General features: G+C 33.4%; 78 protein-coding genes (2 of these 78 running past the window's edge). 26 read left to right on the top strand and 52 right to left on the bottom strand.

All coding sequences use genetic code 11. From position 1 onward, the window contains the following. Positions 1-1106, top strand: the 3' portion of a protein-coding gene (pafA, locus tag H4V97_RS05185; RefSeq protein ID WP_196850845.1) for an alkaline phosphatase PafA. It extends 511 nt beyond the left edge of the window; only the last 1106 of its 1617 coding nucleotides appear in the window; its start codon lies off the left edge, out of view; the stop codon is at positions 1104-1106. A gap of 59 nt (positions 1107-1165) precedes the next feature. Here pafA and lysA read toward each other — a convergent pair whose 3' ends face one another. From lysA to gltB, 3 genes are all read right to left on the bottom strand, one after another. Continuing rightward, the gene (lysA, locus tag H4V97_RS05180) at positions 1166-2386 is read right to left on the bottom strand and encodes a diaminopimelate decarboxylase (protein WP_196850846.1); all 1221 of its coding nucleotides are present in this window, start codon (positions 2384-2386) and stop codon (positions 1166-1168) included. A 169-nt stretch (positions 2387-2555) separates the two neighbouring features. Then, positions 2556-4010, bottom strand: a complete 1455-nt coding sequence (locus tag H4V97_RS05175; protein WP_196850847.1) for a glutamate synthase subunit beta — start codon at positions 4008-4010, stop codon at positions 2556-2558. Positions 4011-4012: 2 nt separating this feature from the next. Continuing rightward, entirely contained in the window at positions 4013-8530 is a 4518-nt protein-coding gene (gltB, locus tag H4V97_RS05170; protein WP_196850848.1) for a glutamate synthase large subunit, read from the bottom strand. Between the two features lie 408 nt (positions 8531-8938). Between gltB and sucC the strand changes: the two genes are divergently transcribed. Further along, positions 8939-10135 carry an ADP-forming succinate--CoA ligase subunit beta gene (sucC, locus tag H4V97_RS05165; protein WP_196850849.1) on the top strand — a complete coding sequence of 399 codons (1197 nt, stop codon included), beginning with the start codon at positions 8939-8941 and terminating at the stop codon, positions 10133-10135. Between the two features lie 81 nt (positions 10136-10216). On the opposite strand, the gene H4V97_RS05160 is transcribed toward sucC, so the two are convergent. From H4V97_RS05160 to H4V97_RS05145, 4 genes are read right to left on the bottom strand one after another with little or no spacing between them, the layout of a single operon-like run. Beyond that, the gene (locus H4V97_RS05160) at positions 10217-10876 is read right to left on the bottom strand and encodes an NAD(P)H-binding protein (RefSeq protein ID WP_196850850.1); all 660 of its coding nucleotides are present in this window, start codon (positions 10874-10876) and stop codon (positions 10217-10219) included. A gap of 4 nt (positions 10877-10880) precedes the next feature. After that, positions 10881-11351, bottom strand: coding sequence for a DUF1456 family protein (locus H4V97_RS05155; protein ID WP_196850851.1), 471 nt, complete (start codon positions 11349-11351; stop codon positions 10881-10883). 54 nt (positions 11352-11405) lie between these two features. Then, positions 11406-12437, bottom strand: coding sequence for a dipeptide epimerase (locus H4V97_RS05150; protein ID WP_209549125.1), 1032 nt, complete (start codon positions 12435-12437; stop codon positions 11406-11408). 43 nt (positions 12438-12480) lie between these two features. Continuing rightward, entirely contained in the window at positions 12481-13284 is an 804-nt protein-coding gene (locus H4V97_RS05145; protein WP_209549124.1) for an alpha/beta hydrolase, read from the bottom strand. 430 nt (positions 13285-13714) lie between these two features. On the opposite strand from H4V97_RS05145, the gene H4V97_RS05140 reads away from it, so the two are divergent. Together H4V97_RS05140 and H4V97_RS05135 are read left to right on the top strand one after the other, a co-directional pair. Beyond that, a complete protein-coding gene (locus H4V97_RS05140) occupies positions 13715-14050 on the top strand; it encodes a hypothetical protein (protein WP_209549123.1) in 336 nt (111 codons plus the stop codon). A 172-nt stretch (positions 14051-14222) separates the two neighbouring features. Next, positions 14223-14624 carry an excinuclease ABC subunit B gene (locus H4V97_RS05135; protein WP_209549122.1) on the top strand — a complete coding sequence of 134 codons (402 nt, stop codon included), beginning with the start codon at positions 14223-14225 and terminating at the stop codon, positions 14622-14624. On the opposite strand, the gene uvrB is transcribed toward H4V97_RS05135, so the two are convergent. From uvrB to rlmF, 3 genes are all read right to left on the bottom strand, one after another. Further along, positions 14621-16612, bottom strand: coding sequence for an excinuclease ABC subunit UvrB (gene uvrB, locus H4V97_RS05130; protein WP_209549121.1), 1992 nt, complete (start codon positions 16610-16612; stop codon positions 14621-14623). The genes H4V97_RS05135 and uvrB overlap by 4 nt on opposite strands. 126 nt (positions 16613-16738) lie before the next feature. Next, positions 16739-19813, bottom strand: coding sequence for a TonB-dependent receptor (locus H4V97_RS05125; protein ID WP_209549120.1), 3075 nt, complete (start codon positions 19811-19813; stop codon positions 16739-16741). Between the two features lie 216 nt (positions 19814-20029). Beyond that, positions 20030-21004 carry a 23S rRNA (adenine(1618)-N(6))-methyltransferase RlmF gene (gene rlmF, locus H4V97_RS05120; RefSeq protein ID WP_196850858.1) on the bottom strand — a complete coding sequence of 325 codons (975 nt, stop codon included), beginning with the start codon at positions 21002-21004 and terminating at the stop codon, positions 20030-20032. A gap of 135 nt (positions 21005-21139) precedes the next feature. Here rlmF and H4V97_RS05115 point away from each other — a divergent pair, with 135 nt between their 5' ends. Beyond that, positions 21140-22024 (top strand): alpha/beta fold hydrolase, encoded by an 885-nt coding sequence (locus H4V97_RS05115; protein ID WP_209549119.1) that lies wholly within the window; start codon positions 21140-21142, stop codon positions 22022-22024. A 3-nt stretch (positions 22025-22027) separates the two neighbouring features. On the opposite strand, the gene H4V97_RS05110 is transcribed toward H4V97_RS05115, so the two are convergent. Further along, positions 22028-22690 (bottom strand): thiamine diphosphokinase, encoded by a 663-nt coding sequence (locus H4V97_RS05110; protein WP_209549118.1) that lies wholly within the window; start codon positions 22688-22690, stop codon positions 22028-22030. Between the two features lie 87 nt (positions 22691-22777). Between H4V97_RS05110 and H4V97_RS05105 the strand changes: the two genes are divergently transcribed. Next, complete coding sequence (locus tag H4V97_RS05105) at positions 22778-22951, top strand: hypothetical protein (protein WP_209549117.1); 174 nt, start codon at positions 22778-22780, stop codon at positions 22949-22951. Positions 22952-22971: 20 nt separating this feature from the next. Here H4V97_RS05105 and H4V97_RS05100 read toward each other — a convergent pair whose 3' ends face one another. The 5 genes from H4V97_RS05100 to trmD form a co-directional block, all read right to left on the bottom strand. Further along, positions 22972-23793, bottom strand: coding sequence for a DUF4249 domain-containing protein (locus H4V97_RS05100; RefSeq protein ID WP_209549116.1), 822 nt, complete (start codon positions 23791-23793; stop codon positions 22972-22974). A 39-nt stretch (positions 23794-23832) separates the two neighbouring features. Then, positions 23833-26214 (bottom strand): TonB-dependent receptor, encoded by a 2382-nt coding sequence (locus tag H4V97_RS05095; RefSeq protein ID WP_209549115.1) that lies wholly within the window; start codon positions 26212-26214, stop codon positions 23833-23835. A 131-nt stretch (positions 26215-26345) separates the two neighbouring features. Next, positions 26346-27572, bottom strand: a complete 1227-nt coding sequence (locus H4V97_RS05090) for an isocitrate dehydrogenase (NADP(+)) (protein ID WP_196850864.1) — start codon at positions 27570-27572, stop codon at positions 26346-26348. Between the two features lie 284 nt (positions 27573-27856). After that, the gene (rplS, locus tag H4V97_RS05085; protein ID WP_073354306.1) at positions 27857-28207 is read right to left on the bottom strand and encodes a 50S ribosomal protein L19; all 351 of its coding nucleotides are present in this window, start codon (positions 28205-28207) and stop codon (positions 27857-27859) included. Positions 28208-28382: 175 nt separating this feature from the next. Continuing rightward, complete coding sequence (gene trmD, locus H4V97_RS05080; RefSeq protein WP_209549114.1) at positions 28383-29060, bottom strand: tRNA (guanosine(37)-N1)-methyltransferase TrmD; 678 nt, start codon at positions 29058-29060, stop codon at positions 28383-28385. A gap of 197 nt (positions 29061-29257) precedes the next feature. On the opposite strand from trmD, the gene H4V97_RS05075 reads away from it, so the two are divergent. From H4V97_RS05075 to H4V97_RS05060, 4 genes are all read left to right on the top strand, one after another. After that, a complete protein-coding gene (locus H4V97_RS05075) occupies positions 29258-31330 on the top strand; it encodes a M3 family metallopeptidase (RefSeq protein WP_245345259.1) in 2073 nt (690 codons plus the stop codon). Positions 31331-31871: 541 nt separating this feature from the next. After that, positions 31872-32201, top strand: a complete 330-nt coding sequence (locus H4V97_RS05070; RefSeq protein ID WP_196850867.1) for a hypothetical protein — start codon at positions 31872-31874, stop codon at positions 32199-32201. Between the two features lie 77 nt (positions 32202-32278). Beyond that, positions 32279-32740 (top strand): IS200/IS605 family transposase, encoded by a 462-nt coding sequence (gene tnpA, locus H4V97_RS05065; protein WP_196850868.1) that lies wholly within the window; start codon positions 32279-32281, stop codon positions 32738-32740. Positions 32741-33051: 311 nt separating this feature from the next. Next, entirely contained in the window at positions 33052-33984 is a 933-nt protein-coding gene (locus H4V97_RS05060) for a peptidylprolyl isomerase (protein ID WP_196850869.1), read from the top strand. A gap of 221 nt (positions 33985-34205) precedes the next feature. Here the strand turns inward: H4V97_RS05060 and H4V97_RS05055 are convergent, their stop codons facing one another. After that, positions 34206-34760 carry a thioredoxin family protein gene (locus H4V97_RS05055; RefSeq protein ID WP_209549112.1) on the bottom strand — a complete coding sequence of 185 codons (555 nt, stop codon included), beginning with the start codon at positions 34758-34760 and terminating at the stop codon, positions 34206-34208. A gap of 171 nt (positions 34761-34931) precedes the next feature. Beyond that, positions 34932-35825, bottom strand: coding sequence for an alpha/beta fold hydrolase (locus H4V97_RS05050; protein ID WP_209549111.1), 894 nt, complete (start codon positions 35823-35825; stop codon positions 34932-34934). 147 nt (positions 35826-35972) lie between these two features. Here H4V97_RS05050 and H4V97_RS05045 point away from each other — a divergent pair, with 147 nt between their 5' ends. Continuing rightward, positions 35973-36308 (top strand): tRNA-binding protein, encoded by a 336-nt coding sequence (locus tag H4V97_RS05045; protein ID WP_209549110.1) that lies wholly within the window; start codon positions 35973-35975, stop codon positions 36306-36308. Between the two features lie 323 nt (positions 36309-36631). After that, complete coding sequence (locus H4V97_RS05040) at positions 36632-36958, top strand: four-helix bundle copper-binding protein (protein ID WP_196850942.1); 327 nt, start codon at positions 36632-36634, stop codon at positions 36956-36958. Positions 36959-37135: 177 nt separating this feature from the next. Here the strand turns inward: H4V97_RS05040 and H4V97_RS05035 are convergent, their stop codons facing one another. The 5 genes from H4V97_RS05035 to H4V97_RS05015 form a co-directional block, all read right to left on the bottom strand. Next, positions 37136-37687 (bottom strand): RBBP9/YdeN family alpha/beta hydrolase, encoded by a 552-nt coding sequence (locus tag H4V97_RS05035; protein ID WP_196850873.1) that lies wholly within the window; start codon positions 37685-37687, stop codon positions 37136-37138. Between the two features lie 100 nt (positions 37688-37787). Further along, positions 37788-40307, bottom strand: a complete 2520-nt coding sequence (gene mgtA, locus H4V97_RS05030; protein WP_196850874.1) for a magnesium-translocating P-type ATPase — start codon at positions 40305-40307, stop codon at positions 37788-37790. A 660-nt stretch (positions 40308-40967) separates the two neighbouring features. Continuing rightward, a complete protein-coding gene (locus H4V97_RS05025) occupies positions 40968-41777 on the bottom strand; it encodes a hypothetical protein (protein WP_231385475.1) in 810 nt (269 codons plus the stop codon). A 204-nt stretch (positions 41778-41981) separates the two neighbouring features. Then, positions 41982-42362 (bottom strand): PUR family DNA/RNA-binding protein, encoded by a 381-nt coding sequence (locus H4V97_RS05020; RefSeq protein ID WP_196850943.1) that lies wholly within the window; start codon positions 42360-42362, stop codon positions 41982-41984. Between the two features lie 71 nt (positions 42363-42433). Further along, positions 42434-44194: an ABC transporter ATP-binding protein gene (locus H4V97_RS05015; protein WP_196850876.1), complete on the bottom strand. Its 1761-nt coding sequence runs from the start codon at positions 44192-44194 to the stop codon at positions 42434-42436. Between the two features lie 202 nt (positions 44195-44396). On the opposite strand from H4V97_RS05015, the gene H4V97_RS05010 reads away from it, so the two are divergent. The 3 genes from H4V97_RS05010 (at position 44397) to yajC (ending at position 46911) form a co-directional block, all read left to right on the top strand. Further along, positions 44397-45497, top strand: coding sequence for a Glu/Leu/Phe/Val dehydrogenase (locus H4V97_RS05010; protein ID WP_317192118.1), 1101 nt, complete (start codon positions 44397-44399; stop codon positions 45495-45497). A 185-nt stretch (positions 45498-45682) separates the two neighbouring features. Further along, complete coding sequence (gene nusB / locus H4V97_RS05005) at positions 45683-46594, top strand: transcription antitermination factor NusB (RefSeq protein ID WP_196850877.1); 912 nt, start codon at positions 45683-45685, stop codon at positions 46592-46594. Between the two features lie 32 nt (positions 46595-46626). Further along, positions 46627-46911, top strand: a complete 285-nt coding sequence (yajC, locus tag H4V97_RS05000) for a preprotein translocase subunit YajC (RefSeq protein ID WP_196850878.1) — start codon at positions 46627-46629, stop codon at positions 46909-46911. Between the two features lie 73 nt (positions 46912-46984). On the opposite strand, the gene H4V97_RS04995 is transcribed toward yajC, so the two are convergent. From H4V97_RS04995 to H4V97_RS04985, 3 genes are all read right to left on the bottom strand, one after another. Then, entirely contained in the window at positions 46985-47491 is a 507-nt protein-coding gene (locus tag H4V97_RS04995; protein ID WP_196850879.1) for a hypothetical protein, read from the bottom strand. 395 nt (positions 47492-47886) lie between these two features. Next, complete coding sequence (gene pepT / locus H4V97_RS04990) at positions 47887-49143, bottom strand: peptidase T (RefSeq protein WP_196850880.1); 1257 nt, start codon at positions 49141-49143, stop codon at positions 47887-47889. A gap of 179 nt (positions 49144-49322) precedes the next feature. Beyond that, the gene (locus tag H4V97_RS04985; protein ID WP_196850881.1) at positions 49323-49874 is read right to left on the bottom strand and encodes a hypothetical protein; all 552 of its coding nucleotides are present in this window, start codon (positions 49872-49874) and stop codon (positions 49323-49325) included. A gap of 391 nt (positions 49875-50265) precedes the next feature. Here H4V97_RS04985 and H4V97_RS04980 point away from each other — a divergent pair, with 391 nt between their 5' ends. Next, on the top strand, positions 50266-50562 hold the full coding sequence (locus H4V97_RS04980; protein WP_196850882.1) for a hypothetical protein: 297 nt from the start codon (positions 50266-50268) through the stop codon (positions 50560-50562). 168 nt (positions 50563-50730) lie between these two features. Further along, a complete protein-coding gene (locus H4V97_RS04975; RefSeq protein WP_209549109.1) occupies positions 50731-51282 on the top strand; it encodes a DUF6799 domain-containing protein in 552 nt (183 codons plus the stop codon). A gap of 186 nt (positions 51283-51468) precedes the next feature. Here the strand turns inward: H4V97_RS04975 and H4V97_RS04970 are convergent, their stop codons facing one another. Next, a complete protein-coding gene (locus tag H4V97_RS04970) occupies positions 51469-51975 on the bottom strand; it encodes a YybH family protein (protein WP_196850884.1) in 507 nt (168 codons plus the stop codon). Positions 51976-52167: 192 nt separating this feature from the next. On the opposite strand from H4V97_RS04970, the gene H4V97_RS04965 reads away from it, so the two are divergent. From H4V97_RS04965 to H4V97_RS04950, 4 genes are all read left to right on the top strand, one after another. After that, positions 52168-53190 (top strand): quinone-dependent dihydroorotate dehydrogenase, encoded by a 1023-nt coding sequence (locus H4V97_RS04965; protein ID WP_196850885.1) that lies wholly within the window; start codon positions 52168-52170, stop codon positions 53188-53190. 171 nt (positions 53191-53361) lie between these two features. Continuing rightward, positions 53362-54225 carry a hydroxymethylglutaryl-CoA lyase gene (locus tag H4V97_RS04960; protein WP_196850886.1) on the top strand — a complete coding sequence of 288 codons (864 nt, stop codon included), beginning with the start codon at positions 53362-53364 and terminating at the stop codon, positions 54223-54225. 110 nt (positions 54226-54335) lie between these two features. Then, on the top strand, positions 54336-54887 hold the full coding sequence (locus H4V97_RS04955) for a hypothetical protein (RefSeq protein WP_196850887.1): 552 nt from the start codon (positions 54336-54338) through the stop codon (positions 54885-54887). Continuing rightward, positions 54884-56281 (top strand): DUF5723 family protein, encoded by a 1398-nt coding sequence (locus tag H4V97_RS04950; protein WP_209549108.1) that lies wholly within the window; start codon positions 54884-54886, stop codon positions 56279-56281. Before H4V97_RS04955 ends, H4V97_RS04950 begins: the two co-directional genes overlap by 4 nt. Before the next feature lie 43 nt (positions 56282-56324). Here H4V97_RS04950 and H4V97_RS04945 read toward each other — a convergent pair whose 3' ends face one another. Continuing rightward, entirely contained in the window at positions 56325-58871 is a 2547-nt protein-coding gene (locus H4V97_RS04945) for a cation-translocating P-type ATPase (RefSeq protein ID WP_209549107.1), read from the bottom strand. Between the two features lie 163 nt (positions 58872-59034). Between H4V97_RS04945 and guaB the strand changes: the two genes are divergently transcribed. Beyond that, positions 59035-60507, top strand: coding sequence for an IMP dehydrogenase (gene guaB, locus H4V97_RS04940; protein ID WP_209549106.1), 1473 nt, complete (start codon positions 59035-59037; stop codon positions 60505-60507). A 145-nt stretch (positions 60508-60652) separates the two neighbouring features. Here guaB and H4V97_RS04935 read toward each other — a convergent pair whose 3' ends face one another. The 5 genes from H4V97_RS04935 to H4V97_RS04915 all read right to left on the bottom strand — a co-directional run bounded on the left by H4V97_RS04935 (position 60653) and on the right by H4V97_RS04915 (position 66804). Then, positions 60653-62893: a cation:proton antiporter gene (locus H4V97_RS04935; protein ID WP_209549105.1), complete on the bottom strand. Its 2241-nt coding sequence runs from the start codon at positions 62891-62893 to the stop codon at positions 60653-60655. 218 nt (positions 62894-63111) lie between these two features. Further along, positions 63112-63912 (bottom strand): polysaccharide deacetylase family protein, encoded by an 801-nt coding sequence (locus tag H4V97_RS04930; protein ID WP_245345193.1) that lies wholly within the window; start codon positions 63910-63912, stop codon positions 63112-63114. 85 nt (positions 63913-63997) lie between these two features. After that, positions 63998-64606 carry a hypothetical protein gene (locus H4V97_RS04925; protein WP_209549104.1) on the bottom strand — a complete coding sequence of 203 codons (609 nt, stop codon included), beginning with the start codon at positions 64604-64606 and terminating at the stop codon, positions 63998-64000. Positions 64607-64617: 11 nt separating this feature from the next. Further along, positions 64618-65964 carry an adenylosuccinate lyase gene (purB, locus tag H4V97_RS04920; protein WP_196850893.1) on the bottom strand — a complete coding sequence of 449 codons (1347 nt, stop codon included), beginning with the start codon at positions 65962-65964 and terminating at the stop codon, positions 64618-64620. A 144-nt stretch (positions 65965-66108) separates the two neighbouring features. Further along, a complete protein-coding gene (locus tag H4V97_RS04915; RefSeq protein ID WP_196850894.1) occupies positions 66109-66804 on the bottom strand; it encodes an SIR2 family NAD-dependent protein deacylase in 696 nt (231 codons plus the stop codon). A gap of 178 nt (positions 66805-66982) precedes the next feature. Between H4V97_RS04915 and H4V97_RS04910 the strand changes: the two genes are divergently transcribed. After that, positions 66983-67651, top strand: coding sequence for a TrmH family RNA methyltransferase (locus H4V97_RS04910; RefSeq protein WP_196850895.1), 669 nt, complete (start codon positions 66983-66985; stop codon positions 67649-67651). Positions 67652-67954: 303 nt separating this feature from the next. On the opposite strand, the gene H4V97_RS04905 is transcribed toward H4V97_RS04910, so the two are convergent. After that, on the bottom strand, positions 67955-68482 hold the full coding sequence (locus tag H4V97_RS04905) for a MepB family protein (protein WP_196850896.1): 528 nt from the start codon (positions 68480-68482) through the stop codon (positions 67955-67957). A gap of 615 nt (positions 68483-69097) precedes the next feature. On the opposite strand from H4V97_RS04905, the gene H4V97_RS04900 reads away from it, so the two are divergent. Continuing rightward, entirely contained in the window at positions 69098-69283 is a 186-nt protein-coding gene (locus tag H4V97_RS04900; protein ID WP_196850897.1) for a hypothetical protein, read from the top strand. A gap of 84 nt (positions 69284-69367) precedes the next feature. Then, positions 69368-70189, top strand: a complete 822-nt coding sequence (locus tag H4V97_RS04895; protein ID WP_196850898.1) for an SDR family oxidoreductase — start codon at positions 69368-69370, stop codon at positions 70187-70189. 379 nt (positions 70190-70568) lie between these two features. On the opposite strand, the gene H4V97_RS04890 is transcribed toward H4V97_RS04895, so the two are convergent. The 11 genes from H4V97_RS04890 to H4V97_RS04840 all read right to left on the bottom strand — a co-directional run bounded on the left by H4V97_RS04890 (position 70569) and on the right by H4V97_RS04840 (position 87010). Then, entirely contained in the window at positions 70569-71174 is a 606-nt protein-coding gene (locus H4V97_RS04890) for a hypothetical protein (protein ID WP_196850899.1), read from the bottom strand. Positions 71175-71357: 183 nt separating this feature from the next. Further along, positions 71358-71810, bottom strand: coding sequence for a hypothetical protein (locus H4V97_RS04885; RefSeq protein ID WP_196850900.1), 453 nt, complete (start codon positions 71808-71810; stop codon positions 71358-71360). A 576-nt stretch (positions 71811-72386) separates the two neighbouring features. Beyond that, complete coding sequence (locus tag H4V97_RS04880; RefSeq protein WP_209549103.1) at positions 72387-73193, bottom strand: hypothetical protein; 807 nt, start codon at positions 73191-73193, stop codon at positions 72387-72389. Between the two features lie 595 nt (positions 73194-73788). Next, on the bottom strand, positions 73789-74361 hold the full coding sequence (locus H4V97_RS04875; protein ID WP_196850902.1) for a helix-turn-helix domain-containing protein: 573 nt from the start codon (positions 74359-74361) through the stop codon (positions 73789-73791). Between the two features lie 251 nt (positions 74362-74612). Beyond that, complete coding sequence (locus H4V97_RS04870; protein WP_196850903.1) at positions 74613-77207, bottom strand: AAA family ATPase; 2595 nt, start codon at positions 77205-77207, stop codon at positions 74613-74615. A gap of 445 nt (positions 77208-77652) precedes the next feature. Beyond that, the gene (gene secA / locus H4V97_RS04865; RefSeq protein WP_196850904.1) at positions 77653-81006 is read right to left on the bottom strand and encodes a preprotein translocase subunit SecA; all 3354 of its coding nucleotides are present in this window, start codon (positions 81004-81006) and stop codon (positions 77653-77655) included. Positions 81007-81091: 85 nt separating this feature from the next. Next, on the bottom strand, positions 81092-81313 hold the full coding sequence (locus tag H4V97_RS04860; RefSeq protein WP_007138072.1) for a DUF2795 domain-containing protein: 222 nt from the start codon (positions 81311-81313) through the stop codon (positions 81092-81094). A gap of 163 nt (positions 81314-81476) precedes the next feature. Next, complete coding sequence (locus tag H4V97_RS04855) at positions 81477-82046, bottom strand: cob(I)yrinic acid a,c-diamide adenosyltransferase (RefSeq protein WP_196850905.1); 570 nt, start codon at positions 82044-82046, stop codon at positions 81477-81479. Positions 82047-82152: 106 nt separating this feature from the next. Beyond that, a complete protein-coding gene (locus H4V97_RS04850) occupies positions 82153-83010 on the bottom strand; it encodes a RimK family alpha-L-glutamate ligase (protein ID WP_209549102.1) in 858 nt (285 codons plus the stop codon). 322 nt (positions 83011-83332) lie between these two features. After that, on the bottom strand, positions 83333-86260 hold the full coding sequence (locus H4V97_RS04845; protein ID WP_209549101.1) for a M16 family metallopeptidase: 2928 nt from the start codon (positions 86258-86260) through the stop codon (positions 83333-83335). 63 nt (positions 86261-86323) lie between these two features. Next, complete coding sequence (locus H4V97_RS04840; protein ID WP_196850908.1) at positions 86324-87010, bottom strand: ABC transporter ATP-binding protein; 687 nt, start codon at positions 87008-87010, stop codon at positions 86324-86326. Positions 87011-87357: 347 nt separating this feature from the next. Between H4V97_RS04840 and H4V97_RS04835 the strand changes: the two genes are divergently transcribed. Next, a complete protein-coding gene (locus H4V97_RS04835; protein WP_209549100.1) occupies positions 87358-88038 on the top strand; it encodes a hypothetical protein in 681 nt (226 codons plus the stop codon). A 58-nt stretch (positions 88039-88096) separates the two neighbouring features. Here the strand turns inward: H4V97_RS04835 and H4V97_RS04830 are convergent, their stop codons facing one another. The 7 genes from H4V97_RS04830 to H4V97_RS04800 all read right to left on the bottom strand — a co-directional run. Then, positions 88097-88909 (bottom strand): O-methyltransferase, encoded by an 813-nt coding sequence (locus H4V97_RS04830; protein WP_209549099.1) that lies wholly within the window; start codon positions 88907-88909, stop codon positions 88097-88099. A 181-nt stretch (positions 88910-89090) separates the two neighbouring features. Then, complete coding sequence (locus H4V97_RS04825) at positions 89091-89366, bottom strand: type II toxin-antitoxin system YafQ family toxin (protein ID WP_209549098.1); 276 nt, start codon at positions 89364-89366, stop codon at positions 89091-89093. Further along, complete coding sequence (locus H4V97_RS04820; RefSeq protein ID WP_196850911.1) at positions 89363-89587, bottom strand: hypothetical protein; 225 nt, start codon at positions 89585-89587, stop codon at positions 89363-89365. Before H4V97_RS04820 ends, H4V97_RS04825 begins: the two co-directional genes overlap by 4 nt. 120 nt (positions 89588-89707) lie before the next feature. After that, complete coding sequence (locus tag H4V97_RS04815) at positions 89708-90169, bottom strand: SRPBCC domain-containing protein (protein ID WP_209549097.1); 462 nt, start codon at positions 90167-90169, stop codon at positions 89708-89710. A 200-nt stretch (positions 90170-90369) separates the two neighbouring features. Next, positions 90370-90672, bottom strand: coding sequence for a hypothetical protein (locus tag H4V97_RS04810; RefSeq protein ID WP_209549096.1), 303 nt, complete (start codon positions 90670-90672; stop codon positions 90370-90372). A 121-nt stretch (positions 90673-90793) separates the two neighbouring features. Further along, a complete protein-coding gene (locus tag H4V97_RS04805) occupies positions 90794-91492 on the bottom strand; it encodes a hypothetical protein (protein WP_209549095.1) in 699 nt (232 codons plus the stop codon). Between the two features lie 267 nt (positions 91493-91759). Then, a protein-coding gene (locus tag H4V97_RS04800; RefSeq protein WP_209550273.1) for an ABC-F family ATP-binding cassette domain-containing protein crosses the window boundary here: on the bottom strand, positions 91760-92774 show its 3' portion. It continues 848 nt past the right edge of the window; 1015 of the gene's 1863 nt are visible here — the last part of the coding sequence; the start codon falls outside the window, past its right edge — the gene reads right to left on this strand; its stop codon occupies positions 91760-91762.

Genomic DNA, 92774 nt, shown 5'->3' with positions numbered 1-92774 from the left:
TTTGGTATAGTAAAACAGGATCTTTTATCTCAAGTACCTTTTATGGTTCAATATTACCTGATTGGGTAACAGAATTCAACCTAGAAAAACGATATATGAATTACATTAATAAAGGTTGGGATTTATTAAAGCCTAAAGCTACTTATAATGAAAGTCTTCCTGATGATAATCCATATGAAGGGAAATTAGATAAAGCTAACGCACCCGTTTTTCCATATGATTTGAGTAAGATATATAAAGAAAAAGGCGCAGATATTTTACGTACTACACCTTTTGGGAATGATATTTTAGCAGATTTAGCGATGAAAGCAATAGAAAAAGAAGAGCTAGGGAAAGATGATTTTACGGATTTTCTAACCGTTAGTTTTTCTTCCACTGATTATGTAGGGCATACTTTTGGACCGCGTTCTATGGAGTTACAGGATACTTACTTGCGTTTAGATCAAACTTTGGCTATCTTTTTAAACTATTTAGACAAAACCGTTGGAAAGGATAAATATTTACTTTTTTTAACTGCCGATCATGCTGGAGCTGAAAATCCAAATTATTTAAAAGATAATAAATACAATGTAAAAAATATTCCGTCAAAAGATGTTATTGAATCGTTGAAAAAATATTCAATATATACGTTTGGTGTCGATTTAGTACTGGATTATTCTAACTTTAATCTTTTTTTTAATAAAGAAATTATAAAACAAAGAGGCTTAGAATTGGCAAAAGTGAAACAAAGTTTTAAAGACTTTTTGATGACCCAGGAGCAAGTTAAAAGAGTATATACCGAGGAAGAAATTTTGGCTTCTTCTGGAAATGATTACTTTTTGAGTTTTATTTCAAAAGGATATGATCCAAAACAAAATGGTGATATAGTTATACTTGATAAAGCGGGATATATGGAATATCAAGCTACAGGAACTACACATGGTTCACCTAACAGTTATGATACTCATGTACCATTGCTTTTTTACGGATGGCAAGTTCCAAAAGGAGAATTGCATGCTAAAAAATACATTACTCAAATTGCGCCTACACTTTCGCAAATGTTGAAAATTCCATTTCCTAACGGAACAGAGTCGGAAGTTTTGGAAACGGTATTAAAAAATAAATAAATAGTATTTTCCTAATTATGAAAAATCCCATTTGCTTTGTCAAATGGGATTTTTTATTTTTATACTGTGGTTACGGAAAGTGGTAGCGGAATCTGATTTTTTAACAAATCTTCAAAGGTTTCATGTGCTCTGATTAAATGCCCTTCTCCGTTCATCCACAATACTTCTGCGGGTTTGTATCTTGAATTGTAATTCGAAGCCATGGAGAAACAATAGGCTCCAGCATTTCTAAAACATAAAATATCTCCTTCTTTTATTTCTGAAATCCTTCTGTTATTTGCGAAAGTATCTGTTTCGCAAATGTAGCCTACAACTGAGTAGAAACGTTCCTTTCCTTTTGGATGAGAAATGTTTTCAATATGATGTTGTGAACCGTAAAACATTGGTCTTATTAAATGATTAAAACCACTGTCAATACCTGCGAAAACTGTTGATGTAGTTTGTTTCACAACATTTACTTTTGCTAAAAAGAATCCAGCTTCACTTACTAAAAATTTACCTGGCTCAAATATTAGTGTTAATTCTTTACCGTATTCAACACAAAAAGCGTTGAATCTTTTAGACAATTTTTTTCCTAATTCTTCAATATCAGTTTCAATATCATCTTTTTTGTATGGTACTTTAAATCCGCTTCCAAAATCTAAAAACTCAAGATTTTTGAAATTTTTAGCAGCATCAAATAAGATTTCAGCGGCATATAAAAAGACTTCAATATCAAGAATATCTGAACCCGTATGCATATGTATTCCTACGATATTCATTTTCGTGTTTTCGACAATACGAACTAAATGTGGTAATTGATGAACTGAAATACCAAATTTACTATCGATATGACCTACCGAAATATTTGCATTTCCTCCAGCCATCACATGAGGATTTATTCGGATGCAAACTGGAACGTTTGGATATTTTGTTCCAAATTGTTCTAATATTGACAAATTATCGATATTTATTTGAACTCCCATGGCGTTAACTTCTTCGATTTCTTCTAAAGAAACTCCGTTTGGGGTATAAAATATTTTTTCGGGCTCGTAACCTGCATGAAGTCCTAACATTACTTCTTGGATAGATACGGTATCCAGTCCAGATCCCATTTCTTTAAGCAATTGAAGTATAGCAACATTTGACAGTGCTTTCATCGCATAATTAATGCGCAACTTATTTACCTTAGAAAAAGCTTTTGATAATCTGTTGTACTGAGATTGTATTTTTTCGGCATCATAAACATATAATGGGCTTCCGAATTGTTCCGCTAATTGTACTAAGTCTTTTGATTGCATTGTTATTATTTTTTTGCAAATTTATTATCTTTACTAATACAAACAAATAAAAACGAAGATTATAACAAATTGTAACAAAATGTTTGGAAACAAACATTTATTGTGTTTTTTTGTTTTTTTAATCTTTTGTTGTAAAAGCTGAATTTTAATTATTTTAAATGGAATACTACTATAAATTGGGTAAATCCCCGGTTCCTTTTGTTGGTAAATTGGTGAAACCCATCAAATAATTGTCAACTTCTCTTGCTGCCTCACGACCTTCAGAAATAGCCCAAACAATTAAAGATTGACCTCTTCTCATATCTCCAGCTGTAAAAATATGCGGTACATTTGTTTGATAATTTGTTGCTTTGTAATTACTTCTAAAGTCAACTTCTAATCCCAATTGATCGCTTAATGTCTTTTCAGGACCCGTAAATCCTAGTGCCAGTAACGCTAAATCGCAAGGCCAAATTTTCTCTGAACCTTCCTTTTCAATCAATTCTGGTCTTTGACCAGGTGTCATTTTCCAAGCTACTTCAACAGTTTTTAATCCTGTTAATTGGCCGCTTTCATTAGATATGAATTCTTTGGTATTGATTAACCAATTTCTATTGCAACCTTCTTCGTGTGAAGATGATGTTTTTAATTGTAGCGGCCAAAATGGCCAAGGAGTAGTTTCACTTCTTCCAACTGGTGGTTTTGGTAAAATCTCAAAATTTGTGACCGATATTGCTCCATGTCTATTTGATGTTCCTACACAGTCAGAACCGGTATCTCCACCACCAATAACGATAACATTCTTGCCAGTTGCCTTTATTTGATCTGGAATTGCTTCACCGTACAATACTTTAGTTTGTTGTGTCAAAAAAGTCATCGCTTGAACAACACCTTTGCTTTCAATCCCTTTTGTTGGTAAACTTCTTCTTTCAGTTGCTCCTCCACATAATACGATTGAGTCAAAAGCATTCAATTGGTCTATACTGTAATTCACACCAACGTTTACATTGGTTTTAAAAGTAATTCCTTCTGCTTCCAGTACTTTAACACGTCTGTCGATAATTCCTTTTTCTAATTTGAAATTTGGAATTCCGTAACGTAATAATCCACCAATTGCATTATCTCGTTCAAAAACGGTTACAGTATGTCCAGCGCGATTTAATTGCTGTGCAGCTGCTAAACCAGCAGGGCCAGAGCCTATCACAGCTACCGATTTACCAGTTCTTATTTTTGGAGGTTGTGGTTTTATCCATCCTTCGGCAAAACCTCTTTCGATAATATTTTTTTCGATATTTTCGATTGCTACCGGTTCGCTGATGATTCCTAAAACACATGATTTCTCACATGGTGCAGGGCATAAACGACCTGTAAATTCAGGGAAGTTATTTGTTGATTGCAAAATCTCTAATGCACTTTGCCATTCTTCCTGATGTACCATGTCATTAAAATCTGGAATTAAATTTCCTAACGGACAGGCACTGTGGCAAAAAGGGATGCCACAATCCATACATCTGGAACCTTGTTCTTTAATTTTATCTTTTTCTAAAGGAATTGTAAATTCACTATAATTCGATACCCGTTCTTTAGCTACTATATTACTTTCGTCAGTTCTTTTATATTCTATAAATCCACCTATCTTGCCCATGACTATTCTGCTATTAGTTCTTCAATTTTTTTTTCTTGCGCTAATCGTTGCAATGCTTTTTTGTAGTCAATAGGCATTACCTTGATAAAGTTTTTTTGTTGATTTTCCCAATCTTCCAAAATTCTTTTTGCCAAAGGACTGTTGGTATACAAGGAATGATTTCGAATTAAACGTCTTAGTTTTGCAACATCTTCATCTTCTAATGTTTCGAATGCGACCATTTCCATATTACATAATGTTGCGTCGAATTTTTTATTTGGATCAAAAACATAAGCGATACCTCCACTCATACCTGCAGCGAAATTTCTTCCGGTTTTTCCTAAAACGACTACAGTTCCTCCTGTCATATATTCACATCCATGATCTCCAATTCCTTCAACAACTGCTGTTGCCCCAGAATTTCTAACGCAAAAACGTTCGCCCGCCATACCGTTGATATAAGCTTCACCCGTAATCGCACCATAAAGTGCAACGTTGCCTATGATAATGTTTTCTTCCGGTTTGAAAGTAGCGGTAGGGGGAACTTTTATAATCAGTTTTCCTCCAGAAAGCCCTTTTCCTAAATAGTCATTACAATTTCCATGAATTTTAAATGATAATCCATTAGTTGCAAAAGCACCAAAACTTTGTCCGGCAGAGCCTTCAAAATCAACTAAAATCGTATCTTCAGGTAATCCTTGGGCGCCATAAATTTTTGAAATTTCATTACTTAAAATAGCGCCAACAGATCGATCTGTGTTTTTGATATCAAAAGTAACTCTTGTTTTTTCTTTTCTATAAATAGAAGGAATAGCTGCTTTTATAATATCAAAATCAAGTACATGTTCTAAGGCATGGTCTTGAGTTGTAGTATTATGATTTGGAACCGTTTTTGCTTTTTCCGGTTTGTATAAAATTGTAGATAAATCTAATCCACTTGCCTTATAATGTTTGATGGCTTTGTTGACATTCAATTTCTGAGATTGCCCAACCATTTCTTTTAGCGTTCTAAACCCTAGTTGCGCCATGATTTCTCTTAACTCTTCGGCAATAAAATACATGAAGTTGATAATGTGTTCCGGTGTTCCTTTGAAATTTTTTCTCAATTCAGGATCCTGTGTTGCAATTCCAACGGGACAAGTATTCAAGTGACAAGCTCTCATCATAATACATCCTGAAGCTACCAGCGGAGCGGTTGCGAAACCAAATTCTTCGGCACCAAGTAAGGCGGCGATGGCTACATCACGACCTGTTTTCAATTGTCCGTCACATTCTAAAACGACACGGCTTCTTAAATCATTTAAGATTAAGGTTTGTTGGGCTTCCGCCAATCCAAGTTCCCAAGGAATTCCAGTATGTTGTAAGGATGTTAATGGCGCTGCACCTGTTCCTCCGTCATATCCTGAAATCAAGATCACATCGGCTTTCGCTTTAGCAACACCTGCAGCGATTGTTCCAACACCAACTTCAGAAACTAATTTAACGTTAATACGTGCTTCACGATTGGCATTTTTTAAATCAAAAATCAATTGAGATAAATCTTCAATAGAATAAATATCGTGATGAGGCGGTGGTGAAATCAATCCAACATATGGAGTTGAATTTCTAACTTCTGCAATCCATGGCACTACTTTTTCACCGGGTAATTGACCACCTTCTCCAGGTTTTGCACCTTGAGCCATTTTTATTTGAATCTCCTTGGCATTAGTCAAATAATTGATAGAAACACCAAATCTTCCCGAAGCCACTTGCTTAATCGCACTATTTCTAGAATCGCCATTAAGATCTTTTTGAAAACGTTTAGAATCTTCTCCACCTTCGCCAGAATTGCTTTTTCCGCCAATTCTATTCATAGCGATTGCTAAGTTTTCATGGGCTTCCTGACTGATTGATCCATAAGACATTGCGCCAGTTTTGAATTTTTTCACAATTTCTGTCCAAGGTTCTACTTCGTCAATAGATATTGGATCCAAATTATTAAATTCGAATAAACCTCTTATAGTCATTAGGTTTTTGCTTTGGTCATTAACCATATTAGCATATTCTTTATAACTTTCTGGACTGTTTAATCGAACAGCTTGTTGTAATTTAGAAATTGTTGTTGGGTTGAACATGTGTTTTTCACCGGTTCTTCTCCATCTGTATATTCCTCCAATTTCTAAAGGCAATAAATTAGCTACTTCTGAATTTGGGAAAGCCTTCTGGTATCTTTTTTTGATTTCTTTTTCTACTTCATTCAATCCAATTCCTTCAATTCTTGAAGGAGTGTAAGGAAAATATTTAGAAGTAAAAGTTTTATTTAATCCTAAAATTTCAAAAATCTGTGCGGCTCTGTAGGAATGTAAAGTAGAGATGCCAATTTTGTTCATGATTTTAAGAATTCCTTTTGCAATTGCTTTATTGTAATTTTTAATTGCATAATCTGCTTTTATACCTGTAATAAAACCTTGATTTACTTGGTTATGAATAATCTCATTCACCATGTACGGGTTAATTGCGCTTGCGCCATATCCAAATAATAAAGCGAAATGGTGTGGCTCACGAGGTTCTGCAGATTCGATTATGATTCCAAATTTCGAACGAACTTTTAGAATGTTTAGCGAATGATGAATATAAGAACAAGCCAACAACATTGGTATTGGTGCCAATTTTTCACTAACTCCTCTGTCAGAAATAATCACAATGTTGCAGCCCTCTGAAACTGCTTTGAAAGTAGCTTTCACCGCTCTTTCCAATGCGCGTTCTAAGCCGTTTACTCCTTTTTCTATATCGTATAAAGTTGAAATAGTAACCGATTTGAAATCAGGATGATTGATGTTTCTTATTTTATCTAAATCCTCATTTGAAATAACCGGATTTTGGATTTTTAATTTTTTACAATGTTTTGGAACAATATCAAAAATGTTGTAATCACCACCAATAGCTAGACTAATATCAGTAATTATTTCTTCGCGAATACCGTCCAATGGCGGATTAGTAACTTGTGCAAATAACTGTTTGAAGTAGTTGTATAATAGTTGCGGTTGATCTGATAAAACGGCTAATGGAGTGTCATTTCCCATGGAACTTAAAGGCTCAGCACCTTGCGTCCCCATTGGGTTGATTATAGTTTTTAAATCTTCAATGGTATAACCAAATAAACGCTGTCTTGTTTCAAAATCGATATTTTCTATTGGAATCGCATTGTTAGTATAAGGAATTTGAGCTAATTGCAATAAATTTTCATCGAGCCATTTTTTATAGGGACGTTTAGTTGCAATAGCATTTTTTATCTCATCATCTTCAATAATTCTTCCTTCGTTCATGTCTACTAGAAACATTTTACCAGGTTCTAATCGACCATGTTTAATCACATCTTCTGGCTTGATATCGAGAACGCCAATTTCTGAAGACATAATAACAAAGCCAGTTTTAGTAAGTGTATATCGTGATGGACGTAAACCGTTTCTGTCTAACAAAGCACCAATAACATTTCCATCCGTAAACGGAATAGAAGCTGGACCATCCCAAGGCTCCATGATACAAGCATTGTATTCGTAAAATGCTTTTTTATCTTCGGACATTGTTTGGTGTTTTTCCCAAGCTTCAGGTACAACCATCATCATTGCTTCCGGTAAAGAACGTCCTGTCATTAATAACAATTCGATTACCATATCCATTGAAGCCGAATCGGATTTGCCTTCTAATATAATAGGAAATAATTTTTTTATATCATCACCAAAAACGTCACTTTTCATTAATTCTTCACGAGCTCGCATTCTACTTATGTTACCGCGAAGTGTATTTATTTCACCGTTATGACACATGTATCTAAACGGTTGTGCTAATTCCCAGGAAGGAAAAGTATTAGTCGAGAAGCGTTGGTGTACTAAAGCTAGCCTAGTTACCAAATCGTCATCGGTTAAATCAGTATAATATCTACTGATATCTTCCGGCATCAGCAAACCTTTGTATATTATTGTTGTTGTTGAAAAACTAGAAAAATAGAACATGTGGCTTTCGGAAATTCTTGAATTTCTAATAGCGTGCTCAGCAATTTTTCTTGCTGCAAACAATTTTGCATTGAATTGTTGTTCGGTAAGATCTAATCCATTTTTGCCAACGAATACTTGTTTTACCGTTGGTTCTTTCTCGGCTGCTATTTGTCCTAAATTAGTAGCGTCTACAGGAACATCTCTCCATCCTAGAATTTCTAGATTTTGGTCTTTTATCGAAGTTTCAAAAGTAGTTTTGCAAAAAACAACTTGGTTTTGGCTTTTAGGCATAAAAACCATTCCTACTGCATATTGTCTAGTTTCGGGTAATTCAAAATCACAAACTTTCTTAAAAAAATCGTGAGGGATGTCAAATAAAATTCCTGCTCCATCTCCAGTTCTACCATCAGCACTCACAGCTCCACGATGCTCTAATTTTATTAAAATATCTAATGCTTTATGTATAATGTCATTGGACTTGATTCCATTTAAATTGCAAATAAATCCTGCGCCACAGTTGTCGTGTTCAAATTCGGGCAAATAAAGGCCTTGTTCTTTAACTTTCATGCTTAATATTTTTTCTACAAAATTAAAGGTTTGCTAGGATATAATAGGTGTAAATGCCAAAACGGGTCGATTTTTACAGTAATAGTAAAAAAGGGTTGAATAAATCGCAAAAACGATGTTTAAATACTTGTGAAATGATTAATCGCTAATAAGTAAACAAATAAAAAGAGTCGAAGCTCCCAGTTTTGAAAGAAATGTTCTACCTCGGATTTCTTTTTAAATTTTATAACAAATTAGTAAAGAATTTTTAAATTTTATTTTTTTCTAATCTAAAGTGAGGCTGGTACAGAATAAACTGATTTATGTTGCATATTATATTGAAAAATAAATAACAGTTCTGTTTAATTTTGCTATTTTTGTGGCACTTTTATTCTGGAATAAATTCAGAATCCAGACAAATTCTATATTATGAACATACACGAATATCAAGGAAAAGAGATTTTAGCTAGTTACGGAGTTCGCATTCAACGCGGAATCGTTGCTAATAGCCCAGTAGAAGCGGTTGCTGCTGCTAAACAATTAACTACCGAAACGGGTACAAGTTGGTATGTTGTAAAAGCCCAAGTTCATGCAGGTGGACGTGGAAAAGGTGGTGGAGTTAAATTGGCAAAAAACTTACAACAAGTAGAAGAAATTGCAGAACAAATCATCGGAATGCAATTAGTTACACCTCAAACTTCTGCCGAAGGTAAAAAAGTACACAAAGTTTTAATCGCTGAAGATGTTTATTATCCTGGTGAAAGTGAAACTTCTGAGTTTTATGTTTCTGTTTTATTGAATAGAGCTACAGGTCGTAACATGATTATGTATTCTACTGAAGGTGGAATGGATATTGAAGAAGTTGCGGAACATACGCCACATTTAATTTTTACTGAAGAAATTGATCCCTCTGTTGGATTGCAAGGTTTTCAAGCAAGAAGAATTGCTTTTAATTTAGGTCTTTCAGGAAATGCGTTCAAAGAAATGGTAAAATTTATCGATTCTTTATACAATGCATATATTGGATCTGATGCATCGATGTTTGAAATCAACCCGGTTTTGAAAACATCTGACAATAAAATTATGGCTGTAGATGCTAAAGTAAATATCGATGATAATGCTTTATACAGACAAAAAAAATATGCTGATATGCGTGACATTCGTGAGGAGAACCCAATCGAAGTTGAAGCTAAAGAAGTAGGATTAAATTACGTTGATCTTGACGGTACAGTTGGATGTATGGTTAACGGAGCTGGTTTAGCGATGGCAACAATGGATTTAATTAAATATGCTGGTTTTGAGCCTGCTAACTTCCTTGACGTAGGTGGAACTGCTGATGCAAAACGTGTTGAAACTGCTTTCCGTATTATATTGAAAGATCCAAACGTAAAAGCAATTTTAATTAATATTTTTGGTGGAATCGTTCGTTGTGACCGTGTGGCGCAAGGAGTTGTTGATGCTTATAAAAATATGGGTGATGCAATTAAAGTACCGATCATTGTTCGTTTACAAGGTACAAATGCAGCTATCGCAAAAGAATTAATTGATAATTCAGGAATGCCAATTTTATCTGCTGTTGAATTTCAAGAAGCGGCTGATCAAGTAAAAGCAGCTCTTTCTAAATAAGCAAATAAAGAGACACTACAGTTGCTCTTTATTTATAACAAAAAATCCTGTTTGCCGTGGCGAACAGGATTTTTTTTTGTTTTAAGAATTTGCTGTATTTTGAATCAAATCCGATTCATAAATGTTGAATCCTTTATTGTTTTTTTGTGCAATTTTCACTAATGCTTTTGCAACATCGTTACTTTCTATAGGTTTGTATTTTTTTAAATTTCCTAAAAGTAAAACGGAGAACGTTTTCATGAAAAACGCCCCTATTTTTTCACCTAATCTAAATTCATTTCGGTTTCCCAGAAGTAAAGAAGGTCTTAGTGCAGAAGCACTTTCAAAATTACAATTTTTAAGGAAAGTTTCAATTTCACCTTTGGTTTTCAGGTAAAAATTTCCAGAAGTTTCATCGGCGCCAAGAGAGGATATAATAAGAAATTGTTTGACTTTATTTTCCGCTGCAAATGTTGCAAATTGTCGCGGATATCCGAAATCTACTTTTCTGAAGGCCTCTTTGCTTCCTGCTTTATTAATGGTTGTTCCAATGGTGCAAAAGAAATCATCACCAACAACTAATTCTTTATAGCTTTCAGGTTTGTCGAAATCAATAATATGTTGCGTTAATTTTGGATGTTTTATACCTGTATCTCTTTTTACGAAAGTAACTACTTTTTCATAGTCGCTGCTTTCCAAAAGAAGATTCAATAATCTTGCACCTATTAAACCTGTACTTCCTATGATTAAAGCCGTTTTCAAAATATTAAGATTTTTTCTTATTTCCGTTACTATACTTTACCTTTTCTACAACTTGTACTTTCGGTGCCGCTTTTTTGTCTTTAGAATTAAAGGCAGGTTTTTTCTTAAAATCAGCAGATTTACTTGGTTTTTGATCACCTCTAGCTCTTTCTTCGTCTTTTGGTGTTGCTTTAAATTCAGGTCTGTCTTTCGATCCTTCTTTAGCAGGTATTTGAGCTTTGTGTTTGGCTAAAACATCGTTTGGATTTTTTGGATTTTCTTTCGTTCCACGCAAGTGAATCACAAGAGCGTTTAGGAAGTTACGCAACACTTGGTCGCCACATTCCATATAATTCTCATGGTCTTCCGCACGGAAAAAAGCACCTAATTCCGATTTAGTAATTCTAAAATCTACCAATTCTAATATTTCAACTATTTGGTCATCACGGAGCATTAGAGCTACGCGTAATTTTTTAAGGATATCGTTATTTGTCATCTTTTTAATTTTTTACAAAGGTACGTTTTTAAAGCAATTAGACTCGTATATTTTTTATGCATGAAACGAGATGGAATCCTTTAACTGAACTCCAGTACCGTTGGTTTGAGAATAAATGATTTTACCGTCAATAATTGCTACGCCAGTTGCAATATCTTCGGCCAAAAGCAGAGCGCCATCCATATCAACATAATCTAATTCCGGTAATAAATGCGCAATTGCAGAAATGCCTACGGTAGATTCAGTCATGCAGCCTACCATAGTTTTTAAACCTAAATTCTTCGCCTGTTGAATCATCCTTCTCCCTGGGGTAATTCCACCACATTTCATTAATTTTATATTTACCCCATGGAAATAAGTATGACATTTGACTACATCTTCTTCGAGTATGCAGCTTTCATCCGCAATTATTGGTAATACTGAATTTTTAAAAATTGTTGCATGACCTTCCCAATTATCTGCTTTTAAGGGTTGTTCTATAAATTCTACTCCTAATTTTTTTAACTCAATGGCATTATTGAGAGTCTCGTTTACTTCCCAACCACAGTTAGCATCAACTCGAAAAACCGAATTAGAATGTTTGCGTAATTCTTTTACTATGGCAATATCATCGGGAGTTCCCAATTTTATTTTATAAATGGGCCAAGGCATTTCTTCCATTTTTAAAACCATTTTTTCTATGGTATCTATTCCAATTGTAAAATCGGTCAAAGGAATTTTATCGATGGGATAATTCCATAATTCGTAGAGTTTTTTTCCTTTTTTGCGGGCATATAAGTCATTGTATGCGATGTCTAATGCGCATAAAGCGAACAAATTTTCTTTGAGGAAAGGATACATTTTATCCCAATATTCTTCTGGAGTTTCATTGGTGACAACTTCGATTTGTTTTTTGATTTTCAGTAAATCTTGAATCATCATTGGAACTCCAATGTTATAATAGGGATTTGAAGTTGCTTCTCCATATCCGGAAAACCCTTCGCTTTTTAATTCAACGATTAATGTGGGTTGTACATCAATCGATTTTCTCGAAATGGTAAATGTATGTTTTAATTTAAGTTCAAATTCTCTTAAAATCAGCTGCATAAAGTAAGGTTGTTATTCAAAAGGGATTTTCTTATAAAAAATATTAATAGCCAAGCCATACAATTGCTTTTGCAAAACCATCACGCCATAATTTTTCATTATGTTGTCCTCCTTTTACAATTTTCTTTTCATTTAAATTCAAGCAGTAACATCTTTTTGTATTCAATAAATGCTCCATTTTATTAAGATCATTGACCATATCCTCACTTTCGTTGTCACCGCAGAGAAAATAGATTTTCGTTTTTATTTTTTTTGTCTTTTCCGTTAAGTTATAAATTTCTTTTGAAAACCAAAAGGAAGGGGAGAAAACACCGGCTTTACCAAATATTTGCGGATATTTTAAGATCGCATAATAGGAAACTAAGCCTCCAAGGGAACTTCCCATAATGATAGTATGCTTTTTGTCTGTTTTAGTTCTATAGGTTTTGTCTACTTGAGGTTTTAGTGTATTGACCATAAATTCCAAATAAGCGTCAGCATTTCCGCCTCCGTATTTTTCGTTTTTATAGGGAGTTAATTCCTCCATACGTTTATCGTTTCCATGCTCAATCCCAATGACGATAACTTGTGCATTGATACTGTCCAGCTTTTCATCAACATTCCATTCGCCGGAGTAAGATGTTTTGACGTCAAAAAGATTTTGGGCATCATGCATATAAATAACCGAATATTTTTTATGAGAAGTTGAATAATTTTTTGGTAAATACACCCAAATTTTTTTGTTAGAATGTAATTGAGGGGCATATATCGTAAAACTTGAAACTTGTTTTGAGGCGGTACTTTTTTGAGCTATTGTATTTGTAAGTGCAAAAAGCAATGCAACAAGAAGGGGAAGTCGTTTAATCATTAAGTTATAATTTGTATTTTAATTTAGCAGGAATATTTCAGCTAAAATTAGTAATTATTTTTATAATTTGATTTTGAATAAAAATTTAATTGAGGATGTTTTATTAAAATAATGATCTTGTTCAAAAAACCAAATTGATTCAGTTGTTGCCCTCTACTTTAATTGCTACTATATTTTGATTAATTGCTCCGATTTACACTAGAATTACTTTCCAAATTACTATCGTTTCAGTGCTTGAATTTCGTTGATTTGTTAAATTTTCATTTTACGCTATTTTTTTTATTTTTTTTAAACAATTGATAATAGGGGTAATGCGTTTTTTTTATTTCGATTTTTCTTATATTTCGTTAATTCGTGCCAATATTAAAATTATTTACTGGCACAGTTATTGGATTTCGCTAGTGCAGTTATTAATTAATATTTTGAAAAGATGAAAAAAATAAAGTTACTCGCATTATTAGGTATAGCCTTTTTTGCCACCAGTGCTATAAATGCACAGGTATCGTTTGGTTTAAATGTTGGACTTCCAGCAGTAGTGGTTTCAGGTCATTATGAGCGGGGATATGCTCCTCAAAGAGTTTACAGAGAATATCAAGATAATGATAGAGTGTACTGTAATACTGGAGAATATAATAATCGAAGAGATTATGATAGAAGAAGATACGAAGCGCAAAGAAGATATGAAGCGCAAAGAAGGTACGAAGCGCAAAGAAGATATGAACAAAGAGATAATGGACATTGCGATAACGATGGGTACGATGATTAATACCTATTTAATGTAAATAGCAAAGAGAGAGAGAATCAAAATTGATTCTCTCTCTTTTTTTGTGTTTCCTGCAATTGTTCTCTAATATCTGTAAATCAATAAAAGATATTTAATCATTATGCTAATTATTGTATTTTAATTTAAAAGCGATATTTTAGCAAAAAATAATTGGATGGATACTAACGAAGAAAAAGTAAGTTTGCTTTTAGAAATGATTGCATTTTCTACTGTTGATGGAAAATTGCATAAGAGAGAATATGACTTTTTATATTTAGTAGCAGATGAATTGAATATTGAAAAGGAAGATTTTAATGATTTATTTCACCAAGAACTTCCAAAAATAGTAATCAAAACGGAGTTTCAACGGATTCAACAATTCTATCGTTTGGCTTTATTGATGCATGTGGATCAGATTTTGCATAAAAAAGAAGAAATTGCTATTCAGCAAATAGCAGTCGATATGGGATTAAACCCATCTTCCACAAAACGTATACTTGAAATGATGAAAAAAGCTCCCAATGCTATTATTCCTCCAGAAGTTTTATTGAATGTTTTTCAAGAACAACAAAATTAAGTCAATTGACCTTGTAATTTTTTTATCTCATCACGCAATTTTGCCGCTTGCATAAAGTCTAGATCTTTTGCGGCTTTCTCCATTGATTTGCGTTTTTCCCTGATTTTTTTTTCAATCTCAGGTTTCGACATGTATAAATTTTCAGGCTCAGCGGCAGTATTCAAGGTGTAGCCCAATTCATAATCGGCTAAAGGGTTTTTGGTGAAAGCACTTTCGATTTTTTTGTTTAAAGCCATCGGAACCAAATTATTTGCTGTATTATAATTGATCTGTTTGGTTCTTCGGTAATTGGTTTCATCGATTGTTTTTTGCATGCTGTTCGTGATTTTATCAGCATACATAATCGCTTTCCCATTTAGATTTCTTGCAGCTCTACCAATGGTTTGAGTTAAAGAACGATGACTTCTCAAAAAACCTTCTTTATCCGCATCTAAAATTGCCACCAAAGAAACTTCAGGTAAATCCAGGCCTTCACGAAGTAAATTCACACCAATTAACACATCAAAAATTCCTTTTCGTAAATCTTGCATAATTTCAATTCGTTCCAATGTATCGACTTCAGAGTGAATGTATCGGCAACGAATATTAACTTTTGTTAAATATTTAGCCAATTCTTCGGCCATTCTTTTCGTTAATGTCGTCACCAAAACACGTTCGTCAATTTCTGCTCGAACCTGAATTTCTTCAATTAAATCATCGATTTGGTTTAAACTTGGTCGGATTTCAATGATTGGATCCAATAATCCTGTTGGACGAATCACTTGCTCTACAACAACGCCATCTGTTTTTTCTAATTCATAATCGGCTGGTGTTGCCGAAACATAAATCACTTGGTTTTGCATCGCTTCAAATTCCTCAAATTTCAACGGGCGATTGTCCATTGCCGCGGGAAGTCGGAAACCATATTCTACTAAATTTTCTTTTCGGCTTCGATCTCCGCCGTACATGGCGCTAACTTGAGAAAGTGTTACGTGACTTTCGTCCACTACCATTAAATAATCTTTAGGGAAATAATCCAGCAAGCAAAAAGGTCTTGTTCCTGGTAAACGACCATCGAGGTAACGGGAATAATTTTCAATTCCGGAACAATATCCGAGTTCTCGAATCATTTCCAAATCAAAATTGGTACGTTCTTCCAATCTTTTTGCTTCCAAATGTTTGCCAATTTCCTTGAAATAATCGACTTGTTTTACTAAATCCTGTTGAATTTCCCAAATCGCGCCTTGCAGTACATCTGGAGAAGTCACAAACATATTAGCAGGGTAAATCGTCAGTTTGTCAAATTTTTCAAGGACTTTAGAATCCTTTGTATCGAAACTTTCAATTTCTTCGATTTCATCTCCAAAGAAATGGATTCTGTACGCTTCATCAGCATAACTAGGATAGACATCTACGGTATCTCCTTTTATTCTAAAACTTCCGGGATTAAAATCGGCTTCCGTTCTCGAATATAAACTTTGTACCAATTGATGTAATAATTTAGTTCGGGAAATGATTTGCCCTTTCTCAACAGGAATTAAGTTTTTCTGAAATTCTATAGGATTTCCAATACCATACAAACACGAAACCGATGCAACAACCAAAATATCTCTACGTCCCGAAAGTAACGAAGCAGTGGTTGACATTCGCATTTTTTCCAATTCTTCATTGATGGATAAATCCTTTTCTATGAAAACGCCGGTTACAGGCATAAAAGCTTCAGGCTGGTAATAATCGTAGTACGAAACAAAATATTCCACTGCATTATTTGGAAAAAATTGCTTGAATTCGGAATACAATTGTGCCGCCAAAGTTTTGTTGTGCGCTAAAACCAATGTGGGTCTTTGCACTTCTTGAATCACATTCGCTACTGTAAATGTCTTCCCAGAACCAGTAACACCCAAAAGTGTTTGGAACTTTTCGCCATCAACAATCCCTTGAGTTAGTTTTTCAATCGCTTGTGGTTGGTCGCCCTTAGGCTGGTAATCGGATACTACTTGAAAATTCATTTATTTAATTCAAAACTTTAGGTTTTACAAAGGTACAAAGTTTAGATTCTTTTAAATCAAAAGTATATGCCAAAAAAAAGCCACCAACTTTTCAGTTGATGGCTTTTCATAATTATAAATATTTTTTTAGAAACTGAAACTTAATCTAGCAAAAACAAATCTTCCGTTTTGACCAAATTGAGATGTATTTCTTGAATATACAAACTGATTCGCATTAGATAAATCAATTGAATTATTCGAAGCGGTAGTAGGCGAGTAAATTACAGCACCATTTGCATCAACTCCAGAAGCTCTTTGTGCAATTGTTTGAGGTCCTAAATTTAAGGAAGGATAAATATCAAAAATATTATTTGCACCTATCACAACTTTTGCTGCTGGCGTAATTTTGAATCCTACTGATAAGTCAGTAATAATTTTCGCACCCCATACTGGATGTTCATTCTCTACGGCCTTATTATTTACTACAATGGCATTAATCGTTCCATCTCCATTAGCATCTGCAACATTAGGGTCAGTCACTTCACCAAAATATACATTTCTCAAGAAGAAATCGAATTTTTTATATGAAAGAGAGTTTGTTAAATTGGCTTTAACTCTAGGTATCGCTTCTTGCAAATAGACTCTACTGGATTCAGAAAAATATCTGTTTACTTGTCCTGCAGATTCTAGAATTGGTGAAGCATGAATGTCACCTACTTTACGAGTATTTGAAATTGTTCCTGATAAATCTGTTTTTAAAGATATACCTTCTCCTAAATTGGCTTTATGGCTAATAACAACATCAATACCTTTAGATTCGGTGTCAATTGCATTAGCAAAGAACGTTGCGGCAGTTGCTCCTGCAGCATCAAATGCGGCATTTAATGTATAGGCAGGAGTTCCAACTGCAGGAGTTCCTCCTGGTCTTGCAAACTGATCAGTAAGAGTTACTCTATCTTTAATTTTCACAATGTAACCATCAGCAGTCAAAGTAATATTGGCAGATGGAATTTTAGCTGTAAAACCGATACTCGCACTTTGTGATTCTTCTTGTTTCAAAGTAGGAATTCCTAATAACTTGGCAGCTTGGGAATCATTACTAAATGTACCAACTTCAAATGGTACACCGCCTACGAATTGCGTCGCAGTTGAATTGAAATAGATTTGGTGTAATGATGGCGCTCTAAATCCTGTAGAAACTGCTCCACGAATATTAATGTTGTCTGTTACTTTATAACGAGAAGCTAATTTGTAGTTCGTGGTATTCCCAAAATCAGAATAGTTTTCGAAACGAACTGCTCCGTTAACTAACCATTTGGTCGTCACATCATATTCTAAATCCGCATAAACGGCTACACTATTACGTCCTTTGTCAATTGCATTTGCAGGTCTAAAACCTGGAAACACTTGTGCTCCACCTGGTCTTGCAGAACCGTAAAAGTCGGTTACTTTGATATTAGCGGGTGTTGTTCCTGTTACAACTGCGCCATTAATATCATATAGATTATATGAATCACGTTCTCCTTCAGTAATTTTGAAGTTTTCATGTCTGTATTCAGCACCAAAAGCGACGTTTAATGCATCGAATTTTTTACTAATGTCAAAATTTGTTGTGTTTTGAGAAAAACCTAATCCACCAGCATCAAATTTTGTAGCTGACTTTTCTCTTAAAGTAGCATTTACAGTATTTTCAATATTATAATCGAAAGTGTTTTTTCCAAAAGTATTACTTAAGTCAAAATTCCAAGTTTCAAATATTTTACCTCTCAATCCCGCCGCAGCAGAAATGTCATTTATCGTTGAATGAATTTCTGGTAAAAAACCATTTGGATATAATCCGGTATATGATCTCGATTGGTTTGGTTTTCTGTAAAAACCAGCGGCTTCACCAGTTCTATAACTAGTTCCTCCAAAAGCATATATTTCAAGATTGTCGTTAATAGGATAAGCAGCATTCAAAAAGAATTGTGCGCTGGATAATGAAGATTGACCTACTTTCATATTGAAATCTTTTCTTTCCAAATTTCTATACGCTAATTCCCCTGCTGTTGCATCAAAGTTTAACACAGTTTGTAATCCAGTTGGACCATATAATGAAGTTGCAGCGGCAATTGAAGTTTGTTGTGCCGCTGTAAAATAATTTACAGAAGGCGCGTAGGTTTTAATCGCTGAAATTATTTGAGCTTGATTGGCTGTAGGACTTGTTGCCGTACCTATATTTCCAAACAATGCATTGATATTTGTTCCAGCTTCTGCGGCTCTTTGTTCAACTGCATTGTAAGCGTTAAATAAATTTCCAGTTACATCTTTCGCTCTGCTTGTTGCGTCTCTTAATTGGAAACTACCGGTGGCATTAATGAAACTTTTTTCTTTTCCAAGTCCAGTTCCATAATTCAGATCTAACTGATAATTGTTTCCATCATGACCACCAGTATGGTCGTTTGCGCCTTTAGCAAAATTACTGCCAGTAAAAAGTGCTACGTCTAGTTTATTGGTATTTTTCTTTACGTTAATGTTGATAACACCCGCAATAGCATCTGAGCCGTATTGTGCAGATGCACCATCTCTCAATACTTCTATTTTTTCAATTGCAAATGCTGGAATTGCATTTAAATCCGTTCCCACAGATCCTCTTCCTGGTGAACCATTGATATTAACTAAAGAAGAAGTGTGTCTTCTTTTTCCGTTTACCAAAACCAATACTTGGTCTGGTCCTAAACCTCTTAATTGTGCTGGATCGATATGATCCGTTCCATCAGCAACGGTTGTCGTATTGGATGTAAACGATGGCGCAACCATGTTTAAAATTTGATTTAAATTTACTTGGGGTCCTTGTGACGCAATTTCTTTCATGCTAATCACATCAATTGGTACAGCAGATTCGGTTACAGTTCGAGTAGGATTACGAGAACCAATTACAACAACATCCTGAAGTGTTTCACCACTTCCCATTAAAGTAACATTTAGAGTGCTTCCTGTAACGGAAATGCTTTTGGTATCTAAGCCAACGTAGGAAAACTGAAGAACGTCTCCGACTTTTGCACTAATCGTATAATTACCATCACTATCAGTTGTGGTTCCTTTTTTTGTGTCTTTTACAATAATAGTTGTTCCTGGTAAAGTAGATTTTGATTCATCAGTAACAGTACCCGAAACTTTAATTTCCTGAGCAGTTATTCCTGCTGTAAAAATTAAGGTCAGAATAAAGAGAAGTTTTTTCATTTTTGGTTATTTAAGTTTGTAGGTGCTAAAATACTACTAAAATAACGTTAATTTTCTTTTTATCTGACTTTGAAACTGTTAAATCACAAATTATTTTTATTTGCGTCTTTTTTTATAAGAAAGACAGTTTAGAAGTTTGTTTTTTACGATACGATAATTATTGATTTCGTAATAGGGTCAAAATTGATAATATGCAATAATAGTTTACTTACTATTTTAAAACTTCCAAGCCTTCTGTTGTGCTTCACTCATAAAAGTCCAGGCTACAATTCTACTTGTTTTTTGGCCTTGAGCCATATCAATTGTTTTTACGGTAGCCGCATTTACTTTATTTAATGTTTTGTATAGACTGGACAAATGTGATTGTTTCGATACTAAAGTGGTGAACCACAAACATTGCATTGGGTATTTAGCACTTTCATAGATCATTTGGGTAACAAAACCCAATTCTCCACCTTCACACCATAATTCAGCATTGTGACCACCAAAATTCAAAACAGGTTTAGCTGCGCTCCGTTCGGCTCCGCCTCGGGTTGTGGTTTTGGTATTCTCTAAATTATTTATTTTTCGCACCGAACTTTTTGTAGCTTCATCTTGAGAAGCATGGAAAGGAGGATTGCAAATCGTGAACGTAAAATTATCTTCAGGAGTAATTATGTTTTTAAAAATAAAGCGCGACTCCGTTTGCAATTGTAAACTTATTGGATCCATTAACTTTGGATTCGCTGCGATGATTTTTTTGCAATTTTGAATGGCATTTTCGTCAATATCGGTACCTACAAAACTCCAGCCGTAAGCGGAATTTCCAATTAACGGATAAATACAATTGGCACCAATACCGATATCTAATCCTTGAACTGTTTCCCCCTCAGGTATAATTCCGTTGTTACTCGAAGCCAATAAATCAGCAATATAATGGATGTAATCTGCTCTTCCCGGGATGGGAGGGCAAAGATAATTTTCAGGAATATCCCAATCTTGGATATCGTAATGGTGTATTAACAATGCTTTATTAAGCGACTTAACAGCATCAGGATTACTAAAATCAATAGTTTCTATTTGATGCTCATTGATGGCAACAAAGTTTTTTAATTCAGGATTTTCTTTGATTAATTCTTCAAAATTGTACCCAAATCTATCTAGATTTCTTGGATGTAAATTGGTCTTTTCGGTAATCGTTTTCGGTTTCATTTTCTATATTTCGATGTAAAGATAAGCATAAGTATTTTGTAAAAGGGTTTAGGTAATTTTGCTATATTTAATAGAGGAAATTCAACATAAATCATTCTGTAATTTTTCTTTTGAAACATAAAAACGGTTACTTTTATGAAAAATACAAATAAAATGACTTTCATGCCCATTACATTTCATTTCAAAAAGAGATATATAGTTTATAGTTTAGTGTTTTTTTATATTGTAATGTGTCAGTCGTGTATGACGATGCGATTTTCGGATAAGGAAACTACAAAATTTTTTGCTACTTCAAAAACAGCGTTTCAGGATAAAACAATGGCCTTTGAAGGATATAAAATACATTATGTAGCAACGGGTAATGCGCAAAATCCGACTTTGTTTTTTGTTCACGGTTCACCGGGAAGTTGGAATGCCTTCAAAGAATATCTTCAAGATACTTTACTGTTGAAAAAATACCGAATGATTGCCATTGACCGACCTGGTTTTGGATCCAGTAATTTTGGTGATGCTCAAAATTTAAGTGTGCAATCTCAACGGATATCGGAGTTCATTAAAAAAATCGATAATAAAAAACCGCTGATTTTGGTGGGACATTCCGTTGGTGGAACTGTTGTGACTAAGCTTGTTGTAGATCATCCATCGTGGTATTCTAGATTGGTTATACTTGCAGGTTCATTAGACCCAAAAGCGGAGAAACCGGAGAAATGGAGAACAGCTATCAAAGTAGCGCCTTTGCGGTATTTGATTCCAGGAGCATTACGACCTTCAAATGACGAACTTTGGTGGCTGAAACAGGATTTGGTAGCCTTAGAACCAGAGTTGAATAAAATCACTTGTGATGTGACTATTATTCATGGAACAAAAGATGTTTTGGTACCGTATAGTAATGTCGCTTTTATGAAAAAAAAGTTTGTCAATGCTAAATCAATAGATATCATAACGATTGAAAAGGCGAATCATTTTATTCCTTGGAGTCATTATGAGATTGTGAGAAATGCTTTGTTGAAGATTCAATAAATGTTAATCCATGCATTCCATCATCAATAAATCTCCTGCTTTATGTTCTATTGTTACCATGCCATCCTTAGTGACATGGTTGCTGCTTCCAGTTCTGTAACCAATGGTTAAACTGTCATCTTTTAACGGATAAAATAAATTTTCAGAATGAATTCCTGTAACATGACCCACCGGAATTAATGAAATAGGCGTATTGGCAGTGTACCATTTTTCAAATTTATTGGGTAATAAAAATATTTTTGAATGGTCGTCCATGATTACAATTTTCAATAAGTCCCGGTATCGGACAATGTTGGTGAGATTTGTAATCGTATGATCTGCTCTTTTTCCGGTTGCCCAAACTACATTTACTGCTGGAATTTTTCGGTTTATCAAATAATCAAATGCTTTTTCTAAATCGGTTTTGTTTTGGTCTGGTGTATGGATAATTTCAATTGGATATTGGGAAGTTTGGTACTGCTCTGGATCAAAACCTCGATCAAAATCTCCCAATAGCACATCGACTTTGATGTCTAATTCCATTACCCTTTCTATTGCGGAGTCTAATACAATAACTAATGGGGACCATTCTAATAATTGTCCTAATAATTCCGGATGGCATGCGGCACCATTGGCAATTATTAAAGCGGGTTCTTGGTCGTCGCGAACGATATGATGTGAGGACATGAGGCTTGTAGATTTAAGAATTGTGGTATTAGATTTGGGCGATTGAGAACAGTTGCATAAATGCTAGACTGTAAAGTTAGTTAAAATATGCAAACTGGAAACTCCGACTGTCCTTTAGCCCAGATTGCAATGGAAAGTTCACGCAGGGAAAAAGTATTTTTTCCTGTTCTTGCAAAGCGACCAAAGGAAGCTCTTGCTGGAACAATGGAAAAAAACTTTTTGACCAGAGAACTTGTAATGGAAAGCTGGAAAAGCTTCTAAAATAAATTCAGAATTAGTACTTATTCAATCGTATAATTTCTGATATCGACTTCGCTAAGGGTAAAATAGCCCAATGGATAATTAGCCGAATCAGTGGTATTGATGATATTTCCTCGTACGGTTGCCGGTGGAGATTGAAATGGTCCGCCACCATTATTTCCTGCAATACTTACCAAAACACTCATGTAGTTGTAATAGGCTTTAGAAATTCCAAAGTGACTAACCTCAATTTTATCATCTTTTTTTAAGTCGTCATTTTGCGAGATACTGAAGAATTCATTTCCGTTGAAAAACTCATCCTGATCGACATAAAAGTTTGATTTTACCTGATTAGAGTAAACGTATTTGTATAGATAATAATTAGTTTCACTTGGTGGATCTTGATAAAATGTTTTAATTTCTTTTTCATTACCTGTTAAACCACCTTGATTGTTTTGAACAATTTTAGTAATGGCTGTAACAGGTTTCAAGGTTTCGGTAGCGGTATAGGTATTTCCTTTGCTTACCACAGTTAGCATGTAGGTCTCATTGAGAACTGGAACAAATGTAGTGCAAGCATATTGGCCAGTATTTGCTATTTCTGAAAATGTAAAAACAACATTAGCACTATTTTTTATAGTAACTGTTGCTCCAGAAACTTTTGGAATTTCAGTGCTGTAAAATCCAGTTGTGGTGGTTAGTTTTATGCTTTGTTGATTTCCAGAAGTTCCTTTTTTCCAATTAATTGCTGCTTCAATAACCAGTTTTGATGGAGCATTGTCTAAAGTTACGTCTATCACGTCTTCGCAACTTGTTGAAAAAACAGCGATGAATAGTATCAGATAAAATGTTATTTTTTTCATTATTTTTTGTTTTTTATTCTCCATTTGAGGGATAGGGCCTTAAAATTTGAAGTTATAACTTATAGCTGGAACGATCCCGAATATGGAAGTTTTTACTGCCTCATTATTACCTGTATCTGTATTTTGACGGAAATTGATGGAAGCGGCATTTTTGCGGTTGTACAAATTATAAATGCTAAAAACCCATTCTCCTTTCCAGTTTCTGTCCATGTTTTTTCTTGGTGTCAAAGTTGCTGCAATATCGAGATGGTGGTACGCTGGGAGGCGGTTTTCGTTTCTCAAACCATAACTTGGAACAATTATTCCGAGATATTCATATTGTCCGTTAGGATAGGTTACGGGTTGTCCGGTTTGTAAGGCAAAATTGGCTCCAAAAGACCATTTTTCATTTAACTTATAAGAACTCGTAATGGCAATATTGTGCAATTTATCATACACAGAATTGTACCATGCTCCGTTGTTGATTCCGGTTTCAACGGGTGTTCTTCCCGGAGTTTGCTGCTCAGATTTGGATAAGGTATAGGAAATCCATCCGTTAAATTTTCCTTCGTTTTTTCGGAGCATCAGTTCTAATCCGTAGGATCTTAATTGACCGTTAAGTATCACTTGTTCAATTGCTTTATTGGCTATCAAATTTGCTCCGTCTATATAATCCAGTCGATTTTTTACTTTTTTGTAATACGTTTCTACTTCAAGCGAATACATTCCGTCTTTAAAATTTTTGAAATAACCCAAAGCCACCTGATCTGCAATTTGGGGTTTTATAAAAGCATCACTTGGCGTCCAAACATCAAGCGGGGTGGGAGATGAGGTGTTTGAAATTAATTGTAAATATTGGACCATTCTGTTGTAGCTGGCTTTTACAGATTGCTCATCATTGATTTGATAGGCAAATGAAAAACGGGGTTCCAGATTATTGAAGCTTTTCATAACTTTATTCTTCTCATAGAATTTTGTTCCAATGGGAGTCGCTTTTTGATAAATCTGTAAATCCGGATTGAATGTTACCGGATTATCATTTTCATAAATATTTACGGTTGATTGTCCTAAACGATAAAATAGGCTATAACGAAGCCCATAAGAAATTGATATTTTATCTGAAATTTCATGATCAGCATTGATATATAATGCGGGCTCGAATGCATATTTTTTGTCCAATTGATCAAAATTAATCCCGGAATTAGCATCAGATGGTTTTATAGTTCCAGGATTGAATTCGTAATAAATCCCATTTACACCATAATTTAATTTGAATTTATCAGAAATATAGTTTTTGAAATCGTATTTGATATTGTAATTCTTGATGCCGGAATCCCATTTGAAACCAACAAAGTCCAAATCCAAACCGTAATAATAATCGCTGTAAATAAGGGACAAATTCGAAAATAATTTTTCGGAGTATAAGTGATTCCATCTCAGATTGACCGTTGTATTACCATAAATATTAGTAAAACTTTTGTTTAAGCTAAAAACGTCTCTTCCAAAATATCCCGATAAATATAAGTTGTTATTTGGATTCAGCTTGTAACTCAGTTTGGTATTCAAATCATAGAAATAAGCAGAGTTGTTTTTTTGTTCTTCGGATAGTTTCAAGAATAAATGCGCATACGAACTTCTACCGCCAATAAGGAAGGAACCTTTGTCTTTTACTAATGGTCCTTCGACCAAAATCCTACTGGAGATTAATCCGATTCCACCATTGACATGAAATCCTTTACTGCTACCATCTTTTTGATAAATATCTAAAACAGAAGACGCTCTTCCTCCATAACGAGCAGGAATTCCTCCTTTATATAATTTTAAATCCTTGATGGCATCTGGATTAAAAACAGAGAAAAAGCCAAAGACATGAGACGAATTGAATATAGTTGCTTCGTCCAGTAATATTAAATTCTGATCTGCACCACCACCTCGAACATTGAATCCGGAAGCGCCTTCACCAGCATTAGTAACTCCAGGAAGTAATAAAAGGGACTTTAAAACATCGACTTCACCTAGTACGACTGGCATTTTCTTAATAGCTGAAATAGAGAGTTTGTTGACGCTCATCTCCGGCTTCCGTATATCGGTTTTGGTTTTATTATCCGTAATTATAACTTCTTTTAAAACGGTTTCATTGCTTGCAAGATTATAATTGTGTTTTGTGTTTTGGTTTACGTTTATATTTTCTTCAATCGTTTGGTAACCTAAATAACTTATTTGAACGGTGTACTCACCTTTTGGAATCGTAAGCGAGTAAAACCCATATTCATTTGTAGTTACCCCAGTTTTTAACTGTGGGATAATTATGTTGACGCCAATCAATGTTTCGTTGCTGTTAGCGTCCATAATTGTTCCGCTAATCGTGAATTTATCTTGGGAGAAAGAAGTTAGAGAGGATAATAAAAGAATAAAAAAGACAATATTTTTCTTAGTAATCATTTCTTAGATTTTGATTTGCAAATTTCAACAAATGGAAGTTAATTCTTGTTTAACAATTGTTAATGTATTGCTAAGATAAAAAAAAGACAACCGTTTCGGGTTGTCTTTTGTAATGTATAAAAAAAATAGATTTATGCTAATTTAGCATCTAAATTTTGTTTTATTGCCGCCAAGAAATCTTCGGTAGTTAAATAATCAGCAGCAGTTAAACCTTCTGGTTTAACTAACATGGCTAAATCTTTAGTCATTTTTCCGCTTTCAACCGTGTCGATACACACTTGTTCTAAGGCGTGACAGAAATCAATTAATGGTTGATTTTCGTCTAATTTACCTCTGTGTTCCAATCCTCTTGTCCAAGCAAAAATAGATGCAATTGGATTAGTAGAAGTCGCTTTTCCTTGTTGGTGTTGTCTAAAGTGTCTTGTTACCGTTCCGTGAGCTGCTTCAGCCTCTACAGTTTTTCCATCAGGAGTTACTAATACAGAAGCCATTAATCCTAAAGAACCAAAACCTTGCGCAACAGTATCAGATTGTACATCACCATCGTAGTTTTTACAAGCCCAAACAAAACCACCGCTCCATTTCATTACAGAAGCAACCATGTCATCGATTAATCGGTGCTCATAAGTAATTCCAGCTTCAGCGAATTGAGTTTTGTAGTTTTTTTGGTAAACTTCTTCAAAAATATCTTTGAAACGCCCATCATAAGCTTTCAAAATAGTATTTTTAGTAGAAAGGTATAATGGCCATTTTTTAGTCAAAGCCATTTGGAAAGAAGAATGAGCAAAACCATAAATACTTTCGTCCGTGTTGTACATTGCCATAGCAACTCCATCACCTTCAAAATCATATACTTCCCATGTTTTTGTTTCACCATCATCTTCAGGTACAAAAGTCATAGTTAATTTTCCTTTTCCTTTTATAACAGTATCTGTCGCTTTGTATTGATCTCCAAAAGCGTGACGACCAATAACAATTGGCTGAGTCCATCCTTGTACATAACGAGGAACATTTTTCATGATAATTGGTTCACGGAAAACGGTACCACCTACAATATTACGGATAGTTCCGTTTGGTGATTTCCACATTTTCTTTAAACCAAATTCTTTGACACGATCTTCATCAGGAGTAATCGTAGCACATTTAATTCCTACATTGTATTTTTTTATCGCTTCTGCAGAATCAATAGTAATTTGATCATTAGTTGCATCTCTGTTTTCAATTCCTAAATCGTAATATTTAATGTCTAAATCTAAATAAGGAAGAATTAGTTTTTCTTTAATAAAAGACCAAATAATTCGTGTCATTTCATCTCCATCCAATTCAACCACTGGATTGGCTACTTTAATTTTTGTCATAATGTATTGATGTGTAATTTATTTATTTTAAAAACGTGACTACAAATGTAATAAAACGTTATCGTAAAAGAAAATGCGTTTACATTTACTTTTTTTGATCAAATCTAATTGCTAAATTGTTATTTTTAATTGCTTAAAAAGAGAATATGAAAAATATAATATTCTTTTTTTACCAAATAAGAACCGTAAATTAATGTAGATAATGCAAAAAAGCCAAATTAAATTTATTCCAAAAAAAAATCCCCAACATTGTTGGGGATTTTTTATAGTAAAGAGATAGTTGACTATCTTCTTTTGTCTTTAATTTTAGCTTTTTTACCAGTAAGTTCTCTGAAGTAGAAAATTCTAGCTCTACGAACTGCACCTTTTTTGTTGATTTCAATTTTTTGCAAAGCTGGTAAGTTAACTGGGAAGATACGCTCTACTCCAATAGCACCTGACATTTTACGAATAGTAAAAGTTTCTGTATTAGCAGAACCTCTTCTTTGAATAACAACTCCTTTAAAAAACTGTGTTCTAGTTTTTTCACCCTCTCTAATTTCGTAGTAAACGGTGATAGTGTCTCCAGCTGCAAAAACTGGGAATTCTTTTCTTGTTACGAATTCGTCTTGAACGAATTTCATTAAATCTGCCATGATATTTTTTAATTATGGTTTTTATATCAAATCAACATTCGCGGATCTCGCCAGAGGTTGGTCTGAATTTGGGTGCAAAGATAATTAAAAAGTTTAAAGTTTAAAGTTTTTCTTGTTTAAAGTTCTAAATGGTTTAATTTGGATTTTTTACATTCCCCTTTGGGGGCTAGGGGGCTTATTCCTCCAATAAATCCGGTCGTCTCGCCTTTGTATGTTCATACGCCATATCTTCTCGCCATTTGTCGATTTTGGCAAAATTACCGCTGGTTAAAACCTCCGGAACTTTCCATCCGTTATAATCTGCGGGTCTTGTATATATGGGTCCAGACAATAATCCATCCTGGAAACTATCTGTCAATGCTGAGGTTTCGTCGCTCAAAACACCCGGAATCAATCGGATTAAAGCATCCGATAAAACCAAAGCGCCTAATTCTCCGCCACTCAAAACATAATCGCCAATAGAGATTTCCTTAGTGATAAAGTGATCACGAACCCGTTGATCCACTCCTTTATAATGGCCGCAAAGAATAATGATATTCTCATACATCGACATGGTATTGGCCATTTTCTGGTTCAAAGTTTCACCGTCAGGTGACATATAAATGATTTCGTCGTAGGTTCTTTCGCTTTTCAAATGCCTAATGCAGGCGTCTATAGGCTGCACTGTCATCACCATTCCAGCACCACCGCCGTATGGATAATCATCCACACTTTTCTGCTTGTTTGTAGTATAATCTCGTAAATTATGAAAATGAACTTCCACTAATCCTTTATCGATAGCTCGTTTCATAATAGAAGCCTCAAATGGACTTCGCAGCAATTCAGGTAAAACTGTAACAATATCTATGCGCATTTTTTTATTTTCTAAGATGCAAAGTTAATACTATTAATTGGGTAGTGTTTAAAATTGGACTTCAAACTATTTTAAATGGAGATCTAATTTTTATCAGATACTCTTTTTTAACTATATTTATACCCAAATTAAAAAATAATACTATGCGAATTTTTTCAAAAATAATCGTGGCAAGTTCAGTGATTTTTGTTGCTTCTATGCAAACACAAGCACTTTATGCACAAACAAAATCTGTAAAAATGACAAATCCTCTTTTACAAAAAAGTACGTTGCAATATCAAGCACCGCCATTTAATTTAATTAAAAACGAACATTTTAAACCTGCGTTCGAATATGCTTTAAAAGTTCACGATGAAGAAGTGAAAAAAATCACAAGCAATAAAGCTAAGCCCACTTTTATGAACACGGTGGTAGCTTTAGAAACCAGTGGTGTAGATTTGACTAGAGCAAGTAGTGATTTTTATAATCTGACAGGATCTAACACCAATCCAACCCTGCAAGCGATTGAAGCAGAATATGCTCCGATTTTTTCAGCACACAATGATAAAATTTATTTGAACAGTCAATTGTATAATCGCTTTAAAGCATTGGATTTAAAAAACTTAAAGGGAGAAGATAAAAAATTGACTCAGTTTTACTTGCAAAAATTTGAATTGGCAGGTGCAAATTTATCTGCTGACGATAAAGTAAAAATGGAAAAAATTAATGGAGAGATAGCTAGTTTAGGTACACTTTTCGGTACTAAACTATTAATTGCCCGTAAAAACGGAGCTGTTTTGTTTGATAATGTAAAGGATTTAGATGGTTTAAGCGCTAATGAACTTGCTGCTGCAAAAGCAAAAGCGACTGAGGCAGGTCACGATGGACAGTATTTAATAGGATTATTGAATACAACCCAACAACCATTATTACAAAGCCTTACCAATAGAGCAACTAGAGAAAAAATATTCAAATCGTCTTGGACTCGCTCCGAAAAGAATGATGAGGGTGATACCCGCGACATACTGGAAAAAATGGCGAAATTGCGTTTGCAAAAAGCGAAATTAATGGGTAAAAAGAATTTTGCAGAATGGAAACTACAAGATCAAATGGCTCAAACTCCAGAGAGAGCTATGAATTTATTAGCAAAAATTGCTCCTCCTGCTGTCGCTAAAGCGAAAGTAGAAGCAAAAGAAATACAAGCTTTAATTGATGCTCAAAAAGGTGGGTTTAAATTAGAACCATGGGATTGGAATTTTTATTCAGAGCAAGTTCGTAAAGCCAAATATGATTTAGACGAAAGTCAAGTAAAACCTTATTTTGAGTTGACAACAGTACTAGAAAAAGGAGTGTTTTTTGCAGCCAAAAAAATGTACGGTATTACCTTTAAAGAACGCAAAGATTTGCCGGTTTATCACCCCGATGTTGTGGCGTATGAAGTTTTTGATAATGACGGAAAATCAATGGCAATCTATTATTTAGATTTCTACACAAGAGACAATAAAAACGGGGGAGCTTGGATGAGCAACTTTGTGGATCAATCTCATTATTTGAAACAAAAACCAGTAATTGTAAACGTTTACAATTTTGCAAAACCAGTAAACGGAAACCCATCTCTAATTAGTTTTGATGATGTAACGACTATGTTCCATGAGTTTGGACATACATTGCACGGTTTATTCGCAAATCAAAATTACACCAGTCTTTCTGGAACGGCTGTGCCACGTGATTTTGTAGAATTTCCTTCTCAAATCAATGAACACGCTGCGCTAGATCCGGAAGTTTTAAAAAATTATGCACTTCATTACAAGACTAAAGAGGTGATTCCTCAGGAATTAATTGATAAGATTAAAAAAGCCGAAACTTTTAACAAAGGATATGATGTAACCGAACTTTTGGCGGCATCAACATTAGATATGAACTGGCATAGTGTTGAAAAAGAAGGGGATTTCAAACCTGCTTTAGTTTTTGAAAATGAAGCACTTCAAAAATACGGATTGTTAGTAAACGAAGTGCCTACAAGATACCACACGCCTTATTTTGCGCACATTTGGAGTGGAGGTTATTCAGCAGGTTATTACGCTTATACTTGGTCTAAAACATTAGATTATAATGTGTACGACTGGATGAAAGCGAACGGCGGTCTCACAAGAAAAAATAGTGAGCGTTTCAGAAAATACATCTTATCAGTAGGGAATAGTGTAGATTTAAATAAAGCCTTCAAAGAATTCATAGGACACGATATGGAAATCGAACCTTATTTAAGAAACGCAGGACTGTCGGATAAATAATCTTAGTTTAATTCAATAATCAAAATGGCATTCGTAATGGATGCCATTTTTTTTTTGGAGCTATTCCAGCTATCCGTTGCAATCTTTTTATACGCCGAAAAGCCGAATAAAAAGGATTTCCACTGCTATCTGGGCTAGGGTTTTGTGGAATTAGGAGGTTTTGAAGAACTGAATGAGTACGAAAAGTATTTATAAAATAAATCTTTCTTTTTAAAGGCTTTAAACTAATTTTTAATAAATTAGCGAAACAACAATGTGTTCTATTAATCTATATATAAACAAGTTGACATAATTAATAAAATTTTTTATAAAAATGCACAATATATATTGTGAAATTCGGTAGAAAGAAATTTCGCTCTTGTTAATGGCAACAGTACGTGCTTTTTTGATTTGGAGAGTACAACATCAAAAGGATAAAATTATAAATATTGAAAGTCAGCTTTCGGATAGAAAATATAAAATGTATTCGGAATTAGTAAATATAATTTTTGATATAATTGCAAGAAGTTAATTAGGCAAATCGTTCTCTGATAAGGATATTATGAAGCGCCTGCTTGACATTAAAAAAGATATGTTTCTATACGCCCCCGATGATGTTTTTAAATCTTTTACCAGTTGGACTCTTGAGCTTAATAAACCAAACTCAGCAGTAAATCATTTTAAGTTGTATTTTAAAATTATGAAATTGGTGAGGAAAGATATGGGTCAAAATGGCAGTAAAATCGAGTTAGATGATTTTATGCTTTTTTTAGTGCAAAATGAAGATGCTTATTTATACTTTAAACAAGAACAGATTTGTAAAATTCTTCGCAATTTCCCATTAAAATCTAAATCAAATGTTTTATCTCAACGGAAATATTACAAGCAATAGCTTATTCCGCTAGGAATTAAATGTTGGTAGCAAAAAAATAATAACCCCACCAATAAAGTCCCGTAGGGACGAAACATATGGCAAATACCTACACTCAAATACACATTCATTTTGTTTTTTCGGTAAAATTCAGGCATGGAATTATAGAATCTAAATGGAAAGAAGATTTGTATAAATATATGACGGGTATAATTCAAAATAATAACCATAAGCTTTTGGCAATAAATGGAATGCCGGATCATATCCATATTTTGATTGGGTTAAGACCGGTACAATCGATTTCAGATTTAATGAAGGACATAAAACAAAGTTCTTCAAAATGGATCAATGAAAATAAACTAACAAACGGACATTTTGAATGGCAAGAAGGTTATGGTGCGTTTTCATATAGTAAATCACAAATAAACCATGTGGTAAATTATATTCAAAATCAAGAATTGCATCATAAAAAGAAAACATTTAAAGATGAATATCTTGATTTTCTTGAAAAATTTGAAATCGATTATGACGACAAATTTATTTTCAAAGAATTGATTTAAAATTGTATAGTCCCTAATGGGACAAAAAGAAGAGGCGAAATGTGTGTTTCTACCAACATTTAGTCCCTAACGGGACAGATGAAACGATTGGTTTTTTTTTACCTATATTTAGTTCCTAATGAAATAAAAACAGCAATTTTAGAACATAGGTAACTAAATACAATCGACTCTTTTAGTTACTAAAAATCTATTTCTCGGTAATCCGCAAACTTTCAAATAACCAAATAGCCAAATAGCCAAATCAACGAATCCTACAATTCCCTTTTTAAAATTAATTTTGTAAATTTGCCCTTCAATAAAAATTAAACACCATGGAAAACGGAATATACGCTAAATTCAACACCGCAAAAGGGTCGGTTTTAGTAAAATTAGAGCACGAATTAACACCAGGAACTGTTGGTAACTTCGTAGGATTAGCAGAAGGAAACTTAGAAAATAAGGTAAAACCACAAGGGACAAAATTTTATAATGGATTAAAATTCCACAGAGTAATTCCTGATTTTATGGTTCAAGGTGGTTGTCCACTAGGAACTGGAACTGGAGATCCAGGGTATAAGTTTGATGATGAATTTCACCCAAGTTTAAAACATGACAAACCGGGAATATTAGCTATGGCTAATTCAGGTCCTGGAACAAACGGTTCTCAATTTTACATTACACATGTTCCAACTTCATGGTTAGACGGTAAGCATACTGTTTTTGGACATGTTGTAGAAGGTCAGGATGTTGTTGATGCTATCGCTCAAGGAGATGTTTTAGATGCAGTGGAAATTGTTAGAGTTGGAGCTGAAGCTGAAAAATGGAATGCAATTGAAGCTTTTATTAATTTCAAAGGTGCCCGTAACAAACGTGATGCTTCTCTAAAAGCAGATGCAGAAGCTGAAATGGAAAAATTAGCTGCTGGTTTCGAAAAGACAGAAAGCGGTTTGCGTTACCAATTTATCCAAAGAGGTGAAGGTAAAAAAGCAGAAAACGGTAAAACGGTTTCTGTACATTATACAGGACAACTTCCAGACGGAAAAGTTTTTGACAGTTCTTACCCAAGAAAAAAACCAATTGAATTTCCATTAGGAGAAGGAAATGTAATCGAAGGATGGGACGAAGGTATTGCCTTGTTACGCGTAGGTGATAAAGCTCGTTTTGTAATTCCATCACATTTAGGTTACGGATCTCGTGGCGCTGGAGGAGCAATTCCACCAAACGCTACTTTGATTTTTGATGTAGAATTAATGGACGTGAAGTAATAGTATTCAGTGTTCAGTCGCAGTTTGCAGTATTGAACAATCCAATTCATTTAGAATCCCAAAGCGAGAGTTTTGGGATTTTTTTGTGATAAATAAATTAACTATTCGTCAGTTCGAATGTTTTTGGTGTAATGTCCCGAGCTATCGGGATGAAACAAAAAATGTATATAGAACAGTTTACTGGTTTATCGTATTTCTAACTTCGTAAATTGTAAATTTTATTATTTCCACTTAATATTGCAACCTAAACTCGGTTTTTGATTTGGATTAATCGTTCTATTGTAAATAACGCTATCAATTGCACCACGCAAATCGCTACCACTTAACGGAATTCCATTTCCAGGACGGCTGTCGTCCAATTGTCCGTGATAAACTAATTTATCTTGATTGTCAAATAAGTAAAAGTCAGGCGTGCAAGCGGCATCATAGGCTTTTGCTACTTCCTGTGTTCCGTCATAAAGATAGGGAAACTCGAATTTATTTTGGAAAGCAAACTCAGTCATCAATTCGGGTGCATCTTGAGGATATTTTGAAACATCATTGCTGGAAATCGTAATTATTCCAATTCCTTGAACCCGATAATCATTAGCGATCATAACAATCTCATCGATTACATGATGAACAAACGGGCAGTGATTACAGATGAACACAACCAAAGTTCCCTTTTCGCCTTTTAAATCCGGAAAAGAAAACCATTCGCTGGAATTGGTGTCTTTTAATTTGAAATTTGGAGCCAAAGTCCCCAGTGCTACTATATTTGAAGTTGTTCTTGCCATTGAAGTTGAAATTGCTTTCACCAAATTACAATAAAAAAGACAGTATTAGAAAATATTCTGTTTTTTGCTGGAACTATTTTAGAATCAAAACAAGAAAAAGTACGCTCCAAAGTGTTTGGTCTATTGACAACTGACTCTTCGGAACATACTTTTTAGTGATTCAGTCTAAATTTAAGAATTTAAAAACTTAATCAAATCATTGTTTAATTTTTTCTTTTCGATATAAAACAAGCCGTGTGGAGCTCCTTCATAAACAATAAATATATTGTCAGGAATTAATCTGGCTGCAATTTCTGAAGTGATTTCTATAGGAACAGTTTTGTCTTCATCTCCGTGAATAATCAAAGTTGGAACATTAACGTCTCGCATTTCATTACTAAAATCAGTTGTGGAAAAAGACTTTGCACACTCTAAAGTTGCACGAGGTGATGCAAATGAACATAACATTCTATAATAGTCTAATAAGGCTGTACTTATGGGTTTTATGATAAAAGTCACGCCAAAAAATGTTTTAGCAAAACTTTCCAGAAAATTCATTCTATCATCTTTAATTTGTTCCGCCATGGCATCGTATTTTTCCTGCGGCACACCATCTGGATTCGAATCTGTTTTTAACAATAATGGAGTAACTGACGAAATAAGTACTGCTTTTACAACGTTTTTTCCACCATGACGACTGAAATAACGAACGACTTCGCCACCACCCATCGAAAACCCTACAAGTGAAACATCTTCTAATTCCAATTGATCAATAATTGCCTTTAAATCATCAGCTAGAGTGTCATAATCGTAACCTTCCCAGGGTTGCGAGGATTTTCCAAAACCACGACGGTCGTAAGCAATAACTCTAAAATTATTTTCGACAAGAGCATCAATTTGATATTCCCACATTTCATTGGAAAGTGGCCAACCATGAATAAGAATTACTGGTTTTCCTTCGCCGTAGTCCTTCACGTATAATTTTACGTTTGTTTCCGTTTCAATATATTTATCAGTTGACATTTTTGATTTAGAAAAACTACTGTTTCTAATTAATTCGTTTCCATTTGCTTGATTTTCTTCCATCTTGTAACAATATTATAGTTTTTTAATAGCTTGGTTGATTTGTAAATTTAGAAAGATTAGATAAAAATTGTTTTATAGAATTAGTGTAATTAGTTGTAAAATTGATAGGTTTGTTACGAACTATCCTTTTATTAATAAATTTTAACTATGGAATTAACTTGGTCTGATTTTGAAAAAGTAGAAATGCGTGTAGGAACTATTTTGGAAGTCAATGATTTTCCTGAAGCTCGAAAACCAGCTTACCAACTCACAATAGATTTTGGTAACGTAATTGGAATCCGAAAAACCTCGGCACAAATTACCAAACGTTACGAAAAAGAAGATTTGGTAAACCGTCAAATTGTAGCAGTGGTAAATTTTCCTAAAAAACAAATTGGCAAATTCATGAGCGAATGTCTTGTCCTCGGTGCAGTGGGCGAGGAAGGTGATGTAATATTGTTATCACCTGATTTCAAGATTGAAAATGGATTGCGTATTGGTTGATTTAGAAAATATTTAAGTGGCTATGTTTTCCAATAAAGTTCAGTTATTAAAATGTTAATTTATTATTTATCAAATGTTTAAAAATAAAAATATTGTAAATTTACTTTTCTCCTAATTGATCTTGGAATTTTTTTTAGCATATCATCGAAAAAAAAAGTCTATTTGTAATTATCATTCGAGTAGTATACTCCATCGCTAATTCTTTCGAATCGATTAATTATTATCTTGGTTTCTACGTGCAGAAAAATTGACGGGTATCAAATCAGAAACATTCTCTTTTGGAGTTTAAAAAAATAGAATATTAATTTAAACATATATTTAAAATGGAAAAGCAAAGTATGATTGACGTATTGCATTTTTGTGCTGCACAATGCACACACTGTTATGATGCATGCCATTTAGAAAAAGAAATGGAAATGGCTCATTGCATGATGAACGACCAAGACTGTGCGGATATATGCCGTTTAACAGCGCAGTTAATGGAACGAAATTCTGAAAATACAGATATTTTTCTAAAACTATGTGGAGAAATGTGTGAAAGATGTGCCACTGAATGTGAAAAACATCCCGACATGGAACATTGTAAAAAATGCGCAGAAGCTTGCCGTAAATGTGCAGAAATGTGTAGTGAACAACAATTGGCACATTAATTTAAATTTTATATTAACGGTAAATAGTTTGTTGGGTTAGAAAAAATTAATTGTTTCGCTTAATAAAAATGACAGCTACTATTTTTATATTTTTCTATTAAAATTAGAAAACTGCTTTTCAAATTGAAGCAGTTTTTTATTTTAATAGAAAACCGTTTTACTAAAACAACTCCAGATTTATTGTCGATTAATTTTATGAATTAATTGTTCCAAAATCAATTGGCCTTCTTCCCAGAATTCCAAATTTGAATCGGAATTGATGTGTCCTTTTTGTCCAATATTTATAAAGTCGCTATCCCACATTTGCGCAAAATATTGGGCTCTTTCCGATGAAATATAGGGATCATTATCACTCGTGATAACAATAGATGGGAAATCTAATTTTTTAATTGGCATCGGAGAAAAATTCCAAATCGTTTCTGGAGTATGATCTTCGGAATCAACATCGGCTGGCGCAACTAATAACGCCCCAATTATATTGGGATTATTATTTGCTGCAGCCCAATGCAAAACCATAGATACAGCAAGACTATGTGCCACCAAAATGGTTGGAGAATCTAATTGTGAAATTGCTTCCTGTAATTTATCAAGCCAATCGTCTAATTGTGGTTCATCCCAATTCTCTTGGGCCACCTTAGTGGCATTTTTAAATTTTTGTAACCAATAGCTTTGCCAATGTTTTTCTCCGGAATCGCCGAGTCCTGCCAATATTAATAGTTTCGTTTCCATTAAACAAAAATACTTTTTAGAAAATCTATTTCAAATATTTTAAGCACTAAATTAATTATAGAAGATACCAGAATAGTATTTGGAGCCAAAATATCAGTATTTAAGACTGCATATGTTTTTTGAAAAACCAAACTTTCAGTAGATCAGCAGTTAGGATATAAATGTCGACGATTAGTAACATTATTCCCATATTGAGAAAAGGTAATGGAGAAAGTCCTACTTTATCTGCAAAGGGTAAATAGGGTAGAATCAATGTTAGTATTAATCCAACAAAACTCAAAATAAATAGGTATTTACCGGGTTGGCTTTTAAAGAAATTTTTGTGCGTTCGTATGATAAATAAAATAAAAAGTTCTGTAAGTATTGATTCTACGAACCAAGCCGTTTGAAAAGCCGATTCTTTTACTTTTAATATATAATAAAGGATTAGAAAAGTGATTACATCGAAGATAGAACTGTGTATGCCAAAAATGACCATGTAATTCCGAATCAATTTCAAATTCCATTTGCCCGGTCTCTGAAGTTGTTCCTCGTCAACATTATCTGATGCTATGGTGAGATATGGGAAGTCAGTAATAAAGTTAGTCAGCAGAATTTGCTTTGGAAGCATGGGTAAAAAAGGTAGTAATAAGGAAGCTATTGCCACGCTAAACATATTCCCAAAAGTGGAACCGGTGTTGATAAAGATGTATTTTAAGGTATTTGCAAAAGTTTTTCTACCTTCTTTTATACCATCAATTATGACTTTCAAGTCTTTTTCCATTAATACAAAATCGGCAGCTTCTCGGGCGACATCCACTGCATTTTCGACAGAAATCCCGATATCGGCAGCACTTAAAGCCGAAACATCATTTATGCCATCACCCACATACGCGACAGTATATGTTGTTCGTAAAGATTGAATAAGACGTTCCTTTTGTTGAGGTTCCACTTCCGCAAAAATGTGTGTTTTTTTTACTAATTGTCGTAACGCCTCCGGACTTGTACTAAAAAGTTCTTTTCCAGTCATTACAATAGGATCTTTTATTCCAATTTTCAACGCAATAGAAAGTGCCACGTTTTTGTTGTCGCCCGAAATTATTTTTAGATGTACTTGTAGTTTTTTTAACTCGTCAATGGTTTCTATGATTCCAGCTTTTATAGGATCTTCAAGCAAAATAAAACCCGCAAAAATCATATTTGTTTCATCTTCTTTTGAAATACTGTCGGCTGCGATGTTTTTATAACAGACTGCAATGGTTCGAAAACCGTTAATCCCAAATTGATTGAATTTTTTCTCAGTTTCAGTTTTGTGAGATTCAATGTTTTCAACGCTGCCATCGCTTAAACGGATGCTAGTGCAAATACTGATAATCTGGTTAAATGCTCCTTTACTGATTAATAACTTATTTGGGGCATTTTTGACTGCAATGCTTAATCTTTTTCGAATAAAATCATATGGAACTTCGCCCATTTTTACGGGAATAATTTTTGTTTGCAATTCCAATTTTTTTATCGCTTCATCTATTGGATTGGCATAACCAGACTCAAAAAAAGCATTCCAATAAGCGAGTTCTTTTACAAATTGATTTTCGGTGCCAAGACCATCTACCGCGCCTGATATTATAATTGCTCCTTCTGTAATTGTTCCAGTTTTGTCCGTGCATAATAAATTTACTTCGCCTAAATTTTGAATAGAAGATAGTTTCTTGACAATAACTTTTTTGTCCAACATTCTTTTTGCCCCAGCGCTCATCGCAATTGTTGTGATGGCTGGTAATAGCTCGGGCGCCATTCCTACGGCTAAAGCCAAAGCAAATAAAGCCGAGTCAATAACATTTTTGTGGTATAATAGATTGACCACTAAAATAAAGAGTGAAAGAACCAATGTTATCCTCATTAGAAAATAACCAAAGTCTTTAATTCCTTTTTCAAATTTAGTTTCTACCGTTGTGGTTGCACTTTTCGCAATATTTCCAAAAATGGTATTGTTACCTGTATTAATTACTAACGCTTTTGCCGTTCCGCTGACGATATTAGTACCTTCCCAAAGCGAATTAGTTCTTTTCGCCAATGCGGTATTTGGGTCTAAAACCCCAGTTTCTTTTGCCGTTGGGTAAGATTCTCCAGTTAAACTGGCTTCATTTGCATGCAATTCGTTAGCTTCAATTATTAGACAATCAGCCGGCAGCATGTCTCCGGCTTTCAAAATAATAATATCTCCAGTTACCACTTCATAAGAGAAAATTTCCTGTTCTTTCCCATCTCTCAAAACATTGCTTTTTAAAGCAATCAACGACTGTAATTTTTCGACAAACCGTCCTGCATTTCTTTCTTGGAAAAAACTAAGTAAACCTGTAGATAAAACAATAAAGAGGATAATAAACACATCGGAGGTATCGCCAAGAAAAGCCGATAATACTACAGCACCAATCAATAACAGCATCAATGGGCTTTTAAATTGTCCTATAAAAAGAGTCACATCTTTCCTGAAAACCGATTTATTTCTTTTGATATGTTCCGACTGTGATAGTATTTTATCGGCAGCAGTTTTAGACAAACCTTTGTTACTACTATTCAGTTTTTGAAGCCAATAGTTTGTGTCGAATTGCCAAAAATTCGCGGTTGCTGAAGTTTTCATAAATTAAAGTTCTAAAGTTTTGGATTATAAAATAGAAAAATAATAGCGAAATGGGTTTTATTGGATGCGAATAAGTAGTGTCAATAGTGTTGAAAACGAGTTTGTTATCAAAGTTACTCATTTTTTTTTACTGTAGAGATTTAATAGTTGGAGAAGAAATTTAAAAATAGAGATGATATAATTACTAGAATCCCATTTTTAAATTAAAATGGTTACTTGATTATTGTCGTTGCAGCAAAAGTAAGTCCACCAGTTGGTTTTTTGTCACTTATGATTTGCAATAATTCATATAAAGTTTTTTTTCCATTGATTTGTCCTAATTTGGATAAATCTGCCCAATCATTCCAAGTTCATTTAAACGCGTCAAATTCATAATATGATGAAGCTCTATTACAGCTGGCATCGACATTTAATGAATCGGTTGCATAACTTTTTGAGTAATATTCCATAGCTTTTTTTAATGTTCTTTCTGATATGCAATTTTAGCTTTATCAAAAAGAAGAGCTACTGAAGCGACAAATAACAGTCCTTATTTATGCTAAAAAGCAAATAATAAAATTTATGAGTTAATTTTTGGTTTTAGATTCAGTGCGGAAGAGCATTACTATTGTTGTAATGCGATTTGATTAAACGTAGAAAACGGTTTAAGAATATGGTGATTTAAGTCTCAAAAGTACTTACTTTTTTTGCTTCTAAAGTTTCGTATTTATTGTGGATGGCTAAAATTATTACACCAAACAAAACTGCGGCAACAATAAGGATTGTATTCAGAATTCCTTCGGTAGCAAAAGAAAGTTTTATCAGTATGGTTGAAATTATAAAGCCCGAATTCCTAATTACTCTATTAAATTTATCCGAAAGGAAAAAGGAAAACAATAACAAAAGTACATCTATTAATATAAGAATTGTAAAAAAATCATCAAAGAAAATCTTATTGATGTCCTTAATAGTAGTGACTATTTGCGTCAATGAAAAGAAACTTTCGTAAATCCAATGTGCTAAACTGTAAACGGATAATAAAACAAATATAGGGATGAGTGCTAAAGCAAAAATGTTTTTAAGTTTTATAAATTTGTTTACATCTATTGTTTTTTGAGTTTTAGCTTGATTGATCTCATTTGTTCTGTTGAGGTTATAAAAAATAAAAATCAATAAAAATAAAAGTATTGTTGCAATAATATCGAGGGTGAAATTTACATTGTATTTTACATCAAACCAGTTGGAGTTAAGTTCTAATTTTGTTAAATCTTTGAATATTCTTCGAATAATGATCAAAGTAATAATTTCATATTGTTTTCCTATGTAGATGGTTGTTGATTTAGGCAAATAATAAACTAAAAGATACACTTCATAAATCAATATGAACGAGAAAGGTGTATAGATTGCTGAAATTGGATTAGTTAGTAATTTTGAATAATCATTGATTAAAATAATTTTAAAATCAACTAGTGCGATAATTAACAAATGCATTAAAAAGCTTATTATCGCTAGCGAGACAAAGAATATTTCAGTTCTCTTTTTTGTTTTCTCAGATAAAAATTTGGCGTAAAAAAAGTTGAACAAGGAATTGGATTCTGTCATTTTTTTTTTGTCTAGATCCTAAATATAATGAAAAAAGTCTGAAATTCATTTGAATTTCAGACTTTTAACTTTCGTTTAAGTATCTATTAGACTTTAAATATCGTCAAAATCTATATCGGTAAAACTAGATGTTTTTGGTAGGATATCATCATCTGTTTTATCTGAAGCATATTCTTTTTTGAAATCTTTTTGGTGTCTTTCAGAGATTACTTCTTCTCCTTTGTGGTTTAATACATAGGATGTCATTTCCCCTAAAATTTCTGCGAAAGCAGCAAAATCTTCTTTGTACAAATAAATTTTATGTTTTTTAAAATGGAATGAGCCATCTTCTTCAGTAAATTTTTTGCTTTCGGTAATTGTAATATAATAATCATCTGCTTTTGTAGCCCTCACATCAAAGAAATATGTTCTTCTTCCAGCTCGTAGAACTTTTGAAAATATCTCTTCTTTTTCTAACATGTCATTTTCTCTCATAATCCTTTCTGTCAATTTATGGTTGTTAAGTAGTACTCAAAAATCTAAAAAATATATGTATTACACAACAATTAAAGCAATTCTTTTTCCGAAAGTTGTTTTAAATATAAGGAGGCATAGTATCCTTCTTGATTTATCAATTGATTATGAGAACCTTGTTGGATAATTTTTCCATCCTCAAGAATGATAATATTATCAGCATTTTTAGCAGATGAAACTCGGTGACTTACAATAATGGTCGTTTTATCCTTGCAAATTTCAAATAAATTGTTCAAAATCGCTTCTTCGGTTTCCGTATCAACAGCGGATAAACAATCGTCAAAAAGTAAAATTGGAGGGTTTTTGATAATCGCTCGGGCTATAGAAACGCGCTGTTTTTGACCTCCGGAAAGCGTGATTCCTCTTTCGCCTAATATGGTATCGTATTGTTTATTGAAACCAAGGATGTTGTCATGAACCACCGCATTTTTTGCAGCTGTTTCTACTTCTTGATCGGTAGCATTTTCTTTACCAAACTTAATGTTGTTTTTGATACTATCCGAAAATAAGAAGGCATCTTGTGGCACGATTCCAATGCTATTTCGCAAGTCATAAAGATTGACTGTGCTTATTTCATTTCCGTCGATATTTAATTTTCCACTCGTTACGTCATATAATCGAGAGATTAAAGAGGAAATAGTTGATTTTCCTGATCCTGTTTTTCCAAGAATTGCTAATGTTTCCCCTTTTTTGACCGTAAAAGTTACATTTTTTAAAGCTTGAATATTGGTGTCTTCGTAAGTGTAACTTACATTTTCGAAAGAAATTGTGCCTTCAATAATAGATTTTTTAGGGTTATTATTTTTTATTTCGGGTTCAATTTTAAGAAATTCATTGAGACGTTTTTGAGAAGCTTCGGCTTCTTGCACCATTGACGAAACCCAACCTAATGATGCCACTGGCCAAGTAAGCATGTTGACATACAAAATAAATTCTGCTATGGTTCCAATACTTTTTATGGTGCCATCAATGTACATTAATCCACCAAAATAAATCACCACTAAGTTGCTTATTCCTATCAGCGCCAACATCAATGGTCCAAATAGTGATTGCACTTTGGCTAAGTTTAAACTTTTGCTTTTGCTCTCATTCGCTAAATCCACCATGTTGTTTTGGTGCTGATCTTCCAATGAGTAGGCTTTTATAACTCGAATTCCCGAAAATATTTCTTGAGAGAAACTGGAAACTTTTGATAAATATTGCTGGAAAATGGTACTTCGTATATTGATTTCCGAGCTTAATTTGAAGATACAAAATGATAATATGGGTAGAGGAAGAATAGTATACAAAGTCAATCGTGGCGATACGTTATACATATATACGATCACAATTGTAAAACGAATAAAAGTATTTATGGTGTACATAACGGCAGGGCCTACATACATTCTTACTTTTGAAACATCCTCGCTAATGCGGTTCATTAAATCGCCGGTACGGTTTTGTTTGTAGAAATTCTGTGATAAGTTTTCATATTGTCTAAAGACTTCATTTTTCAAATCGAATTCAATGTGTCGCGACATAACAATTAAGGTTTGTCTCATCAAAAAAGTAAGAAAACCAGCAACAATAGTAGTCGCAATTATCAGTAAAATATTCGAAATTAATTCTTCACGAATCACCGAAATGGCTACGTTTTTATCTTTAGAATAAGATTCAATTACTTTGAAGGATTTGCTAATTAATTTTGGTGTAAACAAAGAAAATATTTGTGCGATGATGGTAAATAAAATACCAAGAGAAAAACTGTATTTGTATTTGACAAAGTATTTATTTAAATAGCGTAATTCTTTCATTTTTTTAAGATATTCTTTATTGAAATAGTTTTATTTTTTGAATTTCATTCAGTTTTTAATAATCTGTAAAATTAATATTTTAGTCTGATAATTATCATATCAATAAATTTAAGCTTAAAAATTAGTGTATATTTATTTTTTATGTAAATTTGATTTGTCTTTTTGACAAATTCATAATTTTATCACTATAAAAATTAATACTATGAATGCAGCTTTCACAACTGGAAAGGAACTTCAAAAAATGGATCCCGTTTTTGGTCAATTATCATTTGATGATCACGAACAAATTGTATTTTGCAACGACAAAGATACAGGTTTAAAAGCAATTATTGGTATTCATAATTCGGTTATGGGGCCTGCTTTAGGCGGTACTCGCATGTATAATTATGCCAATGAATGGGAAGCTTTAAATGACGTATTGCGACTTTCTCGTGGTATGACTTATAAAGCAGCCATTACAGGACTGAATATTGGTGGAGGTAAGGCAGTTATCATTGGCGATGCCAAAACCCAAAAAACTCCTGAGTTGATGCGTAAGTTTGGTGAGTTTGTACATTCACTAAGCGGAAGATATATTACTGCCGAAGATGTAGGGATGGAGACCGCAGATATGGATATCGTCAGAGACGTGACGCCTTATGTGACAGGAATTTCTGAATCAAGAGGCGGTTCTGGAAATCCATCACCTGTGACCGCTTACGGAGTATATCTTGGTATGAAAGCAGCTGCGAAACAGCAATTTGGTTCGGATGTACTTAACGGGAAAAAAGTATTGGTACAAGGAATTGGTCACGTTGGAGAAACTTTAGTTGATTATTTGACAAAAGAAGGTGCAATAGTTACCATCGCAGATATTAATGAAGAAAAATTGTACGAAGTTGGATCTAAATACGGTGCCACAATATTCACAGGTGATGATTTATATACTGCTGATGTTGATATTTATGCGCCTTGTGCGATGGGAGCAACGATAAATGATGCTACTGTACATAAAATAAAAGCGAAAGTAATTGCTGGTGCTGCGAATAACCAATTAGCAAATGAGAATATTCACGGTGCTATTTTGCAAGAAAGAGGTATTCTTTACGCTCCTGATTTTTTGATTAATGCTGGTGGTATTATTAATGTTTATGCAGAATTAGCGCATTATGACAAAGCGGAAATCATGCGTAAAACAGAGAATATTTACAATACAACGCTGGAGATTTTTGCGTTCGCAATTGCTAATGGAATTACAACGCATCATGCGGCTTTGACTATAGCTCAAAATCGTATTGATCAAAGAAAGATAGAGAATAGATAGAAAATAGTTAATAAGCAGTGTTCAGTCGCAGAGTTCAGATAGAACTGGAAACCGAGACTGAATACTGATTACTTTTAAAAAAAGGTCTTTTAATTTTATTTACAAGGATGAAATTCTTATTTTTGCAAACTAATTAATAAAGTTCTTACAAGGTGGTAAATAGAAGACACATCCGCGTCAAAGTTATGCAATCCATTTATGCGATGCATCAAAATGGTTCTGATAATCTTGAAAAAGAAGAAAAATTTCTTTTTTATAGTATCGACAATATTCAAGATTTATACCTAATAATGCTTTCTTCCCTGATTGAAATTTGTAAAAAAGAAACGATCTTTTTACATAAATCGTCTCTGAAACATCTTGCCACTCCAGAAGAGCGTAAGCCAAATGAAAAATTTATTAAAAATAGTATTTTTCAAATTCTTTCAGAAAACAATTCACTAAGTATTGCTCTTGAAAATCGTAAAATTGACAATTGGACATTGAACGATGATTATATTTTATTACTTCTTAATGATATAAAGTCAAGTGAGTTGTATGGAAAATACATGAGCAATTCAATCAACACATTCGAAGAAGATAAACAGTTTATTGTTGATTTATTTATGGATGTAATTGTCCCTAATGAAAAATTATATGAATATTTAGAAGATGATAAATTAACTTGGGTGGACGATATTCCATTGGTTAATACTCATATCATCAAACAACTGAAAGCTATTAAATCTGGTGAAAATGACAATTTCAGAGTTCCAAAATTGTATAAAGACAACGAGGACAAAGATTTTGTTAGAGATTTGTTTAGAAAAACGGTCTTGAATGAAACGGAATTTGCTAAAGAATATGTTGATAAAACGCCAAATTGGGACAGCGACAGAATTGCTGAAATTGACACCATTATTCTTAAAATGGCTATCTGTGAATTTCTAAAATTTCCATCGATTCCAGTAAAAGTTACGCTTAACGAATATTTAGAAGTTGCTAAAGAGTATTCTACTCCAAAAAGTAGTATTTTTATCAACGGAATTTTAGATAATTTAGTAAAAGAGCTGCAGGCTAATAAAAAAATGATTAAAGCCGGTCGTGGTTTAATGTAATATTTATAAACAAAAAAAGAGAATTTAAAATTATGGGACAATTAACTCAATTTGCGCCGTTTCTATTAATGTTTGTGGTGATTTATTTCTTCATGATTAGACCACAACAAAAGAAAGCTAAAAGCGAAAAAGAATTTGAAAGTACTTTGAAAGTAGGCGATAAGATTATTACAAAAAGTGGTCTTCATGGAAAAGTTTCTGAGCTTGGGGATACAACGGTTATTGTTGAGACTATGTCAGGAAAATTAAAAATGGAGCGTTCCGCTATTTCAATGGAAATGAGTGCGGCTCTAAATACTGCAGTAGTAAAAAAATAATTCAGTTTTTATATTTATAAAAAAGTCCCAACCGATATTTCGGATTGGGACTTTTTTAAAGAAAATAAGTAGATTATTTTTTATTCTTTTTATTTTTCTTCGCTTTTTTAGATTTTGCTTTGGCTTTTTTCGCTTTTATTTTCGCTTTTACCTTAGCTTTTTTTGCTTTGTCTTTTTTTGCTTTTTTTGCTTTTTTCGCTTTTGCCTTAGCTTTTTGTTTCGCTTTTTCTTTTGCATCGGCCTTTTTAGCCTTGTCTTTTGATTTTTGTTTCATGTCAGTTTTGCTTTTTTTCTTCTTTTTTTTATCTAGTTCTTTAGTTTCATCAATAGAATTTTCGCCCGCTTCGTTAGCCGTCTTATCTTCTACTGGCGCTTTTATTGGGACTTTTACCGCTACTTTTGTTGGAATTTTTGCAGGTGCTTTTACTGGGACTTTTTTTTCTGTAGAAGTATTTTCAACAACTACACTAGGTTGTCCAGTTGCACTAGCTGCTGTTATTTTGTTAGTTTTAATTGGACTAACTGACTCAATTACTTCAGGCGCTTTTTGTACTTCAGTTTCTTCTTTTTTTACTACCATAACGTTACGTATTATTTTAAATTATTTTTTTAACATGAATAAAATTGATTACCACAGGTATTAACGAATGGTTAATAAAATGTTATTAAATTTAAGCATTTTTATTGGTGCGCCAATGTTAAGTTTGTTTATTTTTTCAAAAGGTGTTTTTTTAATTAATGTAGTTTTAGTGATTTTAATGTATGTAAGATTCGATGTAAAGAGGAAATGATGAAATCATTTGTTGAATACTCCGAAAATATGCAAAAAAAAAGTCTCATTTTCATGAGACTTTTTTTTCCTTTGTATTTATGATATATTCGATATGTATTGATACACTTCTGTTTATTTTTTTTGACAAATTATTGATTTTGTCGCGAATAAGAAACTAAATTTCAGATGTTACTAAATTATCATTATTTACTTTTAGAGAAATCGCCAATTGCTGTTAATTCCGCAATTTTTACAATTACTTCAACTGCTTTTTGCATGCTTTCTACTGGAACGTATTCGTATTTCCCGTGAAAATTATGTCCACCCGCAAAAATATTAGGACAAGGCAATCCTTTATAAGATAATTGAGAACCGTCAGTTCCGCCTCGAATGGGCTTAATAAGCGGTTTAATACCTATTTCTTTCATGGCTTTCTCTGCAATATCTACAATATGTTTTACAGGCAATACCTTTTCTTTCATATTGTAATATTGGTCTTTTATTTCGGTTACAACAATATCCTCACCAAATTGTTTCGCAAATTTTTTATTGATTTTTTTGGTAATTTTCTCAATTAATTCTTTACGTTTTTCAAATTTTTTCTTGTTATGATCTCTTATAATAAGTTCCAAAACTGTTTCTTCAATACTTCCGGTTAAATGGTGTACATGAAAAAATCCTTCGTATCCTTTAGTTTCTTCTGGAGTTTCACCTAGAGGCAGTTGATTGAGGAAATCATTGGCAATCAACATGGAATTAATCATCTTTCCTTTGGCATAGCCAGGGTGAACACTTTTTCCTTTCAAAATAATTTTGGCACCAGCCGCATTAAAATTCTCATATTCCAGTTCACCTATTTGGCTACCATCCATAGTATACGCCCATTCAGCTCCGAATTTATCTACATCAAAATGATGTGCACCACGACCAATTTCTTCATCAGGTGTAAAACCTACTCTGATTTTTCCGTGTTTGATTTCTGGATTTTTAATTAGGAACTCCATTGCGGTAACAATTTCGGTTATTCCAGCTTTATCATCGGCACCTAACAAGGTTGTGCCGTCAGTTGTAATCAACGTTTGTCCCTTGTACAATAACAAATCTTTAAAATAATTAGGTGATAATATAATATTTTGTTCTGCATTTAACACAATGTCTTTACCATCATAATTAGGAATAATTTGAGGTTTTACATTGGCTCCGGTAAAATCGGGTGTAGTGTCAAAGTGTGAAATGAATCCAATAGTTGGTACTTCATGAATAACATTACTTGGCAAGGTAGCCATGATGTATGCTTTGTCATCTATTGTTACGTCTTGCATCCCAATAGTTTTCAATTCCTCAACGAGTTTATTGGCCAGATCCCATTGTTTGGCTGTACTTGGCGTGGTTTCAGAGTTGGCGTCAGATTCTGTATCGATGGTTACATAGCTGATAAATCGATCTATAATATGTTGCATCTTTTATTTTTTTATGCAAATGTAATCATTTTTTTAGGAGCATTTTCTGGTGGCTCTCGAACTAAATTTTGTCTTTTTCTCTAATTTTGAAATCAGTGCAAAGAGTTACTATTAGAAATAATTTATCTTCGGGATGTTTCTCTTTACACAAAAAAAAAACCACCCGAAGGTGGTATTTGCTATTTTCTGCTTTTAGTGAGCTTATTTCCAGCTTTTTCCAAATCATCTTCTAATTTGTTAATTTTTATCTGGCTTTTGCTTATTTTGATGTTTTCTTTTTCAATTTTGGTAGATGAAAGTTTTCCTCTTGCTTTCTTTGATTCTAATCTTCCCGAAAGTTTCGAAAAATTTTCTTTTTCTTTTGCAAGTTTACTTTTTAATTTAGCAACAGAACTTTCGTTTGAGGCAATTTTGTCTTGTTGTCTTTCAAAACGTCTTTGCTTTTTTTCAAAATCCTTTTTTTCGTTCTCACTTCTTTTAGCATCTTTTAGTGCTTTTTTTTCAGCTCTTAATCTGTCATTCAAAGCTCTTTCATCTTCTTTTAATGCGATGTTGTCTTTGTTTAATAGTATTCCAGTTCCTGTAACTTTAAGAGTGTCTTTTGTTGTTGTAATCGTGGTTATTACCGTGGTATTCGCAGCGAAATGAAGAGAGTCATTTTTGACAGCTTGTGCAAAAAAAAGTTGAACGCTAAAGAAGAAGAGTAAGCTAATCGTAATTTTAATTTTCATGATATTAAGTAGTTGTTTATAAAATTGGTAATTGTATTAATTTTCCAATGCTAATTTAAGGTATTCGACACTAAAATCATACCGTTTTGTCAGAATTAAATGCCATCTTCATTAGTATTTATAATTTTTTTGTTTGATCTTTTTTAAAATCGACATTTTTTATTTTTAGAGTCATTAATTTTTTTATAAAAAATTGATATTCAGATATTTAAAAAATATAAATTTAAAAAATGCAAGTGATATGTCAATTTTTATTGCTAAATTTAATCCTAAATTTCCCAGATCTTTTTTTAATTTTTAGATTATTAACTTCAATTTTTAAATTATGAAAAAGATACTTTTATTTGCTTTGTGCTTTACTATATAGGTAGTTTGTAAAAAAGAAAAATCGATGGAAACTCCACTATTAACTGCGAGCGAAACAAAAGTTCGAACTGTCGAATTTGTAAATGCCAAATATACCGAAACAGGTAAAAAATTACTCGGGGATTTAACCAAAGGAGAAAGAGATGCATGGATGTCTAATTACATCGCAGCTAGCTTATTATTTCATCATTGTTTGGAATATTTTTTAAATGAACTTGAAATATTCAGACACTCCATCTTTGTAGTTTTTATGATAATTATAACCGTAATTATATTTTTTCTAGTTAAAGTTAGATTAAAGCACAAAATTGATAATGTATAACAATAATAGAATATTGTTAATTGTGCACTTTTGACTATGATTGGCTACGCTGTTAAACATCAGTTTTTAAAATTATTTTTATAATTTTATTTTTCAGTAAATTGATATACTTTTTTTGTAATTTTAATATGTCAAAAAAAAAATTAAATAATTTAAAATCAAAAAGTTATGAAAAATTTATTTGTGTTATTGGTGGTTGCTTTTTTCTCCATGGGAGTGATGGCTCATGAGAGCAAAATTGATAAAAATAAGGTGGATGATTCAAAAATTGTGCAAATTAAGGACCATGTAATGATGAGTGACGGTAAAATGATGATGGTAAAGGACGGTAAAATGATGATGATGAATAGAGAAATGACAATGAGTAACGGCACAATGGTTTACCCTAGCGGAATGGTGAAAATGAAAAATGGAAAATCCATGATGATGAAAAACGGGGACATGATCGCTATGAATGGAATGATGATGAACAAAATGAATGATTATGTGCACATGAAAAATGGGAAGATGATGATGATGAAAAATGGGAAAATGATGATGATGCAAAAAGATATGAAATTAAGTAATGGTTCAGTAGTTTCTCCTAGCGGAATGGTGAAAATGAAAAACGGAAAATCTATGATGATTGAAAACGGTCAAATGATGGATATGAATGGAATGATGATGATGAAAACCAAATCTAAAATGGAAATGGAAAAAGAAAAAATGAACAAAAAGTAGAAAGATTTAAAATTTGAAGCTGCATTTTATTTTAAAAGTTGAAATTAAAAAAACCGAACTCAGTTATTTTATGGGTTCGGTTTTTTTATTTTAATGCCGTAGTAGAAACTTCAGATTAGTTAGCCAACATGGTATATAATTTAAAGTTTTGATAATTTTATTATTCATTGCTGAAAACGGATAAATTTATTTAGCTTGTGGCATTGGCATATCAGAATTATAGCAGTCACGGAACATTTTCCATTTTCCATCTTCCATTTTCCAAGCGACTAACGACTTTCCTCGGTCTAATTCTTTTCCGTCTTTATCGGTAAATGTCCATTCATCTTCGGATAAGAGCAAATCACTATTTCCCCAAACATCTATGGTTTTCAAACTGAGTTTTGGCATTCCCATTTTCATAAAAGCCGACATTACGTGAAGAATATTATTTTTGCCAACAGCAGCTTTTGCATTAGGCTGCATAAATTTTGCATCTGTAGCGTAGCAATTGGCTGCAGCTATCGAGTCGCTTTTGTTCATTGCCTCAGTAAAAATTGTGTTTTGTTTCTCAACAGCTTTTTTGGCAACTGCCATATTGAAAGTTTCTTTATTCTCTTTTTTTTGAGAATTACAACTTGTTGAAATAAACATACAGCTGACAATAGCGATGCAAACAGACAAGAATTTCTGGAAATTTAAATTTTTTCTCATTTTTTTAAAGTTTAATAATTAAATATTTAAGGTTGATTCAATTTAAAATAACATAAGATGCTTAAAATTAGTGATTTATAATTAATTATTCAGATTAATTCTATGAAAAATAGAATTCATTTATTAAATTAATTTGCAAATATTTAATTATCGAGTAGATAGTTCTATTTTTGCAGCAGCAACACAACAATCATGTATAAATTAATAATTCGTCCCATACTTTTTTGGTTTGATCCGGAAAAAGTTCATTATTTCACTTTTTCACTTATTAGATTTTTATCTAAAATTCCGGGATTTTCGTCCCTTTTTAAATCGCTCTATGACATCAATGATCCACGGTTAGAAACCGAAGTTTTTGGATTAAAATTTAAAAACCCAGTTGGATTGGCAGCTGGTTTTGATAAAGACGCCAAATTATATAAAGAATTGTCAAATTTTGGATTTGGATTTATCGAAATAGGAACTCTTACACCAAAGGGGCAAGAAGGAAATCCAAAAAAACGGTTGTTTCGCCTTAAAGAAGATAGCGCAATCATAAACCGAATGGGTTTTAATAATGGTGGTGTTCTTGAAGCAGTTGAACGATTGAAAAAAAATACAGGCGTCTTGATTGGTGGGAATATTGGTAAAAATAAATTGACACCAAATGAAGATGCCACTTCAGATTATGAAATTTGTTTTGAAGCTTTGTTTGATTATGTTGATTATTTTGTAGTCAACGTAAGTTCGCCAAACACACCAAATCTACGTGCCTTACAAGATAAAGAACCATTGACTCAATTGTTGCAAACGCTGCAAAATAAGAATTTGGCTAAGCCAAAACAAAAGCCGATTCTTTTGAAAATTGCTCCTGATTTGACTGATGAGCAATTACTAGATATTATTGATATCATTAAAGAAACTAAAATTGCTGGAGTTATTGCTACAAATACAACGATTTCCCGCGAAGGATTACAATCCGAAAACAAAACGGAAATGGGCGGTCTGTCAGGAAAACCATTATCGCAACGTTCCACTGAAGTAATCCGATTTTTATCTCAAAACAGTAAAAAAGCCTTTCCTATTATTGGAGTAGGTGGAATCCATTCTGCCGCTGACGCAATTGAAAAGCTGGAAGCAGGAGCATGTTTAGTGCAACTGTATACTGGATTTATATATGAAGGTCCTGCATTGGTGAAAGCCATAAACAAGGAAATTTTAGAAAGAATTAAGTAATTTGGATTATTCTAAAATTTGGGGAAATTTGGGAAAACCAAAACTAAATAAGGTTGAAATTTATCCTAAAACCATCTAATATTTTGAGTGTACATTCTTTTTTTGAATTCATAAAAACTTTGTAAGTCAGAAACTTTGCAACTTTGCAACTTTTCTTATCTTTGGCTTTCTATGGAGCCAATAAAAATTATAGAATGTCCACGTGATGCCATGCAAGGCATAAAACCATTTATTCCTACTGCTAGAAAAGTAGCCTATATCCAGTCCTTATTGCGTGTCGGTTTTGATACCATTGATTTTGGTAGTTTTGTTTCGCCAAAAGCTATTCCGCAAATGCAGGATACGGCGGAATTGTTGGCACAACTAGATTTGTCAAAAACCCGAAGTAAATTATTGGCAATAATTGCAAATACGCAAGGGGCAATTTTGGCATCAGAACACGCTGAAATACAATATTTAGGTTTCCCGTTTTCGATTTCCGAAAATTTTCAGATGCGAAATACCCATAAAACTATTGCTGAATCATTAATCACTTTGCAGGAAATTCTGGAAATTGCCTATAAAAGTAATAAAGAAGTGGTGGCCTATCTTTCTATGGGTTTTGGAAATCCTTATGGTGATCCATGGAGCACGGAAATAGTAGGGGAGTGGACCCAAAAATTATCTGATATGGGCGTGAAAATCCTTTCACTTTCTGATACTGTGGGAAGTTCGACACCTGATGTAATTGGGTATTTATTTTCGAATTTAATTCCAAAATATCCTAAAATTGAGTTTGGAGCCCATCTTCATACGACACCAGATAAATGGTTTGAGAAAATTGACGCCGCTTACAACGCAGGTTGCCGCAGATATGATGGTGCGATTCAGGGTTTTGGTGGTTGTCCAATGGCCACTGATGATTTGACGGGTAATATGCCTACAGAGAAATTATTGTCCTACTTTACTTCCAAAAAAGAAAATACAAATTTAAGTCCGATGAGTTTTGAAAGTGCTTATAATGAGGCTTCTAAATTGTTTGGTGAATTTCACTAGTCAATGAATAGCTTTAAGCCTTTATTAACATTTGGTATTTAAAATAATAAGTAGGTAATTGGTGCGTTGGTAATACAATTATTTACAGATTGATTTTAATAAATTTAACAATGAAACCAGTGCCTTTCAATAGAATTTTAGGAATATTTCTTCTCTCTATATTCTTCTTTTCCTGTTCAAGCGACTTAGATTTTAATCAAGTTAATACAGTAAAGTTAGAACCTATTTTTGTTACGAATCTGGCTAGTTTTGATGTTCCGGCAAATCAATTTGTAACCAATGGAATAGAACAAATTATATCAGTGGACTCTCCAACAATTGATGTCTTTAACGATGCTTTTTTCAGAGATAATTTAAATCGAGCCGATTTCTTTTTTGAAATTAATAACACCATAAATAGAGCTTATGTTTTGGATATCGTTTTAATTGATAAAAACAATCAACCTCTTTATTCTATGAACTTTTTTATTCCTGCTTATACTGGGGGAACTAATGTTGTAACAAAAACCGAAATTTTTCAAAACACAAAACTTAATTTATTAAAAAGTACCACTAAAATGTCTTTCGTTCTGAGAATGCTACCAGGCCCAATATTAACTGAAAACAGTTCGGGAAGTATTAAATTACGTTCAAGTGTTACCGCTTATTTAGTTATACAATGAGAAAAATAATATTGCTTTTTATTCTATTGGTTTCGGTTAACAGTATTTCCCAAAACAAACAACTTTTATATAATTTTACGGCAGTTCCTCAGTCTTTGTTGACTAACCCCGGATCTGATGTTAAATATAAATTCTACTTTGGAATTCCATTATTATCTGGAATTTCGGCAAATGTAGGTTCAAGTGGTTTTTCTGCCTATGATTTATTTGCTAATAACGGAGTGGATTTTAATGAAAAATTGCGTGATGTCGTGTTTTCTACCACAAGAAAAGATAAAGCAGCAATAAACGAACAAGTAGAACTGTTTAACGGCGGTTTCAGGATCAAAAGGGACGAAGATCAATACGATTCTTACATTTCTTTTGGAATGTATCAGGAATTTGATTTCTTGAGCTATATGCCTAAAGATTTAGCCATACTCGCTTTGGACGGAAATAAAGATTATTTAGGAAAAGTATTTGATTTGGGGGATTTGAATGTAAAGGCAGAAATGCTATCGGTTCTTCATATAGGATATCATAAAAACGTAAATGACCATTTGATCCTTGGTTTTCGAGGAAAAATATATTCAAGTGCTGCAAATCTGAATTCGACTAATAATTCAGGATATATTTATACAATTCCATCTGATAAGGGGATTTATGAACAAGTTATTTCTTCGAATTTGCAACTCAATACTTCTGGAATTTCGCAATATACTAAAAGTGATTATTCAGGAAATATTGCAAGTGATATTGCTCATAGGACTTTTTTTGGTGGTGATCTCGGCTTAGGTTTTGATGCTGGACTTACCTATTATCCTAAGAAAAATGTTCAGTTTACGGCAAGTGTTGCGGATATTGGTTTTATAAAGCACACGAAGGACGTAGAAAGTTTTGTTTATAAAGGATATTATAATGCGGAGGGTATTAACCCAAAATTTTTGGGCGGAAATTCAGCAGGAAATGTTTATCAAGAATTTAAAGCAGCTATTCCTTTAGATACTTTGTACACTAAATATACCACTTGGCGTCCAGCAAAATTTATTTCATCTATTCAATATTCGTTTGATGAAGAACGCCCTGATGATTGTGACTGTTTGAATTATAATCCTGAAACTGTTTATAAAAGTGCCGTTGGTGCGCAGTTGTTTCTAATGTCAACTCCACGGACACCATTAATGGCTTTTACAACGTATTATAGAAGAAAAATTTTCAATTCTTTGCAAATGAAAGCAACTTACACGATCGATTCTTACTCCTATAAAAATATCGGATTGGGGTTGTCAAGTCAATTCGGACCTGTGAATTTTTATGTTCTGGCTGATAATCTTTTAGAATATAAGGATGTTTCCAAAGCCAATAGTCTTTCGTTTCAATTTGGACTCAATATCATTTTTAAAGATAAAGAGTGATAGACTTTTTAGACGCTAGTCAGTAAAATAAATCTTCTTGCCTTTATCTTATCTCGGGCTTTTCGTTCTGTTTTCTACGCTTAAATAATTTGTAAATTTCAATCCAAAGTACGGAGACAAACCCGACTAAAATACTCAAACCTATTTGGCTGGCTGAAACCGTTTCAAATTGAAAGAAATGAGCGAATATTGGAACAAACAATAATAACCCCGTGATGATAATGGTTAACGAAATAATCATTAAAACCAGATTGTTTTTGTAACGTATGGTCGTAAATATAGAATAATAAAAAGAACGATTTACGAGTGTCAGAAAGACATTAGATGATATCAGCGTGAGAAAAACAGTAGTTCTGGTCGCACTTTCTGTACAATTAATTGCAATGCAATATTGGTACACAAATAATAGTCCGAAAGTAATCATAAGCCCTTGAACGATACTAATTGTAATTTCTTTCAAGTTGAAAAAAGTAGTGGTAAAAGGTCTTGGTGCTAGCAACATCAGATTACGTTCCATAGGTTCATTTTCATAAATTATAGAACAGGTTGGACCCATTATTATTTCGAGAAAAATAATATGAACCGGCGAGAAAATATTAGGATAAACCCAGCCTAGTGCCAATGGAATAAAGACAATCAGGATAATGGGAATATGTATGGAAATAATATATTGAATGGCTTTTTTTAGATTGATATAAATTTTTCTTCCCATAGCGATGGCGTCGGTCATTTTAGAGAAATCGTCATCAATCAGGATTAAATTTGCTGCTTCTTTGGCAATTTCGGTCCCTTTTTTACCCATAGCAATTCCTATGTGTGCTGATTTTAAAGCGGGACCATCATTAACACCATCACCGGTCATGGCTACTATTTGGTTATTGTCTTTTAATGCTTTTATGATTTTAAGTTTGGCCTCGGGAAACATGCGGGTAAAAATAGTTGTTTCCATTACTTTTTCTTTTAAAGTAGCTTCGTCCATTGCCATCAATTCATCGCCATTTAGAACTTTTTCAGGGTTTCTGAAACCCACTTGTTTTGCAATGGTTGATGTTGTAACTGCATTGTCCCCTGTTACAATTTTTACCAGAATACCGGCTTTATAAAATGTTTCAAAGACGGTTTTAATATTCTCTTTTGGTGGGTCATAAAAAGCAATTAATCCCTTAAAATGAAAGGGGAAATCTTGTTGTTTTTTCGGGTAATCATTTCCTTGAAATTCGGTCACGCCAACACCCAAAACTCGAAAACCCTTATTAGCCATCGTTTCTACTGCTTCTAAAATTTGTGTGGTTTCCTTCTTTGATAAATTTGAACTAGCAATTAAAGCTTCGGGTGCCCCTTTGGCCGCAATGATTCGCGTTCCATCTTGATTTTCAAAAACATGTGTCATCATAGGTGGTTTTCCATCCAGTGGGTACTCATGTACTAATTTGAAATTTCGCCGTTCATCATTAATTTTTAAATTTCCGTACGTTTCGTGCAGCGCAATCTCCATGCCGTCAAACGGAATGGGTTCACTTGCCCACATGGCGAGACTTAGAAGCTCTTGTTCTATTGGATTAAGTGTATGATTGTTATTACTGTTGCCTTTGTCATTGCCATTGTTATTTAAGGTGTCATCAGAAAAAGTATACCATTGTGCTAAACTCATTTTGTTTTCGGTAATAGTTCCCGTTTTATCGGTACAAATTACGGTGGCACTGCCTAACGTTTCTACCGTTTTGGTTTGCTTGACAATAATTCCCATCTTCATTAATCGCCAAGCACCTAAAGCCATAAAAGTGGTGAAAGCAACTGGAATTTCTTCAGGAATAATACTCATTGCCAGAGTCAATGCTTTTAACAAACTATCTAAAAAGTTTTTAGAATTATAATAATTAATACCCCAAACAATTCCAAAAATCACTAGGCCCACAAGAGACATTTTCTTTACAAAATTTCCAATCTGTATTTGTAACGGTGTTTTTTCTTCAGCAATCGTTTCCAGACTTTTACCTATTTTCCCCAATTTTGTTTTGCTTCCAATGGCGGTCACTTCGCAAATAGCCAATCCGCTGGCAACAATTGTTCCCCGATATACCTCATTATTTTCGGATTTTTCATTTTTGAAAACCGCAAGTGATTCTCCGGTAAGTATTGATTCGTTTGCAGAAAAATCATTAGATTGAATAATTGTTCCGTCAGCCGCTACAAAGGTCCCTTCTTCAATCTGAATGAAATCACCCAAAACAATTTCCTCGCTTGCTATTTCTATAATCTCACTATTGCGAATGACTTTGCTTTTGGGTTGGGATAATTTTTTTAGGGATTCAATGGCATTTCGACTTTTAGATTCCTGATAAAGCGAAATTGCAGAAACCAAAAGGATGGCTAGCGCCATAAAAATTCCATTTCCATAATCACCAGTAATGAAATAAATACCTGTTGCAGTTACCAGTAATAAAAACATCGGCTCCTTAACCATCTCGATTAAGGAAGTCAGAAAATTATTTTTATCCTGATGGTCTAAAGAATTGGAACCATTGAGAGTCCTTGATTCTATTACCTGATCGTTTGAAAGTCCTGTAATAGGTGCTTCTGATTCTACCATTGAAATGAAATTAATCAAAATTTATAGCTTGGAAACAACAAAGGCTATAATTGGGCGGAATACCTTTGTAATGCAATTTAATCAATTTATTGTTAAAAATTGTGGTTTTTTTGCTTAAGATTGTCTATATTTGCACGCAATTTAACTACAACTACAAATTGCAATGATCGCACACAACTCTAAGATTATCGGTGAAGGATTAACTTACGATGATGTACTATTAGTTCCTAATTACTCAAATGTTCTTCCACGCGAAGTGAGTATTCAATCAAAATTTTCAAGAAATATAACACTTAACGTTCCAATAGTGTCTGCTGCTATGGATACTGTCACCGAAAGTTCTATGGCAATTGCTATGGCGCAAGAAGGTGGTATTGGTGTTTTGCACAAAAATATGACTATCGAGCAACAAGCTGCTAAAGTTCGAAAAGTAAAACGTGCCGAATCAGGTATGATTATCGATCCGGTTACTTTGCCGTTGACTTCTACCGTTGCCGATGCTAAAAACGCAATGAAAGAATATGGTATTGGTGGAATCCCAATTGTGGATGACAACAAAATACTAAAAGGTATTGTGACAAATCGTGATTTACGTTTCGAAAAAAACAATGCAAGACCTATTGTTGAGGTAATGACAAGTGAAAACTTGGTAACTGTTGCCGAAGGAACTTCATTGGAACAAGCGGAAGTAGTTTTGCAAGGATATAAAATCGAAAAACTTCCCGTTGTTAATGCGGATTATAAATTAGTAGGTTTAATTACGTTTAGAGATATTACTAAATTGACCCAAAAACCAAATGCCAACAAAGACAAATTTGGACGTTTGCGTGTTGCTGCTGCATTAGGCGTTACTGCTGATGCTGTGGAAAGAGCAACGGCTTTGGTCAATGCTGGAGTTGATGCCGTTATAATCGATACCGCTCACGGACATACAAAAGGAGTGGTAGATGTACTAAAATTAGTAAAAGCTAAATTTCCTGAGTTAGACGTTATTGTAGGTAATATTGCCACTGCTGAGGCAGCCATATATCTTGTTGAAAATGGCGCTGATGGTGTTAAAGTAGGAATTGGTCCAGGTTCAATATGTACTACACGTATTGTCGCAGGTGTTGGTTTTCCTCAGTTTTCTGCTGTACTTGAAGTAGCCGCAGCGATTAAAGGATCGGGTGTTCCGGTAATTGCAGATGGTGGAATACGTTACACTGGTGATATACCGAAAGCTATTGCTGCCGGTGCTGACTGTGTAATGTTAGGTTCCTTACTAGCTGGAACAATGGAATCTCCGGGAGAAACTATTATTTTCGAAGGAAGAAAATTCAAATCTTACCGTGGAATGGGTTCTGTTGAGGCCATGCAAGAAGGATCGAAAGATCGTTATTTCCAAGATGTGGAAGATGATGTAAAGAAACTAGTTCCAGAGGGAATCGTCGGGCGTGTGCCTTATAAAGGAGAATTAAACGAAAGTATGCAACAATTCATCGGCGGTCTTCGTGCCGGAATGGGATATTGCGGTTCAAAAGATATTCCAACTTTACAGGAAACAGGTCGTTTTGTTCGTATCACTGCAAGTGGTATCAACGAAAGTCATCCTCATAATGTAACTATTACGAAAGAAGCCCCGAATTATTCGAGATAATTAGTCAAAAGTCATAAAGTCAAAAATCATAAGGTGTACATAAAAATGCACCTTTTTTTATAAAGAAACAAGTGCATTACATAAATCTAAATAAAGTTTTAAAGGACTTTAAAACTTTATGACATCCGTCTTTAGACTCAATATATTAATTATGAACTAAATCAGCTAATAATTTTTTATTTCCAACAATCCACAGTATATCATCTTTCTCTAACAAAACATCCGATTCGGGATTTAAGATTCTTTTTCCCTTTTTTTCGATGCCTACAACCAAACCACTTGTTTTTTCTCGCAATTTGGAATCGCGAATGCTTTTTCCGATGTAGGATTCGTTTTTCAATTCTATTTGGCGCAATACAATTTCTGGTTCAGTAGTTATATCCGGAACTTCCGTCTCATGCTGGTCTAGATAATTTTTGAATTCTTTTACCTGAGTGTCCGTGCCTATAACGCATATTTCATCTCCGGGAAATAAACGATCATTCTTTTTAGGAATGTTAATCATGATATCACCTCTTTTGATAGAGGCAATATTAATTCCCATTAGCTCCCGAAGTTGTAATTTATATAAAGTGTTTCCTGTAATATTGGAACTTGCGGAAATATCAAAAAATGCCATATGCCCGTCCCAAGGAGATAAATCACTTTGACTTCGCTTTGGTGTTGCTAATTCTCTAGCGTTTAAGTTGGATAAAAAATGATGCTCAATTTTATGATATTGCGCATTTAATTTTTTACTGAAAATAAAATAGATAACCGTAGCTCCTATCAATGCAATTAACGCAATTTTTGGGGAGAAAAATATATTCAATAAAAAACCTATAAAAAAAGTCGTCAATAACAATCTAAATAAAAACATCATAGCCATAGGACCACGGTATTTGCGCTCTGACATTAATTTTTCGACCTCATTTATAGCCACACGACGCAAGGAAAGTGCCCATAAAAAAGGCGAAAGAAATACCAATGTAATAAATGCCCCTAGTGTATTTCCATATTCATATTCTTGGACCAACGGCAAAATAAATTTAGACGAAAGTAAAATTACAGCAATAATTATTACCGACACCAAGACAACTTGCAGCAGGTAAGCATGCAATACAATTTGCCAGTTGGTTACTGATTTTATAGCCTGAGTATTTGCACTGTAACGCTCAATGTTTTTGGTCCATTTTCTCGGTAAATTATTCGCCAGGAATTCCGAAAATGGAGTCGATAATTTTATCATGAACGGAGTAGTGAATGTAGTCACCGCCGAAACCGCAACGTCAATAGGATACAAGAACGAACTCGTAACATGAAGCGTCATTCCAAGCGAGGCAATGATAAAGGAGAATTCCCCAATTTGAGATAAACTCATTCCCGTTTGAACAGATTCTTTCAACGGTTTTCCTGAAAGTAACGCGCCTGCCGTCGAACTTATAGATTGCCCAAAAATAGTAATAAGGGATAGAATAACGACGGGAATCGTATGCTCATACAAGGTTTGAGGATCAATTAGCATTCCGACAGACACAAAGAAAACGGCCCCAAATAGATCTTTTACTGGTTTTACTAAATGTTCAATGTGTTCCGCTTGTGTAGTCTCAGCAATTATTGAACCCATTATAAACGCACCTAGGGCTGGAGAAAACCCCACATCTGCGGCAAGAATCACCATCATCAAGCAAAGCGCCAGCGAAATAATAAGCAGCATTTCATCTGATAATAAATGTTTTGCTTTTTTGAGCAAAGTGGGAATAAAAAAGATGCCTCCAACAAACCAAATAGTTAAGAAAAACACCAGTTTTAAGACTGATTGCATCAATTCACCTCCCGAAAATTGGTTGCTGACAGCAATAGTTGATAGCAAAACCATCATTAAAATAGCAACAATATCCTGAACAATGAGAGAACCAATAACGATTCCGGCAAAATTTTGAGCTTTTACGCCTAATTCTTCAAATGTTTTGAGAATAATAGTGGTCGATGAAATCGAAAGAATCACGCCTAAAAAAACACTATCCATCTTGGTCCAATCCATCCACTGCCCAACCAAATAACCTATGACGGTCATCGAAAAAATTTGTGTAACTGCAGTAATGGAAGCCGTTCCACCGACTTTCATCAGTTTTTTAAAACTGAATTCTAGACCAAGACTGAACAACAAAAATATTACGCCAATTTCTGCCCAAACTTCAACACTTTTAATATCAGTCACCGATGGGAAAAAATCAAAATGATTTCCAGCCAAAAAACCTGCAATTAAATACCCCAAAACCAGCGGTTGTTTGATTTTTTTAAACAGCAATACTGCAACTCCGGCAGTCATAAGTATTAATCCTAAATCGCTTATCAAGGGCTGTAAGTGATGGGTCGTTTCTGTAACTATTGCTGCCGTATCCATAGTTTTTGCTTTTATTTAGGAGCTATTCCCGCCATCCGTTTCATCCCAACGGTTTGGGCCTTTGTCATAAATCTTTTTTCTATTCCAGTGGCAAGAGCTTCCTTTGTTCGCTCTGTCAGTACAAGAAAAAACAACTTTTTTCCCTTGAGGCTTTCCACTACTGTCGGGGCTAGAACATCGAAATGGAATTTCGTTCAATAAATAATACAATTCCAACCTTATTTTAGAAAAGGAGAAGATTTTGATTTGCTCAATTCTGATAAAGTATAAAACTTCATGTTGTTTTGTTTCACAAAGTTACAAATCAACTTTAATGTTTTCATTTCAGTTTCATAATTTGCCGGTGCTTTTTTATTTACCGTTTTATGACCAAATAAAATTAGAATTTTATGATGTTCTCGAGTGTAATTTAAAAGTTTTTTAAGATAGGCTGTGCTAAAAGAAGGATGCGTGGTATCCATGCCAATGCCGTATAAAACTCTGGTGTTATTATAGTAGCAATTTTGCTCATAAGGAGCTTCTGCACCATAAGTTGTTGCCCTGATTATTTTAAATTTTTTTAAAAGTGCAGCGTCAATTATTGCATTTCTAAAACCGAAAGGATAGGCAAATGAGGTAACATTTAAAGAATAAAAATTCATCAAAGCCAGCATTGGATCGATTTCTTGATTGAGGTAGGCATCAATTCCATATTGAGCAACAAACTTTTTTGCATCATAGTGATTGAATCCATGTCCGGCAATTTCATTTCCTTCTTTTTGTAAAGCCAGTAATTTAGCTATTTCAGAACTATTTAGTGTATTTATTTCAGAAACACAAAAAGTTGCTTTCCAAGAATATTTACGAAGTTGTTTGTCAGTATCATACCATTCATTCACAAAAGTATCATCAAATGTTAAGGCAACACCAGCAGTGACATTAGGATTATCCGCTTTGCTTGATTTGACAATTTTTTTACTTTGAAAGGAAAATATAAAAAAAGTACAAAGTAATATGATTAGAGGTAAATTTTTTTTCAAGATTACTTTGTACTTTAAGATTGTGTTTTATATCTATTTTTCCGCCCTTTTAAGTTAGATAAATTCAAATAATAAATTTATCAAATTATTCTATTTGAAAAGAACTAATCTTATTATTTTTGTAATATAGTTCAAAAACGGCATCTTTCATTTCTCTCAAAGTAATAAAAAACATTTCAGCTTTAAAATTCTTGTAAGCAGTTTTTCCAAAATATATTACACTTTGATCAGGTTTTTTATCTGAACCAAATTCTATAGGGATTTCGAAATTTTTATAGCCTTCAAAATTAAATTTGTCAAATTGATCAATTTCGTTTGAATCATATTTTGGTGAATTGTAAGTGTATTTTTTATCATTAGATTCACTTTTCCTATAAGGATTTACTTCAGGGAACCCAACAATAGAAGCATATCCTAAATAATCACCAACTCTATATCTAACTTTGTTTACGGTATCTAATAATGAAAACGCACTAATTTCAGCGAAATCTTTGTCGAGTGATTTAATTTTACATTTGACCATGATGAATTTTAATTTCGCTTCATCAAATTTCACACTTCTCAAAAGAGCATTTGAAAAACTAGATGGCTCCTTTGCCTTATCAATCTCAATTTCAAAATTTTCAATGATTTTTTTTTGAGAAAATGAAAAAATAAAATAAAATAACAACAAAAAAGTAAGCCCTGTTTTCATATATCATATAATTAAATACCCAAGAAATTACTTGGAGTGATTTGCATTAATTCTGCTTTAATTTCATCCGAAACCTCTAAGGTAGCGATAAAACCATGAATTGCTTTTTTATCAATCGCTTCATTGGTTCTGGTCAATCCCTTCAACGCTTCGTAAGGATTAGGATATCCTTCACGACGTAAAATCGTTTGAATCGCCTCGGCAACTACAGCCCAGTTTTTCTCTAAATCTTCGTGAAATTTAGGTTCGTTCAATAACAATTTGTTCAATCCTTTCAAAGTAGCTTCAAAAGCTATTAAAGTGTGTCCAATTGGTACACCAATGTTTCTCAAAACCGTACTGTCCGTCAAATCGCGTTGCAATCTTGACAACGGTAATTTGGCTGATAAATGTTCGAAAATCGCATTGGCAATTCCTAAATTTCCTTCTGAATTTTCAAAATCAATCGGGTTCACTTTATGCGGCATCGCTGAAGATCCTATTTCTCCCGCTTTAATTTTTTGTTTGAAATATTCCATCGAAACATACGTCCAAATATCTCGGTCTAAATCGATGATGATGGTATTAATTCGTTTCAAAGCATCAAAAAATGCTGCGAAATGATCGTAATGTTCAATTTGTGTAGTAGGGAAAGAGTGATGTAAACCTAGATTTTCCTCCACAAATTTCCCTCCAAATTTTCTCCAGTCGATTTGCGGATATGCCACGTGATGTGCATTGTAATTTCCTGTTGCTCCGCCAAATTTGGCTGCAAATGGAATGTTGAATAACAAACGCATTTGCTCTTCTAAACGTTCTACAAAAACACCAATTTCTTTACCCAAACGAGTAGGAGAAGCCGGTTGACCATGCGTACGAGCCAGCATTGGGATGGCCGCCCATTCAACACTTAAATCTTTCAATTTTGAAGTCAAAGTAATCAATGAAGGCATATATACTTTCTCGAAAGCGTCTTTTGTAGAAAGCGGAATCGCTGTGTTATTAATATCTTGAGAAGTCAATCCAAAGTGGATAAACTCTTTATATTCAGATAAACCTAGTTTTTCAAAAGCATCTTTGATGAAGTATTCCACCGCTTTTACATCGTGGTTGGTCACTTTCTCCGTTTCTTTGATCCAAAGCGCATCTTCAGTAGAGAAGTTTTTATAAATGTTGCGCAAGCTTTCGAATAAATCTGGGTTTACGTTTTTAAGTTGTGGCAAAGGCACTTCGCACAAAGCAATAAAATATTCAATTTCAACTAATACGCGGTATTTGATTAAGGCTTCTTCAGAGAAAAATGGAGCCAGCGAAATAGTCTTGTTTCTATATCTTCCGTCGATTGGTGATATAGCATTCAATTCGTTTAAAGTAGTCATTTTAGTGTTGTTTGTTCGAGAAGCACAAAAATAGTTATAAGTTATAAGTTATGAGTTATAAGTTTAGATTTTTTGAAGGAATTCTTTATTAAAACTATTTTTTTCATCGCTATTGATTTGCCATTGATTTTGCAATTGTTTTTGTCATTGCAATTGATTTTGCAATTTATTTCTCATGATTTCAACTCCTTTTGAGGCTACTTCTGGAATGACTTCCAATGGATTTCGAAGGTTTGGAATCTTTATGGGTTTTGGATCAATATAAAAAATGGGCGTTTCACGAGGTGTAAAATCAATGAGTCCAGCCGCAGGATACACTTGCAAAGATGTTCCAATGACTGCAAAATAATCTGCGCTTTGAGTGATGGTGATCGCTTCATCTAGCGCTGGAACATCCTCGCCAAACCAAACAATATGCGGACGCAATTGATTATTGTTTTCATCTAAATCACCAAAATTCAAATCATCTGACCAATCCAAAATATAATCTGAGTTTATTGAACTTCTGACTTTCAATAACTCGCCATGAAGATGCAATACATTAGTACTGCCTGCACGTTCATGCAAATCATCTACATTTTGGGTGATTACATAAACGTCGAATTCCTTCTCTAATTCGGCCAGGATTTGGTGCCCTAAATTAGGTTCTACTTCCTTAAGTTGTTGTCTTCTTTTGTTATAAAAATCAAGAACCAACGCGGGATTTTTATACCAACCTTCAGGTGTGGCGACATCCATGACGTTATGACCTTCCCAAAGTCCATCGCTGTCGCGAAAGGTTTTGATACCACTTTCGGCACTGATTCCTGCTCCTGTTAAAACGACTAGTTTCTTTTTCATTGGTTTTATTTTCAAACACAAATTTCACTAATTTCCACGAATTAATTAGTGTGAATTAGTGAAATTTGTGTTTAAATTTTTCTGCTTAATAGAATAATTATCTGAACCTATATTTTTAGAATTTAGTAGAAAATAAAGCTACTCTTTTTTAGTATTTTTGCCAAAAAAATATATTCCAATGATTGATATTGATTATCTTAATTTTCTTGAAAATATCCTGACTGATAACCGAAAAGAAAAATTTCTAAAAGTATTGGAAAATAGAACCAATCATTTTACCATTGCCGTTGAAGATATTTTTCAAATGCACAATACTAGTGCGGTGATGCGCAGTTGTGAGATCTTTGGAATTCAGGAATTGAATGTGATCGAGCAGCGGTATGGCAAAAGTATCGACAAGGAAATTGCGATGGGCGCTCAAAAATGGGTCGACATCAATACCTTCGACAGTATTACGAACTGTGTGGATACTTTAAAAAATAAAGGGTACCAAATCATTGCCACTACACCTCACGAGAATGATTGTTTGATGGATGATTTTGATATTACAAAACCAAGTGCTTTATTTTTTGGAACAGAAAGAGACGGATTATCTGAAGAAATTTTGCAACGTGCTGATGGTTTCTTGAAAATTCCGATGGTCGGTTTTACAGAGAGTCTGAATATCTCGGTTTCAGCGGCCATCATCATTCAAAACCTAACCAGCCGATTGCGGAATTCCAACATCGATTGGCATTTATCTGAGGAAGAAATTTTAGAAAAAAGATTGGCTTGGGCCAAAAATTCCATAAAAGATATTAAACGAATAGAAGAACGGTATTTTTTGGAAAAAAACGAATCACGATAGGTTTTTAAGATAATTATTAATTTTAATTTCTATTATCTGTGAAGATTTTCATACTGTAGGTAATCTTAATTAGATTCGTAAACTATTGAATTACAGTGTTTTTAACTTGTTTTTTGCTATTCCTGCAAGGTTTTTTTTAACCTTTTAGGTCTGTTTTTAATTTTTCAAACCTACAAGGTTAAAAAAAACCTTGCAGGATAACCAGAATAAAGGACAAACGTGTTAATTAGAGCAAATTGATTTTTAAATAACAATCGAATTTAGGTTGGTGAAAAATCAGAGGCTAAATATTATGGAATCAAATCAGCTTTTTAAGCCGTAAAGTATTTTTGCACGTTCCATGTCTATTGGTTTATCACTGGGAATCTCTAAGAAAAAATCCAATTGCCATTTTTGGGTTTTTTGCGCCTGTTTGTTCGTAGTTTTATCCCAAGGCGGATACACTCGTATCGCTCTTTTCCCTTCTTTGTTGTTCGTTGAAATCACTCCCTGCTCACAAAGTACCGATTTTGGGAATATAAATTGTCCAAAACGGTTGTCTTTTCGGGTGCTGATAACAAATCGATCAATAGAGTCCGTGATGTCAAATGGTTGAATAGGACCTTTTTCGATTCTCTTCCATAAAGTAACGAATTGGCCAATTTTAGTTGGTGTAATCTTAGCGGTACGAAATTTAATAGACAAACCATTAAGTTCAAAAGTGCATGCTCCATATTCAGAACTTTCTGCTTCTTTTATTGGAAAAGTATAGCGATAGTCATTGGCATCATAAATAAGTTCTTTGATGGCAAGCAAGTCGCTATGAATTGTATTAAAAGTTGTCCAAAACATTTGGTTTGGTTTTAAGGTCTTTTCAAATATAAAAAAAATCCCCAACTACTTTCGTAATTGAGGGTCTAAATTATCAGATTAAATCTGAAATAGTATTCATTCACAATCACCCATTCTCCAGAGGATAATAGACTTTCTGCTTTTTTGTATTTCATGCTTTCTGTTTTACCGGTAGCAACTTGTTTGATAGTTACATGGTCATTGCGGATGGTTTCCTGTCCAGAAAATTAACTTAGTACTCATAATTATTTCTCTTTTTAATATTTGTCGTTTTGGTGTAAGTTTCTTGCTACTAACGTCAGTTCGTCTAAACTTCAAAAGTTTTCAAAACATACTAACTACTTATTAAATATAGTTGATTTGTTTTATAGTAAAAATGGATTTTATAAAATGCTCTAAATGATGATAGATAACTTGAAGCAGTAAAAAGCTTAAAATAATTTGGAAAAATCCAGTCGGGAACTGTTTTGCAAAGCGATGAGCAAAGTTTAGAAGCTTTATTACTAAGAAATTAGTAAACCGCTAAAACTTTCTTGATTTTAAGTTCTGAACTGAATTCTACAGACAAAATTGATTTATCAACTACAGGTATTGACTCTTCCAATGTGAAAAAGAATGCCTTTAGATTATTATCACACTTTAGAATATTTGAAACAAGCGAAAGCTTATTCTGAAAAAGGAATTATTAATTTCCGACTAGATCAATATTCAAACAATCACATGGAAATAGTAACACTTATATTTGCTTCTTGTAAACTAATCGAGCCTAGAAATGGCAATTTTAAAAATCAAAAAATATAAAAAAAAAGTTAAAACCGTCTTAAAATAAGGAACATAAAACTTAAAAAATGGTATCTTCAATTTGAAATTTAAAATTTTAAAAAGATGAAAAAGCAAACCATTTTAATTACGGGTGCAGGCTCAGGACTGGGAAAAGGGACAGCGATTGGTCTGGCAAAAGTAGGACATAAAGTCATTGCAGCGGTTCATACCTTCGAGCAAATGTCGCGGTTTATCCAAGAACTTAAAGAGGCCGATTACAAACAAAATATCGAATTAATTAAACTAGATATCTGCGATGCGATCGACTGCGAAAATGCCTTGAAATACGACGTTGACATTTTAGTAAATAATGCTGGAATGGGATACACTGGACCCCTAGCAGAAATTCCTGTAGATTACTTGCGAGAGGTTATGGAAACCAATGTATTTTCAACGCTCGAATTTTCGCAGCCTTTTATCAAAAAAATGGTGCAAAAAGGGAAAGGTAAAGTCATATTTGTATCATCAATAGCAGGTTTTACCACAAGTGGATTTTTAGGGCCGTACAATGCTTCGAAACACGCTCTTGAAGCGATTGCTCAATGTTTAAGAGACGAGTTACAACCGCTTGGAATTACAGTGGCCACGATCAATCCAGGTCCATTTGATACGGGTTTTAACGACCGAATGTACGATTCTTACAAACAATGGTTTGATGAAGACGAACATTTTACCTCAAAAAAAGAAATTGAGAAAGCAGCGACCAAAATGGCCGAAAACCAGTTTGATCCCCAAGAAATGATTGATAAAATGGTAGAAATTATTCCGCAACAAGAACATAATTTCCGTACCGTTTGTCCTGAAAAAATGGTGCCAATGTGCCAAGAGTATCAAAACCGACAATTTGAAATTAAAACCGATACCATCGATAAATCTAAAAAATAAGTAGAATTACCTAATTATTTTATAGAAACAAAAGTGTTTAGCTCTAAGAAATCGTCTTTGAGGCAAACACTTTTTTAATTGAAAACGGTACCGTTAAAATACTGGGAAACCCATTTGGAATGGGCACGGATTGCATATTCACGAAGTCAGGGTTGTTAAGTCATTGCGAGGAACGAAGCAATCACATTTAGTATTTTATTTTGATTGCGTGCTTATTGTTGTGGGCACGAATTGCAAATCTGCGCAATCGGATAGTATTTAATTTTTAAAATAAATAGGAATCAATTTTGGATAATTAGTCGCGTTGCAAACGCTTTATTAAGTGCTTAAAAGTAGTTAGTTACTCGTTGCAAACGAGCACCAGTGGAGTAGTGCTTTATCATCGCAAGTAATCGTCATTTTCAAATGGTTGAATATCTTGTAATTTAGGTAATGGACGAATAATTAATTTTGTTTTTTTATTGCTAACTATAGTATCTATTTCATAATTTTCTACTTTAACAATTTTAATTCCTGTTGATAAGTTGAAATCGACATAATACATTTCACCTCTTCCGTTCGATTGACCTTCTGTATAACCAATTAATTCAAAATTTCCATTTTGAAATCGAAATTTATGTTCAAAATGACCACGTAGTAATTCAAAATTTACACTCAAAATTCCTTTCTTTATTGTTACATCTGAAAATCCGTTTCCTGTTTTGTAACCATTTCTTCCATCTGGATATTGAGGTTCGATAATTTTAATAGAAGTTACTATTAGTTTTGATTTTCCATTTTGTTGTTTAAAAAATACTTGAATTCTATACGGAGCATTTTCATTTACAGTGTCTTGTGTTACAATTACTTTGTCTAATAAATTGTCTTTGTTTAAGTCACCAGTAACCTCTATAATTTTATGACTGAAATTGTAATTTTCTGTTTTTGTCTGTGCAAAACCATTAAATTCAAATAAAATTAAAGCTATTAGAATAAGTTGTTTCATATTATAACTGTCAATGTTTTCGGTATTTTCGGCGCATTACCGATAATGTCTTGGCGCTTGACGTGGTTGGGGAATAAAGATGCGAGATTTTTCGGTTAAACACAAGTTTTCCAAGTACAAAACCAACTTTAAATTAAGCCAAATACCCAAATCTCGCAAAACATCGTGTTACCTGCTGGCGCTTTAATTTTTGGGATAAATGCTACTTGACCAAATAACTTTTGCTTCTGTTAAAATATAATCTGCGCTCGGTATTTTCAATTCTTTTGTTTGAATTATTGACATTCCTAATTTGAAATCATCTTTTGTTCCATTCGATCTTAATACATAAATTTCAACTGTCCGACTTTCTCCAGGCTTCAATATTAAAATTTGAGGAATATTTTTATCACATTCATTTATTCTAATTGTTATATTTTTATTACTCATCTTATAGAATTCTTGCCAAGAACAGCTCATGCATAAATAATTCAAAGTGTCTTTTGATTTATTCCACAACCTGACTTTTATTTTGGCTGCATTATTCTTGAAATAAATTGATTTTTCTGTTACTAATCTTAAATCTTCTTTCTTGACATTCTGGGCAATCAGATTTCCAGTTAGTAACAAGATTAATATTAATAAATAGTTTTTCATTTGTCGGTTAGGTTATTGTTTTCGCCAGTTTGGTTTTGCGCTTGCTGCCAACGACAGTTCGTCTAAAAACCTTCAAAGTTTCTCAAACTGCGTTGTGAGTTTGTAAATATAGTTGATTTGTCGTACAAAAGAAAGTCTCTTTAGAAAGAGGCTGACAATAATTCGTGAATAATTTCAAGTGGCAAAATGCCTTTAATAATGCTTTAATACAGTTTAAAAACACGGTCAATACTTTTAGGTACTGGTTTAACTCATTTGGATCAATCAAGTTGAAGATTTCCAATCGCTATTATTTACAGACATTCGTTAGCGCAGTTTTGCAAACTGTGCCCATTTCAATTGGCAACTAAAATAAATCTAATAAAACTACCTCTAATTCATTTTCTAATGCAGCATAATTTCCTAAAGGACTAAAATAAGCATCTGCGGTTGTTGTTGCTTTATCCTTTTTAGACATTTTTTGTGTTATTTTTATTGTTTGCTCAACTTTGCGGGCACAGTTTGCAAAACTGCGCTAACGAATGTGGTATATCAGCGCGATCGGGTTCTGATTTTCAGTTTTAGCTTTCAGTTTTTTTAAAACTTCAATAAGATTTTTATGTCTTCTGGAATTTGCTCTTTATTTTCTATTTGTTGATAAAATTTAAAAGCTTTTTGTTTCATTTTTTCGTCATTTTTAGTTTCAGAAACTTTGAGTAAACATAAGGAATAATGAATTTTAAAGTTTTCATCTTTTTTATAAGTTGAATAACATTTTTCTAAATATTCTAAACCTTCATCATATTTTTTGTTTTGAGATAATAAAATGGCTTTTAAAAATATTACTTCATCTTTTAATTTAGGAGTTAATAAATTATATTTTTCAATTGCGATATTTATATTTTCTAAACCTTTATCTACATCTCCGAAAACGGGAGAAGTTAATGCAAAACCATAATAACCTTCTGGATTTTCAGGAAATAAAGTAATTATTTCATTATACTTTTTTCGAGCAATTTTTAATGATTTATCTCGACCTAATCTTAATCCTTCGGAAGCTAAATTAATTTTAAACTCTAATGTTTTTTTTGATAAACTGTCTGCCATTATATAGCAAGCTATTGCCTTTTCGTCATTTAATAATCTCAAAGTGTATCCTGTAAAAAAAATCGCATCACAAAATGTCTTATCAGTTTTGTATGCTTTAAAGAAAATATTTGAAGTTATTTTGAGATATTTCGGGTCTAATGATTTATTTAAATATAAAGTTTCAATGCCTAAATTAAAAAGCTTCATTGCTTCGGGATTTTCAGATTTACAATACAAGTTTTTACCTTCGAAGTAATCTTGAGAAAAAGTTAAATTAAAACTTAATATTAGTAAAGTAGCAATGATTTTTTTCATTTTAAATATTTGTGTTTTCTATGCGGTTTTTTGGTTCAACTTGCCTGTAACGTCAGTTCGTCTAAAAACCTTCTAAGTTTCTCAAACTGCGTTGTGAGTTTGTAAATATAGTTGATTTGTCGTACAAAAAAAAGTCTCTTTAAAAAGAGGCTGACAATGATTCGTGAATAATTTCAAGTGGCAAAAGGCCTTTAAATAGGCTTTAATACAGTTTGAAAACACGGTCAATACTTTTAGGTACTGGTTTAACTCATTTGGATCAATCAAGTTGAAGATTTCCAATCGCTATTATTTACAGACATTCGTTCGCGCAGTTTTGCAAACTGTTCCCATTTCAATTGGCAACTAAAATAAATCTAATAAAACTACCTCTAATTCATTTTCTAATGCAGCATAATTTCCTAAAGGACTAAAATAAGCATCTGCGGTTGTTGTTGCTTTATCCTTTTTAGACATTTTTTGTGTTATTTTTATTGTTTGCTCAACTTTGCGGGCACAGTTTGCAAAACTGCGCTAACGACTGTGGTATATCAGCGCGATCGGGTTCATTGTTAGCTTTTCAAGCCCAACGAACCTTTCGCTGTTGTGCGACGTTTTATTTTTCTGTTTTAATAAATACATTTCCATAATATAAAACACCAATAGCTATTAATAGGCAAAAGAATAAACCTGTTCTAATTCCACTTTGAAGACCTTGTCTTATACCTTGTATTGACAAAAGCATCACTATATATGAAAAATAGCCTATACCAAACTTCAATACTCTTTCTTTTTTACTCATTAAGGGTGTCAAAAAAACAATAAAAATTGGCACAAAAAAACTTAATAGAAATGCTCCAATTCTACTATTAAAATTTGCTTCGGAATCTAATGTTAAGTAACCTATCATAAACATTATTATCAAATTCAAAAGAATATAAAAAACTAAATTTATTGTAATGTCAAAAATATTTTTATTATTTGAATCTACTTTTATTTTTTTTAACTCATTTATATCAATTCCTAATACATCACAAATTAAGTTTAAAGTTTTTCCTCGAGGTTCATTTTTGTTATTCTCAATTCTTTGAATTGTACGTAAGTTAATTTTTGAAAATTCAGCTAAATCTTCTTGAGTGTAACCTTTAAGTTTTCTTTCTTCGCTAATTTTTTTTCCTATTGAGTTCATAATTTATTTTTAATTATTATTCAAAATTATGATATTAATGTTTAATTTGTAGCGGTTTTTTTACGTCTTTTTTACGACATTAAGTTTGTCATTGTAAATTTTTTTAGTTCGTTACAAATATTGCACAACGTTTTGGGTCTTTGCGAGGTTTGGGACTAAATTAAGATTTATTTTTCGGTTAAACACAAGTTTTCCAAGTGCAAAACCAACTTTAAATTAAGCCAAATACCCAAATCTCGCAAAACATCGTGTTAGCTGTAGGCATTTGTAGTTTGAAATGTCCTTTGCTTTGTTTTAAAATCGTTTTTCCAATTAGAGTAGTCTGTTATATCTTGTTCAATTTCTACTTTACTTCGTAATTGAGGAATTGTTGAAGTTCCGCCATCGTGTTCGGTTATGGAATATCTGCCAAATAGATTCAAAAGAAAATCTACATCTGATTTTTCGGTAACAATGTAACTTGATAAGTTGCCTTTTTTTAAATGTATATTTTTTGAAAAACGTTCGTAAGTTTTGTTTGACAAGACTTCTTCAACGGAACGCTCCAGTAACATTCTAAATCTTTTCCGTGCTGAATCAAGTTTTGTTTCTCTACCGTGGGCATCTGTTAAAGTTAGAGTATCGTGTTCGTTCAAAATTCTTCTGATTGAATCAACTCTTTCTTGAACGTTTTTAGCTAAGTATGGTATTTCGTCTGTTACAATTCCACTAATTCCGTTGTATTTGTCAATTCCGATTATTGTGCAATCTGTTGTCGTATTTGCTTTATGCGTGTCAATAAGCAAACGTAAAAATGACAAGTCGTGAGTAAAAACGACTATTTGTCGGTTTTCTGACAACTGAACAAATTTATTTGCAATTAATTCTCTATAGTCCATATCTAAAGATGTAACAGGGTCATCGAAGATTATTGTATTCAAGCGATTATCAATCGTACATTCTGCTAAAAAATTTGATAATGCAATAATTTTTTGTTCGCCTTCACTTAGAATAACATTTATTGAATCTGTAATGCCGTTTAAACCACATTTTTGAAATGTATTTCCTTGGCTTGTTCTTGTTCTTGAAATTAAAACTTTACTTGCTAAATCACGATTGAAAAAATTGAGATGAGAAATAAATTCTTGATGTTGTAAACTCACAGCTTGATTTTCCATTAGTTCGCCAATTTTACGTGAGATAGTATTAGTTGTAAGTTGCGATTGGCAACGAGATATCCAAGACTTATAGTGGTACTCATCAAAATATTTAAGAATTGTCGTTTTGTTGTTGAATAAAAATTCTTTTGTGGTTAGTTCATTAAGTTCAGAAACTAATCCATTTCTATTTTGTAAAAGTTGATTATTCTGCTCAATCCTTGCATCAATTATAGGAATTAAACTTGTTATACTTGGTGTCAGAGTTTGTAAACTAAGGTTTAGTTCCCCACCATTTTGTAAAAACGTAGTAACTAAATTTCTGAGTGTGGCGATAGAATTAGAAAATTGATTATAGTTGTCTCTGAAATTTGGATTTAACTGCTCTAGCTCTGCAAAGTTTTCGATTGATGGAACAACCAATGAATTGTATAAATTTAGTTTTTGCTGAATTGTTGAGTTAATTGAATTTAACTGTGTAGAAACATCATTTAACACAAATTGATTGAAAGTTGACAATCTTTGTTGTGCAGTTTCGTCAAGTTCTTGTTGACACAAAACACATTTTTCCAACGAAACTAAGGACGGGAAGTTTTGACCATCTGAAAGATTTGAACTATGAGCGTAATTTCTTGCCGCTTCCCACAAAGTTCGCCAAGGATTTGTCCCAAATCCTTCTAAAGTGTTTACATTTTGTAATTCTGCTGTTGCAATTTGATACGCTTGATTTACACTTCCAAAAGTATTTCTATACTCTCTTATTTCGTTTATGTTTTGTTCGTTGAATAAAGCTTCAATTTGTAAGAATTGCTGTATGTAGCCGTTAATTCGTGTTCGTTGATTGGTTAAATTTGTAATATTCAGTTGAGGGTTTTGTGCAGTTGTTAAGTTTGTAAGCTCTTGCTTTCTTTCAATTTCTGTTTGTGAAAATTGAATATAAGAATCAACATTGGCACGTTGCAAATTTTCTATTGTTCCATACCATTGGGATGTTATTGTCTGAATTAAATTCTGTGGTAATGTTGGCTTTTGAGTGTTATAAGAAGCAACCAATGATCCAAAAGTTTGATGAATACTTCCGAAAGTTGAAATTAGTTTTTCCAAAACATCAATTCCAACAGGTTTATATTCTGTGGGATTTTCGTTGTTTATGTATATGTCTCCACAATCATTATCAAAAACAAAAATTGAATTGAGAATAGGATTACTTGGACTGTTTTCAGTCCAAGTAAAATTAATGTTTGAGCCATTATCCTCTAAAATAAAATCAACTTGTTGTTGGTTTGTTGATTGATTGAATACGTTCTTTTTTAATGTAATATTTGGACTTCTACTCCAACAAAGTTTTCTCAAAATACGTGAATAACTTGATTTTCCCGAACCATTGTTACCATAAATAACAGATAAGCCTGTGTTTGGAAATTGTAAATTTCCTTGATTATGTAAAGCACCAATGTTTATTGGATTGTTAAGACCAATAAGTTTTGGATAATTTCCACTAGTTGTAATTATTGCTGGTATATGAGTATTGTCAAGAGGAATTGAATTTAAAGTAATTGTTGCTTCTCCGCAATCTTTTTTAACTAACTCAACAAGTTCATCAATGTCTGTCTGAGTTAGCGTTGTCGATGTTATTATTCTTCGTAAAGCGTCTTGAACGAATAGTGGTCTACTTGATGACCAATTTAAAATTTCTTGATATACTGACATTTTTCTAAATCTGGTTTTGGGGTCACGTTTGGTTCTTATGCTTACCGCTAACTTGTATATAAGTCTTGAAATGCGACTTATCACCCCTAGATTGGGTAGATAGGTCTGATAAACGTCAGACTTTATTTATTTTCAAATATATAAATAATTCGCTGAAAAATCTTATAAATTGAAATTAGTAATTAACTCATCACAAAACCCCTAGCCCTGACCGTAGCGAAAAACGCATGCAGGTAGCCAACCACTTTTTTCTGGTGGTGGCAGAGCGACTAACAGAAGCTCCTGCAAGCACCTAGAAAAAGGGTGGGGTGCCAAATGCTTTGTAGCGTAGGGCGGGAGTGGCTTCTGAAAAAGATTCAGAAATAAATTCAGGATAAAATTCAGGGCATAAAAAAACTCCACTACTTGCGCAGTGGAGTTTTGCTTGTTAAGAAATAAAGGACGGTTAGTTTACCAGTACCCATTGTCCTGAAGCGATTAAGCTTTCGGCTTTTTTGTATTTCATTTCTTGTACTTGTCCGTTAGCTACGTTTTGTATGCTAACAGTATCGTTACGGTTAATTTTTGGCATATCTCTCACGATAGTCTCTGTTACTTGTCGCTGTTGGGTTTGTCCCGCTTCACGATTTTTTTCGGCTAACTCATCGGAATTTAAAACTTCATCTTTACTCAATTGATAGTCTTCTGTCTGACGAACTTCTTTAGCTTCTTGAATTTGTTGATTCTGTTGCGCTGGTAAGTCACCTTTGAACAAGAATGATATAACTTCTTTATTTACGTTGTCAAGCATTGCTCTAAACAAATTGAACGCTTCCAGTTTGTAAATAAGCAATGGATCTTTTTGTTCGTGAACGGCTAGTTGAACCGATTGTTTCAACTCGTCCATTTTACGTAAGTGTTTTTTCCACGCTTCATCAACAATAGACAAAGTGATATTTTTTTCGAAATCAGCAACCAATTGATTCCCTTTGGTATCGTATGCTTTCTTTAAATCAGTTACCACATTCAAGGTTTTTAGACCATCCGTAAATGGAACTACAATACGCTCAAATTGATTGTTTTTATCTTCGTAAACATCTTTTATAATTGGAAATGCTTCTCTGGCGCTTCTTTCTGTTTTCTCCGTATAAAATTCTAAAGTTGCTTTATAAATTTTACCGGTCAATTCCATTTCTGTCAATTTACTAAACTCCGCTTGAGAAACTGGAGAGGTAATAGAGAAATAACGAATCAATTCGAATTCAAAATTTTTGAAATCGTTATTTGCTTTATTCTCGTCAACAATCAATTCACAAGTATCATAAAGCATGTTGGCGATGTCCAATTTCAAACGCTCTCCAAACAAAGCATGACGACGACGTTTGTACACTACTTCACGTTGTGCATTCATAACATCATCATATTCCAATAAACGTTTACGAACACCAAAGTTATTTTCTTCAACTTTTTTCTGCGCGCGCTCGATAGATTTTGTCATCATCGAATGTTGAATAACTTCACCTTCTTGCAATCCCATTCTGTCCATCACTTTAGCCACTCTTTCAGAACCAAACAAACGCATTAAGTTGTCTTCAAGAGACACATAAAATTGAGAACTTCCCGGGTCACCTTGACGACCTGCACGACCACGTAACTGACGGTCAACACGACGTGAATCGTGACGTTCCGTACCTACAATCGCTAATCCACCAGCTGCTTTCACTTCTGGAGATAATTTAATATCGGTACCACGACCAGCCATGTTAGTAGCGATGGTTACCACCCCTGATTTTCCTGCTTCTTCTACGATCTGAGCTTCTTGCTTGTGCATTTTTGCATTCAATACATTATGCGCAACTCCTCTCATTTTTAACATTCGGCTTAATAATTCCGAAATCTCCACAGAAGTTGTTCCAATAAGTACTGGTCTTCCTGCTTTTGACAATTCGGTTACATCTTCAATTACCGCGTTGAATTTTTCACGAGTAGTTTTGTATATAAAATCTTCTTTGTCTAATCTCGCCATTCCTCTGTTAGTAGGAATTTCTACCACATCCAGTTTGTAGATTTGCCATAACTCGCCAGCTTCAGTTGAAGCTGTTCCAGTCATACCGCCCAGTTTGTTGTACATTCTGAAGTAATTCTGTAAAGTTACCGTAGCAAATGTTTGAGTAGCTGCTTCGATTTTTACATTTTCTTTGGCTTCAATTGCTTGGTGTAATCCATCAGAATAACGACGACCATCCATGATACGACCTGTTTGCTCATCGACAATCATGATTTTGTTATCCATGATTACATATTCTACATCTTTTTCGAATAAAGCGTAGGCTTTCAAAAGTTGTGTCAAAGTATGAATACGTTCACTTTTGATACCAAAATCTTGGAATAATTTTTCTTTTTCTTCCGCTTCAGAATCTTTGTCTAATTTTTTCTTTTCGATAGTTGCAATTTCAGTTCCAATGTCTGGAAGAACAAAAAAGTTAGTATCATCAGAATCTGAAGACAAGTATTTAATTCCGTTATCCGTTAATTCTACTTGGTTGTTTTTTTCTTCAATTACAAAATACAAAGCTTCATCAATCTTGTGCATTTCACGATTGTTATCCTGCATGTATTGATTTTCGGTTTTTTGAAGCAATTGTTTAATTCCTTCTTCACTCAAAAATTTAATAAGTGCTTTGTTTTTTGGTAATGCTCTATATGCTCTTAATAAGTTGAATCCACCTTCTTTGGTATTTCCTTCTTTGATTAATTTTTTAGCATCAGATAAAAAGCCGTTAGCCAATTGACGTTGTAGGCTTACTAAGTTTTCAATTTTTGGTTTTAACTCATTAAATTCATGACGATCTCCTTGTGGAACCGGACCAGAAATAATAAGCGGCGTTCTTGCATCATCAATTAAAACAGAATCGACCTCATCGACAATCGCATAATTGTGTTTTCTTTGAACTAAATCTTCTGGCGAATGTGCCATATTATCTCTTAAATAGTCAAAACCAAATTCGTTGTTGGTACCATAAGTGATATCAGCATCGTATGCTTTTTTTCTACCTTCAGAACTCGGTTGATAATTATCAATACATTCTACAGACATACCATGAAATTCGAATAAAGGCGCTTTCCAAGTACTATCACGTTTAGCCAAATAATCATTCACGGTTACTAAATGCACACCGTTTCCAGTCAAAGCATTTAAATAAAGAGGTAAAGTTGCCACTAATGTTTTTCCTTCACCCGTTTGCATTTCAGCAATTTTTCCTTCATGCAAAACCATTCCACCAATCAATTGAACATCATAGTGAATCATGTCCCAAGTAATTTCTTTCCCTGCGGCATTCCACGTATTTGCCCATATAGCTTGTTCACCATCAAGGGTGATATAACTTTTTGTAGCTGATAATTCTCTGTCTTTGGAAGTAGCAGTTACCACTATTTGTGTATTATCTTTAAAACGTCTTGCTGTTTCTTTTACAACTGCAAAAGCCTCAGGAAGAATTTCCAATAATGTTTTTTCCGAAATATCGTAAGCTTCTTTTTCAAGAGCATCAATTGCAACGTAGATATCTTCTCTTTTATCAATATCTTCAATGGTTTCAACTTCCAGCTTTAATGAAGCAATTTTCGCGTCTTTATCAGCGCGAGCTTCTTTTATTTTCTCTTTGAAAAAAGCGGTACGAGCTCTCAATTCATCATTTGATAATGACATTAAGCTAGTTTCAAAAGTTTTAATTTTGTTAAGATACGGTTGTAAAGCTTTTACATCTTTTTGAGATTTGTCCCCAACAAAGACTTTAATAATACTGTTTATGAAACTCATGATATGATTTTATTTCTATTTGTGTAATTCTGTAAATTTAAACCAAAAAAAAGCCTCTTTTGAGACTTTTTTATTGGTTTACCTTTTAATATTCATCCTCATTCCAAAGATAATCTTCATCGGTAGGATAATCTGGCCAAATTTCTTCCATTGATTCATATATCTCGCCTTCATCTTCTATAGATTGAAGGTTTTCTACTACTTCTAATGGAGCTCCTGCTCTAATAGCGTAGTCAATAAGTTCGTCTTTGTTAGCAGGCCACGGTGCGTCACTTAAATATGAGGCTAATTCTAATGTCCAATACATCTGTTGTCGATTTAGTTTTGTGCAAAAATAAATTTTTTACTGAAAAAGACAAGTAAAAAATGATTTATTTTAATAAAAAGTTAAGAACGTTTTAATTTAGTGGTCAGTGGTCCGGATTTAGTGTTCAGTATTTCACTGCAAACTAACAACTGTAAACTGAATACTACTTTCTCGGAATCCATTGAACTTCCTCAGCGTTCAAATCATGGGACAACTTTCGTGCCAACACAAAAAGATAGTCAGAAAGTCGGTTCAGGTACTTGATTGCAATCTCGGCAACGGGTTCATTATGGCTTAAATGTACCGCTAGTCGTTCTGCACGACGACAAACGCAACGCGCTATATGACAATATGACACAGTTGTGTGTCCTCCAGGAAGTACAAAATGAGTCATTGGCGGAAGTTCCTCTTCCATTGCATCAATTTCATTTTCCAATAATTCAATATCAGTTTCTATGATGCCTAACTTTTTTAAACGAAGTTCTCCGTTTTTCATCACTTCTTTTTCGGGTGGTGTGGCGAGAATTGCTCCAACAGTAAATAATCGATCTTGAATTTCAATTAAAATATCTTTGTAATGAACATTCATTTCCTGATCGCGGATTAATCCAATATGGGAATTTAATTCGTCAACCGTTCCATAACTTTCTATTCGCGCATGGTCTTTTGGAACTCTGGTTCCGCCAAAAAGTGCCGTTGTTCCTTTATCTCCCGTTTTTGTATATACTTTCATTTTTTTTTTAGGTACTTAGATTCTGAGTTTTTTAGGTTCTGAGGTTTTTTTAATATTGAATTTCTAGATTCCAAGTTGAATATTCAAAATTCTTTAGATGTCAAATTTACTGTATTAATTCGACTATTGAAGCAACAAATCGTTCCAGAGCGCCTTCACTGATATCAAAATATAAATCAGGCTCAATGCATTCGATTTCCATTAAGAATAATTCATCATCGATGATGATTCCATCAACTCTGGCATACAATAAATTTTCATCAAATGTATCCACAACTCTTTGTGCCTTTTCAATTAATTCTTGGCTGGGTTGTACCAAAATATATTTTCCTCCAAACTGTGATTGAACTCTAAAATCGCCTTCTACCGGTTTTTTATTGACTGCATGAGAGAATTTTTTATTGAAAAATATAAAAGAGGTTTCGCCCACGATTTGAATTTCGGGCATGAATTCCTGTAATAGCAGTTCTTTTTCCTGTGCTAAATCTTTATAATCAGCATTGACTTTTTCGATATTAGCAACATCGAAAACTTCAGTAAGATAAGAGCCGGCTGAAAAGGCTGGTTTTATAACTGCTTTTTTCCAATGTGAAGGAATGAGTTCAGCAAGGTTGAGCGAATTTGTTTTGTCTATGAAAACAGTTGGTAGAATTGAAATTCCCTGGTTTTCCATTTCGCGCAAATAAAACTTGTGTTTGTTTTGCTTGATGATCTCAATCGAATTAAGAGTTTTAATCCCTGATTTTTCTATTTGGTCAAGCCAAAGATTGAATTCGGTTTCTTTTTCGAAATAATCCCAGGTATTGCGAAAAATCAAGTACTCATACTGTTTCCAGTTGATGGTTTTGTCGCTCCAAATTACCGGTTTTGCCACAATATCATGTTGGGCTAATTCTGGAATTAAAAGTTGGTCCGCAGGAGTTAATTCGGGGAGTTTTTCGCAGGTGAGTAAAGCTATTTTCATTTTGAAATAGTAATGTTGAGTTGATGAATGTTGTTTTGGAAATCATTGCCCTAGCCCGGATAGCAGTGGAAATCCTTTTTTTAAAGCTTCCAGCCTTCTGAAGGCTGGAAGCTTTAAGAAAAGATTGTAACGTATAGCCGGAAACAGCTCCAAAAAGTGCTGTTGTTCCATTATTTCCCTATATTGTTGACATTTTCATTTTCTATGAGCTGCGTTTTAATAAGGCTAAGATACAGCGGTTTTATTCGTGTGCAAAAAGTTTATGAAAACAAAAAGACTATTCTTTTACGAATAGTCTTTTTGAGTAATGTTTATAGGAAGATTAGTAACCGAAAAGTTCTTCTAATGAAATTTTCTTTACCTCACCTAATTTTTTCATATCATCCATCGATACTTTTTTCTCTGAAGCTACGATAGCGTAAGTATATGGTTTTTCAGATAAATAACTTTTATGAAAAGCTTTCAAATCTTGCATAGTAACGTTATCTACAGAGGTGTATAATTTTTTTCTAACATCGGACGTTTCGCCTAATTGCTTGTTAGCAAGGTAAGTGGTGATAATGTTGTCTTGTGTAATTCTTTCTGTTTGAATGTCTTTTTTAACTTGGCTTTTAGCTAAATCTAAGTTGCCAGAAACTTCGGGTAATTGATTTAACAATTCATTCATAGCTACAGTCGCGTCTTTGAATTTATCAGCTTGGCTACCTACGTAACCTAACATGTAATATTCTTGCTCTTTCTTTTGTGGAGCAATATAATATCCAAAAGTACTATACGCTAATGCTTTGCTTTCTCTAATTGTTTGGAATACTAAAGAACCCATTCCGCCACCAAAATAGTTGTTGAAAACGTTGACAATAGTATTTTTGTTTGTGTCATAGTTTTCTGTGTTTCTAATCCATCTCGTTTCGGCTTGAACCATATCATAATCAGTAAATAACACTTGATTTTGAGTTTGCGTGGTTTGTTTAAATTCTTTTAAAGGACTTGTTGCAGTAAATGTTGCAGGAACCGTATGTAAAGTTTTTAATTTCCCTACTAATGCAGTAAGCGGAGTTGGACCATAATATATAACGGTTTGTTCGTAGTTATTTAGGTTTTTAATTCTATCCATTAATTCTTTAGAAGTTAATGACTCAAGTTCTGCATTACTTAAACTGTTGTTAAACTTGTTTTTAGCACCAAACATTGCATAACTGGTTAGCCCTTGAAGAATTGCACCTTTATTGGCTTTCGCATCTTTTCTTGATTTAGAAATTCTAGCTTTAAGTGCTTTTAGAGCGACTTCATCTGCTTTGACGTTCTGAATTACATTTTCATATAATGCGACTGCTTTTTCAAAATTGTCTTGCAAACCTTCTATTGAAACCGTGGTAAATTCTTCTCCGGTATTGATGCTGAAACTACAAGCTATTTTATAAAAAGCTTTAGATATTTCTTCAGCAGACATTTTATCGGTTCCTAAAAATTGAATGTATTGGGAGGCTAACGATTGTTTCAGGTCGTTTAAAGAGCCAATTTTATAACGGTATTTTAAGCGAAAGATTGAATTGTCAGTATTAGCGACATAAAGCACTTCAGCTTTTCCAAGTTTAGATTTTTGAATGTCTTTGTTGAAATCTAAGAATACTGGAGTAGCGGCATTGTTAGGCATTTCGCTAACCATTTTCACAAAAGCAGATTGTTTGTCGGCATTGGTTTCTACAGGAGTGATTTGTGGTTTTTCGATTTTTGCATTATTCTGCTTTTCACCTTTTCTTTTTAAAATGGCGACATAGTTTTCGCCTAAATATTTATTGGCAAAAGCAACGATATCTTCTTTCTTGACTTTAGATAAATCATTTACATAGGCAACTTGATCCTTCCAGTCTAGCTCTGAAGTAAAAGCATTCATCAAAGAACTCGCTCTGTCTGAATATTTTTCTGTTTCGTAAATTTTGCTTTTTTTGATGTTGTTGATAATTGAATTAATCAAGTTGTCATCAAAATTCCCTTTTTTAAGGTTATCTATTTCAGCTAATACTAAAGTTTTTACTTCTTCTAAAGTTTGTCCGCTTGTAGGTGCAGCTGATAAATAAAGTACTCCGTGGTCAATTAAGGTATAGGTAAAAGCACTAGCTCTAAGTAATCTTTGTTTTTTAACAAGATTCAAGTCTAAAAGTCCTGCTTTTCCATTCGTAAGTACTTGACCAACTAAATCAGCAATAATAACATCTTTGTCTTTGTTTCCAGGAAGTCTAAATCCGATCGTCAAATTCTCAGCATCTGGCCCCACAATTTCTTTTACAATTGGAGCTGTTATTGGGCTTTCATTTTCAAAAGTATATTTAGCTATTGGTTTTGGTTGCATATAAGCAAACGCTTTCTCAATTTTTGCAATTACTTCATCTGGATTAAAATCACCAGACATAATAACTCCCATATTATTAGGAACATAATTTTTATTAAAATACTTCCTAATTTCTAATAAAGAAGGATTTTTTAAATGTTCTATAGTTCCAATTGTTGTTTGAATCCCGTAATTGTGCTTTTTGAATAAGTTAGCAAATAATTCTTCAAAAACTTTATTACCATCGCTGTCTAAACCTCTGTTTTTCTCTTCGTAAACTGCCTCAAGCTCGGTGTGAAAGATTCTTAATATTGGGTTTCTAAAACGTTCTGCTTGCACTGTTATATATTTGTCTAAGGAACTGCTAGGTACATCATCAGTATATACGGTTTGTTCAAACGAGGTAAACGCATTAGTCCCTTGAGCGCCCATTCCACTCATTAATTTGTCATATTCATTGGCAATTGCATATTTGCTCGCAACGCCTGAAATGGAGTCAATTTTTTTATAAGTTGCTTTTCTTTGAAGTGAATCTTTCGATTTGTTGTATTGCTCATACAATGCATCAATTTTATCTAATTCTGGTTTTTCTTTTGCCCAGTTTAAAGTACCATATTTATCGGTTCCTTTAAAAAGCATATGCTCTAAATAATGAGCTAGTCCTGTATTTGTTGAAGGGTCATTCTTGCTTCCTGCTTTTACGGCAACATAAGCTTGAATTCTAGGATCTTTTTTTGTTGGGCTCAAAATAACGGTTAATCCATTTTTAAGAGTATAAAACCTTGCTTTTGCAGGGTCATTTGTAACGTATTTGTAGGTGTAACCATTACTTGTTGCTTGTTTCCACCCGAATTGATTTTGAGCAAAAGTGACCGTTGTAAACAGTACTAAGGCTAAAAGCATCTTAATTGTTTTCGACATAATTTGGTTTTTTAATTAGTTTGAATTTGGTAAAGTGTATAAAAGTGTATTGGGCAATTGTTTCTATTTAGTAGTATCGCTTTCTATAATTCCATCTCGTAAACGTATGATTCGGTGCGCATAAGCAGCAATTTCTTCCTCGTGCGTTACCAGAATTACGGTATTCCCATTCGCATGAATATCTCCAAAAAGTTTCATGATTTCTAGCGATGTTTTACTGTCCAGATTCCCTGTAGGCTCATCGGCAAGGATGATGGAAGGTTTATTCACCAAAGCTCTGGCAATAGCCACACGCTGGCGTTGTCCGCCCGAAAGTTGGTTGGGTTGGTGATCCATTCTGTCGGCGAGGTTTACTTGCTCCAGCACTTCGGTAGCGCGTTTATTTCTTTCGGATTTAGAAAATCCTGCGTAAATCATAGGTAGAGCCACATTGTCCAGCGCCGTTGTTCTGGGCAAAAGATTGAAAGTTTGGAATACGAAACCTATTTCTTTGTTTCTAATTTCAGCCAATTCATCATCTTTCATCTTACTTACATCTTTTCCGTTTAGGATATAAGTTCCTGAAGTTGGCGTGTCTAAACAACCTAAAAGATTCATTAAAGTTGATTTCCCCGAGCCGGAAGGCCCCATCAATGCTACATATTCACCTTTGTTTATTTCTAAATCAATGCCTTTAAGGACATATACGATTTCGTTTCCGAGAACAAAATCCCGCTTTATATTGGATATTTTAATTAATGGGTTGGCCATTGAGAATTTAGATTTTAGAGATGCAATTTAGATTTTAAAAGTACAAAAGACTTTTGGATTACAAATAAGTAGTTGTTTTTTACAATTTGTTACATTTTGATTTCAAATAAGAAGAATTAAAATAGCATAACAGTAAATAAATAAAAAATTGTGGTTTTTCAATAAATAGAATGCCGGTTAAAAGCTTTATAAAATTTTAGTTAAAAGTTATATAATTTACACTTAATCTGTTTTTATTTCACAATTTATTTTGAAATTTACATAATTTTTGGTTGTTTGTTGAGTATTGTTTAATTTTATTTATATTTGTGTAAGAAATTTTAATTATTAAATCAAATCAAGAAAATATGAAAGGTAAAAATTTATTATTAGGAGCAATGGTAGTCGCATTAGGATTTACATCATGTAAGGATGAAAAAGCGGAACAAGCAGAGAAAAAAGTAGATACATATGTTGTATATGTTGATTCATTAGGAAATGTTGCGGAAGCTGACGCTAAAACAAATTGGGAAGCAATTGATGCTTCATACCAAATGAGAATTAGTGATGCAGAAGCTGCTTTGGAAAATTTAAAAGATAAAGAAAAAGCACAAGAAAGAATAGATGCAAGTAAAGCGAAGTATGAAGCATTAAAAGCTAAAATGCAAGCCGATATGAATGCTGTAACAGAAGCTGCAACACCTGCTCCAGTTAATTCAAAACAAAAATTGAGAAATGCTTTGTTTGGTCAAGGAAAAATTGGAGATGATATGAATTTTAGTTGGGTAAATAAGGATAATATCCATAGTGTTTATCAACAATTTATTCATACCGCCGAAGATAATAAGGACAGCTATTCTCGTGAGGATTGGGATGAGATTAAAGTAATGTATGAAGCATTAGACAGCAGAAAAAATACAGTTGAAAAAGAAGGTCTTTCTTCTAGTGACAACAGAAAAATTGCTGGTTTGAAATTTAAATTTGCTCCAATGTTGAAAGTAAATAGAATGGGAGCCAAATCTGAAGAAATGAGAGATGCAAAACAATAAATAATTGTTAATTAGAGTGAAAAATGACAGTCAGGGATGGCTGTCATTTTTTTTTGTATTACACTCGAATAATAAAATGTTCTTTAGGCTGCTCTCGTCTAAAGAAAACCAATCCCCATTGAAACGTATCAATGGTTACCGTTACTTTTTGATGATTTTTAATAATTTCCCAGGCTTCTTCCATTTCTGGTGACCAATGAATGTCATCGAAAATCCAAACCGTTTCGTTAGTAATTGTTGGAAGCAATAATTCAAAATAATCTAATGTTGGTTGTTTTTGATGGTTGCCGTCGAAGTAGATTAAGGAAAAGTGTTCAGTGTTCAGATTGTAGTGTTCAGTTTTAGTGTTTAAGGGTAAATTCCACTTTTCTAAATAACTGGTGAATTCAGAAACTACACTATTTATATTCTTGAAATTGAATTTTTTAAATTGTTCTTGAGCAACTTTCGCCGTTTCCGGACAACCTTCAAGTGTGGTTATATTTGCGTTCGTATTACCTAAAGATAGGGCAGCAGTAGCCAATCCTAACGAAGTCCCTATTTCTAAAATCGAGTCAGGCTCGAAATAATTGACTATTCTAAACAATAATTCAGCGCGTTTTCCAGTAATTCCTGCAGTTTTTGCAATCTTGGAGATTTCTCTTTTATTGGATTTGAAAACTTTCGATCCCGCACCAAAATCGGTTACTTCAATACTGTTTTTATTTTCTAAAAGTGAATTTCGATATTCTTTTAAAATAGCATATTCCGGTTTTGGTTTTTTGTCGTAAAAGCATTTGGTTATCAAAGTGAATATAAAAGGAGAATGTACGGCGTGTTCATTCTTAGAATGCCAACGGAATTGTAGGTAGGATTTTATTTGGAATAGCATAGTTTGGATTACACGGAGTTTCACAAAGAAGTACGAAGATACAAACCCATTTTACAAATGTGTGATTTTAAATAAAAAACCACAACAGAATTTGACTCTGATATTATATGTCGAAAAAACAAGTTGCTATTCTTGTTGAATTAAAAACTCAAAATAGTTTTAGAAATGAATCTTTAATATATTAAAATAAATCCGAGTGAGACCCCGTTCTATCTAAGTAAATTGTTTTATTTTGATCGTCTTGTTTCCAGATTAATAGCCAATCTGGTTTAATATGACATTCCCAAAATCCCGAATAGTTACCACTTAAAGTATGTGGCTTATTTTTAGGAGGGAGTTCTCCTTTTACCAACAAAATTTCAACTACATTTTCTAGTAAGTTAAGATTCCAGTTTCTTTTTTTACAAAGTTTTGCATCTTTTTTAAATTGTCCAGAATATTCTAAACAGTAGCTCATTTAGAAAAAATCTGTTGCATCATGTCTTTAGGGCTTTTGGCTTTTGTCAGTCCAATACCTTTATCCGTTTTTGCCATAGATTTTAAAGACACTTCATTTGGTATTTTTGATTTCCCAACATTCTTTTTTGGCATTTCTGTAACTTTTACGCCAAGTTGCAGAGCCAGTTCTTTTAGCAAAGAAATTTTTTTGGCAGAGGTGCTGTCTAATATCAAAGTCATGATTTCTTTTTTTATAATTACAAAGATACAAAAACAACAGCAAAATTAGATTTTGTTGTGGTTTTTGCTTCTCATTGCGATTGTCAAGTTATTACAGTCGTTTAGCGAGGTTTTAAAAAATTATAGGTTATTTGCAAGTTTATCAAACATGCTGTTCCAGCCTTTAATCATATCCCCAGTCATAGCGCTATCATAATAATTGTCCATTGTGACTTTCATAGCAGTCGTTGCTCCTTCAGTTGAAAATTCAAATTCTACGAGAGACTCAATTATTTTATCTCCTTCCATTCCAAAGTAGGATGGAGGTACAGCATTGCCGTCAGCGTCAGAAAATGTATCTAAGTAGGAGAAATAAGTTGGTTCGTTAATTTTTTGGTACGTTCCTCTTCCCCAAAATTCTTTGTCATTGGCATCTTTAAAACAAAATCGGAATAAACCGCCTACTCTCAACTCAACGGACATATAGGAACAAGTCATTGTATCTGGTGACCACCATTTTTTCAACAGTTCGGCTGTTGTAAATTCGTTCCATATTTTTTCAACTGGAGCATTAAATTTTCGTTCAATAATTAGCTTTTCCATTAAGAATATACTTTAAGTTCTATTATTCATTACTTCGAGGTAGGAAGTTTTGAGTGCTAAATTTTAAGGTAAACTAAGGTATGGAAAATAAACTATTCTATTAATTGTTTGAATGTTAATTAATTATGAATATTTCTTAAAAATCACAGCTGTTTAACGCTACGAGTAGAAACTCGCAATAGCGAATGAAGTTTTTACTATTATTTTTTATCTGGTAAAAGTGTGACAAATAGTTTTAAAACAAAATTTCCAAATACAAACCACAAGTAAGCAAAAGCACTAAACATAAAAGTAAAAATAGGGGCAAAGCAAACTAAAACGGCTACTCCTTTTATACCATTAAAGTCTTCATTGTTAAAGTTTACAGGCATAAGACCAAAACTGACTAAGATTACAAACAATATTAAAAAGGGTAAGTAAGCAAATGAAAACGTCACGAAAATTTTCTTAAATATGGAGTTTGGCTTTGCGCTATAGTTAGATAAAGTATTTTTTAGATTCATTGGTTTGTGGTTTAAATTATGACTTTATTGGTTTGGTTCATTGCTTTTTAACTGGAAATAGTTTTGTCATCGTTTGTGTGGGTAAGCGAGAAGATCAATCGCATAATAAATCCTTGATGGATTACAATACGTTACTTTTTGGTATGTAGTTGTTTGCACTTTCAATGTTGTGAAAATTAATAGGACAAATTAATGTTTCTATTTTTCGATGGTAAATATCGGAGTACTCTATCTTAATGGTTAAACCATCTAATATTTTCCGAGTTTTGTTAATGATTTTTTTAAAATCTATCTCACTTTTTTTTCCTTTAATTTTTAAAAGAGTTAGTGTTTTGTCTTTCGCCACAATGGCGTTTTCTGATGATATACTAAAAAAAGAAAAATCGAATTCAACATCATCTTCACAAGGTAAAATTAATTGACTAAACGTATTTGATATAACTTTATTATTCTCGCAAATTTCCATTTTAGTCATAATCATAGGACCTAATCCACAATTTTCAACGATAATTTGAAGGGAATTATCGTTTTTAATAGTAATGATATTTCCTAATGGTCTTGCCAATTCTTGTAGTGTCCATTTATTTCTTTCATCATCATTTTTTACAAGCCTGATCGACAAATAAGTCAATATAATAAGATTTAAAAGAGAAATAAATGAACCAATTACTCCTCCTAAATAATTTGCAAATTGACTCCAATTTTCAGGGTTATTAGACAATCCATTTTGATGAAAATTTGAATAATATGCCCAAATCGTAATTGAAATAAATAATAAACTTGACAGCCACAAAATTATTAAGAGTGTTTTATTTTTCATTTAATATTCTTTTTTATTTCTTTTTTTTAGTTGCGCCTAAAACTTCCTAGTTTTATGAATATTGGATTTTTGTCTGAGCGCTATCAGTTATTATTCTACGAATGTAAACGAAACTATTTTATAAATCTTGAAATCAACAACTTAATTGTGGAATATTTTCCTACTATTAAAAAAAAATAAACCCCCAACACTTTATAGCATTACCGCTAAAAGTGTTGGAGGTTTATATCATTTTTTTTATTCCCCCTTCGGGGGTTACGGGGCTTTTTACCCCTCAATTTTCGCGCTCAATTCAAACCAGCGTTCTTCTTTATCTTCTATTTTGTTGATGATGTTTTCGAGTTCTTTTGCTTTTTTCTCAATTTCATTGTCAGGTACTTTTCCGTCCGAAAATAATTGCTCAATCGCAATTTTTTGAACTTCTAAATCCTTGATTTCTTTTTCTGTTTTCTGGAATTCTTTTTGCTCGTTGAAGGTTAGGTTTCCTGTTGGGTTATTTTGTTTCCAATCTTTCTTCTCGGCTTTGTTTTCCTCTTTTTGCGCTACATCCGTACTGTCTTCGTAGGCTCTGAAATCAGAATAGTTTCCAGGAAAATTTTCAACTACACCATTTCCTCTAAAAATGAATAAGTGATCCACAATTTTATCCATAAAGTAACGGTCATGCGACACCACTAACAAACATCCAGGATAATCCAGAAGGAAGCTTTCCAAAACGTTCAACGTCACAATATCCAAATCATTGGTAGGCTCATCAAGAATCAAAAAGTTTGGATTCTGAATCAAAACCGTACATAAGTACAAACGCTTTAATTCTCCACCGCTCAATCGATCCACAAAATCGTATTGTTTTTTGGCGTCAAAAAGAAAACGCTCCAACAATTGCGAAGCCGAAATCATTCTCCCTTTCATCAACGGAATAAATTCTCCGTATTCCTTAATCACATCAATCACGCGTTGTCCCGGTTTCGGGTTGATCCCGCTTTGGGTATAATAACCTAGTTTTATCGTCTCGCCAATCACGACTTTTCCTCCGTCAAGCGGAATTCCTCCGGTCAATAAATTCAAGAAAGTCGATTTTCCGGTTCCGTTTTTCCCAATGATTCCAATGCGTTCTCCCGGCTGAAAGTCGAAACTGAAATTATCCAAAATCACATGATCCCCGAATTTTTTGGAAATTTTGTGAAGCTCGATTATCTTGCTTCCCATGCGCTCCATATTTATTTCAAGCTCCACCTTGTTTTCGCGACGGCGACTTTGTGCTTTTTCCTTAATGTCATAA

Source organism: Flavobacterium sp. CG_23.5, from assembly GCF_017875765.1.
Classification (GTDB): Bacteria; Bacteroidota; Bacteroidia; order Flavobacteriales; family Flavobacteriaceae; genus Flavobacterium.
Note: the sequence above shows the minus strand (reverse complement) of the source record. Positions and strands in the feature narration are given on the sequence as shown.

Coding starts and splice junctions, on each gene's coding strand:
- tnpA (WP_196850868.1), top strand. CDS start 32,279: ATGGCAAATACCTACACTCAAATACACATTCATTTTGTTTTTTCGGTA.
- H4V97_RS04880 (WP_209549103.1), bottom strand. CDS start 73,193: ATGAAAAAAATCATTGCTACTTTACTAATATTAAGTTTTAATTTAACT.
- H4V97_RS05070 (WP_196850867.1), top strand. CDS start 31,872: ATGAAGCGCCTGCTTGACATTAAAAAAGATATGTTTCTATACGCCCCC.
- H4V97_RS04890 (WP_196850899.1), bottom strand. CDS start 71,174: ATGAAACAACTTATTCTAATAGCTTTAATTTTATTTGAATTTAATGGT.
- H4V97_RS04860 (WP_007138072.1), bottom strand. CDS start 81,313: ATGTATTGGACATTAGAATTAGCCTCATATTTAAGTGACGCACCGTGG.
- H4V97_RS04810 (WP_209549096.1), bottom strand. CDS start 90,672: ATGAATCTAAAAAATACTTTATCTAACTATAGCGCAAAGCCAAACTCC.
- H4V97_RS04925 (WP_209549104.1), bottom strand. CDS start 64,606: ATGAAAACAGGGCTTACTTTTTTGTTGTTATTTTATTTTATTTTTTCA.
- lysA (WP_196850846.1), bottom strand. CDS start 2,386: ATGCAATCAAAAGACTTAGTACAATTAGCGGAACAATTCGGAAGCCCA.
- H4V97_RS05095 (WP_209549115.1), bottom strand. CDS start 26,214: ATGATTACTAAGAAAAATATTGTCTTTTTTATTCTTTTATTATCCTCT.
- H4V97_RS05135 (WP_209549122.1), top strand. CDS start 14,223: ATGGATACTAACGAAGAAAAAGTAAGTTTGCTTTTAGAAATGATTGCA.
- H4V97_RS05105 (WP_209549117.1), top strand. CDS start 22,778: ATGCAAACTGGAAACTCCGACTGTCCTTTAGCCCAGATTGCAATGGAA.
- H4V97_RS05010 (WP_317192118.1), top strand. CDS start 44,397: ATGAATGCAGCTTTCACAACTGGAAAGGAACTTCAAAAAATGGATCCC.
- H4V97_RS04970 (WP_196850884.1), bottom strand. CDS start 51,975: ATGAGAAAAAATTTAAATTTCCAGAAATTCTTGTCTGTTTGCATCGCT.
- H4V97_RS04895 (WP_196850898.1), top strand. CDS start 69,368: ATGAAAAAGCAAACCATTTTAATTACGGGTGCAGGCTCAGGACTGGGA.
- H4V97_RS04805 (WP_209549095.1), bottom strand. CDS start 91,492: ATGAAAAATAAAACACTCTTAATAATTTTGTGGCTGTCAAGTTTATTA.
- H4V97_RS05025 (WP_231385475.1), bottom strand. CDS start 41,777: ATGCATTTGTTAATTATCGCACTAGTTGATTTTAAAATTATTTTAATC.
- H4V97_RS05020 (WP_196850943.1), bottom strand. CDS start 42,362: ATGAGAGAAAATGACATGTTAGAAAAAGAAGAGATATTTTCAAAAGTT.
- H4V97_RS05115 (WP_209549119.1), top strand. CDS start 21,140: ATGAAAAATACAAATAAAATGACTTTCATGCCCATTACATTTCATTTC.
- H4V97_RS04870 (WP_196850903.1), bottom strand. CDS start 77,207: ATGTCAGTATATCAAGAAATTTTAAATTGGTCATCAAGTAGACCACTA.
- H4V97_RS05045 (WP_209549110.1), top strand. CDS start 35,973: ATGGAATTAACTTGGTCTGATTTTGAAAAAGTAGAAATGCGTGTAGGA.
- H4V97_RS04955 (WP_196850887.1), top strand. CDS start 54,336: ATGAAACCAGTGCCTTTCAATAGAATTTTAGGAATATTTCTTCTCTCT.
- H4V97_RS05110 (WP_209549118.1), bottom strand. CDS start 22,690: ATGTCCTCACATCATATCGTTCGCGACGACCAAGAACCCGCTTTAATA.
- H4V97_RS04985 (WP_196850881.1), bottom strand. CDS start 49,874: ATGAAAATTAAAATTACGATTAGCTTACTCTTCTTCTTTAGCGTTCAA.
- H4V97_RS05035 (WP_196850873.1), bottom strand. CDS start 37,687: ATGGAAACGAAACTATTAATATTGGCAGGACTCGGCGATTCCGGAGAA.
- H4V97_RS04945 (WP_209549107.1), bottom strand. CDS start 58,871: ATGGTAGAATCAGAAGCACCTATTACAGGACTTTCAAACGATCAGGTA.
- H4V97_RS04830 (WP_209549099.1), bottom strand. CDS start 88,909: ATGCTATTCCAAATAAAATCCTACCTACAATTCCGTTGGCATTCTAAG.
- rplS (WP_073354306.1), bottom strand. CDS start 28,207: ATGGCAGATTTAATGAAATTCGTTCAAGACGAATTCGTAACAAGAAAA.
- H4V97_RS04980 (WP_196850882.1), top strand. CDS start 50,266: ATGGAAACTCCACTATTAACTGCGAGCGAAACAAAAGTTCGAACTGTC.
- H4V97_RS05125 (WP_209549120.1), bottom strand. CDS start 19,813: ATGAAAAAACTTCTCTTTATTCTGACCTTAATTTTTACAGCAGGAATA.
- H4V97_RS04965 (WP_196850885.1), top strand. CDS start 52,168: ATGTATAAATTAATAATTCGTCCCATACTTTTTTGGTTTGATCCGGAA.
- H4V97_RS04915 (WP_196850894.1), bottom strand. CDS start 66,804: ATGAAAAAGAAACTAGTCGTTTTAACAGGAGCAGGAATCAGTGCCGAA.
- yajC (WP_196850878.1), top strand. CDS start 46,627: ATGGGACAATTAACTCAATTTGCGCCGTTTCTATTAATGTTTGTGGTG.
- H4V97_RS05060 (WP_196850869.1), top strand. CDS start 33,052: ATGGAAAACGGAATATACGCTAAATTCAACACCGCAAAAGGGTCGGTT.
- H4V97_RS05140 (WP_209549123.1), top strand. CDS start 13,715: ATGAAAAAAATAAAGTTACTCGCATTATTAGGTATAGCCTTTTTTGCC.
- gltB (WP_196850848.1), bottom strand. CDS start 8,530: ATGAAAGTTAAAGAACAAGGCCTTTATTTGCCCGAATTTGAACACGAC.
- H4V97_RS04975 (WP_209549109.1), top strand. CDS start 50,731: ATGAAAAATTTATTTGTGTTATTGGTGGTTGCTTTTTTCTCCATGGGA.
- mgtA (WP_196850874.1), bottom strand. CDS start 40,307: ATGAAAACTTCAGCAACCGCGAATTTTTGGCAATTCGACACAAACTAT.
- H4V97_RS05090 (WP_196850864.1), bottom strand. CDS start 27,572: ATGACAAAAATTAAAGTAGCCAATCCAGTGGTTGAATTGGATGGAGAT.
- H4V97_RS04910 (WP_196850895.1), top strand. CDS start 66,983: ATGATTGATATTGATTATCTTAATTTTCTTGAAAATATCCTGACTGAT.
- H4V97_RS04850 (WP_209549102.1), bottom strand. CDS start 83,010: ATGAAAATAGCTTTACTCACCTGCGAAAAACTCCCCGAATTAACTCCT.
- H4V97_RS04960 (WP_196850886.1), top strand. CDS start 53,362: ATGGAGCCAATAAAAATTATAGAATGTCCACGTGATGCCATGCAAGGC.
- trmD (WP_209549114.1), bottom strand. CDS start 29,060: ATGCGCATAGATATTGTTACAGTTTTACCTGAATTGCTGCGAAGTCCA.
- H4V97_RS05150 (WP_209549125.1), bottom strand. CDS start 12,437: ATGCAGCTGATTTTAAGAGAATTTGAACTTAAATTAAAACATACATTT.
- H4V97_RS05100 (WP_209549116.1), bottom strand. CDS start 23,793: ATGAAAAAAATAACATTTTATCTGATACTATTCATCGCTGTTTTTTCA.
- purB (WP_196850893.1), bottom strand. CDS start 65,964: ATGACTACTTTAAACGAATTGAATGCTATATCACCAATCGACGGAAGA.
- H4V97_RS04885 (WP_196850900.1), bottom strand. CDS start 71,810: ATGAAAAACTATTTATTAATATTAATCTTGTTACTAACTGGAAATCTG.
- H4V97_RS04900 (WP_196850897.1), top strand. CDS start 69,098: ATGCCTTTAGATTATTATCACACTTTAGAATATTTGAAACAAGCGAAA.
- H4V97_RS05155 (WP_196850851.1), bottom strand. CDS start 11,351: ATGACAAATAACGATATCCTTAAAAAATTACGCGTAGCTCTAATGCTC.
- H4V97_RS04855 (WP_196850905.1), bottom strand. CDS start 82,046: ATGAAAGTATATACAAAAACGGGAGATAAAGGAACAACGGCACTTTTT.
- secA (WP_196850904.1), bottom strand. CDS start 81,006: ATGAGTTTCATAAACAGTATTATTAAAGTCTTTGTTGGGGACAAATCT.
- H4V97_RS05015 (WP_196850876.1), bottom strand. CDS start 44,194: ATGAAAGAATTACGCTATTTAAATAAATACTTTGTCAAATACAAATAC.
- H4V97_RS04835 (WP_209549100.1), top strand. CDS start 87,358: ATGAAAGGTAAAAATTTATTATTAGGAGCAATGGTAGTCGCATTAGGA.
- H4V97_RS04815 (WP_209549097.1), bottom strand. CDS start 90,169: ATGGAAAAGCTAATTATTGAACGAAAATTTAATGCTCCAGTTGAAAAA.
- H4V97_RS04875 (WP_196850902.1), bottom strand. CDS start 74,361: ATGAACTCAATAGGAAAAAAAATTAGCGAAGAAAGAAAACTTAAAGGT.
- H4V97_RS04995 (WP_196850879.1), bottom strand. CDS start 47,491: ATGGTAGTAAAAAAAGAAGAAACTGAAGTACAAAAAGCGCCTGAAGTA.
- guaB (WP_209549106.1), top strand. CDS start 59,035: ATGATCGCACACAACTCTAAGATTATCGGTGAAGGATTAACTTACGAT.
- H4V97_RS04840 (WP_196850908.1), bottom strand. CDS start 87,010: ATGGCCAACCCATTAATTAAAATATCCAATATAAAGCGGGATTTTGTT.
- nusB (WP_196850877.1), top strand. CDS start 45,683: ATGCAATCCATTTATGCGATGCATCAAAATGGTTCTGATAATCTTGAA.
- H4V97_RS04905 (WP_196850896.1), bottom strand. CDS start 68,482: ATGTTTTGGACAACTTTTAATACAATTCATAGCGACTTGCTTGCCATC.
- H4V97_RS04845 (WP_209549101.1), bottom strand. CDS start 86,260: ATGTCGAAAACAATTAAGATGCTTTTAGCCTTAGTACTGTTTACAACG.
- H4V97_RS05145 (WP_209549124.1), bottom strand. CDS start 13,284: ATGATTAAACGACTTCCCCTTCTTGTTGCATTGCTTTTTGCACTTACA.
- H4V97_RS04825 (WP_209549098.1), bottom strand. CDS start 89,366: ATGAGCTACTGTTTAGAATATTCTGGACAATTTAAAAAAGATGCAAAA.
- H4V97_RS05040 (WP_196850942.1), top strand. CDS start 36,632: ATGGAAAAGCAAAGTATGATTGACGTATTGCATTTTTGTGCTGCACAA.
- sucC (WP_196850849.1), top strand. CDS start 8,939: ATGAACATACACGAATATCAAGGAAAAGAGATTTTAGCTAGTTACGGA.
- pepT (WP_196850880.1), bottom strand. CDS start 49,143: ATGCAACATATTATAGATCGATTTATCAGCTATGTAACCATCGATACA.
- H4V97_RS04820 (WP_196850911.1), bottom strand. CDS start 89,587: ATGACTTTGATATTAGACAGCACCTCTGCCAAAAAAATTTCTTTGCTA.
- H4V97_RS04950 (WP_209549108.1), top strand. CDS start 54,884: ATGAGAAAAATAATATTGCTTTTTATTCTATTGGTTTCGGTTAACAGT.
- H4V97_RS05055 (WP_209549112.1), bottom strand. CDS start 34,760: ATGGCAAGAACAACTTCAAATATAGTAGCACTGGGGACTTTGGCTCCA.
- uvrB (WP_209549121.1), bottom strand. CDS start 16,612: ATGAATTTTCAAGTAGTATCCGATTACCAGCCTAAGGGCGACCAACCA.
- H4V97_RS05175 (WP_196850847.1), bottom strand. CDS start 4,010: ATGGGCAAGATAGGTGGATTTATAGAATATAAAAGAACTGACGAAAGT.
- rlmF (WP_196850858.1), bottom strand. CDS start 21,004: ATGAAACCGAAAACGATTACCGAAAAGACCAATTTACATCCAAGAAAT.
- H4V97_RS05050 (WP_209549111.1), bottom strand. CDS start 35,825: ATGGAAGAAAATCAAGCAAATGGAAACGAATTAATTAGAAACAGTAGT.
- H4V97_RS04935 (WP_209549105.1), bottom strand. CDS start 62,893: ATGGATACGGCAGCAATAGTTACAGAAACGACCCATCACTTACAGCCC.
- H4V97_RS05075 (WP_245345259.1), top strand. CDS start 29,258: ATGCAAACACAAGCACTTTATGCACAAACAAAATCTGTAAAAATGACA.